The organism is Paenibacillus sp. N22P23 (genome assembly GCF_059383735.1).
Genome location: NZ_JBXENT010000007.1, coordinates 1 through 115,343 on the forward strand (window position 1 = coordinate 1; position 115,343 = coordinate 115,343).

Here is a 115,343-nt window from a genome sequence, read left to right on the forward strand (position 1 = left end):
AACTCGCACACCGCACAACTCGCACACCGCACAACTCGCACACCGCACAACTCGCACACCGCACAACTCGCACACCGCACAACTCGCACACCGCACAACTCGCACACCGCACAACTCGCACACCGCACAACTCGCACACCGCACAACTCGCACACCGCACAACTCGCACACCGCACAACTCGCACACCGCACAACTCGCACACCGCACAACTCGCACACCGCAACTCACACGCTTCGAAAATCTAACGAACCGTAGAGGCGTTATTTGGCCGAACTTAGGGGCTTCGAGAATCTAACGAACCGTAGAGGCGTTATTTCGGGATATTCGGCTCCAATCCACTCCAAAACCGTCAAATAGTGTCCCTACGGTTCGTTAGAATTTTTTCGATGCCAATAATGGGCAAATAAGCGCCGTACGGTTCGTTAGAGCATTCAGGCAAACCGCCTGAGCGAAGTTTAGCGGATGCCAAAGCGCTCCGCGGACTTCGCTATTGTCGTTTTCGCGGAAATATCTGCCAGAACATAAAAAAGATCGCCAATCACCTGTCCAAGCAGGCAGGTTAAGGCGATCTTGGTTGGTTTATATGGCCCGCCGACAGCGGGTCTTCGCTGATAGGAAAAGCGTGAAATTAAGCTTGTTTGGAAGCTTCGATTTCGATCGTGAATTTCACTTCGTCGCCGATTAGAACGCCGCCTGTTTCAAGCGCTGCGTTGTACGTGAGGCCGTACTCGCTGCGTTTGAGCGTGCCTTTACCGCTGAAGCCGACTTTCTCGTTGCCCCATGGATCTTTGCCGCTGCCTTCGTAAGCAACGATGAAAGATTCTGTGCGAGTCACGCCGTGCAAGCTGAGATCGCCAGTAACGTTATATTCGCCATCATCTGTTTTGCTGATCGATGTCGATTTGAAGGATAGTGCCGGGAATTGCTCGATATCGAAGAAATCGCCTGTGCGAAGGTGGTTATCACGATCGGCGTTGCGCGTGTCGATGCTGCTAAGCGCGACATTAAATTGGATGTTTGCAGTTGTAAGATCTGTTGGATCCGCTTCGATTACCGCATCGAATTCGTGAAAGGTACCTTTAACTTTAGCAATCATCATATGTCTGATTGTGAAATCAACACTGCTGTGGCTTGCATCAACGATCCATTTGGACAAAGACATGAATTAACCTCCTAAATTTACTTACAATTAATAATAAGCTAAATATTATATAGTAAGTTTAATCGGGAAAGAAGGTCTTTGTCAATACGGATGTCAGAAAAATCCTGCTGGATTAATGTGGCTCCGGATAAGGGAACAAATCGGCGATACGGGTCGTTTGTCCGTTTTCTGTCGCGAATACAACATGCTCCCGGCGCAGCCCGCGCGGACTATCCAGACCGCATGCTGCAGACAGCGAGTACAAGCCTTCCCGAAGCTGCAAAATATAATTCATGACCCGCCACTGCTTCTCCTCGGGCGCAAGTGCAGCTTGATACTTCGCATCGGTTGTCGTAATGCCGGTCGGGCATTTGCCGGTATGACATTGCATCGCCATGATGCAGCCGTTCGCCATCATGAAGCCGCGCGCCGAATTGACGCAGTCTGCTCCAAGCGCGAGGGCGATCGCTACTTTGTCCGGTGTGATCAGCTTGCCGGAGGCGAAGATGCGAATGCGTTCGCGAACGCCGAATTTGCGGGCCGTGTCGTCGAGTATGATGAGTGCCGCATAGAGCGGGAGCCCCATGCCGTCAGCCATCGCCTTAAATGTAGCGCCAGATCCGCCTTCGGAGCCGTCAACCGTAATGAAGTCGGGGTAGATGCCCAGCTCCAGCATCGCCGCGAATAAGGGCTCCAGCCGTTTCGGGTCGCCGACGACGATTTTGATGCCGACGGGTTTGCCGCCGGCTTCTTGCAAGGAACTGATGAAACGAAGCGCTTCTTCCGGGCTCGTCAGAAGCTCGAACCGATTGGGAGAATTGACGGTTTTGCCAACAGGAACATGCCTTGCTGCCGCTACAGCTTCGGTTACTTTGGAGCCCTCGAGGTGTCCGCCGCGGATCTTGGCTCCTTGATGAAACTTAAGCTCGAACGCTTTAATGTTCGGATTCTCCGCTTTGCGCTTGAATGCTTCGATCGAGAATTTGCCCTGCTCGTCACGGAAACCAAACATGCCTGGGCCAATTTGGGAGACGACGTCTGCGCCGGTTGCGAGATGAACATCTGCAACGCCGCCTTCGCCTGTATTGATCCACGAACCGCCGGCCATTGCTGCGCCGCTGCCGGTAGATTGGATATAGTTCTCGCCAACAGCGCCGAAGGAAGTGGCTGACGCGCCGAACATGCCTTTGAGCCGCCATGGCTGAGGGCGATCTTGCCCGACAATAATGACATCATCGTCAGCGAGGAGCCAGCGCTTCACGCTCTCGTCGACGGTTTTTTCTTTGCGCGTAAACAGGCCTTCATCGGTAATGACGTATTTTCTGCCGGGTACGAGCTCGAGATTGTCGACCTTAAGCTCGCTCGTCAGCTTCGGAAACATCGCATTGGACAAGTAGAAGCCCGGCTTCTCATAGTCGCGGCGGCCGCCGAAGGAGATGAGATCTGTGCGGTATTTGGCCGCATACACGATGCCGACGAAATCGGCCCGCGAGAACGGTCTTCCTTCCGTATCGTTGTCGAACCAATATTGCCGGAACTCCGGACCCAGCTTCTCCAGCAAATAGCGGACCCAGCCGAGAAACGGATGCGATCGAATAATGGAATGCTTGGGCCGCTTGGAGAGGATGTACATATAGCTGAAGAACGCGAGCAGCGGCAGTGCGACCAGCAAGAATACGGCGGTAATTAGAATCGTGGATATCATCTCGGACTCCCCCAGTTGTCAAATTAGCAGGCGATAATTCCCATTTCAGTATACCATGCGCTTCCATTTTTTAGTCGCGGATGTACGCTGCGAACCCGGTAGAATGACAAAACCTCCACTCCCACCTGGGTAGGTAGGAATGGAGGTTTGTATCAAGTGACAGTATTAGGCTAGCTTACATCTTGACGCTTGCGGCTGCTGAATTGACTTTCGTACAGATCGGCGTAGAAACCGCCTGCGGCGAGCAGGCCTTCGTGGGTGCCTTGCTCGATCACCGTGCCGTGGTTCATGACGAGAATGAGATCGGCATCACGAATCGTTGAGAGACGGTGAGCGATGACGAAGCTGGTCCGCCCTTGCATCAATTCATTCATCGCATGCTGAATATGAATCTCTGTCCGCGTATCGACGCTGCTTGTCGCCTCATCGAGAATGAGGATCGCAGGGTCGGCAAGAATGGCGCGGGCAATGGTGAGCAATTGCTTCTGACCTTGAGAAATATTCGAAGCTTCTTCATTCAGAATCGTATCGTAGCCGTCAGGCAGCGTACGAATGAAGTGATCGGCATAGGCGGCTCTAGCGGCTGCAACCACTTCGTCTTCCGAAGCGCCGATGCGTCCATAAGCGATATTGTCGCGAATCGTTCCGTTGAACAACCACGTATCCTGGAGCACCATACCGAACAAGCCTCGTAGATCGCCGCGGCGAAGCTGCGTTAGGTTTACACCGTCAATGGTAATGCTGCCGCTATTCAGTTCATAGAACCGCATCAGCAGGTTGATCAGCGTTGTTTTGCCGGCGCCGGTTGGGCCGACGATGGCAATCGTTTGACCTGCGCGGATATGGATATCCATGTCCTCGATGAGCGCCGTGTCATCCTTATAGCGGAACTGCACATGGTTGAAGCTCACGTCGCCCTTTGGCTTCATCGCTTTACCGACGACTGCAGCAGCTTGGCTGCTTACAATCGCAACCGGAGCTGCCGCTTCCAGTACTTCTTCTTCCTCATCCATCAACTCGAAAATCCGCTCTGCAGAGGCAATCGTGGACTGAATGATATTGGCGATTTGGGCGGTTTGCGTAATCGGCATCGCGAATTGGCGCGAGTAGGAGATGAATGCCTGCACGTCACCGATTGTAATCGACTTATGCAGAACCAGAATGCCGCCCGCAACGCTGACCAGCACGTATCCGATATTGCCGATGAAGCCCATAATAGGCATAATCATCCCGGAGACGAATTGCGCACGCCAGCCGGATTGATACAGTTCCTCATTGACCGCATTAAACTTGGCAACGGATTTGCGTTCATGACCGAACGCTTTCACGATATTGTGGCCCGTGTACATTTCCTCAACGTGGCCGTTCAGCTCGCCGAGCGCTTTCTGTTGTCCTTTAAAATAGAGCTGCGATCGCTTCGCAATCATCTTGATGGCGATGAAGCTAAGCGGTAGCGTCACAACCGTAATGAGCGTCATGAGCGGGCTGATCGTCAGCATCATGACGACAACGCCGATGAGCGTCACTAAGGCGGTAATGAACTGCGTCAAGCTTTGCTGCAGCGTTCCGCTGATATTGTCGACATCGTTGACAGCGCGGCTCAGGATCTCCCCGTGTGTACGGGAATCGAAGAACTTCAAGGGCAATCGTGCCAGCTTCTCGTTCACGTCCTTGCGAAGGTCGTATACAGTCTTCTGCGCAACGCTTGCCATGACATACTGTTGAATGAAGCCGAATAGAGCACTAATCACATATAAGACCGCAAGTACAACAAGGATTTGCCAAATATAATGAAAGTCAATTTCCGCTCCGGGTACTCCATTAATCTTGCCCATAAGTCCTTCGAACAGCTTGGTTGTTGCTTTACCCATGATCTTAGGTCCGAGAATCGAGAAGACTGTACTGAGCACCGCTGTCAGCAGCACGATAAGCAGTGCCGTCTTATGAGGCCTCAGATAACCGGTCAGTCTGCGTAAAGTGCCTTTAAAGTCCTTCGCCTTCTGAACCGGCATTCCCATCATGCCGCCAGGGCCGGCGCGTCCTGGGCCGAAACCGAAATTGCCTGGACCCGGTCCGCTTGGAGCGCCTGGCCGCTGACCGCCCGGGCCGCCAGGGCCGCCAGGACCGCCGCCTGCAGGACCTTTCTGTAGTTCACTCATGCGATTTCCTCCTCTGACAGCTGTGACGTGACGATTTCGCGATAGACGGTGGACGACTGCAGCAGCTCGCGATGTGTGCCGATCGCTGAAATTTGGCCGTCATCGAGCACGATTATGCGGTCGGCATCCATGACGGTGCTGACCCGCTGGGCGACGATCAAGACTGTCGCATCAGTCGTTTCGCTGCGCAGCGCCTCACGCAGCTTGGCATCGGTTTTGAAGTCGAGCGCGGAGAAGCTGTCGTCGAACAAATAGACCGAAGGCCTGCGTACTAGTGCGCGAGCAATGGATAACCGCTGCTTCTGGCCGCCGGATACGTTGGAACCGCCTTGCGCGATCGGGGAGCCAAAGCCTTCCTTCATCTCGGAGATGAAGTCGCTGGCTTGCGCTACGACGGCTGCATGACGAATATCCTCGTCGGTCGCATCTTCTTTGCCAAAGCGGATGTTCTCTGCAATGGAACCCGTGAAGAGCACCGCCTTTTGCGGTACCAGACCGATCATGGCGCGCAACGTCTCCTGGGACATGTTGCGAACATCGATGCCGCCGATCGTGATGCTGCCGCTGGTAGCATCATAGAAGCGCGGGATGAGATTGATGAGCGTAGACTTGCCGGAGCCAGTTCCGCCGATAATGGCGGTGACTTCACCGCGGCCTGCTCGGAATGAAATATTGGAGAGCGCCGGCATTTCGGCACCCGGATAGTGAAAGGATACATCGTTGAAAGCAAGCTCGCCGTTTGCTGCAACTGATCGAGCCGAAGAAGCTGCTTGTGGGTCTGTAATATCCGGAACCATGTTCAGTACCTCGTTGATCCGAGTCGCCGAAGCAGAGGCGCGCGGAATCATAACGAACATCATGGAGGCAAAGATCAGCGCGAACATAATTTGCCACGCGTATTGAATGAAGGCCATCAAGTCACCGACCTCCATGTGGCCGCTGTCGATGCGAAGTCCGCCATACCAGACGATAGCTAAGCTCGCAAAATTCAAAACCAGCATCATCGCAGGCATAAGCGAGGCCATGATCCGGTTTACTTTGATCGACGTATCGGTCAGATCGCCATTGGCATCATTGAAACGGCCTTGCTCGTGGTTGATGCGGTTAAACGAACGGATAACACGGATACCGGTTAGATTCTCACGTAGGACAAGGTTGAGCTTGTCGATCTTCTTCTGCATGGCCTTGAATAGCGGGACACCGCGGCTAACGATAAGTAAGATAATGAGTGCGAGAATCGGTACAATCGCAATAATAATGAGTGAGAGATTGACGTCCTTGTAAAGGGCCATGATGATCCCGCCGAAGCACATCATCGGGGCCATGACCATCACCCGCATCATCATCATCAGGACTTGCTGGACTTGGGTAATGTCGTTGGTCGTCCGTGTAATGAGAGAAGCGGTGCCGATTTGGTCAAATTCATGCAACGAATATTTCTCTACATGCCCGAAAACACGACTGCGCAGGTCACGGCCGAAGCCGCCTGCTGCTTTAGCGGACAAGTAGCTGGCACCGATCGAGCAGATACCGCCGCCTAGTGCGATGAGCAGCATGAGGCCGCCGATCCGCCAGATGTACGGGTTATCGCCTTGGACGACGCCTTTGTCGACGATGTCAGCGAGCAGCGTTGGGAGGTACAAATCCGATAACGATTGAAGGAATACGAACAATAGTACAAAAATAACAGGGATGCGGTAAGGCCGCAGCATACGAAGCAGTTTCATCATAAACGCTTATTCACCCTCTTTGGAATTGGTTGGTTTGCTTGGGTTGTCCTTGCACCATACGGAATATTCCTCCGGTCGCTCGCCATGATAGAAGGCGAAGACATCATCGAGCAATTCTACCAGCAGCGCTGCACGATCCTCGCCCAGATGTTCGATCAGTCCGTTCATCCGGGCATGCATGGCGGCTCGTGCAAGACCGGTCAGCCTGGCGCCTTCCTCCGTCAGCTTAATCCGTACCACTCTGCGGTCGCTCGGGTCCGTGTTACGTTCAAGCAGACCTCTTGCCGTGAGCACATTGACTGTCTGCGTGATCGTAGGCGAGGCGACGTTCATCAGACTGCTGAGTTCCGATGCCTTCAGTCCGGCGGGATTGGAGCGCATGGCTCCTCCGATGGTAAACAGCGTCATCGTCTCGCTGGGCGTGCAGTTCTCGATCGGATTTCGGTTCTTAAACGGAATATTCTTGAGCTGTCGGAATGCGCGGATAAGCTGGTGGACAGTGTTGCGGTCGTGCTCGTGATCACCTTGCATAGGAAGTGCTCCTTTTTTGCATCATGCATTTATTTTAGTTAGCTAACCTAAGTATATTTATTTCGCCAATGGAATGTCAAGATTGCTATTTATAAACACTCTGAAAATTGTGTATGATAGTAGGATAAGATTTTAGGTAGGAAAGGTTGGTCGCAATGGAGAACAAGACATCATCCTCTAACTTTATTAAAAATATCGTGGCAGAAGATTTGAAAGCCGGTAAAGTCAGCGAGGTTATCACCCGCTTTCCGCCGGAGCCGAACGGTTACCTGCATATTGGCCATGCCAAATCGATCTGTCTGAATTTTGAGCTTGCCGATGAATACGGCGGGAAAACGAATCTGCGTTTTGACGATACGAATCCGGTAAAAGAAGATACGGAATATGTAGAATCGATCCAAGAGGACGTGACTTGGCTCGGCTTTGAGTGGGACGACCTGCGTTTTGCTTCGGATTATTTTGAGGAGCTGTACCAACGTGCAGTGCTTCTAATCAAGAAAGGCAAAGCGTTCGTCTGCGACCTGACGGCCGAGCAAATGCGCGAAATGCGCGGATCGCTTACCGAGCCTGGTAAGAACAGCCCCTTCCGTGACCGCAGCGTGGAAGAAAACTTGGATCTGTTCGCTCGTATGCGTGCAGGTGAGTTCAAGGACGGCGAACGGATTTTGCGTGCCAAAATCGACATGAGCTCGCCGAACATCAACCTGCGCGACCCTGCGCTGTACCGCATTGCGCATGCTCACCACCACCGGACCGGCGATGCTTGGTGCATCTATCCGATGTATGACTACGCTCATCCAATCAGCGACGCGATTGAGGGTGTAACTCACTCGATCTGTACGCTGGAGTTCGAAGATCACCGCCCGTTGTACGATTGGACGATTATCGAATGCGAGATGGAATCGCAGCCGCGTCAATATGAGTTTGCCCGCTTGAACGTGACGAATACGATTATGAGCAAACGTTACCTCAAAATGCTCGTCGATCAGGGTGTCGTCGAAAGCTGGGACGATCCTCGCATGCCGACGATCAGCGGTCTGCGCCGCCGCGGCTTCACGGCTGAATCGCTGCGTGCGTTCTGCCGCGAAATCGGCGTAGCGCGTGCTTACAGCGTAGTAGACGAGCGGATGCTGGAGTTCTTCATCCGTGAGGATTTGAAGCTGAAGGCGCCGCGTACGATGGCCGTGCTTGCACCGCTGAAGGTGGTCATCACCAATTACCCGGAAGGGCAAGTGGAGATGCTTGACGCGGAAAATAATGCAGAGAACGAAGAGATGGGCAGCCGCCAAATCCCGTTCTCGCGTGAAATTTATATCGAGCAGGACGACTTCATGGAGAACCCGCCGAACAAATATTTCCGGTTGTTCCCCGGCAACGAAGTCCGCTTGAAGCATGCTTACTTCATCACATGCCAAGAAGTGGTGAAGGACGAAGCCGGCAACGTAGTGGAGCTTCGCTGCACGTATGATCCGGAAACGAAGAGCGGATCAGGCTTCACCGGCCGTAAAGTGAAAGGCACCATCCACTGGGTGGAAGCTTCCCAAGCGGTACCGGCGGAATTCCGCCTGTTCGAGCCGTTGCTCCTCGATAACCCGGAGGATGAAGGCAAAGACTTCCTAGAGCGCATCAACCCGAACTCCCTCGACGTGCTGCAAGGCTTCGTCGAGCCGAACATGAAGGAAGCGCGCGGACAAGACAAGTTCCAATTCTTCCGCCACGGCTACTTCAACGTAGATCCGAAGCATACCAGCGAATCGAAGGTTGTCTTCAACCGCATCGTGTCGCTGAAAAGCTCGTTTGATCCAAAGGCTTAAATTAAAAGGGGCTGGCTCGCAAGTCATGGTTCATGACTTGTGGAGCCAGCCCGTTTATTTTTTTTGGTTTTCGTAGTTGGCTGCTGTTAGCGGAATAGCCGCCCCACCAAAAAAAGCACCGCCAGCAGCGGTGCCCCAATCTTTAACCCTTCCGCGCCAGCTCATTCGCGCGGATTTCCTCCATAAACTGCGGCCACCACTCGGCCTGCTCAGACCAGTCGGCCGTTTTGACGTTCGCTTGACCCCATGCCTTCATCGCCTGGTCGCCGCTCTCTGTCATTGCCGCCAAGCTGCCGTAATCCGGAACGAGCCACTTGCGTCCGATTTGGGCATGAAGCACCTCGTCTGCCCAGTCGTAATCTTGGATCAGGAGCGAAATCGGGTTGTTGGTGTCCTTCGCAATTTCCCACTCTTTCTGTTTGCCCGTATGTTTGGGCATGAGGCTTTGTTCAATCCGCCACAATATGAGGTGGGCCTCCTGCGGACTAAATTCGGTATTAAGAATCACCGAGGATCCCATATGAATCGGGTACTTGTAGAACGGAACACCGCCGTAGTAAAGACCGATTTCCCCAAGCATCGCATGACGGGTTTCATCCCACAGCTGGCGGCTTAGATCCGTGTAGTATTCCCACGGCTTGCCTTCTGTTTTATACAGAATCGGGCCCATCCACTCTGGTACATCCATCTCGCGAAGCCGCTTGTAGATCAGTGAATACGCGCGTTCTTCCGGCGAGCAGTTCTCATCCCAGAAGTAAGAATCGATCTTGGCAGAGGTATTGTAAGGATCACTAAACCGCTCATCTCTTCGCGGCATCGGGTCCATCTCATAGCGTTGACCGTCCGAACGCGGTACTGCTTCACAAACCACAGTATCGACATTCCCCGACACGCCGCCTGCCGCAAGCAAGAACGCACGTAAATGGGCTTCCCACTGCTCGGCGATTCTCGCCTGTTCGGGAGTATCGATTAACGCCGTCAGGGCCGCTTCTCCCCAGGCGATCATCTCCTCTTCATCTTGCAGCATGCCTCGTAGCAGGCGATACGTCGGATGTTCCGTCATTTTATTCATATTCGCAATATAGTGGGACAGCGCTTTCACGATTTCCGGTCGAATGACCCGGTAGATCCCCGTGAGCAGCTCCACCGTATTCTCGGCACGGATTGCTTCGTCAAGCCAGATACGCAGATGTTCATCCGGATCGTGATCAAGATGCAGGGGAGGTTCGCGCATTTCAGAAACCCGTTTGCGAATAGCGGCACTGTGCTCGGCATCGAGCCACAGATGATAGCCAAACGCACATTTAACTTCCCATTCAGGAACAGCTGCCAGATGCGCGGACAAGATTTGATTGAGGTTCTTGGCAATAAAGTTGAAACGCTTCAGTAGATTTACGCTTTGGTCGACGGTAAATCCGGGCTTGCAGGCCTCTTCGTAGGAACATATTCCGGCAAGAGGAGGTATACCTTTATTGTCAATAACGACTCTGTTCAATGCGCGACACTCCCTTATGAAAGTTGTACTTACGTACGATTATATAAGTTCTAAGGGGGAAATTCTTGGTCTAAACAATCTCGTTTTTTTGTCAAAATCAACTGTTCAACTCTTCCGCACTCAGACCGCTCTTCGCTCTGAAAGCTATAGGAGGCACACCTTCCGCCACCTTGAAGGCACGGCTGAATGCATGGATGCTGCCGAATCCCAAGTGATCGGAAATATGCTGGATGGAGAGATTCGTATAACGCAGCAATTGTTTGGCTTGATCAATTCGGATTTGGCGATGGTATTGGATCGGCGTCGTCAAATAGTGCTTCTTGAAGGTGCGCAGCATATAGTACCTGCTGATTTTAAACCGTTCAGACAGCTCTTCCAGCGTAATCTCGCTGTCCCATTTGGAGTGAAGATGCCGGCGGATGGCTTGCATATCCGTACCGGGGCGTTTCATGCCGAGGTCATGCTGCCTGATCAAATAAGTGATCAGGGAGAGAAGCAATCCTTTACAAGAGGTTTCATAAAGCGGCAATCGCATTTGAAACTCCTCGATTAATTCCAGCAGCATCGATTCAAACCGCTTCGGTTGACGAAGCCGAATATGGTTCGGTAACGCGAGCGGTCCCTCAGACATCCAGTCCGGCCGAAACCATGCCAGCTGTTCCTTCGACATGTGGCTGGGCATCTGGAAGGACACCGACAGATCAGGGCTGTCCGGCATCTCGATCAGGTCGAAATGAACATGAGGCTGGCTTATGGCCGCATCGCCAAGCGCCTGGATGGAATGTCGCTGCCGCGGTTTGAACAGGAAGATATCGCCGGGAATTCCCTCGTACGCTACATCCTCCACCGTTACAAGCAAACGCCCCTCCTGCAAATAAAGAAGCTCGTAATCCCAAATTTGCCGAGAGGGAATGGACCAATGCGAGGGGACGGCGCTTGCCATAGCTATGCGAACATAAGGACTGAGCCTCGTGATGATATCATGTTCTTGCATCTGCGTGCCTCCCTGGCTGCGATCTGTCAGAAGAGCAATTGCTGTTAAAAAGTCACATGGTCCTGATAAATATTTCTCCGAAGCGGTTCGTTATAATCAAGCTATCATGAAGCTAGTGAGAGGAGACGAATATGTTAAACCATATCAGTAAGATTCAACCTGGCATTAAAACGAAACGGATTTCGAGTTACGACCGCAGTGGAGGGAATGCCGACTTTATTTCGATTCCCGCGGGAGAAACGGCGGATCTTGCTGTCATTGCCGGCGCTGGCATCGTAAAGCATATTTGGATCACGGTCAATGCACCGGACAAGTTCATCCGCCGCAATGCCGTCATTCGGATGTACTGGGATGGCGAAACCGAGCCGAGCGTAGAATCTCCGATGGGCGATTTCTTCGGACAAGGGTTTGGCGAAGAGTACAATTTTGCATCGCTTCCGCTTGCTGCGGCACCTGCGAATGGCAAAGCGTTTAACTGTTATTTCCCGATGCCTTTCGGCGACGGGGCAAGAATTACGATCGAGAACCAATCGACTGAGCCCATTACGAACTTCTATTATTATATTGATTTCGAGCTGCACCCAGAGATTCCTGCCTCGGAAGGGCGCTTCCACGCTTGGTGGAACCGCGAAATCACAGGCGTTCATCCGCAAGAAGGAGAGACGGAGTGGGGGGTTATCGGACCACAGGGGCTGAATACAACAACGGAGCATAATTATGTTTTCGCGGATATCGTCGGCAGCGGACAGTTTGTCGGCATCAATTACTACGTGGATAACCCAGGCCCAATGTGGTACGGCGAGGGTGATGACATGTGGCTGATCGACGGCGAGGATTGGCCGGGCTCCCTGCATGGAACGGGGACCGAGGACTTCTTCAACAGCTCCTGGTGCCCGAACGAAGTGTATGCGCATCCGTACTTCGGCTACGCTAAAGTGCCAAACAAACTGGGCTGGATGGGCCGCACACACTGCTACCGCTTCTTCCTGGAGGATCCGATAAGATTCGAGAAGTCGTTACAGGCGAGCATCGAGCACGGACACGACAACAGCTTGACGCTCGATCTATCGACAGTTGCATACTGGTATCAAAGCGAGCCGCATAACCCATTCCCGACGCTTCCAGCGAAGGAAGAGCGGGGCAATATGCCGGAAATCGGCGTCAGAGAAGTACACGAGTGGCGGCATGCATGGCGTAACGCGAATGGCAGCAAGCCTACTTTGTGGGGAAATGAAAAATAAACCATTTTAACAAACAGAAGAAGCCTGATTCGATAACCTCGAACTAGGCTTCTTTTTGCATATACAAATCGATGGGAAGAAACTTCCCATCAATTTGTACGAATTTCGCAAAATCCATTTTGCAGCAACTCTCCTTATAATGAGACCAACAAACAGCATTGACTGGAAGAAAGGGAGAGTATCATGAGAAGTAAATGGATGAAACGAACAGCTATCATGACAATTAGCACGACGGTTCTCCTTAGCGGAATGACGATCGGAAGCGGTCATTCAATGGCACAGACGAATACATCGCAATCGCTGGAAGAAGTGCTGGCAGGGATGACATCTTTGCAGCGCCAAGCCTTGCATCAGCTGGAGGCTACGGATGAGAGCGGTCTTCAGCTAGATCCTTCCGTCAACTTAAATAGCCCAGCGCCTGCTTCGGTTATCGTAGAGTTTAAGGCGGAGCCGGCACAAAGCGCAGTTCTAAAGCAGGCGCTTAACGGTAAAACGTTGTCCGTGAATGACGCGAATGAAAATGCAGCAGCAGCGCAAGCAACATTCCAGAAAGATTTGAAAACCATCTATAAAGAAGAGCTAAGCTCTGATGCTAGTTTTTATAAGATTACGAGAGTCTATAAGAACTCTATCAATGGCGTTGCGATGCAGCTTCCGGCGAATCAAGTCCAGCAATTGCTTCAATCGAGCGCGGTTAAAGCAGTGTGGAGCAATAACGAAGTCCATGTTGAACCGCCGGTGAAGCAAGAAGCAGTTGCAGGAGATCAAGCGGTCGCGACGCAATATACATTCCCAGGCATTGATAAATTGCATGCCGAAGGCTTTACGGGGAAGGGAATTAAGGTAGGGGTTATCGATACAGGGGTTGATTACAATCATCCTGATCTAACCGATGCTTACAAAGGTTATCGTGCGCAAGCGGGTGTAGATCCGAAGCGTGTCAATCCCAGCACAGTAAAAGGTTGGGACTTTGTAGACAATGATGCCGATCCGATGGAAACCACGTACGAGGATTGGCAGAAATCCGGTAGTGGCGAGTACAACGGCGGTTCTCCTTACTATACGGAGCATGGTACGCACGTATCCGGTATCATAGCAGGTCGAGGTAAGAATTCGGGAGAGCTCAAAGTGACCGGCGTAGCGCCTGACGCAGATCTTTATGTATACCGCGTATTAGGTCCATTTGGCTCGGGTTCGACAGATGCCATTCTGGGCGGTGTTGATAAGGCGATTTACGATGGAATGGATGTTATCAATCTATCACTTGGAGCAAACACGAACAATCCGCTCGAGCTTGAGAGTATTGCATTAAATAATGCCGTACTGGCAGGTGTAACTGTAGCGGTATCTGCGGGCAACTCCGGAAATGGCATGTATACACTAGGTTCACCTGGTGCATCTGCACTAGCCATTACAGTGGGTGCAAGCGATGTTTCGGAGAAGATTGCAACTGCTACAGGCACGCTGCATGTTAGTGCGGCTGATGCAACAGCAGCTGCAACAACGGATTTGCGACTGCTTGGCAAAGGCTACGGAGACAAGCTGGAAGAGCTGCGCGGCTTGAGTCTGCCTATCGTTGCGATTCCTAAATTAGGTGAAGCTGCTGACTACAAAGATTTAGATGTAGCTGGCAAAATTGCATATGTAAATAGAGGCGAGATCGCTCTCGATATCAAAATCAAAGAAGCGGCAAAGCACGGCGCGAAAGCGGTATTGCTTGCTAATAACACCAATGCAGGCGGAGAAACCTTTATTACGTCTTACTTAGGTGAGTCTTATGGTCTTATTCCGACCTTCTCATTACCGAAAGCTTCGGCAGATGTAATGTCGCCTAAGCTTGGATTGCTCTCCACGTTCTCCGTTGATACGTTGAGTGAAACGGTAACTCCGGGCAGCACACTGGCAGGCTTTAGCTCACGTGGTCCCGCACGGATTACCTACGATATTAAGCCGGAAGTAACGGCTCCAGGCGTATCAACGTTCTCCTCGGTGCCGCCTTATATGCACGGAGCAGATCAAATCGGCAATTATGCGTATGCCTATGAGCATTTATCAGGAACATCGATGGCTTCGCCAAACGTAGCAGGAGTAGCGGCATTGCTGCTGCAAGCAAACCCTGATCTTACGCCGGCGCAAGTGAAAGAGACTTTAATGAATACAGCGGATCCGCTCAATGACAACTACAGCGTCTTTGAAGTGGGTGCCGGAGTCGTCGATCCTTATGAGGCGGTTCATGCGCAGTCACGTGTCGAAGTGCTGGATCGCACAGATGCAACAGGCTCTAAACAATACGTAACGAATCAAACAGGCGCGATGGCTTTTGGTTCACATGTACCTGGCGGAGCGGCTGTATCGGATCAACGTACTCTCTATATCTATAACAATAGCAAAACAGCAAAAACCTTCAACGTAGCAGTTACATTCCAAAAGGACCGCCGAGGTTCACTTGATGCGGCTGCGAATAATGTGACCATTACGACGGATTCCGCCGTAACCGTAGGTGCGTCTTCCAAGAAACGCACAGACGTGTCCATTGCGATTCCGGCATCAGCGGCACTTGGTACTTATGAAGGTTATGTCACGTATACGAATGCAGAAGATGCGAATGAGATGTACCAAGTGCCATTTGCCATTCGTACCATCGTAGAGGGCATCGATTCCTTCTCGCTTAGCCCGAAAGCTTTTACAAGACCCTCTGATTCTGGTTACCAAAGTCAGGTGCTTTATACTAATGGCTATCTGAAATTAAAATCGCATATGCGCATGATCGACATCATTCTGACGGACAAGGATAACAAAGAGGTCGGTTATATCGGTACGTTCGATGGCTTGAAGATGAATGAGAATACGAACATGTCGATTACCTCCATTTTCTCGGGCTACTATTATCCATTTACAGGCCGACTCGATCATCCGATTGCGTATAATCCGGTACTTGCGAAGCCGGGCATGTATCGTCTGAAGCTCATCGCTACCAATGATGAGGGTCGAACGTTTACAACCAGCGCAGCTGTTTATTTCGAAAATGTAGCTCCTACATTTAATGTACAAGTGAACAATTTGACCAATGTGCCAAACGTACATGGCGCGGCTTCGGAGCAAGACGTGTATGAATATGATCCCGCTACGGACACGCAAATCAAGATTACCGGCTCTATCTCGGATAAAGGAACGGAAGAGATGATTGCAAATCCAGCAGATTTCCCTGGTGTGACCAAGAGAGAGAAATAACTTCGTCTATTACAGGGATCCATTATGCACGTCGACGCTTCTCGGTGCTTGTAAGGCAAAAGCAATCGTACCTGACGTCAACGGCAATTTCTCCGTAAATATCAATATCGATACAACTAAGCCGATGGCGCTTGAATTCTATGGATGGGATGCAGCGTCCAACAAAACATTCAATGTCGGAAGAAACTTGTACATTGTGAAGAAAGGCGAGACCTACGCGTATATGCAGCCTGAGCAGCGTGCCAAAAACATGGGCGAAGCCTTGCATAGTACGTTATCGTTGAACAATGCCAGCGATGTAAAAGGCGCAGAGTTTAAATTCTACTACAATTCTAAAATTAGCAATCTTCTGCAGTTAGAAGATATTGTCCTAAATCCCGCTTACAGTGATTATTTTGACGTGAAATTGGATCAGCATCCTAATATGGAAGGTTCATACAATTATGAAGCGACAATTACGTTAACGCGTAAAGAGGGCGTAGAAGGAACATTGTCCGGCAATCTTTCCTTGGCGGATGTTGCATTCAATCTGTCCTATGATACGGCTGTACAGCCTGTAATGGACCAAGGGTATTTGTACTCCGTTACTTATACAGATAGTACAGATATGATCAAGCCTGTATTATTCATGGGGAATTCGATTAGCTATAAGATTCGCACCTATTCTTTGTTGATCGGATCGATGGCTGCGGAGGCGCTGTTCAATGGTTACGGAACATTGGGCGCTTATCCGAAGGACTTGGATTACTCGCAAATCGGTGCTGGGGTAAAGGTTACAAGCTCGGATGGTACGGTGTATCCGGTTGGCAGCTATTTCAATTCAAGCTTTGAAGTTCCGAATCTGCCATTAACAGATGATACTTATGCGTATGAGTTGGATATTCCGGGCCACTTTACGATTCACAGTCAATTCTCAATTGGATTCCGTGACGATGCGGGAAATATCACGACCCAAAAGCTTGATCTTCCTTACAATCCTGCGATTGCCGGGGATGTGAACAAGGATGATGTCATTGATATTATGGACGCACTCTATATCGAACAAATGTGGGGCACGAACGACCGTGCAGCAGATATCAATTACGATGGTACGGTAGACGTATACGATCTGATTTATGTGCTTCGTAACTATTTAAGCCAGAATCCGACTGTAGACTTCACGCCGAATCCAAGGCAGAAGTACCAAGGCATTGAGATCGACAACATTATTGATAAAATCGATGCAAGACTGTCGGCTGAAGCGACATTTGCGGAGATTCCGGATGCCGATGCCATTACGAGCGCAACGAAAGCAGCAGTTAAAGCAGCTGTAGCTGAAGCTAAAACGGCAGTAACGGACGCAATTGATGCAGGTTGGACAGCGGAAGAGGTTGTAGGCTTTACAGGCTATAACAAGATTGCTGCTGCAGAAACGAAAATTGCTGCAATAGAAGGCGAAGAAGCAGCGGCGGCAGACGCAGCTGCAGCAGCAGCCGCAGTGAAGGAAAATGCGAAAGTTCTGGCAGAAGCGAAGCTAAGCAATATCCCGGCTGCCACTGCCATTACAAGTGCAACCAAAGTAGCTGCCAAAACAGCAGTGGCTGAAGCGAACGCAGCGATTACAGCTGCAGTGAATGCGGGTTGGACGGAAGAGGAAGTAACTGGCTTTAATGGCTACAACAAGATCAATGAAGCGGTGCTCAAGCTTACCGAAGTTGATGCAGCCGAAGCCGCATCGAAGGAAGACGCAAAAGCATTGGCAGAAGCGAAACTAGCGAATATTCCGGCTGCTACTGCCATTACCAGCGCGACCAAAGCAACTGCCAAAACAGCAGTAGATGCAGCAAGAGTGGCGATAGAGGCTGCTAAGAACATGGGTTGGACGCAAGAGGAAGTTGCCGGCTTTAACGGCTACAACAAAGTCAATGAAGCGGTGCTCAAGCTGGCTGAGGTAGACGCAGCCGACGCGGCAGCAGCTGCAGAAGCAGCGCGGGCAGCGGAAGCGGCAAGAGCGGCTGAAGCGCAAGCCAAGGAGGAAGCAGCAGCCAAAGCGAAGGCAGAAGCAGAGGCGAAAGCGAAAGCCGAAGCAGAGGCGAAAGCTAAGGCAGAGGCAGCAGCTAAAGCCAAAGCAGAAGCAGAAGCGAAAGCCAAGGCAGAAGCGGCAGCCAAAGCGAAAGCAGCGGCAGAGGCGAAAGCTAAAGCGAGAGACGCAGCGATCATTAAACAAGCGGAAGCTGCCCAAGCTAAAGTCGATAAGCAGCTGAAGAATGTGAAGGAAGCGCAGCAGTTGCTAGTGAAGGCTGGTAAAGCTGCAGCGGCGATTAAAGCGGATAAGAACGGTAACGTGGATGCGGCTAAGGTTGCTGCAGTAATGGGGCAATACGAAGCGATCATCACCGAGTTTAACCGTGCCGGCAAAGCGAACCTAGCTTCACCTGCGATTTTGGAATTTGTGAAAGTCATGAATAACAAGGTGAGCAAAGATGTTATTGCGAATTTCGTGAAGGAATCTGTTACTTCATCCAAGCAACTTGCGAACCTTATCAGTGCTCTGAAGAAAAGCAAAATTGACACAACCGAGATCGAAAAAATTTACAAAAACATGCTTAAGGTAGAAGCGAGTAAGAAAGCTTCTTCCAAGAAGTAAGTCGAGCAAGGGCCGAAGCGGAGTGAGAAACTCTGTCTTCGGTCCTTTTTTAATAAGAGCATGCTCGGGTATTCGCTGGTATACTAAGGGCAACTATTTCGTAATCGGAGGGGAACAGCATGTCGTTATCGCTATCGAAGGTGACGGGCATCATTCTGGCAGGCGGACGAAGCTCGCGGATGGGGTCCGATAAAGCGCTGCTGCCCGTTGGGATTAAGGGTGATGTGCTCCTGAGAGTGGTCGCCGAGCAAATGCTGGTTCTAGGTATGCCGCAAGTGATTGTTTCCGTTGGAGACAGTGAGCGGGAAGGTGTGTATAGATCGCAGCTGGAGGGTTTGCTGAGTCAAGTTGAATTCGTGCGCGACACTTACTCGAATTGTGGCCCGCTGGCTGGACTACACGCTGCGTTATCTGCTATTCAAGAGCCGGGCTATGGTTTCGTTATGGCATGTGATATGCCCGTATTGTCTGATTCGCTGCTGTTACGGATGCTGCAGGCAGCAAGCGAGGAGACTGTTTCGCTGTCGGAGGTGAACATGCAGCAAGTCGTTCGAACAACGAATCAGCCGTTCCATGCGCTCTATCATACGAACGTGGCGAAGGAATTGCAGCAGCGGCTGGAGCGGCGTGAGCTTCGCCTCATGTCGCTGCTTAATGCGCTGCATACAGTTGAGGTGCAGCCGCTCCCTAGTGAAGAGGAGGCTTTTGTGAATTTAAATACACCTGAGTTGTACGCCGACTATGTGCGCTCGAAAGGTAGTTTATAGCTGTAACTGTCACTTAAATCCCAACTGCTTTCAGTGTGTGTTGCCCTAAGGGCAACACACACTGAAAGCGCCATCGTGCTACGTCGAAAGGCAACATATTCACGTAAAAAAAGCACCCGCAGAGGTACTCTTTTTCACGACTATCCGTTGATATGCATTTCCATTTCCAAATATTCATTGGAGCTGTATGCTCCGACCACGGACTCGACCAATTGGCGCAAGGCTTCGACGGACGGTGCCTCCCAGAAGGTAATGCTTCTGGAATGGTCTGGGACTCGGGATTGAACGCGAAGCTTAAATCCTGCAGGCAATCCGGCCGTATCGGCTTTACCGGCGGCGGCGAAGAATTTCGCCGGATCGGAAATCGTATGTATGACGGCAATGATCAATGGACATTCCCCCTATTGGTTGGTTATCGAATCGATATATCATATTCGAGCCAATAGGGAATATTCGGAACCGGCAATCATGCGACAAACTAGCGCACAATTGCCGGCCGCTTACGGTGCTTCTCGCTCAAGCCGAACGGCGCACAGCTTGAATTCAGGCATGCGGCTGATGGGGTGCAGCGCATCATTGGTTAGCTTATTGATGGAATAGTCCCCGCCCCAGTGGAACGGAACGAACACCGTTGTAGGGTGGATATCCTGTATCACCTTTACATCAATGACCATCGTACCGCGCCGCGTAGTGAGGCGGAGGCGATCACCGGGACGCAGCAGCAGTTTCTCAGCTGCCGAAGGGTGGATTTCCGCGACGGGAACCGGTGCTTTCTTCATTAAGGCAGCAGTGCGCCGTGTTTGTGTGCCGCTTAGGTAATGGTTGGCGAGCCTGCCTGTCGTCAAAATATAGGGATACTCGGGGCTCGTCGTTTCGGCGGGCCTCTTCGGCGTAATCCCGTGCAGCTTGGCGCGTCCGTTCGGATGGTAGTAGACGCCGTTCTCGAACATGCGAGGCGTTCCGGGGTGCTCCGGAGAAGGGCAAGGCCAGAACAGGCCCTTCTTCTCCTTGATCCGCGCGTAGGACATGCCGCTGTAGTCTGCTTTCCCTCCCGCAGTGGCACGGCTCAGCTCGTCGAACACCGCTTCCGGCGATTCGTATTGAAAATAAGCGCCGCGTCCAAGGCGCTTGGCAAGCGCAGCAATCAGCTTGTAATCCTCCATTACTTCCCCCGGTGTCTTCAGCGCGCGAGGCCGATGAAACACGCGGCCTTCGAGATTCGTCATGGTGCCCTCGGCCTCCAGGAAGGTCGAACCTGGCAGCAGCCAGTGCGCGTAAGCGGCAGTCTCTGTCTCGAAGAGATCGATAACAACGAGCAGCTCCAGCTTCTTCAATGCTTCTTCTACTCGGGTGTTGTTCGGACTCGATACAAGCGGATTGGAACCAAGCACAATCATCGCCTTGATTTCACCCTCAAGAATGCGATCGAACAGTTCATAGGCCGACACGCCTTTGCCCGGCAGTTCCTCGGGTTCGATTCCCCAAACCGACGCCACATGCCGCCTTGCTTCGGGGTCGTCTATCATGCGGTAGCCCGGCAGTTGGTCGGCTTTCTGACCATGCTCGCGGCCGCCTTGGCCGTTGGCTTGACCGGTGACCGGTCCGAATCCGCAGCCGGGCCGCCCCATTTTGCCCGTTAACAGACAGAGATTGATATAGTTCAGCGTGTGCTCCACGCCGTTAATTTGCTGTTCCAATCCACGTGCAGTGAGGACGACGCCTGTCTCTGCACGGGCAAACCCGCGCGCGATGGTGCGGATAACTTCCTTAGGAATACCGGTGTACACCGATACGGTATCGGGCGAGAAATCCCGTACGGATTCCCGCACTTCTTCAATGCCGGTTGTATGAGCGTCCACGTAGGCTTGGTCATACAGATTCTCGCTGAGGATGACATGCAGAAGGCCGTTAACGAAGACGGAGTCGAACCCCGGCTGTAAGTTCACATGAATATCAGCTAATTTGGATGTCATCGTGGGGCGTGGATCAATCGTCACGATAATAGCCCCGCGTTTCTTCGCCGCCATTAAATACGGAACCATCGTCGGCTGACATTCCGCAATATTGGTTCCTGCCAAAATAATATAGTTCGCCATCGTGAGATCATCCAGTGGGACATTCATGCCTCTATCGATGCCGAAAGCGCGCATTTGCGCGGCCGCAGCTGAGGACATACAGTAGCGCCCGTTGTAATCCACATATTTGGACCGCAAGGCGACACGCGTGAACTTGCCGAGCAGATAACAGACTTCGTTGGTGAGCGAGCCGCCGCCGAATACGGATACGGCGTCATAGCCGTGCTCTTCTTGAATGGACAAGATGGAGGAGGCAATGCCATCAAGCGCATCATTCCAGCTGACTTGTTGCCAGGTCGAACCCGGCAGAGCGGAGTCGATTCGGCGCTGCGGCGTAAGGAGACGCTCATCGTGGACGGTATGGCCTAAGGCGTTCAGCCCTTTCTGGCATAAGCGCCCCGTTGCCACCGGGAAATCAGGACTGGGCTTAATTTCGAAGCCTGCCGCATCGTCCGGAAGCAGCTCCATTCCGCACTGCATGCTGCAGAAACAGCAGTGGGAGCTAATTCGAGTCGCATCTGGATCAGCTGCTACAGGTAGTGTGCGCATGAGGTTTCCTCCATTTCCGCTTGCGTATGAGTAAGGCGTGCAGACGGAACGACCTTGTTCCGTCTGCCCCGGATGATGCGCGCTGCCTTCTGCCCGTCATGGGATTCGGTCAACTGAAAGTGCGGGAATCACTCGGGCTGAGCAGTCCGCCTATCGAATGCATTTAAGAGGTGGCCGTGTTCTGGATGCCTGCCGAATCGAGTCGGGCTTTACCGCCGCTGCCGATCCAGGTTTTCTTCCATGCGCCTTGCACGAGGAAGATCAGGACGATACAGATCAGTGCCACGCCGCTAAGAATAAGGAAGCCCGGTGTATAGGAGCCGGAAGAGAGCTTCAGATTGCCGAGAATCTTCGGGAGAAAATAACCGCCAAGTCCCCCTGCGGCGCCGACAATGCCGGTGACGATCCCGATCTCGTTCTGGAAGCGCTGCGGCACAAGCTGAAACACGGAACCATTGCCCATACCGAGGGCCATCATCCCAATGAACAGCAGGACAATCATCGCCGGAAGCGGCGGCAGCGTGGAGATGCAGGCCATCATAATGGCAACGACTGCGTATAAGGCAATCAACATACGCAGGCCGCCGATTCGGTCAGCAAGCCAGCCGCCAACCGGACGGAAGAAGCTGCCTGCGATGACGCAGATTGTTGCGAAGTCAGCTGCTCGTACGGGGCTCAGTCCGTACTGAGTATTGAAGAAAATCGTCAAATAGTTGGACATCCCAACGAAGCCGCCGAATGTGACGGCATACAGCATACAGAACATCCATGTATCCCGCTGCTTCAGCACCGAGCCGTAATCGGATAGCTTGCGCGGCGAAGGCTGATTCGGGCTGTCCTTGGCGAGCAAGGTGAAAACAATGAATACAATCGCAATCGGAATGAGTGCCATGCCGAATACGACATGCCAGCTGCCATAATGCTGAGCGATCCGATTGGCGAACAACGTGGTGAATACCGTTCCGCTGTTGCCTGCACCGGCGATTCCCATCGCGAGGCCTTGATATTTCGGCGGATACCAGCGGCTTGCGAGCGGCAGTGCGGCAGCGAAGGAAGCGCCGGCAACGCCAAGCAGCAGCGCGACGATATACAGCTCACCCAGGGAGTCGACGAACTTCCAGCCCCAGACTAGTGGGATCATCGTAAGCGCAATGCCAATTTGCCCTGTGCGCTTCGGCCCGATGACGTCGGTGAAATAACCAAGCACAAGGCGAAGAATGGAACCGCCGAGTATTGGCAATGCGACCAGGTTCGCTTTCTGAGCGGCATCCATCTGATAGTCGCTCATAATAATGACAGCCAGCGGCCCTAGCAGAACCCACACCATGAAGCTCATGTCAAAATACAAAAATGCGCTCAACAAGGACGGGCTGTGTCCGCTTTTTAAGAATCCATCGCGATTCATCATTGTTCGTAGCTCCTCTCCATCGTTCATTCTGATCTCTTTTTGTGAACTTCTCCTGCTGCTTGTCAAACGAGAAATGAGGGTTGCCCGCTTGCAGACAGTCAGTTGTAAGCGTTTCAAACACAATAAAAGGCCGCATCGCAGTGAAATAACTGCAATACGGCCTCTTTGCCATCGGCTCCACGTCGGTGTGGCAGCCAAATTATCGTTCGATTCACGTCATTGTGATCTTAGTTGCAATTATAGGGGGCATGCGAGGGATGTGTCAATATAGCTAACATACAAAATTTTCGATGAACAGCGTGACGGAGGTGCGATATCGAGGGATGTTGCATTGATAGCGGAGAAGGTTGGCTTGGAGGAGGGAGGTTGTGAATGACCGGCAGTTGAAGCCCCTCCAAAGCGTTGCTGTACGATTGCATGGGGAGCGATGCTGGGGGTTAGCCGTGGATCAGTTGATATACTTTTACGATGGAAGATGCAATATCTCCGATCCGTTTGCGTTCATTCATGGCCTGTTTTCGCAGAAAATCATAGGCTTCTGCCTCAGAAATACCTTTGATTTCACAGAGTACAGCCTTCGCTTGATCGATCCACTTCCGCTCATCGATCCGCTGCAGCAGCTGCTCTCGTTCCTCGGCCCATCGTTTGCGCTGTTGGAATACGCGTTGTCCCCACTTTAATGCGACTCCCATTTCCAAAGTGTTCATGGAGCTGAAGAGGACGCCGTCAAGCGTAAAGCCAAACTCAAGCTCGCTGGGAACTGCGTTCTCGGAACAGAGCCAAAGCGTCGGGAGCCTTCTCATACCTGCTATCGTGGATTGCCAGTCCTGCATTCGTTCTAAGGGGACATGCATGACCACGGCATCCGCGACGCTAATGAGGCTCTTTACCTCATCTCTGCTGGCTGCACGGTGCAAGGTTCGGCAGTTTTGCTGCAAGCTATGCATCGAAACGGGAGGTCTTCCTTCCTCAAGATAAAGGATTGATCGCATCATCGGTCACCTCGGTTAGGCACAGCAAAAGTACAGCTTTGGAGCCCTGCCTGCAAATTTGTAATAAAATATAACATACCCTCCCTCAGAATGTCGACGTACAATTCGGATTTTTATCCTAAAATTTAGGCGAGTGACCAATTGCGGCACTTTACGTCCTATTTTATGTTAGATATATTGACATGTGTGATTTTGCGACCTATACTTAAGCCATGATCTTTACGACGGCACAATGGCGTGCCCTCTTAAATCCGGCAATGGAGCCTGTTCTTTCGTCAATTGCGACGAGGGGATGGGCTTTTTATGTTTTCGGAAGCGGCCGGGGCTGCAGCGCAATAAGGGTCGTACCTCGTGCGACGCACTAACTTTTAGGAGAGATAGCCATGAGAAAAAAACTAGTCATGATCGGAAACGGAATGGCCGGCGTGTCATTTGTCGAGCAGCTGTTGAAGCTGAATCCGCACCGTTATGAAATCTCGATTATTGGGGCGGAGCCGCACCCCAACTATAACCGCATTATGCTCTCTTCGGTGCTCGCAGGGGATGCCAGCATGAAGGATATTATTTTGAACGATTGGGATTGGTACCGTGATAACGGCATTGCGCTGCATACCGGCCAACAAGTCACTTCGGTGGATACTGAAGTACAGACGGTTACGACCGATCAAGGGCTGACAGTCGCGTACGATGAGCTGGTTTTTGCTACGGGATCATTGCCGTTCATGCTTCCAATACCGGGTGCGGATAAGGAAGGCGTCATCGCATTCCGCGATATTAAAGATTGTGAAACGATGATCGATACATCGAAAAAGTACCGGAAGGCGATTGTTATCGGCGGCGGCTTGCTCGGTATTGAGGCAGCTCGCGGATTGGTCAATCTCGGCATGCAGGTAAGCGTCGTTCATATATTCGGCTACCTCATGGAACGGCAGCTTGATGCAACGGCTTCGCGTCTCCTACAAGCGGAATTGGAACGGCAGGGGATGAAGTTTCTGCTGGAGAAGCAGTCCGATTTCATTACGGGCGAGGATCGGGTAACAGGTCTGACGTTCAAGGATGGAGCGCATGAGGAAGCGGATCTCATCGTCATGGCAGCCGGGATTAGGCCGAACGTGCAGCTGGCAAAGAGTGCCGGCGTAGAAGTGAATCGCGGTATTGTCGTCAACGATTATCTCCAAGGGAGTATAGCTAACATACACGCAGTAGGTGAGTGTGCCGAGCATCGCGGGACGGTCTACGGTCTAGTGGCGCCGCTCTACGAGCAAGGGGCGATTCTCGCCAAGAAATTGGCGGGGGTCGAAAGCGACGGCTATCAAGGATCGGTGCTGTCAACCAAGCTGAAGGTGTCGGGGGTGAACGTGTTCTCGGCCGGGCGATTTGCGGATGAACCGGGTACGAAGGCGCTTCGCGTACAGGATGATTTGGACGGTATTTATAAGAAGGTCGTGTTTGAGAATGGGAAGGTCGTCGGCGCTGTGTTGTTCGGCGATACGAGCGACAGTTCAAGGCTTTTCTCGGTTATTCGCAGTGGCAAAGACTTCACGGGAAGCGAGAAAGAGGTGCTGTTCGGGCCGTCCGGCGGTAGCGGAGGTGGTAAGTCGGTGAGCACGGCGGATCTCGTAACTGCGATGAGCGGGGACGAAATCGTTTGCGGCTGCAATGGCGTTACCAAGGATACGTTGGTGGAGGCGATCACGGAGAAGGGCTGTGTCAGCGTAGGCGAGCTAAAGGCGTGCACCAAAGCTTCCGGCGGCTGCGGCGGCTGCAAACCGCTCGTGGAAGCTATTCTGACAACCACACTCGGCGCAGATCAAGTTGCCGCAGTGAAAGAAGGCATTTGCGGATGTACGACGCTCTCGCGCGACGAAGTGGTCAATGCGATTCAGCAAATGCACCTGACGACTACGAAGGAAGTTATGCATGTATTGGAGTGGAATAATCCGGAGGGCTGCTCCAAATGCCGGCCGGCACTCAATTATTACCTCGGCATGGCATTCCCGGACGAACATGAGGATGAGCTGGAATCCCGTTTCGTGAATGAACGCAACCATGCGAATATTCAGAAGGATGGTACGTTCTCCGTTGTTCCCCGCATTTATGGAGGCGTGACGACGCCGGAGGATTTGAAGCGAATTGCGACGGTTGCCGAGAAATATCAAGTTCCGCTAGTGAAAATAACCGGGGGTCAGCGGATTGACCTGCTGGGCGTGAAGAAAGAAGACTTGCCGGGCATGTGGAAAGATCTCGATATGCCTTCCGGTTATGCGTACGGCAAGGCGCTGCGTACCGTGAAAACCTGTGTAGGCAATACGTTCTGTCGGTTCGGAACACAGGATGCCATCAAGATGGGCGTCGACCTGGAGAAGAAGTTCGAGCGGCTCAACACCCCGCATAAAGTGAAGCTCGCTGTCTCGGGCTGTCCGCGTAACTGCGCAGAGGCGACCATTAAGGATCTTGGCGTTGTCGCGATTGACGGCGGATGGGAGATATACGTGGCCGGCAATGGAGGTACTCGCGTTCGTGCGGCAGATTTGCTGACAAAGGTGAAGACGGAAGAAGAAGTGCTGGCATGGACGGGTGCTTACTTGCAGTATTACCGGGAAACCGCCAACTATATGGAGCGGACGAGTGAGTGGTCGATTCGCATCGGTCTGGATACCATAAAGACCGCTCTGGAGAAACCGGAGGATCGCGATGCCCTGAATGCGCGCATCGACAAAACGCTTGATCTCATGAAGGATCCTTGGCAGCAAATTATAGAAAGTGACGATCTGCGCAGCGCATTCGATGCGCTGACAGCCCCGATGAATCCGGAAGCTGCAGCGGCAGATGCAACGGTAAAGCCATAACTAGAGACAGCGCTGCGGCTTCATGCGGCATCAGCTGAGGGAGCGGATGAGAAGATGAACGAAATGATCATTGGACACATTTCAGAATTTCCTGAACGGACCGGACGCGTCGTTCGGCTGGGCGATATAGAATTGGCACTGTTTAAGCTGACAGATGGGACGGTCAAAGCCATTGAGAATTTATGCCCGCATAAGAACGGCAAGCTCTCCGAGGGGATTGTGTGCGACCACCATGTCTATTGTCCGCTGCATGATTGGAAGATTAATTTACATGATGGGTTAGTGCAAGCCCCGGATGAGGGTTGTGTGAATACGTACAGCACCTTGGTCGATGGATCGGGTAACGTGATTTTGCTCGTTCAGGATGGGGCTGGCGCAAGGAAAGTTTCGTAAAACTGCTGCCTTGATGCGGGTTGAAATCGATAGGACTGGGAGGCGGCGGCAATGGCACGATTAGAAGGTAAAAGGATCGCAGTGACGGGACCGCGCAAAGCGGATGAGCTCAGCAAAATGATTGCCAAATTCGGTGGAACCTCGGTGCTTCGTCCTGCGCAGGGAACGGTGTTTCTCGACGATTCCGGGATCGAGGAGCAGCTTAGTTCGCTCATCGCGCGGCCGGCCGATTGGCTTGTGCTGACGACTGGCGTTGGGACGGAGGCGCTCATGCAAATCGCGGAGCGGCTCGGTTTGGCGGAGCAGTTTGTTCACGTGCTGGGCGAAATGCGAGTTGCCGCCCGCGGCTATAAGACGGTGAATGCACTGCGTAAACTGGGCATCACGCCGGAGGTTCGCGATGATGATGGCACGACAGCGGGATTACTTCGCTTAATGGGTGCTCATGATCTATATGGTCGGACCGTCGCGCTGCAGCTTTATGGCGACCCCGCCCCGCGTCTGATTGGCGAGCTTGCCAGCCGCGGCGCGCTCTGCCAGGAGCTGCTTCCCTATCGGCATATTCCGCCGCAAGGTGATATCGTGGAGACGTTGATTGATGAAATCATCAGGGGCGACGTGGATGCCGTGACACTCACGAGCACCGTTCAGGTGCGTTATGTGATGGGCTGCGCGGCGAAGCTCGGCAAGCTGGAGGCGGTTCACGCTGCCTTCGCGGAGCGTGTGCTGGCCGTTGCCGTTGGTAAAGTGACGGCAGAAGCGCTGCAGGAGGAAGGCGTGGAGCGTGTGCTGTTCCCGGAAGAAGAGCGCATGGGCAGCATGGTTGTCGCGATGAGCAAATATTATGGCGGCGGGCAGCTGACGGAGAATGAGGCAGCGGTTGGCGAGGTGTCGGGAGACTGTGCGGGCGCAGCAACGGGATCGGGTGTGAGTGTAGATGAGCGTACGGGCCTGAGCTCGAACTCTGACCCAAGTGTTAGCACATGTAAAGCGAGTGCATGATGTCCAATCGGACTGCAACTGATTCGCCGGTGAGACAGCATAATGGCAGCAAGACATAGCTGGGATAGGGAGAGTGGGCGCATGGGCGGCGATTATGGGAAGGTGTACTTAACGGGAGCGGGTCCCGGCGACCCGAAACTGATTACGGTTCGTGGGCTGGAAAGCATTCGAGAAGCTGATGTCATTGTTTATGACAGACTCGTGTCAGATGAACTGGTTAGGGAGGCTAGGCCTGATGCGGAGCTGATCTATGTCGGCAAAGCTTCTGGCCGGCACACACTGAAGCAAGAGGAGATCAATGCGCTTCTTGCTGAGCATGCGATGCGGGGCTTGACCGTCACTCGGCTGAAAGGCGGCGATCCCTTCGTGTTCGGTCGCGGCGGTGAAGAGGCCGCCCACCTGGCTGAGCGCGGGATTGCCTTCGAAATCGTGCCCGGCATCTCCTCCTGCATCGCCGCGCCTGCTTACGCCGGCATTCCGGTTACACAACGGAAGCTCGCTGCTTCCTTTGCGGTCATTACCGGTCATGAATGTACCGACAAGGACAGCGCCTGTGTCGATTGGGCTTGGGCAGCCGGCGCGGAAACACTCGTCGTGCTGATGGGGCTGGCGCAGCTTCCATACATCGTGGAGCAGCTGCTCGGCAATCGTAAACTTCCGAGCACGCCGATTGCGCTCGTGCAAAGCGGGACCTGCACGGAGCAGCGGACCGTTGTAGGGACGCTTCGAACGATTGTCTCGCAGCCGGAAGTCGCGGAACTGGCCAGCCCGGTCGCCATCGTCATAGGCCCGGTCGTCACTATGAGGGACAAGCTGAAGTGGCAGGCGGTGGAGGCTGTTTTAAGTTGAGGTCACCTATATCCGGATCAACCCGATCCATGAGTCGTTATCTTCGCGCGAGCCAGCGCATAGATAACGACTTTTATTTTCATCCATACATCACCCATATCCTGTATGATTGACCATATGCTGCAACCAATCTCGATGCAGCCTCGTCTATAAGGGCAACAATGAGAGTCGGAGTGAGGATGAATGAAGCAGGGTTTTGGCAGGAGGATACATGCAAGGAGAGCGGTGCTTCTACTATTGAGTTCTCTAATGCTTCTGACAGGTTGTTCATTTCAATTGCCGGGCACCAAGATAGGCGGCACAGATGGAAGGGAATGCGGCAATAAGACGGGAGTCATCGACTATATCCCAGCGCTGCGATTGAATGGCATAACCTATATGTCGATGGGGAACCGTGATGAGGTGAACCTTGTGCAGCAAGGCAAGAAAGTCGGTCAAATCGGATATATGCTGTCGGATCATGCCTGCGTGGACTATGTGATGCAGGACGGGGACGCTACGCTGCTTGAGATCGGGACTGAGGTATTCGAAGTTAAAGGCTACAAGCAGAGCTACCGGCTCCTAGCGGATGGCCAGCTTTATCAAGTCTCGGAGAATAAAGCTGCGGTTACAATCGGAGAGCTGTATGATATTGCCGGCCGAATCAAGAACGTTCGATTCGTAAGCGGAAATGATGGTTCACCGCTTAAAGACTTCACGCCGGAAGCGGTCGCTGAGTTCGCGGAGGAGTATGTGAAGCTGAAGGTTATAGACCGCATGGCGCTTGCCAAACAGACGAAGAATTTAAGTGGCGGGAGCTACAGCTTGCGCGTTATTTTGGAAGACGGTTCGTCGTTTGGGATGAGTTATTGGATCAAGTTCGGCGTGCTGAGCCCTGGCGCATATGCGACAGAAAGGTTGAAGCAGTTGGTTGAAGAGCAGCGCGAGCTGATCTATAAGAGTTAATAGTCGGGCGGCGGATGGCTTGATCATCGGTCGTCTTTTTTGTTGCTTGCCTTGCTAAGGTAGCGAGGCGGATTTGGTATAATGGGAACATATAAAGGAGGCTGCTGCCAGTGAAAGGGAGTATGGTTTCGGCAACGTACTGCGAGGAGCTTGAGTCGTTGCTTCGCAGTCATGCAAGTGAGGAAGTCGCCGGTCCGATGACGGCATATATGCGTAATCTGTTTCCGTTTCTGGGCATACGAACACCGGAGCGGGCTGCGGTGACGAAGCAGTTTATGAAGGAGCACGGCGTACCATCGGGTGCGGAGCTGGAACAAATTGCCCGCAAGCTGTGGTCGCTGCCGGAGCGGGAATTTCATTATACGGCGATGATGCTGCTTGAGAAACGGAAGAAGGATCTGATGATTACCCAAGTAGAGTTCATGGAACACCTCATTACGACGCATTCGTGGTGGGATACGGTCGATTTGATCGCGGGTCATCTTGTTGGCACGATGTTCACGCGGTACCCGGAGCTGGTGCCCGTCTATACGGAGAAATGGATTGCATCGGACAACCTGTGGCTGCGCCGAACCGCGATTTTGTTCCAGCTTGGCTATAAAGGCCGAACCGACGCGGAGCTTCTCTTCTTACTCATACGTCGAACGGCCCATGAGGAGGAATTCTTCATCCGCAAAGCAATCGGCTGGGCGCTGCGCGAATTTGCGAAGACAGATGCGGCTGCGGTGCAGCAGTTCGTAGCGGACACGGCGTTATCGCCGCTAAGTGTACGTGAAGCGCTCAAACATGTCGGTGCAAAAGCATAGACGGAAGCCGGGCAAACTGACGATTGACGATGTCGCGCTTCCGTGATATTCTTAATTCCAACAAAGTAGGTAGGAATTATAGGAATAAGGTGGTGCCGACCATGAATCATCCGATATCAATCCGCAGCGGCGACATAGAATTGTCCGGCGTGCTGCAGTATCCCGTAGTAGATCGCGAAGAGAAGAGAGCTGCCAAATACCCGCTTATCATCATTTGCCACGGTTTTATCGGCAATCGTATGGGTACGGATCGTTTGTTCGTTGAGGCGGCGGAACGGCTGACTCGCAGCGGTTACCTTGTGCTGCGCTTCGATTACGGCGGCTGCGGCGAGAGCACCGGCGATTACGGCAGCGGTGGTTTGGATGAGCTGATCGGGCAGACCAGAACGGTCATCGATTACGCGCTCAGCCTTGATATGGTTGATGCGGAGCGGCTCATTCTTGTGGGCCACAGCCTGGGCGGTGCGGTAGCGGTGCTTACGGCGGCTCGCGATTCGCGCGTGAAGTCATTGGTCATGTGGGCGCCGGTCGCCCACCCGTTCATGGATATCCGCAACATTATCGGAACCAAAGCCATTCAAGAGATCGACACCGTTGGCACGACCGATTATATGCATTATCTGTTTACGAAGCGGTTCACCGATTCGCTTGCGCAATTTCAGCCGCTGACAGAGCTGCGCGGCTACAATGGAGATGTGCTGATCGTGCATGGCACGGCTGACACGGTAATCCCTGTTGACTACTGCTTCCTGTATCAGAAAATGTTCTGGCTGCGCAAAGAGGGCAATTGCGATAAAGAGGTTATTTTGCAGGGCGACCATACGTTCTCCTCGAAAGCTTCGCGCGATGAGCTGTTTGACGTATCGCTGCGCTGGATTGATGCCATTGGCAAGCGCCGCGGTGATTGGAGCTTGTGGACGATCTAATCGAAATCGTGTTGTTAGGCCGCTTTTCCTCTCTGTTTGAGGGAGGGCGGCTTTTTGGGTTGTTCGGCGTGGGTGGTGAGGACGTGAATTGTTGCGATTGATGCAACAATCCAAACCGAATACCGTGCACGCTGGAGGCTGAGAGCTCGGAAACCGAACTCTTAGCAGCAAAAACACTCGATACGGAAGCTGGGAGTTCCAGTATCGAACGCTCAGCAACCAAACTAACCCAATTCCGTGTACGCTGGAGGCCGAGAGTTCGGAAACCGAACTCTCAGCAGCAAAAACACTCCATATGGAAGCCGAGAGTTCCAGAATCGAACGCTCAGCTGCCAAACTAACCGAATACCGTGCACGCTGGCCTTGCGAGAATGAAAGAATCTTAATTCCAGCTCTGCAACATTTGGCGGTTCTTATTACGTTCTAATGGTTACAATTGCAATTAGAACGCTATGAGGAACGGGTGAACGGACAGATGAGAAAACTTGCTATAGGAGTAATCGCTTTATCGATCGGACTATTAGGTGGTTGTGCGCATCGAGGGGAGACAAGTGAGAAACCGCCTGTCGTCGTTTCTCCTCCTGCCTCGGAGCAGCCGGCCCCGGATGAACCGCCGACGCAGACACCGGAAACGCCCGAAACACCGGAAGTACCAGAAACACCAGCAGCACCGGAGACGCCAGAGCCGCCGCCAGTAGATGCCATTACGCAGCAGATCGAGAAGATGTCGCTTGATGAGAAGCTTGGGGCGATGATTATTGCCGGAGTGGACGGCACGACAGGCAGCCAAGCGGCGAAACGGATGATCGCGAATCAACACGTAGGCGGTGTTATTTTCTACGGAAATAATGTTTCGACGCCTAAAGGGGTTGTCGCCTATGTGAATCAGCTGAAGGCGTGGAACAAGGACAATGCTTCACCGCTCATGATCTCCGTCGATGAAGAAGGGGGTCGGGTGAGCCGGCTTCCCGGACTTGTAAAGCTGCCAACCGGCAAGGCGATCGGAGACACCGGTAACAGCGCGTACGCTGCTAAGATCGGAAGCATCCTTGGGGAAGCGAGCAAGACGATGGGCTTTAACGTGGATTTTGCTCCGGTACTGGACATTAACAGCAACCCGAAGAATCCGGTCATCGGCGACCGTTCCTATGGTTCGACGCCTAAGCTAGTGACGAAGATGGGCATCGCCGTTATGGAAGCCATCGAGGCAGAGGGTGTTATTCCGGTTGTGAAACATTTTCCGGGGCATGGCGATACGTCAGTGGACTCGCATCTGGAGCTGCCGGTTGTAAACAAAAGCGAAGCTGCACTCAAAGCCTTCGAGTGGGTACCTTTCCAAGAGGCCATCAATAAAGGGGTGGATGCGGTTATGATCGCACATATTCTCTACCCTAAAGTGGACGGCAAGGTGCCTGCCTCCTTATCCAAGCGGGTTATTACGGATGAGCTTCGCGGCGAACTCGGTTACGAAGGGGTCGTCATGACGGACGATCTGACGATGGGGGCAATCGCGAAGAATTATGGCATGGGTGAAGCGGCGGTCATGTCGGTCAAGGCGGGCAGTGATATTTTGTTGGTGGCCCATGAGTATAAGAACGTGGATGCGATACTTGCGGCGCTGAAAAAGAGCGTGAATCGCGGTGACATCACCATGGAGCGGTTGGATGAAAGTGTGAAACGGATTCTGCAGCTGAAACAGAAATATGAGCTGACAGACGCGAAGACGCCGCCCGCACCGAATCTGAATGCGCTTAATGCTGCCATTCAAAAAGCAGAGGCTGTTTATTCACGATAAGTTTGAAGCAGACATAATAAAAAGGCATCTTCCGGCTGGTCAGCGGAGGATGCCTTTTGTTATGTTTTCTTGCCGCTCGAATTAATCGATGATTCTCGCACGATCAGTCGATGCGGAATGATGATGTGATTCTGCAGCAGCGGCTCATCATGCACGATGCGCAGCAGGGACTGTGAAGCGGTGTAGCCGAGCTGATAAGTACCTATATCAATGGAGCTGATCGGTGTAGAAGCGAGCTCAGACAGCGGAATGTTGTTAAAGCTGACGATACAGATATCCTGCGGAACGCTGTAGCCAAGCTCTGTCAGTCCACGCAGCACGCCAAAGGCGAGCAAATCGTCGAAGATGACAAGCGCGGTTGGCCGATCCGGCAAGCTCATGAAGAAAGACATCGCCCGGTATCCGCTTTGCTGCAGCAGATCACCTTCCAACACCCATTCTTGCTGGAACGGCAGGTTTGCTTCCTTGAGCGCTTTCTTATAACCGAAGAGCCGATCCTGCGAAACGACGAGATTCGGCGGACCGCTGATGAAGCCGATTCGCTTATGGCCCTGTGCTATGAAGTGGCTGGCAGCATCATAGGCCGCTTGAATATTGTTGTTATCAATCGACAGCACATCCGGAAACTCGTCGCTTCGCCCGATAAGCACAAAGGGGAAGTTCTGCTGTTTCAGAAATCCGATGATCGGATCAGAGGTGCGGGAGGACAACAGCAAAATACCATCAACGCGGCGACCCATAACTAGGCGTGAGATGGCTTCAAGCTCATTAGAATCGGAGGTAACCGTCGTCATCAGCATGTCATAGCCGGCTCTTGTCGCCTGCGTAACGATGCCTCGAATCAACTCGCCGAAGAAGAAGTTCAGAAACAGCTCTTCTGCGGGGCGCGGCAAGACGATGCCAATCGTTTGGGTTGTTTTCGACACCAGACTCTTCGCCATCATGTTCGGGTGATAGCCGAGCTGATCCATAATCTCTTTGACTTTACGGGATGTTTCCCGGCTGATTCGCGGATGGTTCGAGACGACCCTCGACACCGTGGAAGGCGAGACGCCGGCGATTTTTGCAATATCTTTAATCGTGACTGACATAAAATCCCCCAATTGCGCAAACGTATGCACGTTTCATTGTTTATGTGAGCCGATGCTATATCTGTTCATTACCTAGAGTATATCATTGAAAAGTTTTTCATGCACAAATTTAATTTTCTGAGATAGGAGGAGAAAAACAGAGGAAATGGAAGAACGGTCCGTAATAATTTGTGCAAATGAACTGTGCAAACGTTTTCCCAACGCGTAGGCCGTAGTGTATAGTAAGGGCGTCGGTAAAACGCTTTCTTTCACAAAAAGAAGGTGGTTACAGCCTCGATTTTCCATTTTCATCGCCATCTGTACAAACGTTTGCACAAATGCAGGGGATCGTGTACAATGCAAGAGCCGCATTTTTAAGGACCACTTGCAAGCTCGGTTATTGCATCATCCCAAAGCAATCGCGCTATTCGTAATAGGATGTCGATAATTGGTTACGCTAGGTTTATGCTCCGGCGATTCCGCTTTAATAACGAGAGGGGTTAAATAGAATGAAAAAGACAGTATCCTTGCTTCTGGTTCTAACACTTGCTGCTACAATGACAGCTTGCGGCTCGAAGAACAACACAGAGAACAACACAGGTGAGACGAACACAGGCACAGTAAACAACGGCACTGGCAACAACACGGCTGAAGATGCAGAACTAGTACCGGAAGATGGCGCTACTTTGCTTGTATGGGAATCGAAAGAAGAACGTCCTTTCGTTGAGAAAATGATGAAAGAATTTAAAGAAAAATACGGCGTTGAAGTAAAAATGGAAGAGCTTGGCGCTGGCGACCAAGTAGCGAAGCTGACGACTGACGGTCCTGCCGGAATCGGTGCAGACGTTGTTTTGTTCCCGCACGATAACCTGGGTAAAGCAGTAGCTGCCGGTCTTGTTCTTCCGAATGATGTTTACGAAGAAGAAGCGAAATCGGAGAACAGCGATGTTGCGGTTCAAGCGGTTTCGTATGACGGCGTTCTATACGGCTTCCCGCGTGCAGTTGAAACGTATGCGATGTTCTATAACAAAGATCTGATCGCAACGCCTCCAACTACGTTCGATGAAGTGAAAGAATTCGCGAAAACGTTCAATGACGGCAAAAAGAATAAATATGCATTCATGTGGGATATCGGAAACTTCTACTTCAGCTATCCGTTCCTAGCTACAACAGGCGGCTTCGTATATGGCAACAACGGCCAAGACAAAGCTGAAATCGGCCTTAACAATGCTGGTGCAGTAGAAGGCGCAACTTACTTCGCATCGCTGAAGAAAGATGTATTGCCGCTAAAATCCGGTGATGTCACGTACGACATCAAAAAAGGTCTGTTCACAGGCGGTACGCTAGCGATGAACATCGACGGCCCATGGGCAATCGGCGATATCAAGAAATCCGGCATCAACTTCGGTGCAGCGCCAATCCCTAGCATCAACGGTAAACAATCCGTATCGTTCTCCGGCGTTAAAGCTTGGTACGTAAACTCGTATTCGAAATACCCGAACGCAGCGAAATTGTTCGCACGTTTTGCTTCCACGAAAGAAGCGCAACTGGATGACTTCACTTTGACTGGCGCGATTCCTGCAAACAAGGAAGCTACAGAAGATCCGAAGATCCAAGGCGATGAAATTGTAAAAGCATTCGTTGAGCAGTTCAAAAACTCGCAGCCAATGCCTTCGATCCCTGAAATGGGCAACGTGTGGACACCAATCGGCGCGGCGCTTTCCGACATCTGGAACGCTGGCAAGGATCCGAAAGCAACACTTGATAATGCTGTGAAGCAAATCGAAGATGCTAATGCAGCTGTAGCTAAGTAATAAGCCACAGTCGCAGACGCGGCAACAGCCAACTGGCTGCGAATAAACAACCATACAATGCCGTCACCCGCCCTTTCTTATAAGGGGCGGGTGACGTAACTTTATTTGGATAAGGGAAAGGAGCTGGAGGTGGATGCAGCGGCATCAAAAAACAGCAACTATTTTATCTGTTCTCGCAATGGGTCTTGGTCAACTGTACAATCGTCAGTTCGTGAAGGGCATTCTTCTGCTTTGTGTTGAAATTATGGGCGGTTACTATTTCATTCAGAGGCTTCCTCATGCAATCTGGGGTCTAGTTACACTTGGTGATACTCCGACAAAGCTTGTTAAAATCGGCAAACGCTATAAGAACGTGGTCGGTGACCACTCCGTCAACCTGCTAATCGGCGGGCTTGTTATTCTGATTTTATTCAGCTTATTTGTTGTCATCTATGTGATGAACGTCAGGGATGCGAACCGAACCGGCAAGCTGCGGGATGAAGGCGTAACACCGGCATCGTTCAAAGAATCAGTCAGCTATGTAACCGACAAACGGTTCCCACAGCTTCTGCTCACGCTGCCTGCTATCTCCGTGCTGTTCTTAACGATCATGCCGATTATTATGGCGATCCTGCTGGCATTCACCAACTACTCCGCACCGGAGCATATTCCGCCTGCGAAGCTTGTCGATTGGGTTGGGTTCCAGACGTTTATCGATTTGCTCCAATTAAAGACGTGGAGCCATACGTTCTATGGGGTCTTCGTGTGGACGGTCATTTGGGCGGTTATCGCAACCGTGACGACGTACTTCGGCGGTTTGTTCGTCGCGCTGATGATCAATCAGCAAGGTATTCGTTTTAAAGGCATGTGGCGTTCGATCTTCATTATTCCTTACGCAATTCCGCAGCTCATCTCGCTGCTAGTCATGCGAAACTTGTTTAATGGCCAATTCGGGCCGATCAATCAGTATCTCGGCTATTTCGGTATTGGCAAGCTTCCTTGGCTGACCGATCCGTTCTGGGCGAAGGTTACCGTCATTCTCGTCAACATGTGGGTCGGGATTCCGGTCTCCATGGTCCTTATTCTTGGCGTACTTACTGCAATTCCCAGAGATATGTACGAGGCTGCAGAGGTGGATGGTGCTACAGCATTCCAGAAGCTTCGCGTGATCACGTTGCCATTCGTGTTTTTCGCTACAACACCCATTCTCATTACGCAGTTTGCCGGTAATATCAACAACTTCAACGTCATCTTCCTGCTGACCAATGGCGATCCGGTTAAAGGTGACTACCAGTATGCAGGCAGCACCGACTTGCTCGTTACGTGGTTGTACAAGTTGACGCTTAATAACAACAAGTACAATTTTGCATCGGCGATCGGAATTATCATCTTCGTGATTGTCGCTTCGCTCTCGATTTGGAGCTACCGTCGTTCACGGTCGTTTAAAGAGGAGGATATGATCCAATGAGTATGAAATCGAGGAACGTCTTCCGTTTGTCTTTGACCTATATCATTCTGACGATAATTGCGATTTGTGCGATTTATCCGGCTGTATGGGTGCTGTTCTCGGCTCTGCGTCCAGGCAGCTCGCTGTTTAGCGAACAGTTCTTCCCGAGTCATCCGACGCTCATCCATTTCAAAGAGCTGTTCACTTCACCGAGCTTCAGCTTTGGCCGCTGGTATTGGAACACGCTGAAGATCGCAACACTATCGATGCTGCTTTCAACATTGCTGACTACGCTAAGCATGTATGCCTTGTCGCGTTTCCGCTTCAAGGGTCGTAAAACCTTGCTCACTACGATGCTCGTCCTTGGCATGTTCCCGGGTTTCATGAGCATGGTCGCGATCTATATCCTGCTGCTGCAGTTGGATTTGCTTGATACGCACGCGGCATTAATTCTCGTTTATTCCTCGGGCTCCGTGCTCGGCGGTTTCATTGTAAAGGGGTTCTACGACACCATTCCGCGGAGCTTGGATGAAGCGGCACGGATTGACGGCGCGAGCCATTTGACGATTTTCTGGCGCATTATGCTGCCGCTGTCTCGTCCAATGCTTACGTACATCGGACTAACGACGTTTACGGGAGCATGGGTAGACTTTATCTTCGCAAGACTTGTGCTGCGTTCCAAGGAAAATTGGACGCTTGCGGTTGGCATGTGGGACATGGTGGCTAACTTCCAGAACAGTAACTTCACGATGTTCGCGGCAGGCGCTGTCATGATTGCGATTCCGATTATGATTCTGTTCGCATTCTTGCAGAAGTTCCTTGTGGAAGGGCTCACTGCAGGAGCATCCAAGGGGTGATGATCATCCGTACTTTCATAAGAAACAAATCCGCGGCGGCCACATTGGCCGCCGCTCTGCTAATCAGCGTATTGGCAGGATGTTCCTCTGCGGATCAGCATGAGGAAGAGAAGAAGGCTGGGAAAGAAGCGGTTGCGGCACAGATCGATGAGCAGCCGGGAACGGTTTACTATGAAATCTTTGTTCGTTCTTATTCGGATTCCAATGGCGACGGTATTGGCGATCTGAACGGTGTGACGGAGAAGCTGAGTTACTTGAAGGAGCTGGGCATTGGCGGGATTTGGTTGATGCCGATCAATCCGTCACCTAGCTATCACGGCTACGATGTGACCGATTATTATGGGATCAACAAGGATTACGGCACGCTGGATGACCTGAAGAAGTTGACGGATGCCGCGCATAAGCTTGGGATCAAGGTCATTATGGATCTGGTGGTCAATCATACGAGCAATGAGCATCCTTGGTTCAAATCCGCAATGGCTGATCCGAAGAGCCCGTATCGGAATTGGTATCATATCGAAGAAGCGGATGCCCAGGTGCAGGCAGATGGCGCTGTCGGCGGTAATCCGTGGCATCCTTTCGGGAGTTTGAAGTACCTAGGCGACTTCTGGGAAGGGATGCCCGATCTGAACTTTGACGAACCTGCGGTACGCAGCGAGATGATCAAGGTCGGCAACTACTGGCTGAAGCAAGGCTTGGATGGGTTCCGGATGGATGCGGCGAAGCATATTTATGGCGACTTCGCATCCACGATCAACACCGATGCCGTTAAAGCGAGCAACCAGAAGTGGTGGCAAGAATTCCGTAAGGGTATCCTTGGTATGAAGAAGGATGCTTATATCATAGGCGAAGTCTGGGATTCCTCCGTTATTATCGCACCGTATCTGGATCAAGCGCTCGATTCGGCCTTTAACTTTGATTTGGCGAAGAAGCTGCTATCCGGCGCAGATCGGGAGCAGAATCCCGACATCGCGTTTAGTCTTGGCCGCATCTACGAGATGTACAACAAGTCATCGAATGGCGCGTTCGTGGATGCGCCGTTTCTGACCAATCACGACCAGAATCGGACGATGAGTGAGCTTGGCGGCAATGTGGATCATGCCAAGATGGCGGCGTCCCTTCTGCTCACGCTACCGGGCAATCCGTTCATTTACTACGGCGAGGAACTGGGCATGAAGGGGATGAAGCCCGACGAAGCGATTCGCGAGCCGATGCCCTGGTATGCATCAGGCGCAGCAGGCGGTAAAGGGCAGACGACCTGGGAGGCTTCTCGCTACAACACGACGCCGAATACGGTTTCGGTTGAAGCGCAGCAGGCGGATCCGGACTCCCTGCTCTCGCATTACAAGAAGCTGATTGCTTGGCGTAATGAACTGCCCGCGCTGCGGGACGGCACGATCGTAGAGAAGAATACGGACAGCCCGGCCGTTGCCGCGTATTACAGAGTAACGAACGATCAGAAGGTTCTCGTCGCGCACAATATGTCGGGGACGGAGCAGATCATTGATCTGACCGCAGGCGGAGCCGCAGCGAAGGATGAGTTTAAAGAAATCGCGCGCTCCAGCAAGGAAGGCGCCAAACTAGGCGAAGGCAAGCTGAAACTGCCGCCATACAGTACGGTGATTTTACAATAGATAAGGGCTGCCCATCAGGGTCATCGCAGGATGACGTTGGGCAGCTTTTTTGTTTTGTGCGGCATTGTGAGTAAGTTGTGGATTCTGTGGATAATATGTGCGTAAGCTTGGGGATAACCCGAAATGGTCGCATGACTGGCCTAGTTGAGCGAACGCGATTGTGTGAAGACGTTTGGCGAGTTGGGTTGTAATATGTGCGGGTCAGTACGGTGCGATAGCTTCAGCCTTCCCAAGGAGCCTTTCACGGTAACGCCCTAGGGCCCTTTTTCAGCCCATTGCTCGATTTGAAATCCTAATAAATCCCCGAGGAAAGCTCTAACGAATCGTACAGCGCTTATTTGCCTCAGAATTGGCCTCCATAAATTCTAACGAATCGTAGAGACGCTATTTATAGGTTTGTGGGCGGAATGGGAGCAATACTGCCACAATAAGACCTGTGCGATTCGTTAGATTCCTAGAGGCGGGAAATCCGACCGGATAAGACCTGTACGATTCGTTAGCTTTTCATCGACAGTCTCCCGCGGTTCGTTAGCTTAGAATTGCGGTTAGCTTCGCGAATATAAGGCCTTCAGGGTTCGTAAGTACATAGTACACCGCAGCGAAAGCTCCCTTGGTTGTCCCTGAAATAGTAATTTCATGCCCGGAGCCTCCCCTCCACCGCCCCACCGCAAGAACTGCTAGGACGTGAGAGGGGATGAAAAACAAATATTAAATTATTCAATTTAAACCTTGTAAAATTGAATATATTTATTTAATATAATTCAATATACGAGTTAAATGTTTAACAATACACTCAAGGAGGAATTGCTCTGAAATACCCACCGCCGCAGCAATGTCCCGTGTGCGAGAATAAGCTGACGATCCAAGAGCTTCATTGTGATCATTGCCACACCACGATTAAAGGCAGCTTCGAATCGACCAGATTGGCCTCCCTTAACGACGAACAGTTGAAATTCGTGGAGGTGTTCTTGAAGGTTCGGGGGAACATCCGGGAGATGGAGAAGGAGCTCAGCATTTCGTATCCAACTGTTCGGAACCGGCTTGATCACATCGTGGAAGCGCTTGGTTACCAGACCTCACCGGCGGCAGAGTCCCCTGTCGCCACGGAGGATTCACAGCGCAAGCAGGTTCTAACGAAGCTCGATGAAGGCACGATAACGGTTGAAGAAGCGTTGAAGCTTATCCAAGCCAGTAAAAAATAAAGGAGCGATTGCGACATGCGTGAAGAACGGACGATGATTACGAGAATGATCGAGGAACGGAAAATTACCGCTGAGGAAGGCTTGGCACTGCTTGAAGCGCTTGAACGAGGCGAGAGTAAGCCTGCCGTAGAGACCGTCGTAGAGACCGTCGCTCCTGCTTCGTATAAAGAAGATCTCGGACATGTAACTCATGGAGGACAAGGGGAGGCTTACTGGGAAAGCAAGCATCACTCGTTTCCAACGGAGTATGTGGAATTTGCGACAGATAACGCCTCCATTGAATACCGGACATGGGATCACAGTTTCACGCAGGTGAATGTGGCGGCGAAGATGGATAAACCCAAGAGCAGCTTCGATTTGCACAGTTGGCTGCAAGAGGCCGTTACGCAAAGCTCCGATGATGAACGCTATCGATTCAGTTTGAAGATGGATGATGTGAATGACCAGCAAATCGATGTCGCCGTAACCATTCGTGTTCCACAAGGACAAGCCTACGAGTTATTCCACATGTCTGCGACGAACGGACTCATTGATGTCCAGCAATTTGCCGCGGAGACGGCTGCATTCACATCGACGAACGGAAAAATCAAGATTGAAGGCATACAGGTTGAACAGGTGAATGTAACAACGGTTAACGGCTTCATTCGTGTAGGCGGATTATTGGCAGAATCGGCTAAGCTTACGACAACGAACGGTGATATTACGGCGACAGGCCAACTAGAGAAGCTGGAATGCCGCACGACGAACGGTTCCGTCCATACAGACGGCGTTATAGCCGAGACGATAGAGGTACACACGCAGAACGGCAACATCAAAGCGAACTGTCAGTTCGAGGAATTGGCATGCAAATCGCAAAATGGGAAGATTGAGATTCTGGTAGCGAATGCGACTTCAGAAAGCAGCATTGCCGCTAAAACACATAATGGCAACATTAGGATTCAGTTCCCGGCTCATTCGACCGGTGTTTACGGCGAATTAAACGTCAAGCATGGTCGCGCGGCCTGCCGCTTGAATGGCCAACAGCTGGTCGACAAGAAACAGGGCGATGATGCCGACTCCTGCCAAACATTCCGACAAGGGGAAGAGGAACTAACCTATGTGGAGGCTTCCTCCCATAACGGATCGATCCATGTGAGCGACGAATGATTGTGGAGACACAAGCACCTAATCGCAAGAAAACACTCATTCGCAACCTGAAGTGGACCTTGACCACGCTGTGGCAGCATGATAAAGCAGCGGTCCTCTTCATGGCGGTGGCCGCAATTGCTGAGGCGGTCGTACCGATGATTGTCGTCCTCATTCCTAAATTAGTGCTGGATGCGATCACGCAAAGCAGCGATTTGAAAGCACTTTATACCGTCATTATCGGTCTTGGGTTGCTGTTGTTTGCGGCCCAAGCAATCGCGACATGGTCCTCACACCAGGTATGGCCCCGCTTCTCCGTATTCCGCATGCAGCTGATTCGGTTATCGGGCAAGAAGTTCATGGAGATGAACCAAGAAGATATCGAGAATTCGAAGGTGCTGGATTTCAGCCAGAAAGCGGACAATGCGGTGCAAGGCGACGGGAACGGGATCGAGGGCTTGCTTCACAGCGTGACCGAGATCCTGAATCGAGCGCTTGTCGTCATCGGCTGTTCTGCCATCCTGCTCAACTTGAATGTCGTCGTGATCCTTGTGCTGGGCATCATTATTTCAATCAACTTCTACGTTAATTTACGCAACCGCTTTGTAGAGAAAAGCATCCTGGATTCGCTGTCTACGATATTCAGGCAGACTGATTACATCATGGCGGCGACGAAAAACTTCAAATTCGGCAAAGATATCCGTTTGTTCGGTTTGCGCAAATGGTTGTCGGATAAGTTTTGGAGTGTTGTAAGCGTTGACATCGCGAAGAGCTGGCTGCTTCGCAAACGTTATATCATCATCGATGCGGTGTACAACGTTGGAATCGTCGTGCAGGAGGCTGTACTTTACGCCTGGTTGATCTATAAAGTGCTGTATGCGGATTTGTCGATTGCCGACTTTACAATGTACGCGGCTGCCGTTCGGGCATTTTCTTCAAATTTCGGTCAGCTGCTGGAACGATTCGCTGAATATTTGCAGCAAAATATGCGTGTCGATGATTATTTGGCGTTTATCGAGCTGCCGATTCGGGACAACGGGTTGGAGAGGAAGGCACTCACACCTGACCGGGATGCCTCCTATACCATAGAATTTCAGAATGTGTCATTCAAGTATTCCGGGCGGGACGATTATGCGCTTCGAAACGTTTCAATCGTATTGAAGCCTAAAGAACGACTGGCGATTATCGGGCTGAACGGTGCCGGTAAAACCACCTTCATTAAACTGTTGACTCGGATCTATGAGCCGACGGAAGGGCGAATTTTGCTAAACGGTACCGACATTCGCCATTTTGATAAGAAAACGTACTACCAAATGTTTTCTGTCGTGTTTCAGGAGATTATGATGTTTGCTTTCTCCGTCAAAGAGAATGTCGCGGTGCAAGAGCTTGGTGTGCTGGACGCGGGCAAGGTCGAGCGGGCCGTTCAAGGCGCCGGGCTAGGCGATAAAATCGCAAATTTGCCGAAGGGCTACGATACCTATGTGCAGAAGGTGCTGGATGAAGCGGGAATTGAATTTTCCGGCGGCCAGAATCAGAAGATTGCTCTTGCAAGAGCGCTCTATAAAGATGCGCCGATTGTCGTGCTCGATGAACCAACCTCCGCGCTTGATGCTCTGGCGGAGTATGAGGTCTATCAGAGCTTCGATCAGATGATTGGCGATAAGACCGCGATTTATATTTCGCATCGACTCTCCAGTACGCGGTTTTGCACGAACATCGCGGTGTTCAATGATGGCCGAATTGAAGAATACGGCACGCATCAAGCGCTCATTTCGCAGGGCGGCATCTATAAGAAGATGTTCGATATGCAGGCCGTATACTACAGCAATGAGGTGAAGGTCGTTGGATAATCAGAGTCACGTGGGCATGGTACGAACGCTGAAATATTTCTATCTCTTCACATGGCGTCATAACAAACGTTATCCGCTATATCTGGTACTGAGTATTTTGCTCAAAGCGATTGTACCGTTCCCGAACATACTATTTCCCAAATACATCATCGATGAGCTCATCGGCGGCAAAAGCGTCGAGAAACTCATGCTCTATACGGCGCTGCTAATCGGAAGCAATCTTGTAATCTCCTCGCTGTTGTCGGTGTGCAATCATCTGCTGCAGTTCATTAATATGCGGACGAACAAACTGCTCGACTTTGTCATCATTAATAAAGCGATGGAGATGGACTACGAGCATGTTGAGAATGCAGCGATACTGAATATGTCGGAGAGGGCGACGTCTTCGATGAAGTGGGGCACGTGGGGCATGTACGGTGTCACCTCCAAGACGGTTGACATTATCGCAGGCATCATTACCCTTGTAGGCCTCGGCTATGTCTTCTCCTCTGTGGAGTGGTGGATTTCCGCGCTAATTCTCTTGTTTGTGGCAGCTAACTGGTACTTTGGCGCCAAATTGTCCAAGGCCAATCACAGCTTCTGGGGCAAAATGTCGGGCTATAACCGGATGTTTGATTACTTTCAGAGTCTTCTGAAGGATTTCAAATTCGGCAAAGATATCAGGCTGTACAATGCTTCCGGTTTAATCTTGAGCAGGCAGCAGGAAAGCATTCAGTTCAACCGCCGTTTATCCGGCGAGTGGACACAGTTGAATGTGAAATACAACATGCTGTTCAACTTGTTCAATGTGCTGCAGCAGATGGTGCTGTATGGGTATTTTGCGGTGAAAGTGTTTGCGGGTGCGATTACGGTCGGCAGCTTCACCATGTACATTGCGGCAGCCTCTGCGCTGAAGGACAGCATCGAGAATGTTTTTGGAGAGACGCTGCGGCTGCGGGAGCAGTCCAAGTATTTGGCCGAGTTCGTTCGGTTTGCGGAGCTTGAGGATGTGAAACCTCGGGGGCAGGGTGCGCTGCCGGCTGAGCGGGATTTTGTCATCGAGTTTCGGAACGTGTCGTTCAAGTATCCGGGGAGCCCGGAGATGATCTTGAAGGATTTCTCGATAACCATACCGTTTGGACAAAAGCTGTCTGTTGTCGGGATGAATGGCGCCGGTAAAACGACATTTATTAAGCTGCTGACGCGGCTGTATGATCCGACCGAAGGGCAGATTCTGCTTAACGGGGTGGATATTCGGACGATTGAGCTGGCTGAATACGAGAAGCTGTTTTCCGTGGTGTTCCAGGACTTTGCGATTTTCGCTTTCAGCATGAAGGAGAACATCCAGATGACGATGGGCGATCAAGCTGAGAAGCTGCATGAGGTCATCAATAAAGCCGGTTTATCTAGCGTTGTGGAGACACTGGAGAAGGGTGTCGATACGGCGGTTTATAAATATTTTGACGAGGATGGCGTGGAATTCTCCGGCGGGGAAACGCAGAAAATTGCGCTCGCACGCTCGCTGTATAAGGATGCCCCGGTCGTCGTGCTGGATGAGCCGACAGCGGCGCTAGATCCGATCGCCGAATATGAAATTTACAATCGCTTCAATGAGATTATATCAGGCAAAACGGCCGTGTACATTTCGCATCGACTGTCCAGCTGCAGGTTCTGTGATGTCATTGCCGTCTTCCATCAAGGGCGGCTCATCCAATATGGCAGTCATGACGAATTGATGCTGGAGCAGAGTGGCAAGTATGCGGAGATGTTCAATGCGCAGGCGCAGTATTATGTAGACGAAAGGACTTCGCAGGCGGGATAATCGGTCGACACTGCATATTTCCTATCCGTGCAATAAACACTAACCTGAGGTTTATTGTCAGAAGCGGGAAGGGCGGCATGGCATGATAGATGAGAAAATCGTTGGTATTCTGGATGATCGCATTGATACGATCAAAGGCAAGAACGGTACATTGATCTTAGTTGGGCCTATTCAGCTGCCGGTTAATTTGGAGGGGGAAACGTACACCTTCCAGTGGTATTGCTGGCTTCCGTGCAGGGATCTGGTCCATACAGAGGGCGGCTGCAAGGACAAGGAACGAACCGAGTTTCTGATCGAGCAGTTGTCCGCGTCCAATCTGGCGGAGAAGCAGCAATCGAGCGCGCTCGTGTACGGCGACTTTGCGGAAGGCCCGGATGCGCTCATCCGTATGCATAGCATCTGTCATACGGGGGATATATTTGGGAGCAAGCGCTGCGATTGCGGGTATCAGCTGCATCAGTCGATGAAGATGATCACCTCGCACGGTACCGGCGCTCTGTTCTATTTGGCCAATCATGAAGGCCGGGGAATCGGGCTGTTCAGTAAGGCGATGGCTTATCTTCTGCAGGAGAAAGGCTACGACACGGTCGAAGCGAACCTGGAGCTCGGGTTTATGGATGATACGCGCAGTTATGAGGAGACGCTGCTCGTTCTCGCCCATCTGCGCAGCAAGCCGGTGACGCTCATCACGAACAATCCGAAGAAGCTCGCAGCGCTTAAGGCATCCGGCATGAACGTGGAGGATCGGGTCCCGCTCTGGGGCGATATTTCGGAGTTCAACCGCAAGTATCTGGAGACCAAAGTGAACCGCTCCGGGCACTTTGCGGAGGAACTGCCCATCCCTTGACGGGGTAGGGGGAAGGCCGAAGGTCGACTTGCGGAGAAACTGAGGAACTGACGATCCCGTACCGGGGTAGGAAAGGCCGACTCTTCATCATGGATGATGAAGGGTTGGTCTTTTTTGCTTTCAGCCCTGGTTAGAAAGTGACGACTCGAGCACCAGAGTAGCACCCAGAGCAACGCATTGGTGGTAATAAGGTGGATTAGTAAGAAAAGTAGACTCTCCGCTCCAAAACCGCAAAAAAGAGCCGAGAGTTCAAAAAAGCAACTCTCAGCTCTAAACTCAGCCTCGCCTGCCGGATTCGGCCTGCAAAACAAACTAACCCATTAGCTTATACACAACAAACCCGAAGCTACCCAGCGCGATGGAGAGCTGCTTACCCGTCGACGACTCTACCGTCGAACCGCGGAACACATCCTGCCACTTCCCGCTTGCAGCCGGCACAGCGAGGCTGCAAGCCTTCGCTCCCGCGTTCATCCCAATGATGAATTGCTCGTCACCGCTGCGGCGAGCGTAGACAACCGCAGAATCATCCTCCTCAGCATGCAGGAAGGTAATATCCATGGAGCGCAGAGCGGCATGCTGCTTACGAAGCGCGATCAGCGTTTGATAGAACTTCAGCAGGTCACTATTCTGCTCCTCCTCTTCCCACACCATGCACTGACGGCAGTCGGGATCGCCTGCGCCTGACATGCCCACTTCATCACCGTAATAGATGCACGGCGTACCTGGGTAGGTCATTTGGAACAATGCAGCCAGCTTCATTCGGCTCTCATCGCCATCGCACAGCGTGAGCAGGCGCGGCGTGTCGTGGCTATCCAGCAGGTTGAACGCAACCTCGGTCGCTTGCTGCGGATAATTCGCCAACTGCGTGCCGATGGCGTTCGCGAAGCTGCGTCCGTCAAGTTTGCCATAAGCGGCATAATCGAGCACGGCGTTGGTGAACGGATAGTTCATGACCGCGTCGAATTGATCGCCTTCCAGCCACATCATCGAGTCATGCCAAATCTCGCCGAGAATGTAAGCATCCGGGTTAACGTCCTTGACCGTCTTGCGGAAGTCGCGCCAGAAATGATGATCGACCTCATTAGCGACATCAAGCCGCCAACCATCGATGCCGATTTCCTCCACCCAGTAGCGGGCTACGTCCAACAGGTACTTTTTGACGTCCGGATTCTCGGTATTCAGTTTCGGCATGATCGGTTCAAAAGCGAACGTGTCATAAGTAGGGATACCATCCTCGATGCGAAGCGGCCATTCACGCACATGGAACCAGCCTGCGTACTTCGACTCCGCACCTTTCTCCTGCACATCAAGGAATGGCGGGAAGGTAGCGCCGGCATGGTTGAATACCGCATCAAGCAGCACGCGCATGCCGCGTTTGTGGCAGATGTCCACGAGCTCTTTCATAAGCTCATTGGTGCCGAAATGCGGATCGACCTTCAAATAATCCTGTGTATCATATTTGTGATTCGTCGTCGCTTCGAATACAGGAGTGAAATAAATCGCATTTACGCCCAGGTTCTCTAAATAATCCAGGTGATCAATGACCCCCTGAATATCACCGCCGAAGAAGTTCTTCGGAGTCGGCTTTCCGCCCCATGGCTCTACATTGTCAGGATCGAGCGATGGGTCACCGTTTGCAAAACGTTCCGGGAAGATCTGATAGAAAACCGCTTCCTTCACCCAAGCCGGCGGCTGGAAAACGTCAATTGGATTGATGAACGGGTAGTCGTAGAATGTGAGGCAATCGGGCGGCAGCTCACTCACAAAACCACTTTCGGTCAGCCACAGCGTCTTCGGGCCTTTCTCCAATTGAAACGCATAGCGCAGCCGGCGAAACGGCGGTTCCACGGCAACCTCCCAGTAGTCGAACATGGCATCCGTAGCAAAAACGCGCATAGGCACGATTTGCATCGTTTTGTCCCATGCATATTTGTCGCCTACAACGGCTTGAACGGCATCCATGTCGCCTTTCTGCGTGCGGATACGCAGATGCAGCGTGGAACGGTCGTATGCGTAGGACCAGTTTTGCTTCGGACGATGATAAATGGCTTCGAGCATCATAATAAGGTTCACTCTCCTAAAATAGATCTAAGCCAATGCAAAAAAGGTACAACCTCGTCATTCATAACGAGGTTGTACCTTTGCGGTAGCATGGCCTTTTAATTACGTCTATTATACCACACCAGCGGTCCATTATTCACGCCAGAAATTCATCTGTGCAGAGGTGGTTCCTCATCAGGAGTGGATGCGGCACGAGGGAGATGGGAGAAAGATGCCAACGCCGCTCATTCGCTTTTCGCCCAAAGTTTGGATGGAACCTGTTCGACACTTGACACCTACGGCCAAAGGGGCTATTATCACTTGAGGCTAACTAACGTTCGTTAGGCAATAATGCGGACCATGCAAGGGGAGAACTAATGATGACGGCAAACCGATTGAAGCAAGCTGCATTGACGTTGTTTGCGGATTCTGGCTATGAGGGCGTGTCTTTATCCGAAATCGCCAAGTCAGTGGGGATTAAGACGCCGTCGATCTATGCTCATTTTGACTCCAAGGAGCAGTTGTTTATCGAGCTGCTGGAGGACGCGATTCGGGAGGAGCGGGAGAAACTTCTGCTGCTGCTTCAAGGGATGGAGGCTCATCCGCCAATAGAGCGGCTGTACGCCGTGTACTTGTTTTACACCGATCTGGATCAAATTACGAAGGGGCAATCCTTCCTGAAGCGAACGATGCTTGTTCCGCCACGACATTTGGAGTCGCGGCTTCGTCAATATTTTACGACGTACGAAGAGGAAGTAACGGTTCATGTACTGGCTCTGCTTCGGGGCAGTTCATATGAGGGAACTCTCGGCGAGGAAGAGGCTGAGCGGCTGCTTGCATTGTTTTATGCGCTAATTGACGGCTTGCTTGTGGAACATAAATTGTACGATTCGGCGCTGTATCGGAAGAGGCAGGAACGGCTTTGGAGCTGGCTGCAGGAGGCGTTGAAGCCGGAAACGGCAAAGTGAGGGGGATGAGTCGAGATGGCATGGCTGTATTTGCTGCTGGCCGGACTGCTTGAGGTGGGCTGGGCTTATGGCATGCAGGCTTCAGATGGGTTTACGGAATGGCTGCCTAGCTTGATAACCATTGTGCTGTTGATTATAAGCTTTATGTTGTTTGCACGGGCGATGCGGAGTATTGAAATCGGAACGGCTTACGCGATATTTACGGGTATTGGAACCGTGGGTACCGTTATCGTGGGCATTGTCCGAGGAGAACCGGCAGATCTGCTCAAATTACTGTTTATCGCAATGCTTATCGGAGGCATTGTAGGGCTCAAAGTCATCGCAAGTAAAGATGATAAGAAAGAACCTCAAGCGGATATTACCGCTTCAGAGGGAACGGAGTAAGGGAGGTGGCTGCAAGTGGCCTGGTTGTTCTTGCTCATATCTGGGCTGGGTGAAGTAGGCGGCGTGACGGGCATGAAGCTGTCGAATGGGTTTAAAAACTGGAAGGGAACGCTGCTCGCGTTAGCATCCGGGATGGTCAGTTTTTATTTCCTGTCGCGATCGCTGCAGGATGTCCCGATCAGTACCGCCTACGGCGTTTGGACGGGAATCGGCTCTGTCGGCAGTGTTGTACTTGGGATGCTGGTGTTCGGTGAATCAAAGGATAAACGGAAATTGCTCTTCATCGCTATGATCATAATTAGTGTTGCGGGATTACGAATTACAGGCGGCGGTCATTAATGGACGGCCGCTTTATTTTGATCAAATAACCGGATCACTTCTTCGCTTTCAACCCAATCTTCTGCGCTCCCAGCTTCACATGGGCGTTCTTCATATATTGCTCCCACACGAAACCGCTCCGGTAATTCTCCAGCATCAGCAGTGTGATGCCTTTGTCGATCCCGATAACGTCAGCGTCATACCAAGCCGGCGTATGCTCCAAATTAAACGCGTCCTTAAAGCCGTACGTTCCCCAAAGTTCAGGCAGCGTCTTATAGTAGCGAAGCGCTTCCAGCGACTGCTCCGGCGTAAACACAATCGAGCCGGCCGCCCCCGCAGGCGGTACCGTACCGTCTACGAGATGCTGGTCATTGCTGGTGCCGGAAGGCGCTGCGCCGAATCGACCCTCATAGCCGTTTGGACTATCGGAAGCGGTGAAGCCCCAAGCTTGACGACCTAGTGATGGATACAGGGAAGATTGATCAATGGCGTATTGCAGATTGGTTTGCGAAGCAACGACTGAATTAAGCCACCAATCAACGCCTTCATTGTCCGCTAAGCCCCGGAAATCAAACCAAGCGTGGCTGAATTGATGCGTAAACAGCGACCCAAACCAGGAATGGATGAAAGGCTGCTCATCTCCGTATGCTTTCACATCTCGCGTGAAGCTGTAAAACATGCCAGGGTCGGTTGGGTGCGTCGGTGAACCGGAGGCGAGCACATAGAGAGACAGCTGCTCCGCATAGAAATCCCAAGCGCCGGCAAATCCGCTCTCCGGCGAGTAGCCCATATAGAACTGGTTCGTATCCGGGTTGCGGTACCAGTCCCACTCGACTCGCTGATACAGCTCTTCTGCTTTCTTTGCAACCTCGCCTTGAAAATATTCCCCAGCCACGATCGCGCCGTTTAGTGCCAGCGCTGTATCAATAATGGACACCTCGCTCGTACCCGACCGCGAAGCATCGCTCATGTTCAGAAAATGATAGAAGAACCCATGCTCCTGCGCAGCATGCTTCAATAATGTATCCAGCGTTCCTTCTGCCCGCTCCGCTGCTTCATCCTTGGTAATCCAGCCGCGCTCGGCGCCAATTGCGATTGCCGTTAGGCCAAAACCTACGGATGCAACGCTGCTCATGTTCGGATTGCTAGGTGCCCGGTCCCGAATAAGGCCATAACCCGGGCTTTGCTTATCGGTATTGGCTTCCAGCCAGAAGAACTCGAAGCTTGAGCGGCTTTCCTGCTCCAGCAAAGGATCTTCTTGCTTGGCTGCCTTCTTCGGCTTCGGCGGTTCAGCGTTCGGGTTCCATGCGTACCAAATTCCGAGCGTGGCGCCAAGCAAAACGATCATTGAAACGACAATCATCCAGATCCGCACGGACGCTTGTTGGTGTTGGTTTTTCCCCACCTGCGTAAAACCCCTCAGTCAGCAATTTTCTTTCGATATTCCCCTATAACGCAGCAAGCCCCGCCGCTCACTGGAGGAGCCGCGGGGCAAGCCTATTATTATACGCCCGTGTTCACGCCACCCATTAGGCCAAGCAGCTCCTCAGCGGGATAAGCGCCGGATAGCGCATAGCGGTTATTAAAGACGAAGAAAGGAACACCGGTAACACCGATTTGCTGCGCGCGCTTCTGGTCAGCGTCTACCGACTCGCCGCCCTCGCCGCTCTCAAGCCTAGCCTGCAGATCCGGCGTGAAGACGCCAAGCCGTTCCGCAATCGCAAGAATGACACCCATCTGCGCCACGTCCAAGCCTTCTTCGAAATAGGAGCGGAACAGTTCTTCCACGGCCTCTGCCTTACGCTCCTCAGGCATGATAGCAACGAAACGATGCGCAAGACGCGTGTTCGGCATCCGGGTTACCCGGTCGAAGTTGAATGTGACGCCAACAGCCGCTCCTGCTTGTGTGACTTGTTGTGTGGCCCGTTTCATGGATTCGGGTCCGCCCATTTTCTTAGCCATTACATCATCGAACGGTTTACCCTCTTCGGGCAGCCCAGGATCAAGCTGATACGCGTGATAGGTGACAGTGACCGGTTCATCGTTCTTCTCCGACCAAAGCGCGAGCGCACGGTATAGATTTTGCTTGCCGATGCGGCACCAAGGGCAGACCACATCCGAGTACAGGTCAATATGCATATGGAAACGACAACCTTTCGAATAGTTTGTCAGGTCTTCTCTTCATTTATTGTTGTTACATCACCATGCTAATGTAGTTTTGCATATCAAGCAAGGGTAGATACGGCGCACGGTGCATTTTCGAATAGTTGCTTTGTTATTTATGAGGGCAGTAAACTGATTGGTATAGAGAACTTCGGGTAATAAGGAGGGACGGTATGATTGAAATCGGACTATGCGGGTGGGGCGATCATTCGGAGCTGTACCGGGAAGCGGGCAAGGAAAAGAATAAGCTGCCGGCCTATGCCCACTGGTTCCGGGTCGTCGAGGTGGACAGCACCTTCTATGCCATTCAGTCCCCGCAGGTGATGGAAAAATGGGCGGCTGAAACGCCGGATCACTTCCGCTTCGTGATTAAAGCGTATCAAGGGATGACAGGTCATGCGCGCGGAGGAAAAGGGCATCATCCCTACGAAAGCGAGGCGGCGATGTTTCAAGCGTTTCGGGAAGCAATCGAACCGATCCGCGCCGCTGGCAAGCTGCTTGCCGTGCTGTTTCAATACCCGCCGTGGTTTACCTGCAACCGGCCTAACGTCGATACGCTGCGGACGGCTAAGTCGAGGATGGGCGATATCCCTTGTGCGCTGGAATTTCGTAACCAGAGCTGGTTTACAAGCGAAATGAGCGAGAAAACCATTGCTTTTACGCGCCGAGAAGGCTGGATTCATACGGTATGCGATGAGCCGCAAGCCGGTGAAGGCTCCATTCCGATCGTAGAAGCGGCTACGGATGAACAATTCACCATCGTACGGCTTCATGGGCGCAACACGGATGGATGGGTGTCCGCTGGACAACCTAACTGGCGAGATGTTCGTTATTTGTATCGTTATAATGAAACGGAGCTGTCGGAGTGGGTAGAGCGATTGAGGCGTTTGGAGCAATTAACCGGCACGGTATGCGTGCTGTTCAATAACAACTCCGGCGGGGATGCGGCGGACAATGCTTTACAGCTCATGGCGATGCTGCATCAACTGCCGCCTCGCGGCTCGTTCAAGCTGGCGCCGCCGAAGGAAACCGCACAGCAGCTGGAGCTTTTTGAATAGACGCATGCTCATCATCGCAAAATAGGAGTACAACCGCCGTTGACACTTTCAACTGTAACTGATATGATTACAGTACAAAGCGGGGTGCCGTTAAGCATGAACAGCGAATTCACCATTGCCGTACACAGTTTGGTTTACCTGGCGTATTTGCCTGAACGCATGGCCCCAAGCGAAGCCATTGCCGATAATGTCTCGACCAATCCTGCTAGAATCCGCAAGGTGATGAGCTGTTTGAAGCGAGGCGGTTATGTCGATACAAGGGAAGGCGCAGGCGGCGGATACCGGCTTACACTGGATCCGGCCATCGTCAACCTAGCCGACATTTACCGGCTGATGGCGCAAGGCTCCGTTATTCCGAGCTGGTGCTCGGGCGATCCAGAGATGGATTGCGTAGTCGGCTCCAACATGCGTGAAGTCATGGATGGGATCTTTTGCAGAGCGGAGAAGCAGCTGGAGAGTTATTTTGGCGGCATTACGATCTCCGATGTGCTGGGTCAAATTAAGGAATGCGAGCAGTGTTGAACAAGGTGTGACGGGGTTTCCCTTCCCATAAGCTTGTGAACTTATTGTAGAGAGGATGATTGAATATGGCAGTAGCATTGACGAAAGACACATTCAACAAAAGCATCGAGAGCGGCGTAACGCTCGTTGATTTCTGGGCACCATGGTGCGGACCTTGCAAAATGCAGCTTCCAATCGTAGAAGAGCTTTCCGGCGAGCTTGCTGGTACAGCTACAATCGCTAAAATCAACGTGGACGAGGAGCCAGAATTGGCATCCCAATTCGGCGTGATGTCGATCCCAACCCTGATTCTGTTCAAAGACGGTCAACCGGTTGATAAAATGGTTGGTCTCCAATCCAAAGACGCCCTGAAAAACAAAATTCAAGGCCAAATCTAAGCATTGCTTTACGAGCCCTCGCGCCAATATGGTGTGGGGGCTTCGTTGTTTCGATATACGAAATCCGCAGCCTATGCAACAATAAGCATACATATATAATTACATATCTATTAACGAGATTTTTTAACGCTTAAATACGTCTCTATAAGTAATGAGTAAAACGTCAGGGGGCAGGGTCTATGCAGAAATGGCTCGCGCAGCTTCGTAAAGGCTACGGCAAGAAGTTGGCTAAGCTTCATTCCATAAACGGTTGGATTGTCGTGATTCTGACGCTAACAGGACTGGTGTTGTTCCAAGGACTTTGGCGCGGCATTCTGGGTGAAGGCCGAGTCATCATCCGATATGTGCATATCGTGGTCGGAATCGCGTCACTGCTGCCGGTCGTATTCTATTTGGCACTGGCTGCGAAGCATTGGAAACAGTTGAAGGGCAAGTCGTGGCAGAAGGCTAACGTCATTATTGTATTGGGGCTGTTGGTCGGCTGGCTGCTGTCCGGTGTGCTTTTGTGGCAATTCAAGGCGGTTGGTCCGGCATGGTCCAGTAGTGCTCTCACCATTCACGATCTGCTGACATGGGTTGGACTTCCCTATATCATCTACCACTCCATAACAAGGCTGAAATGGCTCAAGGAGCCGCATCGCCGTACGATCAAGACGGGACAGCAAGGAGAAGGCGTTCATCCGGCGGCTAGACCAGAGGCGGTCATGTCGAGGCGTTCGTTTATTCGGGTTACGGTAGGAGCGGGTATCGCCATTGCGATCGGACCTTCTTTTCTAAAATGGCTTGGCAACCAGGCGTCGCCCGGCGCTAATCTGGATGAGATCATAGAGGCTGATGCCAATTCGCTCATTCCTGCACCGAAACCGCTTCCCGCCTCTTCGCCGCCGATCGGCGGGGGTAGCCGCGGCTCGTTCCGCATTTATACGGTGACGCCGATCCCGGAGTTCGACAATAGCACCTTTACTTTCATTGTAGACGGTCTTGTGGAGAAGCGGCTGCAGTGGAACTGGGAGCAGTTTGTGGCGCTGAAGCGGGAAGTCCAAGTGAGTGATTTCCACTGCGTGACCGGCTGGTCGGTCCTCGGCAATACGTGGGAAGGCATTAAGTTGAAGGATTTCTTGAAGATGGCAGGCGTGAAGCCTGCGGCTAGGACGGTAAAACTGTACTCCGGAGACGGCGTGTATACGGATTCCCTTACTCTTGAGCAGGCTGATATGGATGATGTTCTGGTAGCGGTGCTGCACGATGGGAAGCCGATTCCAAGTGATCTCGGAGGCCCGGTCCGGTTGGTTGTTCCGAAGATGTATGCCTATAAGTCGGTCAAATGGCTGAATCGCATTGAGCTCATTGAAGGGGATCATACCGGATACTGGGAAGAACGCGGCTACGATACGGATGCGTGGGTATAGGGAATGGTGAGCGCGGCATTTTATTATAAAAATAGGTTTGACATTCACGTTACGTAAAGGTGTAAAGTGGGGTTGTCGGGAGGTGATGAAGGTGGAATATACCGTTCAGAAACTGGGCGGGCTCGCGGGAATCAGTACGAGGACCTTGCGGTTCTATGACGAAGTAGGCATTCTTAAGCCGGCAAGAATGAACTCTTCGGGCTACCGAATTTACGGTCAGGCGGAGGTCGACAGACTGCAGCAGATCTTATTTTATCGGGAGCTTGGCGTCAGCTTGGATCGCATTAAAGAGCTTCTGACTGATCCGTCCTTCGATGGCACCGCAGCCTTGGTCCAGCACCGGGAACAGCTTCTCGATAGAAGACGGCAGCTCGATGCGCTGATCGCAAACGTGGATCAAACCATCGCTGCGGCTGAAGGGAGAATCTCTATGAGCGATAAGCAGAAATTTGAAGGATTCAAGCAGCGTCTAATTGACGAGAATGAGCAGAAATACGGCAAGGAAGTGCGCGAGAAATACGGCGATGATGCCGTAAACCAGTCGAACGCGAAGGTTAAGGGCATGTCACAGGAAGACCATGAGCGGGTCACTCGTCTGGCGGAGGAAATCAAGGAAACGCTGGCCGAGGCTTTCAAGCAGGGGGATCCGGCAGGCGAGCTCGCACAGAAGGCGGCGGATTTGCACCGTCAATGGCTGAGCTTCTATTGGGCGCAGTATAGCAAGGAAGCCCACGCGAACCTGTCGCAAATGTACGTAGATGATGAGCGGTTCAAAGCGTATTACGACGTGAATCAACCGGGAACAGCCGAGTTTCTGCGCGATGCGATTCATATCTATACAGGTGCAGGCAATCCGTAAGGAAAAAGGTGTCCACTAGGTCCGTGTTGGCCTGGTGGACACCTTTTGCATGTGTGTAGGACGAGATGGGACGTATACGTGCGATGCTTAGCTACTTATCGGTTTTCTTCTTTACGCTGCTGTAGTTGGTGACGGACTTGGCATCTTCGAGCGTGTCGTTGACGAAGGCCATATCCTGATTCTTAGCATGCATCTTGGTCGTGCCTTTGTAATTGCCTTTATGGGTTTGATTTTCCATGCCGGTTCACCTCCGAAGGATGGTCGCACATAAAGTAGTATGTTCGGAAGTTGGGGGTGGCATGCGGAGTGGGGTGGTTGAAGGATTATAACTTTTTAGTTATAATATAACTAATCCGTTAAAACGGAATATGGAGGAAATTGAATATAGAGGTGTCCGATGTATCAGATCCGATTGTACACAGACATCCATGATCGTTCTCCTTTTCAAGATTCGCTCGCAGAACTCGACAAAGCAGCTGTATCGGACAAACATGCTAGAGGACTTCGTAAGAAAATCAATTATTGTATTGAAATTTTACGTATCGGTGGTACTAGAGCCGGAGAAAAGTTCACGAAGCAAATTGAAGAGAAGCTTTGGGAGTTGCGCATTGATGATCACAGAGCGTTTTTCTTTTTATGGAATGGCAATCATTTTGTTCTCTTACATATGTTTCGTAAAGAGACAAAGAAAACGCCGCCTGCCGAAATAGAAAAAGCGAAGCGAGCGATGAAGGACTGGATCAAGCGACATGGTAGCTGAGGGAGAATACCACTCCCTCCCCCAAGTGGGGTACTTGGATAAGTTGCGTTAAGGACACTATACAAAAATTGGAGGTATTAAGAATGACAAGTCAAAAGGATTATAGGTATAAGAACAGATTTAGATACAATAAAATTAGAAATAATATGTATTGAACCTTTAGTCAATAATTCAAATCTAACTTAAGAATTGAGGCACGAATTCATGATAAATTGGGACGATGTCAAACACAGTTCGTCGATCCCAGATGCTGAACTCGAAGCTGTAGCTTTTACAGCACAACTTGTAGCAAAAATAATACTCAGAAGAAAGCAACTGGGATGGACACAAGGACAGTTGGCTAAAGCAGCTGGCTTGAAGCAATCTTTTGTTTCAAGAGTAGAAAGTGCGAAGACGATTCCACGTATCGACACCATCCAGACTTTAGCCAAAGTTCTAGGAATGAAACTTGATCTTGTAATGGATGAGCAGGCAGCAACTATAGCGTAACACACCACGTGATACGGGGGCCGTTAAGGAATAACGGCCCTTGTATTATTAATATGATGATTTTGGATAAGGGAATAAGGGCGAATCTTGCTTTTTTATTTCCCCCCCTTCATGTATAATGTCATGAGATTGTTTAATACGGAACAGGGGTGTCTTCATAAATGGCTTTGAAAGCTGGAATCGTCGGTTTGCCAAACGTAGGTAAATCCACTTTATTTAATGCAATAACGCAAGCGGGCGCGGAATCCGCGAACTATCCGTTCTGTACGATCGACCCGAACGTGGGCGTCGTTGAAGTACCGGATGAGCGTCTTGATAAATTGACGGAGCTTGTTGTACCGAACAAAACCGTTCCGACTGCTTTTGAATTCATCGATATTGCAGGTATTGTAAAAGGCGCGAGCAAAGGCGAAGGCCTCGGCAACAAGTTTCTTGCGCACATCCGCGAAGTGGATGCGATCGTACACGTCGTTCGCTGCTTCCAAGATGACAACATCACGCATGTATCCGGCAAAGTAGATCCAATCGGAGATATCAACACCATCAATCTGGAGTTGATTTTGGCGGATATCGACTCCGTTGATCGCAAAATCGAACGTTCCCGCAAAAACCTCAAAGGCGGCGACAAGAAGGTCGTGCAAGAGGTTGAAACACTGGAGCGTATTAAAGAAGCGTTGTACAACGATCAACCAGCGCGCAGTCTTGACCTCTCTGAAGATGAGAAGGCGATTGTACGCGATCTTCACCTGCTCACGATGAAACCGATCTTATACGCAGCCAACGTTAGCGAAGGCGAAGCGGCAAACTCCGATGGCAACGAGTATGTGGAATTGGTACGTGAATTCGCGAAAGCAGAAGGCGCAGAAGTGGTGCCAATCAGCGCGAAGGTAGAATCCGAAATCGCTGAGCTTGAAGGCGAAGACAAAGAAATGTTCCTAGAGGAACTTGGTCTCACGGAATCCGGCCTTAACCGTTTGATTCGCGCAGCTTACAAGCTGCTTGGTCTGTACACGTACTTTACGGCAGGCGTGCAAGAAGTGCGTGCATGGACGATTCGTAAAGGCATGAAGGCGCCGCAAGCAGCCGGCGTTATTCATACGGATTTTGAACGCGGCTTTATCCGTGCGGAAGTGGTTTCTTATGACGACCTGATGGCGGCAGGCTCCATGAATGCTGCGAAGGAAAAAGGTCAGCTTCGCCTTGAAGGCAAAGAATACGTGGTGCAAGACGGCGACGTTATGCATTTCCGCTTCAACGTGTAGCGATTGAATGGTTGGTTTTAGGGCCCGAAATTCTCGGGTCCTTTTGCTATGTCTTGCGGCGCTTGTACTAAAGTCGGCAAATTCTCCAAAATTGTCACGTTTATGGTTTGTAGTGCGTTATGTTATACTAAAGGAACAATCAATTGGATTTATTCTAAAGTAGAGGTGAATGACAGTGTTGGACCGTTTACAGGCACTCGCTGACCGGTATGATAAATTGAGCGAGCTGTTGTGCGATCCGGATGTGGCTAGCGATCCGAAGAAGCTGCGCGACTACTCGAAGGAGCAGTCGGACTTGCAAGCTCCTTATGAGGCATATACGGAATACAAGCAAGTTTCCGAGCAGCTTAGTGAAGCAAAAGTAATGCAGAATGAGAAGCTTGATGATGAAATGCGTGAAATGGTGAAGATGGAAATCGATGAACTAAGCACGCGCCAGACTGAGCTTGAAGAACATATTCATGTTCTCCTGCTGCCTAAAGACCCGAATGACGACAAGAACGTTATCGTTGAGATCCGCGGCGCTGCCGGCGGCGACGAAGCGGCTTTGTTCGCATCGGATTTGTACCGGATGTACATGAAATTCGCGGATACTCAAGGCTGGCGCGTGGAGCTGCTGGAGTTCAGCGAGAGTGATCTTGGCGGCTTCAAAGAGGTTATCTTCATGGTAACTGGCAAAGGCGCCTACAGTAAGCTGAAATTCGAGAGCGGCGCGCACCGCGTTCAGCGGATTCCGGTAACGGAGTCCGGCGGCCGAATTCACACATCGACATCAACCGTGGCCGTTATGCCGGAGGTTGAAGAGGTCGAGATTGAAATTCTGGACAAAGATATTCGGGTTGATACGTTCTGCTCCAGCGGTGCAGGCGGTCAGTCCGTTAATACAACGAAATCAGCGGTTCGCGTGCTTCACGTTCCGACGGGCATTATGGCTCAGTGTCAGGATGGTAAGTCGCAGAACGAGAACAAAGCGAAGGCGCTTCAAGTTCTTCGTGCACGGATTTCGGATATCAAGCGCCAAGAAGAAGAAGCCAAGTATGCCGGCGAACGCAAAAGCAAAGTCGGTACAGGCGACCGCAGCGAGCGGATTCGGACATACAACTACCCGCAAAGCCGGGTTACGGATCACCGTATCGGCCTTACGCTGCACAAGCTTGATTCCGTATTGAACGGCGATATGGAAGAAATCATCAATGCGCTGACATTGACCGCTCAGACGGAACTGATGGAACGCGAGAATTTGGCGTAATAGCGTGATTTATAAAGCGTTATAAGAGCATAAGAGCGATATAAGAGCGATTAATAGCTGGAAATGACGGGAGCGGCCTAGGCTGCTCCCGTTTGTGTAGCGTGGGAGTAAAGTGAGATGTGAATGAGCAAGTGAAGTGCCTCAGTAACCGCAAGTCATAGTTCCAGTCAAAAGGAGGGCTTAATGTGGAAAGTGGTCTAACTGGAGGGGGTAGCGGAAGCGGGGTGCAGCCAACGATTGGAGAGGTTTGTGTCCGTGCGACGAGCATGTTGGAAGCGCGTGGCATCAGCGAGCCTCGCAACAATGCGGAGCTGTTGCTGCTGCATGTGCTCGGAATGGAGCGGGCCGCGCTGATCCGCGATTGGCGTGACCCTTTTCCGCAGCAGCATGCGGCTGAATGGGAAGCGCTGCTTGCCCGCAAAGCTGCTGGCGAGCCTGTGCAGTATTTGATCGGCGAGCAATGGTTCTACGGATTGCCTTATCAGGTCACGCCTGCGGTGCTCATCCCGCGACCGGAGACGGAGCTGTTAGTTGAGGCCGTGCTGGAAGCAGCGGATAAGTTGTGGCCGGAGGCTGCGGGTGCGTTAGTGGAGAGCCAGGGAGCGGCGAATGATGAAGGTGAGTCAAGCAGGGTGCCGACGATTGTAGATGTCGGCACAGGCAGTGGCGCCATTGGCGTGACGCTGGCAACGCTGCGTCCGCTGTGGCGCGTCTGCGCGTCCGATCTGTCGCCGGACGCGCTGGCGGTCGCCCGCACGAATGCGGCGCGCCAAGGTGCAGCGGCGCGCATGACGTTCGTGCAGGGCGACCTGCTCGGGCCGTTCGCGCAGCCGCGGCCCGAGGAGCACACCGATGCGCCCGGCAGCGTAGCCGGCCTGCGCATCGACGTGCTGGTCTCGAACCCGCCATATATTCCGGCGGGGGATATTGCCGGCTTGCAGCCGGAAGTGCGCGATCACGAGCCGCGCCTCGCACTTGATGGCGGCGATGACGGGCTGACGCCATATCGGCGCATGGCGGAGCAGCTCGCGCAGCTGTCTTCGCTGCCGCGCATCGTCGGCTTTGAGCTTGGCATGGGCCAAGCCGAAGCGGTTGCCGACCTTCTTCGCGGCATCGGCGCTTGGCGCGAAGTGCGCATCATCGACGACTATGCCGGCATTGGTCGCCATGTGCTAGCAGTGGAATAAAGAAGAAAAAGGGCACCGCCAGTCGGTGCCCTTTCACGTTATCGTTTCAAATTCCCCTCATGCTCCACATACACGCTGACGTCGATCCGGTTTAACGAACTCTCCTCCAACTTGACGTTGCGCCAGTTCGGATCTTTTTTCTGAAACAGCTTATTCTTGAAGTTATACAGATCAACCCCAAGCTTCAATCCCTCGTTGTAGCTCATCCGAATTTCTTGAGCGATTTGACGCTGCGCCTCTTGAGAAATCGTTTCTTCACTTGCTTGTTGATCTTTGAGCTCGATATTATTTCCCGTCGCCTTCACTTTGATATTAAATACAGGCTTTCCATTCCGGTACTCGACGGACAGCTTCTGACTGATCTGATCAATCGATAAGATGGCCGACTTCGTATCGGCAGGCGTGCGCTTCGTTTGATTGTCCATCCACCTCAATCCCATGGCCTGCTTCTTCGCCAGCTCTCCTTTGAAGGATTTATCGTAGATGGCAAACACGCCGTTCATTTTCAACTTGGGCTCGGGCTTCTCTTCGCTCTGCCAAGCGGTTTTGTCGAGGGCCAGAATTGGGATCAGCGTTGTCTTCCCCGGCTCATTGAGGTTGACCTGGTACTCTAGCGCAATTAATGGCCTAATGATAGACCGCTGGTCGAAGTTATCCTCCGGCTCAATCATGATGGTCATGAGCGGGGACTGATTAAAGAAGGATTGCGTCTTGAAGACCTCTTCAATCGGCTCCTTTGTTCCAAATACCCATGGCGTGTAACGAAGCTCCCGGTAACGTTTCAGCGTGTCAAAGTAATCGGTACCTCCGGCGCGAAGCGCGCTTGCCGTAAACAGGTAGCACCTCACGTTACTCCAATAAATTCTTCGCTGCGAAGTTTCAACCGTTGATGCAAGTGCGGCGGCCAAGGTTTTCCCGGTGGATCGGCCGACGTACATTTTAGGTCCGCTCCCCGTGCCGCTCTCCGTTTTGGCGACATAGCTAAAGCCTACGATTTGTACGTACGTCACGAACTGATTGTTCTTGTAGTCGACGCCGACCGCAATGGGATAGATCAGATTTTCCATCGTTTTAAAATCCCAGCATCCGCTTAGGAGCAGCAGGCATGAGAGCGTGCCGATTAGTTGAGCTGTTTTTGCGCGCATCCTCATTCTCCTTGCTTAGTCTCATCGGCTGGAAGCAGCGTAGTTGGCCGTTTTTTCTTTGATTTGAAGGGGCGATTGGCCAGTGCAACGAGCGCGGATTTGAAATTGAACTCATCGAGCGGCGCCCAATAGGATAGTCCGAATGAGGTGAGTGTGCACGTATAGGCGATGGTAGATAGGACGCCAATGAAGAATCCGTAGATGCCTAGACAAGAAGACAATAGCAGAATATAGATGCGTATTAGGGTGACAGTTCCGGTCAGCGACTGGTTCACCAGCGAGAAGGAAGCTACGGCCGTGACCGCGATGACCATGAGGAGCGCTGGCGAGGCCAAACCGGACCGAATGGCGGCATCACCGATGATGAGTCCGCCGACGACCGTTACCGTTTGTCCAACCGCTTTGGGCAGACGCACGCCGGCCTCGCGAAAAAGCTCAAATAACCCCATCATTAGCAGCGCTTCGAGTGGCGCAGAGAACGGAATGCCTGCGCGACCGACGGAGATCGTCGTCAGTAAAAAGAAGGGCACTTGATCGATGTTGAAGCAGGTAATGGCGATGTAGAAGCCGGGCAGCACCATGGCAATGAAGAGTCCGATGAGCCGGAGAATGCGCTGCATGAACGTGTAGGGGTACGGAAAATGAACGTCCTCGGGTGATTTTAACTGTTCGGTAAGGCTGGCCGGCCCGATGACAGCAATAGGGAACCCGTCGGCCAGAATGACGAATCGGCCGGTAAGCAGCGCCTCGACGGCAAAATCAGGTCTGCCGATATAATCGACCAGCGGAAAGATGGAATCGCTGGAGTCGCTCAGAAATTCCTCCAGCTGCGCGCTGCCCACGATGGAATCGACATCGATGCTGCGGATTCTCGTTCGCGCTTCCTCCACAAACGGTGGATGGATCACATCGTAGATATAGAGCAACCCAAGCCCCGTTCTGCCACGTTTGCCAATCGTAAAATGCTCGTAGCGGAGCGAGGTGGTTTTCAGCCGCTTCCGAATCAGCGCGACGTTCGTTGAAAGCTCTTCCGTAAATCCATCCCGCGGTCCGCGAATCGAGGCTTCGCTTGCGGATTCCTCCGGCGTTCGGCTGGGCGGGCTGGCAATGTTGGCTTCGTAGGCAGCTGTGCCGCTTTCCTGAAAGAACAAGATGACGACTGAGCCTGAGAATACCGAGCTCACCAGCTGCTCCAGTGCTTCCTCCTCGCCGAAACAATGCACCTCGTCGTTCTCGATCATATCCGCCAAGCGGGGGAGTACATATTGAACCAGCTGTTTATGATCCGCCATGCCTTCGCAGTACACCGTTGCCAAGCTGCCGTGCTTCTCGAATTTGACATCGTGGCAGTTGTTGAATAACGTGCGTACATCCGCTTCTTGCGCATGACTAATATTCATGAGATCACTCGTTTCTTTGTCAGGATATGGGCGATTGCGGTCCAGCAAAGAATGGAGACCACAGAGAAGGGGTAGAAATAACGGCGCATGAGATTAAATAGGCCTTCCTCGATATGCAGCTCCATGAAGATGAACAGAATCACGGCAAGCGTTAGGATTGCAATCTTCTTGTGCAGTTCCTTCGAAGCAAACAGGTATCCGACGAACCAGAACATCAAGGCAACATCAATCGCAGTCATGCTCGTCCATTGAAACAGCGCCAGAAAGTCGACATGTTCGATAAAATCACTAACCCGGACAAGCCGCCACTGCATATAGTTCGGATACCGCTGCTTTGCGGCCTCTTCTGCGCCGAATGTCGTCAATATCGAAACAATGGCGTTCAAGAGGAGGACGGAAATGTATGCGACCGAGATCACGACGTGCTTCCGCTTCAAACGCCCCTCCATTTGAGGGATGATCAACAGCAAGAGAAAGGCTTCCATGCCGCACCGGAAAGGGTATAGCGCGCCGTGCAGCAACGGTTTCCAGCCGATCGTAAAGAAGGGGAGCAACAAGTCAAAGTGTCTGAATCTGATGGTGAATATCGCTTGCATGACATACAGCATTACAATCATTGGCGTCAGAATGGCCATCATGATGGCAATCGGCTTCAGACCTTTTATGCCCAAATAGACGCAAACCAGAAGGAGAGGCAGCGTAATCGCCCAGACCGGCGTTGCGGGGAGGATCATCGTGTCGATCCAGATAAAGTAATTGCGAAGGATAATGAACATTTCATAGACTAAGTAGAGGATCATCCATCCCTTCACGGCGCTGGATGCCCATGGACCGTATTTCCGTTTCAGTGTTTCAAGGAACGATTGTCCCTGCTGCTGCTTGCGCATAATTCGGTAAAGCCATAGGTAATAACACCAATAAGCGACGATTCCGATGATGCAGCTGATGGCGGCGTCGCGCTGGCCGACTTGGACCAAATAAGAGTAAGCGGTTATTTGCGCAAGGATGACGATGGAATTAATGGCTAACAGACAAGCCTGAGCGCTGCTGATTTTGGGATTGGAAAATTGCGACATAGGATTCACCTCATGTGCTATATTTTCCAGTAAATACATAAATATGCGTGGGAGCCGACTTGAACCTGTGCTGGTTATCTACGAAACTTTTAAAGTGGACTGATAGGTTTAGAGAATCGCCGCTACGGACATACTGGGGATATATCGTTCCGGAACGCAAGCCGATGCACCGACGGGTGCCACAAAGGAGCTTGTCGTTATGATTCGCACTTATTCCCGTTTTCCTTATCGTCCGATTTATGGGTATGTCCTTCTTATTGCAGCAATATTGCTTATGAGCTGGGAAAGTCAACGTGCCGATGCGGCTATTGCCGGCGGCAGCATTCCATCCGAATCTATTCGTCTTCGCATTCTAGCAAACTCCGATAATGCTTCCGATCAAGCGGTAAAACGCGAGATTCGTGATGCCATCGTGGCAGAAATGAACAACTGGGTGGCTGGACCGCAATCGATTGAAGAAGCACGCAGCACCATCCGCAATCATATGGGCGACATCGAAGGCATTATTGCTGCCAAACTCAGTTCGCGTGGTTTTTACTATGGATTCAAAGCGGAACTCGGCATCGTGCCGTTTCCAACTAAAATATATGGCACACAAGTGTATCCTGCCGGTAATTACGAAGCGCTTCGCATCACCCTCGGCGCAGGTGCCGGACAAAACTGGTGGTGCGTGCTGTTTCCGCCGCTCTGCTTCGTGGATGCGGTAAGCGGGGAAGCGTCAACTCCGGCGGTGGCAGCAACGGCGACTGTGAGTGCAAAAGCAGACAACGATGCCCAAGTAACTTCAGCTGCGGCAGATGCTCCTGCAACAGATAAGGCAACGGATGGGAACGTTCAAGCAGGTGAAGCCAAGCAGCCGGAAGTGAAGTTTTTTCTGTGGGAAATCATCAAGTCGATCATGAGCTTTTTCCGCAGCCTTTTCAGCTAATCACGCAATAAGCTCAGTCGCTCACTTCGCGATTGGGCTTTTCTTGTATAGGAATGGCTGTTTGGATAGCGCTAGGCGGCGTATGGTATAATGGGGCAAAACAAAGCAGAAGCTGGGGATACGACATTGACCATCCATCTACGAACAACATTATTGTGGGAAGTGGACAGCCACCACCCGCGTGAAGGTGAACTTGACGAGGCAGCGGCTTTGCTGCGAAAAGGCGGTACCGTTGCTTTTCCAACAGAAACGGTCTATGGACTAGGTGCGGATGCGAGGAGCACGGCGGCGGTTGAACGGATTTTTGAGGCAAAAGGGCGTCCGTCCGATAATCCGTTAATCGTTCATATCGCGGATCGCAAGCAGCTGGAAGAACTGACGATTCCGCTGGAAGGGGAGTCATTCATGCTCGCCGAGAGGCTTATGGATCGTTTCTGGCCGGGTCCGCTGACGATCGTACTGCCGGTGAAGCTGGGTGCTGTTTCGCCGCGGGTCACAGCGGGACTTGCTACAGTTGCGGTGCGGATGCCTGCTCACCCTGTGGCTCTGCAGCTTATTGCTGCTTCAGGCTGTCCACTGGCGGCACCTAGTGCGAATCGCTCCGGCCGTCCCAGTCCGACACTGGCCTCTCATGTGCGAGATGACCTTAACGGCCTGATCGACGGCATTGTCGATGGCGGCGCTGCTGGAGTAGGCCTTGAATCGACTGTCGTGGAGATTGACGGCGATCTGGTGCGCATTTTGCGTCCCGGCGGCGTAACGGCCGAAGCACTGCGCGAGGTTGCGTCGCGGGTCGATTACGATGCCGTGGCTGCGCCCGGCGCCGGCATAGACGCCGCCGCTGCGCTATCGGCGGCGGTGGAGGCTCCCGCAGCGGAAACGCAGGGGCCGCGCTCGCCCGGCATGAAATATGCGCATTACGCCCCACAGGGGCTGATGCACTTGGTCAAGGGCGACGCTGACGCCGTTTCCGCTTATATTGCGGCGGAAGTCGGCGCAGCGAAGGCTCGCGGCGAGCGCACAGGCGTGCTCGCCTTTGCCGAGCATGCTGCTCGGTACGACGCCGACTGCGTGCTCGTCGTCGGCAGCCTGGCGCAGCTGGAAACGGCTGCGCACGGCCTCTACAATGCGCTGCGCGAATTTGACAACCGCGGCGTAGAGCGCATTTGGGCCGAAACCTGCTCGGAGCAGGGGATCGGCCACGCGCTCATGAATCGCTTATCCAAAGCGGCCGGCCACGCGGTGGTCCACGTCTAGCGACCGCGATTGCTGCGCGCCAAGCGCCGCCATGGCTCTAGCTCACGGCGCCGTCGTGCGCCAAGTGGTATGGCCCTAGCTCGCGGCACCACCGTGCGCCAAGCGCCGCCATGGCCTAGCTCACATCATGCTCCGCGCGCCAAGCGCCGCCATGGCTCTAGCTCGCGGCAAGCCCCGAGCACCAAGCGCCGCCATGGCCTAGCTCGCATCATGCCCCGCGCACCAGCGCCGCCAAGGCTATAGCCCACGGCATGCCTCATGTTCGCGCCAGCTCTTAACCCGCGAACCTCGCCACTTCCCAGGTCATCTTTCCAATCTTGTCCGCATACACTTTGGAGAGGTTGTGGACAAGGAGAGGATGAAATGGTTGAGGCGGGCATGCATGCCGGACAATTGCTGACGCTGATGATTATTGCTATGGCACTGGGGATGGATGCTTTTTCGCTGGGTGTCGGTATCGGGCTCAAAGGCATTCGGATGATGGATATATTAAAGCTAAGCGCGATCATTGCGCTTTTTCACACGATTATGCCCCTCATGGGCATTTTCACGGGCAAATATGTCAGTACGCTGCTTGGCGGCGTTGCGACGACAGCCGCCGGTGCGCTATTGCTGCTGCTAGGCGGGCATATGATCTATAGCTCGCTGCGCGGCGATGCAGTGGAGTCAATCGATTACCGCAGCTCATGGGGGATGCTGCTGTTCGCGCTTGGCGTGAGTATCGATTCCTTTTCCGTCGGGATCTCGCTTGGCATGTTCGAGACGGACATGCTGCTGACGGTGCTGCTCTTCGGCGTTGCCGGCGGCGTGATGTCCGTATTTGGGCTGCTGCTCGGTCGTAAAGTAGGCACTAGTCTCGGCGGATACGGGGAAGCGTGCGGCGGAGTGATTTTATTTACATTCGGTTTGTTGTTCCTGTTCTGATAGAACGGCATCTCATTGCTGAACTCATTCAGGTCTGTCGATTTCACGCACGCACGCTAACGAACCCTAGGGGCCTTATTTCAACAAAATGAAGGGGTTTGAAATTCTAACGAACCTTACAGGCCTTATTCGTTGTCAAAAGGCCATATTTCGTTCCATTTCTCTATAATAGCGTCCCTACGGTTCGTTAGATTTTATAAATGGCTTTCTTCACGCCAATAAGGCCCTCAGGGTTCGTTAGCGCGAAACCACGGAAATATAATGCCTCAGACATAGCAATTTTTGGTATTTCCCAAACCCACACCAACAAAGAGGAGTGTAATCAATCGTGAAACGGATTCTATTCGTGTGCACCGGCAATACTTGCCGTTCACCAATGGCTGAAGCGCTGCTTCGAGCGATGTCCCAGCAAAGGGGCATGCAGCTCGATATTCGATCCGCAGGCGTGTCCACGATCGATGGACTGCCTGTTTCGAATCATGCCCGAACGGCGCTGTCCAAACGCGATATCGCGCATGATGGTACCTCGAAGGCGCTGGAAGGCGGCTCGATTGCGTGGGCTGATCTTATTTTGACCATGACCGCAAGCCATAAGAAGCAGCTGCTGCAGCATTTTCCGGCCGCTGTGGACAAGACGCATACGCTGCTCGAGTTTGCGAACACGGACCCCGGAGTGCTGGCGGACATCGCCGAGCTGGAAGGGCTGTATTCGAGCTGGCAGATCAAGCAGGCGCTGGGTCAGCCGCTGACAGCACAGGAGCGGTCCAGGCTGCTTCAATTGGAGCAGCAGATACCGAGTTTCGATGTGGATGATCCATTCGGCGGCTCGCTGGCGGTTTATGAACAGAGTGCGTCCCAGATCGAAGCTGCGCTTAACCGACTCCTTGATCGGCTGAAAGGATGAATACGGCCCTTGGCCAAGCGAGAATCTAAGAAAGCCTTTTCTTTGCTTTCCTTCGATTTTCGGGGGAAGAAACTATCTGCGCTGCCATAGGATGGCAGGCGCCGTTTCTTCCGAGACCGATTGATTTTGAGGCCATAATCCGTTATGATAAAAGCAACTAAAGACGGTTTCCGATGTAACTGGCGACGAAAGTGGGTTAAACCACGGTGGAGCATCGGATCATACGGCCGGTCGCCTGGGCAAAGAGCAGCGTGCGTAAGCATGCTTGCTCTTTTTTCGTCTTTTTCGGCGAAATCAGGTATACTAATGCCATTGTGAATCGACAAGATCCGCCACGAGCGGACACACTTGGGAGGAAAATGGATATGAAAATCGCCATCGGCGCAGACCACGCGGGCTACCGCTTGAAAGATGAGCTAGTGCCGTTTATCAAATCGCTTGGTCACGACATTGAGGATGTAGGCTGCGATTGCGACCAATCCGTGGACTACCCGGATTATGCGCTTCCTGTCGCTGAGCTTGTTGCACAAGGCAAGGCAGAACGCGGCATTCTCATTTGCGGTACGGGAATCGGCATGTCCATCGCGGCTAATAAAGTCAAAGGCATTCGCTGCGCGCTTGTGCACGATATGTTCTCGGCCAAAGCAACCCGTGAGCACAACGACACCAACGTACTGGCAATGGGCGAACGCGTCATCGGTCCGGGTGTAGCCCAAGAGATTATCCGTATTTGGCTCGAGACACCGTTCTCCAATGGCGAGCGTCATATCGGCCGCGTGAGCAAAGTGATGAAGCTTGAAGCGCAATACGCCGATGCGGCGAAATCCGAGTAAGGGGCGTATCCAGCGATGAGCGACAACGACCACGGAATAAGCAACATGGATTCGGCACAGCTGACCAAGGATGTAGAAACCGTAGTCCGCGAGCTTGCAGCTGCGTCCGGCATTCGCCAAGGACAGCTGCTTGTGATCGGCGTGTCGACCAGCGAGGTGCTCGGCCAGCGGATTGGTACATCAGGCACATTAGAGACGGCAGCCGCGATCTATGCGGGGGTCGAGAAAGTGCGTCAGGAATTGCAGTTTTATCCGGTTTATCAGTGCTGTGAGCATTTAAATCGGGCACTTGTCATGGAACGGGAAGCCGTGGAGCGATATGGCTTGGACCTCGTTTCGGCGATCCCCGTGCGCAAAGCCGGCGGTTCGATGGCAGCCTACGCGTTTCAAACGCTGCAGGATGCTGTACTGACCGAAACGGTTCAGGCACATGCGGGCATCGATATCGGTGACACCTTCATCGGCATGCATTTGAAACGTGTTGCGGTACCGGTGCGACCAACGATTCGAGCAATCGGATCTGCGCATTTAACGATGGCTTATACTCGTCCAAAGCTTATTGGCGGGGAACGAGCGGTTTACACGCGGGAAGCGGCAGGCCCGGCATCAACTGCCGGCACATGCGACTAATATACTTAATTTTTTGAGGAGGACTCATCAACATGGAAAACCTACGTAAACAAGATCCCGAAATTTTGAAAGCCCTTGGTCTGGAGCTTCAACGTCAACGCGACAACATCGAGCTAATCGCATCCGAGAATATCGTTTCTGAAGCGGTATTGGAAGCAATGGGCACTGTGCTGACGAACAAATACGCAGAAGGCTACCCGGGCAAACGTTACTACGGCGGCTGTGAGCATGTGGATATCGCGGAAGATATCGCACGCAACCGTGCCAAAGAATTGTTCGGTGCTGAGCACGCGAACGTGCAGCCGCACTCCGGCGCACAAGCAAACATGGCTGTTTACCTGGCAGCGCTAAACCCTGGCGACACGGTTCTTGGTATGAACCTGGCGCATGGCGGTCACTTGACGCACGGCAGCCCGGTTAACGCATCCGGTCTTCTGTACAACTTCGTGGCATACGGCGTTAACGAGAACACCTTTACAATCGACTATGCAGAAGTGCGCAAACTGGCGTTCAAACACCGTCCGCGCATGATCGTTGCAGGCGCATCGGCTTACCCGCGCATCATCGATTTTGAAGAGCTTGGCCGTATCGCTAATGACGTAGGCGCATTGCTCTTCGTTGACATGGCACACATCGCAGGTCTTGTAGCTGCCGGCTTGCACCCAAGCCCGGTTCCGCATGCTCACTTTGTAACTACAACTACGCACAAAACGCTTCGCGGACCTCGCGGCGGTATGATCCTTTGCCGCAAAGCATGGGCGCAAGCGATTGATAAAGCGGTATTCCCAGGTTCCCAAGGCGGACCTCTGATGCACATTATCGCTGCTAAAGCCGTTGCTTTCGGCGAAGCGCTTCAGCCTTCGTTCAAAGAATACGGCAAGAACGTGATCGACAACGCTAAGGCGCTTGCTGAGGGTCTTATTGAGAAAGGCATCAACATCGTATCCGGCGGTACGGACAACCACTTGATGCTGATCGACCTTCGCAACCTGAACATCACAGGTAAAGATGCGGAGCACGTACTGGATTCCGTTCAAATCACAGTAAACAAAAACGCGATTCCGTTCGATCCAACGAGTCCGTTCATCACAAGCGGTATCCGTATCGGTACGCCTGCAGCAACTTCGCGCGGCATGGGAGTAGACGCAATGGCTACAATCGCAGAAGTGATCGCAATGACGCTCAAGAATCCGAAGGATGAGTCCGTTCTTGAAAAAGCACGCGGTATGGTGAGCGACCTGATGTCGCAATACCCGCTTTACCCGGGCATGACTTACTAATATCGGCTTGGCAAATCACAAAAGGTGGCAAAGGGTTCATCCCTATGCCGCCTTTTTTTCGTTCCGCAGCATGCTGCGGAACCGGAATCTATAGTCAGGCACACGGACTCTCAACTCTAACGAACCGTAGAGGTCTTATTTCACCCAAATCACGCCATTTAAAATTCTAACGAACCCTACAGGCGCTATTTCGCCCAAATCACGCTCCGAGCCCCCAATTTCGGCAAAATAAGCTCCCTGTGGTTCGTTAGAATTTTTGAGGAGCCCATTTCCACAAAATAAGACCAGTACGGTTCGTTAGCGAGTAATTATAGCAACAAGCCGACCCGCTGCCGACAGAACCATCCACCGAAGTCCCATTTCTGCTACCTTACCGCTTTACCCACCTCTCTACTCTGCGCTGCCCGCAGTCCCACGGCGTACACTCCCGCCTGTCACAGCCCGCTTTCCCGCGGCTCTCCGTCTCAACTGTCGCAGCCTGCAGTCCCACGGCTCACCGTCCCATCTACCTTTGCCTGATCTCCCGGAATTGCACCTTCACCCAAGCGAATCACTCATCCAGTCACGTAACACTTGTCGATAAATTTATGTTGCAATCGCTTTCTTTCAAGATATATAGTGGTGGTACGAGTCAATCCGAAACGTTTCGGAGGGGCGATAAATTGGATGAAAACGAAGGAGTCGAACGGAACATGAAACTTGGAATCATTGCAGATTATCGTGCTGAAAGCTTCGATTACGCGGCCAATCTCGGCTTGGCCTTTTTAGAATTTTGCGTCAATGTGGACATTCCGGCTTCCACCTTCACGACCCTCGTGCCAGAGCTGAAAGCGGCAAGTGAGCGGACAGGCGTTGCAGTCGCTTCCATCGGACGTTGGGGTCCTGATCGCATCAATAAGGATGGCAGCATCAACGAAGAGGAATTGCAGGCAGCGCAGGCGCTTATCGATGCGTGCCAAGAACTTGGTTGTCCGGTATTTGTGGGCGGCTGCAACTACATCGAAGAGCTCTCCTATTACGATAACATCACGGCGGCGATTAACTATTTCTCCGTACTGATTGAATATGGCAAAGCGCGCGGCATCACCATTGCGACGTACAACTGCCACTGGAACAATTACATCGTGGACGAAGCAGCTTGGAAGCTCATTCACGGCCATTTGCCAGAGCTTGGCATCAAGTATGACCCTTCGCATGCCCGTTACGCAGGACAAGATTACTTGAAAGAAATCGTGGACTGGGGCTCGCGTATCAAGCACATCCACATCAAGGGTTCGGTCATCATTGACGGCAAACGTTTCGACGATCCTCCGGCTGGCATGGATCAAACGGATTGGGGGACGTTCATGGCCATTCTTTATGGCGTTGGCTACCAAGGCGGACTGAGCATCGAGCCGCATTCCCACACGTGGTCAGGTGAGCTTGGAGACAAAGGCGTTCAGTACACAATCGACTATTTTAACCGCCTGCTGCTTCGCGGTTAATCCATATTAGTAGCTGTACCGCAGTAAGCGGTGCAGCTTTTTTAATGCCTTATTATCCGCATTATTTTCCTTGATTTAGCGAAAAGGCATCAGCACAGCAGCTTCGGCATGATATGATGACCATATATCCCTAACAAAGGCGGTGTGCCTCAGCATATGAGTATATTCGGGTTTGTTTTCATAATTTTTATCGTGTTTATTGTGATCAAGCTCTTCCAATCCAGAGGGACGCAGTCACGATCGAGCGGCTCCAATACGGCCCGCAACCGCCGGGCAGCCGTACCAATGCGCAAACCTCCGGAATATCTCGGCGTACCCGAGCAGCATCCTGCACGTTCCGCTGCCGAACGGCTCGAAGCCGCACTTTCGCCGGACTTCGAGGCACGCATTAAGGACCGCGTGCTGAAGCGTACCCCGAGCATGCGCGAGGGCGAGTGGCAGTGGCAGTGGTTTGAGCTGAAGCGTTATTTTCTCATGTGCGGCGTGCTTCGGAACGTTCCGATGTACAGTGTGCGCGTAGATGAGGTGTGGCATGAGATGTTGATGTTCACCCGGGAGTATGAGCAGTTCTGTAAGCAGTTTTGCGGAGGGACGATCCATCATGCTCCTCATGGTTCTGATGCGAAGCCTGCATCCGGAGAACGTGCCTGGTTCGATTGGATCTACGGAGAGCTGTTTCTGCCTGTGCCGGTAAGCGGTCAGCTGTGGGGCGCCTTTTATCGGACTCCGCTGCCGCAGGAGCTGATGTACGAGCTGGAAACGAACAATCCTTCAGTGCTTCGCAGCAAACGTTTCAATGAGAAGGCAGCAGCCCAGTTTGAAGATTTGAATGCAACCATCGATTACTTAATCGAGCGGGGGAATAAGCTCGCTTCGGCTAAAGAGCAGCCGGTTCATAACCGTGTCGCAGACTCTTCCGACATGATGGCGACAGGAGTGCTCTCGGGGATGTTTTTCTACTCTTCATTTGGGCCGCTCGACAACTTTCATAATCAGATGGATGAGGATCAAACCGAAGAACAGCGTAATGCAAATAGCGACAGTAGTAGTGGGATTACTCCGATTTGCAGCGGCGATGATGGGGGCTCCTCTGACTTTAATGACGGTGGCAATGGTGATTCCGGTAACGGAGGATCCGATGGCGGCGGCAGCTCTTGCTCCGGCGGCGGCGATTCGGGAGGCGGTTCATCCTGTGGAAGCAGCTGTGGCGGCAGCAGCTGAGACTGAGATCATGTTCACGTAATTAATGCTTCTTTCGGGTATACTTTGCATGTGTTTCTTGCGTTGCGTGACCCACATAGCACATTGATGCGTCGAATGTTATAATAGTCAGTTGAAGAAGCATTTCAGGAGGATGAATAGAACTATGGGCAATCTCATAATATGCGACCATCCGCTTATCCAGCATAAGCTGACCTTTATTCGCGACAAGGATACGAAGACTAAGGACTTCCGCGAGCTGGTTGATGAAGTCGCTACGATGATGGCGTATGAAATTACGAGAGATCTACCGCTTGAGACGACTACAGTCACGACGCCTGTCATTGAAGCGACGAGCAAAATCGTTTCCGGGCGCATGGTTGGCCTTATTCCAATCTTACGCGCAGGGCTCGGTATGGTGGAAGGGATGCTCAAGCTGATTCCTTCGGCTAAAGTCGGTCACATTGGACTGTTTCGCAATCCGGAAACGCTCGAGCCGGTTGAGTATTACGTCAATCTGCCGTCTGATGCTGCAGAGCGTCAATTAATTGTCATTGATCCCATGCTCGCTACAGGCGGATCGGCAAACGCGGCTATTCAAGCGCTGAAAACCCGCGGCTGTACGCAAATTAAGTTAATGTGCCTCATCGCAGCACCTGAGGGTGTAGATGCTGTGCGCAAGGCCCATCCGGAAGTCGATATTTTCTTAGCTTCGCTCGACAGCCATCTTAACGATCACGGCTATATCGTACCAGGTCTGGGCGACGCCGGTGACCGCATGTTTGGCACCAAATAAATCTTATCGGAGCAATATTTGCTACGCACTAAATTTAGGAGTGACATACGTTGGCTAAAATAAAGGTTATGACGATTTTCGGCACAAGGCCGGAAGCGGTTAAGATGGCGCCATTGGTACTGGAGCTGCAGAAGCATCCAGAGGAAATTGAATCCGTTGTCTGCGTGACAGCGCAGCATCGCCAAATGCTCGATCAAGTGCTCGATTTCTTCAAAATCAAGCCAGAGTACGATCTCAACGTGATGAAGGATCGGCAGACGTTGACGGAAACGACCGTCAAAGTACTTGAAGGTCTTGAACCCATTCTTCGCGAGTCTAAGCCGGATATTGTACTCGTGCATGGCGATACACAGACTTGTTTCTTGGCCAGCTATGCATCCTTTGTACAGCAAATTCAGGTTGGGCATGTGGAAGCAGGTCTGCGTACGTGGAATAAGATGTCTCCTTATCCGGAAGAGATGAACCGTCAACTGGCTGGTGTACTCTCGGATGTGCATTTCGCGCCGACGGACAGAGCGGCAGACAATCTACGTAAAGAGAACAAATCGGAGTCTACGATCTACATAACCGGCAACACGGCTACAGACGTATTCCAATACACCGTAGATAAATCCTTCACGCATCCCGTTATCGAATGGGCAGCGGGTAAGCGCATGATTCTGATGACTGCTCATCGCCGTGAAGCGCTGGGCGAGCCTCATCGTAATATTTTCCGTGCGGTAAAAAGGATTGCAGATGAATTCGAAGATGTTGTCGTTGTTTATGCGGTGCATCTAAATCCTGCTGTCCGAGAGCCGGCTAATGAGATTCTTGGCAATCATCCGCGTATTAAGCTGATTGAGCCGCTCGATGTGTTCGAATTCCATAATTTCTATCCGCATACGTACATGATCATGACCGATTCCGGCGGCCTGCAGGAAGAAGCGCCGTCCTTCGGCGTCCCAACCTTGGTACTTCGTGATACGACAGAGCGTCCTGAAGGTATTGATGCAGGCACGCTGGAGCTGGTAGGCACTGACGAAGAGGTTGTTTACGAGCGTGCTCATGCGCTGCTTTCCGACGCGAAGCTGTATGAGAAAATGAGTCAAGCAGCCAATCCTTATGGTGATGGGCAAGCGTCTGTACGTATTGTTCAGGCGATCCTGCATCATTTTGGAAAAACGGACAATCGTCCGGCGCCGTTCACACAACGTTCATAGGTTACATCGATAGGATAGCATTCCGAGCAACGCAACAGCATACAGTGCTACTGTACGGTTTGAATACCCGAAAACCCCAGGTAAATCAAGGGTTTTCGGGTACCCGTTCACTAAATGTTTGAATTTATATCAATTGACAAAAGGGAACCAGCTTGGCTAAAATAAATAAGAGTTTTGGAGTGATTCTAGATGACGAATCCGTCCCATAACGACAACAAACGTAACACGGATAACAGCAGCTTAGGAGATAATCCTTGGCGCGCCATGGGTCTGATCGGATCCGTTGGCGGTACAATCGGTGCCTGTCTTGGACTGGGCTACTGGATTGGACTCAAGGTTGATCAAGCGCAAGACACCGGGTATAGCTCCATTGTTGGCATGGCTGTTGGTTTTGTCATCGCGGTCTTCATCACCATCATTCTGATCAAGGCGTTTACAGGGGGCAAAGCGAAATAATGGATGATTTGTCCGGCCACCTTCGAACGGTTAAGCGTATTACGTTCTTTTTTTTGTCTCTATGTTTTATTGGATGGGCCCTTCTTCCGGAATATAAACCGTTCTTCGGCGGCATTGTTCTCGGAACTGCGGCAAGTCTTGCAAACGCCTTCCATCTTTCTTGGAAAGTACAGCGAGTCGGCGCTCTATCGGTTGCGGGGATCCAGAAACGCCATAATCTTGGTTTTCTGACTCGCGCATGTATTGCCCTGTTAGCGGTTGTAATTGCAACCAAGTACTTTTCGTTTAGCCTCTATGGAACAGTAGCTGGATTATTTGTTGCTCAATTGGTAACACTCATATTGGGATTTAAAGCCAAGAGAGATCCAGCCGTACGGCAATCCACCGATGAAAGGGGTGAAAACAACTAATGGATCATATTTTTCCTGAAGTAAATCTGGGTGGCATTCGATTTGATTTGGCTGCCATTATCATGATAGTTATCACCAGCATTATCGTATTTATTATTGCTAAGCTGGCGGTTCGTAACGCTTCGGTGACCAACCCGACTAAGATGCAAAACTTCTTGGAGTGGGTTATCGAATTCGTACAGAACATTATCGGTACTACGATGGACCTGAAGAAAGGCCGTCCGTACTTGACGCTGGGTATTGCTATGATCATGTACCTGTTTGTTGCCAACTTGCTGGGTCTTCCGTTCGGTATCATTACCGAGGCACATCACGGAGCAACATTCTTCGGCATGGACCTTAACTTGCATGGTGAAGAGGAAGCACATCTCGCATGGTGGAAATCACCAACTGCTGATGTCGCGGTTTCAGGCGCACTAATGGCTATCGTAATCGTGCTCACGCACATCGAGGGTCTGCGTCGCAACCGTAAGCATTACCTCAAGCATTACTTCGAGCCTTACGCAGCATTCTTCCCGCTTAACGTAATCAAAGAGGTCGCTAAGCCGCTATCGCTTTCGCTTCGTCTTTACGGTAACATTTTCGCGGGTGAGGTTATGATTGGTGTCATCATGGGCATGGGATGGTTTGGTATCCCGGCACTGATTGTATGGCAAGGATTCAGTGTTTTCGTAGGCGCAATTCAGTCGTTCGTATTCGTTATGCTAACGATGGTTTACATGTCGCAAGCGATCGTTCACGAAGAGCATCATTAAGACAGTAACAAACCTGCTACTGGCAGGAAACAATAAAACTATATGTAAACATTTTAAGGAGGATTTCTCTAATGGGAGCTTTGGCATTAGTTGCAGCAGCAATTGTATTCGGTCTTGGAGCACTGGGTGCAGGTATTGGTAACGGTTTGATCGTAGGTCGTACAGTTGAGGGTATTTCCCGTCAACCAGAACTTCGTGGTACTCTTCAAACTACAATGTTCATCGGGGTAGCGCTTGTAGAGGCACTTCCAGTTATTTCCCTAGTACTAGCTTTCATCTTCTTGGGCAAAGCGTAAGATTACTAATGCATTATGGCGGGGAGTGCAATCAGCCTCCGCGCCTTCCTTTTGCCTGCTTCAATTAGAGCCGGCTAATCTACGGAAAGGAGTGACGTACGTTGGATATCGTATGGTCCAATTTTTTCATCCAACTGGTTGCTTTCGGAATTCTTTACTGGCTGCTTAGCCGTTACGCTTTCGGTCCGCTATTCTCCATCATGGAACAGCGCAAGCAGTTCGTGAAAGAACAGCTTGAGAGCGCGGAGAACAGCCGCAAACAAGCCGAAGCACAGTATGAAGAGCAGAAGCAATCGCTTCAACAAGCACGTAAAGATGCATATGAAATTATCGAGCAAGCGAAACAAACGAGCTCGAAGCAAGCAGATGAAATCGTACAAACTGCTAAATCCGAGGCTACTCGCCTGAAGGACGACGCTGTCAAAGATATCGAAAGCGAGAAAAACAAAGCGATTTCTGCACTCCGCAGTCAAGTTAGCGGCATGTCCGTCATGATCGCTTCCAAAATCATCGAGAAACAAATCGATGATAAATCGCAAGAGCAGCTTGTTGACCAATACTTGAATGAGGTTGGAAGCAAATGAGCCGCGAGAGCGTCGTAGCTAAACGCTACGCTAAAGCGCTGTTTGAACTTGCACAAAGCAATAATGCGATTGCAGATGTTGAGAAACAGCTGAAAATCGTCGTCGACGCCCTGACCGGAGATGTGCAAATCCGCAAGTTTCTTGGTCTGCCAAACGTTGAAGTGACGAAGAAGATCGACATTATTAAAGGTGCGCTATCTGACAAAGTGTCGGTAATGGTACTGAATACGGTAGAGCTGCTCATTATCCGCGGCCGTCATGACGCGATCGCAGAAGTGTATGAAGCTTATACGAAAGTAGCGGGCGATGCGCTCGGTCAGGCACACGCTACTATATATACGGCTAAGACATTGTCCGCAGAAGAGCTGTCCAAAGTGGCTGCGCAATTCGGTACAATGGTTGGCAAACGCATTATCGCAAAACAAATCGTTGAACCTGCTCTGCTCGGCGGCGTACAAGTACGCATCGGTGACCGTTTGTATGACGGCAGCCTATCCGGCAAGCTGGCTCGACTTGAACAAGCTTTGAAAACTCAAGCATTGTAGATAGGGGTGAACGGAATTGAGTATCAGACCTGATGAAATCAGCACGCTGATTAAACAACAGATCGAACAATTTAAATCCGAAATTCAAGTCGTTGATGTCGGGACGGTCATCCAAGTCGGTGACGGTATCGCACGTGTGCACGGCCTTGAGAACGCTATGGCCGGCGAACTGCTCGAATTCTCGAACGGCGTTATGGGTATGGCCCTTAACCTTGAAGAGAGCAACGTCGGTGTAGTTATCATGGGACCTTACACAGGCATCCGCGAAGGCGACCAAGTTAAGAGAACAGGTCGTATCATGGAAGTTCCAGTTGGCGAAGCTTTGCTTGGCCGCGTAGTAAACGCACTGGGACAACCGGTTGACGGCAACGGACCAATCAACACAACTGCAGCACGTCCAATCGAATCTCCGGCTCCGGGCGTAATGGCCCGTAAATCGGTATTCGAGCCGATGCAAACTGGTATCAAAGCAATCGATGCGATGATTCCAATCGGCCGCGGTCAACGTGAGCTTATCATCGGCGACCGTCAAACAGGTAAAACTCAAATCGCGATCGACACGATCGTTAACCAAAAAGGCAACGGCGTTATCTGTATCTACGTTGCAATCGGTCAAAAGCAATCCACTGTACGTACGGTTGTTGAATCCCTTCGCCAACAAGGCGCTTTGGAATACACAATTGTCGTAACAGCGAGCGCTTCCGAGCCGTCCCCGCTCCTTTACATTGCACCTTACACAGGCTGCTCGATGGGCGAGTACTTCATGTACAACGGCAAACACGTACTTGTTATCTATGATGACCTTTCCAAACAAGCGGCAGCATACCGTGAGCTTTCCTTGCTGCTTCGCCGTCCGCCGGGCCGTGAGGCTTATCCAGGGGACGTATTCTATCTTCACTCCCGTTTGCTTGAGCGCGCAGCTAAGCTGAACGATGAGCTTGGCGGCGGTTCCTTGACTGCATTGCCATTCATCGAGACGCAAGCCGGCGATATCTCGGCTTACATCCCGACAAACGTAATTTCGATTACGGACGGTCAAATCTTCCTAGAGTCCGACTTATTCTACTCCGGTCAGCGTCCAGCGGTTAACGTTGGTAACTCTGTATCCCGTGTAGGTAGCTCCGCTCAAATCAAAGCCATGAAGAAAGTTGCGGGCACGCTCAAAACTGACCTTGCTCAATACCGCGAATTGGCAGCATTTGCAGCATTCGGATCTGATCTTGATAAAGTAACGCAATCCCGTCTAAACCGCGGTGAGCGCACACTGGAAATCTTGAAGCAAGGCGTTAATGCGCCATTGCCGGTAGAGCGCCAGGTCGTTTCCCTTTACACGGTTACACGTGGACACGTTGATGATATTCCGGTTCAAGATGTACGCCGCTTCGAAGCTGGCCTTCTGGCTTACGTGGATGCTAACAAACCAGAAATTTTCGCTTCCATCCGCGATACGAAAGATTTGACTTCCGACAATGAGAAAGTGCTTGTTGAAGCGATCAAATCGTTCAAGAACAGCTTTGCAGTGTCGGTTTAAAACCTTTCTTTAATCATTCAAACGGTATGCTGCTTATCGTATACCGTTTGAATACTGTGCGGAATAGAACTGGTTAGGGTGAAACTTGCTTCACCCATACGGCCGGTAATAAGGTGGTGACAACGAATGGCTAAAGGTATGCGCGAAATTAAGCGCTCGATCAAGAGTAAGCAGAATACGAAACAGATCACGAAGGCAATGGAGATGGTTGCATCCGCTAAGCTCAAGAGAGCTCAAGATGCTGCTGTAGCATCACGTCCATATACCGACAAGATCAAGGAAGTCGTAGCGAGCATTGCATCGAGCGGGGGCGCGATTAAGCATCCTATGCTGCAAAGCCGCGAAGTCAAACGTACGGCCTACCTGGTCGTCACGTCGGACCGCGGTTTGGCGGGCGGATACAATGCGAACGTGCTTCGTAAAGTATGGACGGAGATTCAGGAGAAGCATAAGTCTGCTGCTGAATACGACGTTTTCGTCATCGGACGTAAAGGCCGGGATTACTTCAAACGCCGGAACATCAACCTTGCTGATGAAGTAACAGGACTTTCCGATTCACCGAAATTTGCCGATATCAAGTCGTTGGCAGCAGCTGCTGTTAAAGGCTTCGAATCCGGTAAATATGACGAGCTAAACCTGGTGTATAACCAATTCTATAATGCAATTACCCAAGTTCCTGTCATTAAGCAGCTGCTTCCACTGGATCAGTCTGAATTTACAGGCGCGAAGGCAAGTTACGAATATGAGCCGTCACCTGAGAAGGTACTCGACGTTCTATTGCCGAAATACGCGGAAACGGTTGTTTACAGCGCGGTATTGGAAGGTAAAGCGAGCGAGTTCGGCGCACGTATGACAGCGATGGGCAATGCAACGAAGAACGCGACGAAGATGATCGCAGGCTTGACGTTGACTTACAACCGTGCACGTCAGGCAGCAATCACACAAGAAATCGCAGAGATCGTCGGCGGAGCTAACGCACAGGCATAAGCTTCACCATTAATGCATCCGAAGTAAGCACCAGCTGGTTGTGATCGGTCTAACGGCCGTTTCACTTCCGGCGGTGCAGCTCCGGAAAACATGAAGGAGGTACAAGAATGAGCAAGGGGCGTGTAGTCCAGGTAACAGGACCGGTAGTCGACATTGCGTTCGACAACGGACAATTGCCTGAGATTCTTAATGCGATAAAAATCGAAAGAGCGGCTCAAGGCGCAGGCGAGCGCGATATCAACCTTACGGTTGAAGTAGCAACTCACCTCGGCGATAATCTGGTTCGCTGCGTTGCGATGTCTTCCACTGACGGTCTTGTCAGAGGAACAGAAGCTGTGGATTTGGGTAAACCGATCACAGTACCTGTAGGACCAGCAACACTTGGCCGTGTATTTAACGTACTTGGTGATCCAATCGATAACAATGGTGATGTTGACCGTACGATCTCTAACCCGATCCACCGTCAAGCACCTCCGTTTGAAGAATTGTCGACATCCCAAGAGATCCTGGAAACAGGTATCAAAGTTATCGACCTTATGGCTCCATATTCCAAAGGCGGTAAAATCGGTCTCTTCGGCGGTGCGGGTGTAGGTAAAACCGTAACGATGCAAGAGCTTATCCACAACATCGCACAAGAGCACGGCGGTATCTCCGTATTCGCCGGCGTTGGTGAGCGTACTCGTGAAGGTAATGACCTTTACCACGAGATGAGCGACTCCGGCGTTATCGCTAAGACAGCGATGGTATTTGGTCAAATGAATGAGCCTCCGGGTGCGCGTCTTCGCGTAGCTTTGACAGGTCTTACAATGGCTGAGTATTTCCGTGACGAAGAAGGAAGAGACGTTCTACTGTTCGTCGATAATATCTTCCGCTTCACGCAAGCTGGTTCTGAAGTATCCGCTTTGCTTGGCCGTATGCCATCCGCGGTAGGTTACCAACCAACATTGGCAACTGAAATGGGTCAACTGCAAGAGCGTATCACTTCCACGAAGAAGGGTTCCGTTACTTCCATTCAAGCGATCTACGTTCCTGCCGATGACTATACGGATCCGGCTCCTGCAACGGCGTTTGCCCACTTGGATGCAACGACTAACCTTGAGCGTAACATCGCTGCAATGGGTATCTTCCCTGCCGTAGATCCGCTCGCTTCGTCTTCCCGTATCTTGACTCCGGAAATTCTTGGCGAAGAGCACTACCAAGTAGCGCAAACCGTTAAGAAAGTTCTGCAACGTTATAAAGAGCTTCTGGATATCATCGCGATCCTCGGTATGGACGAATTGTCTGAAGAAGACAAGCTGATCGTTCACCGTGCGCGTCGTATTCAAGTGTTCTTCGCGCAACCGCTACACGTTGCGGAAGCGTTCAATGGTATCCCGGGCTTGTACGTTCCTGTTAAAGAAACGGTACGCAGCTTCAAAGAAATTCTTGAAGGTAAGTACGACCACCTTCCAGAATCGGCATTCCATAACGTCGGAACGATCGAAGACGCAGTTGCTAAAGCGGAAAAACTTGCTCAAGAGGTTTAATCGCTCATAGCTAGGGAGGTAATATCATGAGCTCCTTTTTATTGGAAATTGTAACACCTGAGCGTAAAGCTTACGCTCAGGATGTAAATATGATTATCGTTAAGGCTTCCGAAGGTGAGATGGGGATTTTGCCTAATCACATTCCGATGGTAACGCCTTTGCGAATTGCACCTGTTATCATCAAGAAGGACCGCTCCGAAGAATCCATTGCCGTTAACGGCGGGTTCCTTGAGATCCGTAAGGATAAAGTGGTTATCTTGGCTGAGAGCGCTGAACTGCCGGGCGATATCGACTTGTCCCGTGCAGAAGCAGCGAAGCAGCGTGCGGAGCAACGCCTTAACGGCAAGCGTGATGAGTACGATCAACTTCGCGCTGAGCTCGCATTGCAGCGTGCGCTTAACCGTATCGCGGTAAAGTCGCGCTAAGATAGCAAGCGAAGAAGACTGACTCTTTCGTAGAAGCGTTCTGCGGAAGGGTCAGTTTTTTTGTTTGTTTTAATATTCTAAAGATGTTGTCGAAAACAGGCCTATTTTGTTCTGAATATAGTATAATGGCAAAAGGGAATCATAAGGAGATTTGGGTATGTTTGATATACACACACATATATTACCAGGCATCGATGATGGCGCTGCAGATATAGAAGAATCACTAGACTTGGCTCGGGCGGCAGTAGCTGATGGTATAACCGTTATGATAGCAACTCCTCATCACGCCAATGGGAAGTATATGAACGAGGCTGTATCTATTCGTGAGCGGGTAGCTCTGTTAAGAGAATCTTTATCCAATGCTGGTATACCCCTTCAACTATATACAGGGCAGGAAGTTCGCATACATAGTGATATGTTTGATGCCTGGAGTGCAGGAGAGCTGTGCACGTTGGCCGATTCTAAATACATTTTATTAGAAATGCCTTCTTCATCGGTACCGAAACGGATGCTAGAGTATATTCATGAATTTACGATCATGGGAATCCGTCCGATCATTGCACATCCTGAGCGCAATGCTGAAGTCGTTCAAAACCCGGATAAGCTAAGAGAGATGGTAGACGCTGGTGCCTATGGGCAAGTGACAACGCATTCCTTATTAGGCGGATTTGGGAAGCAGATCGAGCGAGCAGCTTGGCAGCTCTGCAAGGAAGGATTAATCCATACCGTGTCTTCTGACGCACATCATGTAACGCGCCGTGGATTCCGTCTTCAAGAGGCATATAAGAGAGTGAGAGATGAATTGGGAGAGGATTTTGAAACGTGTTATAGGAAAAATGCTGAGGCTGTACTTACGAATAGAGAGTTAGTAGAGTCTCCATTTACAAAAGTAAGAACAAAAGGTAAAGGTTGGATTAATATCCTGAATTTCTTTAGGAACTAATTGACCATAGGCGGTGTACGATGGTACTATTGGTAGTGATTGTTACATATAGCGGCAAATTAAGACAAAATTTTAAGGTAGAGGTGACTTGAAAGTGACGTTCAAAAGAAAATTAGCAGTAACGACTATCGCGGCCAGCCTAGTAACTGGATCGCTTGCAGGATTGCCACTTAGCAATAAAGGCCTAGCACAACAATTAGGATTTTCGAATGTTGCTTCTGCAGCAACTCCAACTTATGCCGATTTCACAGCTAGAATTAGCCGCATTCACGCAGCATTGCTTGCTGGCGATGCTAATGACGCACAAAGCGTTCGCGATCTGCGCGATATCATTGCTTCGTTGAACTATGACGACAATAAGGATCTAGTAAATCCAGTGTGGGACTTGCTTCCTACGGATATTACAGAGAGCGAAGTGGATTTTAAAGAGGCACTATTTAATCTATTCCAAGGCCTTGGTTCTATTATGTACAGCACACGTACAGAAGAAATCGCTGATATTCGTGAGAACTTGAAACCAGCATTAGAAGAATTGGCTGTAATCTCCAACACTCCTAAGCTGACTGTAAACGACTTACTAGCTTTCGGCGATGCGGTTGAACGTGCGACTGTTAACCAACTCAATACGAACAAAGCAGCCATTGCACAAGCATTACTAGCAGGTGAGGATCCATCCTCGATCGCTTTTACAATGATTGAGAATGCTACAAACGAGGTGTTGGGCAACAACACTTTGAATGTAAACAAGTTGATTAACTGGTTCGCAATCGAGAATGAAGTTCCTGCAGAAGATTTTGCAGCAGCTGCAGCCGAAGTTCTTCAGAATATTACAGTTGATCAAGCTACTGCTGATACAGTAGAAGCAGCTACAAAAGCACTAGCGGTTGCATTCGTACGTGCAGAAGCAACTAGCCAATTTGTAGTTTCAAATAGCGGCCGTACCCAAGCATACAGCCTTTCACTGGAAGGAATTAAAATCCCATCCATGTTCCTAAATTGGAGTGTAACAGGCGACGCAACAGTTTCAGTTGACGAAACGACTGGCGTTGTAACTCTTGCAAATTCCGCAAGCACAGGATCAGCAACGCTTCAAGCAACTCTCCTAGGTAAAGTAGTACTTGTGAAACCAGTTATTCTAACGTTCACCACTGCACCAATCGTGATCATTCCTTCTAACCCTACCGTTATCGAAGAATTGGGTAACTTGAAAGGTCAAATCGAGAAAGCAACTGGTGAGGAGAAAGCAAAACTCATCCAAGAAGCTGTTGATAAAGCACTAGCAGCTGCTCAAGAACTTGCTAAGATTGATGCTTCAGATGATGTGAAAGTTGTAGATGGTAAAGCAACTGCAACAATAAGCTCGTCTGATATTGATAAAGCAATTGATGAAATTGCTAAAATTATCGCAGCGTTGAAAGATGCTGCACCTGGATCGGAATCGGCGCTTAACAACTTGGTACTGAATATCGATCTCGGAAAAGTTGATTCTAAGGATGTTACAGTAACAGTAGAGAACGTTAGTGTAGATAAAGCTTCCACTGCTGGAATCTTCGGCATTAAAGTTAACTTCAATGGCTTTAGCGCTACTTTGCCGGTTGGCAATGAAATCAATGACACGCTGATCTTCAATGTGAAGAACAATGCAGCAGAAGGTCCAGCGAGTTCCTTGAAAGCTGTTTCCGATGCATATGACTTCGGCCTAACTGTAGGTGGTAAAGAAGTTCATGAGTTCAGCAACCCAATTGAAATTAATATACCTGTAAACACAACAGGTGTCGACAAAGATCTTCTTACAGTATTCGATGGTACAACTTATTATGGGGGCGTATATCACGACGGTGTCATCACCGAGAAACGCGACCATTTCTCCACTTATGTAGTCGTTGAGAACAAAGTTGCATTCAAAGATATTAACAAAGTAAAAGCATGGGCTGGTCGTCAAATCGAAGTTATGGCTGCTAAAGGCGCTATCCAAGGCCGCGCTAACGGTGCTTTCGTACCGAGTGGCGAAGTAACTCGCGCTGAGTTCGCTAAAATGCTTGTTCGCGCACTTGATCTTGACAACGTATTGGCTAAAGAAGGCTTTAGCGATGTAAACGCAACTGACTGGTTCGCCCCATTCGTAGCGGCTGCATCTGAAGCAGGCATCATCAAAGGCCGCACAGAAACTTCCTTCGCACCTAATGCAACAATCACTCGTGCAGAAATGGCAGTAATGGTTGCTCGTGGTTTGGAAGCTGCTAAAGGGGTAAAAGCTACTGCAGAAGATCTGAAAGCTCTAGATGCATTCAAAGATGCTAGTTCGATCCATGCAACGTTGAAAGACGGCGTAGCATTCGCAGCAAGCAACGGCCTAGTAGTTGGCGACAAAGGTAAATTCAACCCTAACGCAACAGCTACTCGTGCTCAAGCAGCAGTTATCATCTACCGCGCATTTAACTTCTCTAACTAATCATGTAGTTATGCCTTAATGTAGTTATGCCTTGAATATATACATCCCCCTTTAGCGGGGGATGTATATTACTTTATAAGCAAAATTAAGCCAAATTAATCCATTCTAACTTGAAGAAAATGTGAGGGATATGACGTGCAGATGGAATTAGATCTCCGAGACTACGTCCAGATTATTCTTAAACGAAAGTGGATGATCGTAGTCACTGTCGTATTATGTTCATTGGCAGCGGGGTTGTTCAGTAACTACATGATCAAGCCGACCTATGAGGCAACGACTAAGATAGTTGTAAATCGCACTTCGACAAGTGCCGCAACAAATGAGTTGGATTTAAATGAGTTAACTGCCAATCTTCGATTAATTGATACATATAAAGAAATAATTAAAACACCTGCGATTATGGATGTGGTTGCAAAACAACATCCTGAGTTCAGTCTGACTGCTGAAGAGTTAGTTAAGAAAGTGAAAGTGAATTCAGTTAATAATACACAAGTGATGACTTTAGTTGTTAATGATTTTTCCTATCGAAAAGCTGCTGAAATCGTCAATGCAATCTCACTTGTATTTAAAGAACAAATGCCGTCTATTTTTAATGTGCAAAATGTGACTATCTTAAATCTGGCTGATCTAGATACGTTGAAAGTACCCGTGCCGATTAGTCCCAATGTTAAACTTAATATTGCAGTGGCGTTTGTTCTAGCGCTTTTAGCGGCTGCAGGAGTGGCTTTCTTAGTAGAATACTTGGATGACACAATAAAGACTGAAGCGGATGTAAGGCGCTATTTAGATTTGCCGACAATAGGGCAAATTTCGAGGATGGATGAAGAGTCTATAGTTCGCAATGAAACAGTAAATTCTCAAAAAGTAAAGGCAGGTGAAGTTAAACATGTCTAAGACAGCAAATAAGAGACAGCTTGTCTCTTTTACTGAACCGAAGTCTCCTATTTCTGAAGCTTACCGTTCGCTCCGGACTAATATTGATTTTTCTTCTATTGATGACAAGATACAAGTAATTATGACAACATCGGCTTCGCCTGGTGAAGGTAAGTCAACTACGATCAGTAATTTGGCGGTAGTATATGCACAAGCAGATAAGAAGGTTGTACTAATTGATTCTGATATGAGAAAGCCAACGATGCATCATACATTTGGTGTGAGTAATCGTAAGGGCTTATCCACCATATTATCCCGACAGTGTGAGTTGGAGGATGCTGTACAGACTACAGATATTCCTAACCTAACCATTATTACTTCGGGGCCAATTCCGCCTAACCCAGCAGAGATGGTAGCTTCACAGCGTATGAGTTTACTAATTGATGAACTGCGAAGCAAGTACGATATTATTTTAATCGATACTCCTCCAACGCTAGCGGTAACAGATGCACAAGTTGTTTCGACAAAATGTGACGGGACACTACTTGTTTTAGATTCAGGCAGAGTGAAACGTGATATGGTTATTAAAGCAAAACAACAGCTTACGCAGGTGAACGCTAGGATACTCGGTGTCGTTTTAAATAATATTAAAAAGAAAAACAGTGATGGTTACTACTATTATTATTATAGCAATGAAGAAAAGTAGTTCTGAAGTATTGTTAGTATAGTAAAAAAGTTCTATTATTATATTTGGGGATATTGTCGAATGTTACCAATTGAGGGTATAAACCCTGAATAATAGTATGAACATGGAGGAAGTCCAATGCTGTACAAGAAACGTTCATTAATTTTATTCCTAATCGATTTATTAATTGTTTGTTTTAGTGTCGGGGCTGCATACTTCTTGAGATATGGTTCGAGTATTCATTTGTATACGTCTCAAATGATAGCTTATACCTTGTTTACAGCAGTATCATGCGGCGTGATGATGATCTATTTGAAGATGTATCAAAGACTTTGGAAGTATGCAAGTATAGGTGAGATTGTCTCTTTGCTGAAAGCTGTACTACTTGGATGGATGATCTCGTACGGCGTTGCTAACTTCTTCCTTCATGAGCGCATTGCTGTTTCGGTATCAATTCGCACTGTTGAAACAATGGTACTTTGTATGGGTGGTATTCGTTTTGTTTGGCGAATGGTGAAGAACAGTATTAATGAAAGTCAAGATAAAACAAAAGTATTGATTATTGGTGCTGGCGATTGCGGAGCTATTATAGCTCGAGAAATCATGAGTAATGTAAACTCAGAGTTTTCCATTGTAGGCTTCATTGACGATGACAATAGAAAGCTTCGTCAACATATACTTGGTAAGCCGGTCCTTGGAAATCGCAATGCAATTGAGGAAGTAGTAAACAGTAATGCTGTACAGGAGATTATTATTGCTATTCCTTCAGTAAATAAATCTGAGCTTGTGGATGTAATATCAATCTGTAAGTCCACAGGAGCAAAGGTCAAGATTATCCCTGCACTTAATGATCTTATTGAGGGCAAGGTTTCTATAAATGCAATGAGAGATCTGGATTTGGAAGATCTGCTTGGAAGGGATCCAATTCTACCTGATTTAAAGGGAATAGCAGATTATGTGGAAAACAAAGTTGTACTTGTAACAGGTGCGGGTGGTTCTATCGGATCGGAACTTTGCCGGCAGATCTTAATATTTAGACCACAAGTAGTAATCCTACTTGGACATGGTGAGAACAGTATTTATACGATTGAAATGGAACTGCGAACGAAGTTTTCGGATATTAGGATTGAGACAGTTATCGCGGATATTCAGGATCGTTCTCGTATAAATGAGGTCTTCCGAATTTATAGGCCAAATGTTGTGTTTCATGCAGCTGCTCACAAGCATGTTCCACTGATGGAGAGAAATCCGGCGGAAGCCGTTAAAAATAATGTATTTGGATCAAAGAATGTAGCAGATGCAGCTGATCGCTACGGTGTCGACCGATTCGTACTCATTTCCTCAGATAAAGCTGTAAATCCTTCTAGTATCATGGGGGCTACTAAGCGCATTGCCGAAATGTACATACAGTGCTTGGATCAGCAAAGTGAAACGAAATATGTTGCTGTAAGGTTCGGGAATGTTCTTGGAAGCAGAGGTAGTGTCATTCCTAGATTTAAGGAGCAAATTGAAGCCGGTGGCCCTGTGACCGTTACGCATCCTGAGATGGTTCGTTTCTTCATGACTATACCGGAGGCAGTTCAACTTGTTATTCAAGCAGGTGCTTTTGCAGCTGGCGGTGAGATATTTATACTCGATATGGGTAAACCAGTTAAAATAGTGGAGCTTGCTGAAGATGTAATTCGATTATCAGGGTTTGAGCCATACACGGAAATACCGATTGAATTTTCTGGAATTCGTGAGGGAGAGAAGCTTTATGAAGAGCTTCTTCTTAACGAGGAAGAAGTGACTAATACAAAACACAATCGTATTTTTATTGGTAAACCACTTGGTATCAATCGCGGGGAACTGGAGTTGCAGTTTAAGCGGCTTGAGAAGGCAATTGGCGAAGATAAGGACTTTATTAGAAGTGTAATTGAATATATTGTTCCCTTGTATAAGGATGTCTCGTAACATCATGAAATGAACTATACGTGAAAGGAAGGATCCTGTTGCGTAAAATGAAAAGATGGAAAAAAGCACTACTTATAACTGTATCTACGGTGGTGGTACTTGGAGTATCAGGATTATTTGCAGCGAATTATGTTGTTAACAAAGTAATTGGATCGCTAGCAAACGAAATAGTGTCTGAAGAAATTGAGGATACATCTAATGAAGCAGTAGTGCAGGATAAGAATAATAGTGGAATAAATCAGAATTCGCTTAATAATAATTCTACGATAACTAAGCCAACTAATGAGTTATCGTCGCCGTCAATTAATGATAATACTGATGCTGAAGTAGAGGCGCCTGCAGTGGGAGATGAAAAACCTGTAAGTGAAGAAGATACAGTTTCAGGGATTGGAAATGAGACAACTGCAATGCCAAAGGAAACAAAGAAGGAAGATCTAAACGAGTATTCTGCCGAAGTAACAGCGGAGAAAACCAAAAAAATTCAAGGAAATGTTACTATGAAAGAAAAAGCAACTGTAACCTCAATTCTTGTAGGAAAGTTAAATTTGAGTGATATTAAAAAACTTCAAAAACTAGCAATTGGTGGGTTAACAATTGAAGAAAAGAGAGAAGCACGTAAAATTATATTAGATGAAGTTAGTCCTGAACAATATAATCAACTCTCGAAAATTGCAAAAAATTATGGTGTAAGTCAAGGGAAATCTTACGATGAAGTGTTACAGGAAGAAGAATCAGTCAAGTAGGTAACATAAACAATGAATAGTGACTATAACCTGTCGCTTCCCTAGAACTGCTATCAGGTGTTAGCAGAGTAGGGGAAGCGATCTTCTATTAATGGGGTAAGACTAAGGTAATTACGTAGGAAAGGAAGTATTGGATAATGGCAGATAGAATACTTCTCTCTTCACCACATATGAGTGATGAAGGTTATGAGATGGAATATATTAAGGAAGCTTTTGAAACAAACTGGATTGCGCCTCTCGGAGAAAACGTCAATGGATTTGAAAATGAGTTAGCTAAGAGAGTTGGCTCAAAATCTGCTGCAGCGCTATCATCTGGCACTAGTGCAATTCATTTAGCGCTACGAGCCGCTGGGGTAGAAGCAGGTGATATTGTTTTTTGCTCTACTCTCACATTCTCAGCAACAGCTAATCCAATTATTTATCAAAATGCTATTCCAGTATTTATTGATAGTGATTACGAAACTTGGAATATGTGTCCAAAAGCACTGGAAGAAGCTTTCGAAAAGTATCCCAGTGTTAAAGCAGTTATTGTAGTACATTTATACGGATTATCCGCAGATATGGATAGAATAGTTGCGCTTTGTAAGAAACATGATGTTATCTTAATTGAAGATGCGGCAGAGTCACTGGGGAGTTACTATAAAGGTGTTCCAACAGGGAGTATTGGTGATTATGGTATTTACTCTTTTAATGGTAACAAAATCATTACTACTTCCGGTGGTGGAATGTTAGTTTCTAATAATGAAGAGAAAATAGTAAAAGCTAGATTTTGGGCAACTCAATCGCGAGATCAAGCTAGGCATTATCAACATAGTGAACTTGGATTTAATTATAGAATGAGTAACGTTGTAGCGGGTATTGGTAGAGGGCAACTGAAGATCTTAGATCAAAGGGTTGAGAAAAAGAAACATATTTTTGAATTTTATAAGAGAGAATTAGGAACACTTGAGGGTATCCAATTTATGCCTGTGAATGAATGGGACAAGCCAAACTACTGGTTAAGCTCAGCTACACTATCTGGAAATATTAGACCGATAGATATCATGCTCGCTCTTGATAAAGAGAATATTGAATCAAGGCCAGTTTGGAAGCCCATGCATAGGCAACCTTTTTTTGAAAAATATGATTTTATTGGCACAGGCATTTCAGAAGCTTTATTTGAAAATGGAATTTGCTTACCTTCTGATACCAAGTTAACGGAAAATCAATTAGAAAGAGTTGTGAAGATAATTAAAAGGCTGTGGAGTGAATAATGAAACCTCCAAAACGCAACATTTATAGTGAAATTTTTAAAGCACCATTGGATGAAATGTTTGCCTGGCTTGCAGTTATACTACTAAGTCCAATTATTTTGCTAGTTGCACTTCTTGTAAGAGTTTTGATAGGAGCCCCTGTATTATTCACACAAAATAGGCCAGGGTTAAATGAAGTAGTTTTTAGAATGTATAAGTTTAGAACGATGACAGATGAAAAGGATGAAAATGGGAACCTATTAATGGACAGTGTTAGACTTACTAAATTCGGTAAATTTCTAAGGTCAACTTCTCTTGATGAGTTGCCAGGACTATTTAATGTTATTAAAGGTGAAATGTCGATCGTAGGTCCCAGACCACTATTGGTAAAGTACCTGCCTCTTTACAATGAGCACCAAAAACGTCGCCATGAAGTAAAGCCGGGTTTGACTGGATTGGCTCAAGTTAGTGGTAGGAATGCAATAAGTTGGGAAAAAAAATTTGATTACGATGTAAACTATGTCAATACAATTAGTTTTTTCGGTGACTGCAGAATTATCTTACTTACAATAAAAAAAGTGTTTGTTAGAGAAGGGATTACATCTGCTACTGCAGCAACAATGGAGGCATTTAGAGGCACGGACAAGAGTTGAAAGTGTGTAGCATGGAAAAAATATATAAGGGTTGTGGTCTGATAGTGCGGGGCTTTAATGGTGGAATTTATAGAATGTTTATAAAAAGGCAACTTGATTTCTTGCTTGCACTATTCGCTATTATTGTTTTATGTCCGGTAATAGTAATTGTCTCTGTGATGGTGAGGGTTAAGTTGGGGAGTCCAATTTTGTTTAAGCAAAATAGACCTGGACTTAATGAAAAGATATTTGTTGTCTATAAATTCAGGACAATGACTGATGAAAAAGATAGTGATGGAAATCTTTTACCTGATAGCGTAAGACTTACTAAGTTCGGTAGGCTTTTAAGATCCACCTCACTTGATGAATTACCAGAACTTTTCAACATTCTAAAAGGGGACATGTCGTTTGTAGGTCCCAGACCATTATTAATAAGGTATCTTGATTATTACACATTACAAGAAAAAAATAGACATAGTGTCAGACCGGGACTTTCAGGACTTGCACAAATTAATGGGCGAAATAATCTGAATTGGGATAGCAGGTTGGTAATGGATCTAGAATACATAGATAAAATTGGCTTTTTATTAGATCTAAAGATAATTACTAAAACTATTATAAAAGCCTTAAATAGAGAAGATATAGCTGTAGTGGATGAGTCTTTATTAAAAGATCTCGATGTGGAACGGAGTGACAGGTTTGATAATAAAAGAATTGTCAATTGAAGAACTAGAGATTTACAATTTGTTAATTCTAAAATTATTAATAGAAACCTATCAAGCCAATTTCGATATTTCTGCTAAACAAGTTGAGGTTCTGGCTACAGAAAAAATCGGCCAACTAAAATGTTATGTTAACCAAGGCAATGCAACGATTATTGCTGCAATCGAGGATGATAAACTAATCGGTTTTGTATGGTTATTTGTGCATGAATATTTTAATGAAAAGAGAATGCATATTAACCAGATAGCAGTATGTGCAGATAATAGGGGAAAAGGTATAGGTAAGAAACTTATAAATGCATCAGAGAATAAAGCAAAGAGTCAAGATGTAATGATTTTAGATTTAAATGTTTCTGAAACTAATGTGATTGCTACAAATCTATATAACTGTTTAGGGTTTGAGACGGAGAGAAGATACTTAATAAAGAAATTGTAGGTGCAAAATGTTATCAGTCATTAAACTAGACGAAGATGTTAAATGGGACGCTATTGTAGATAGTTTTGAGAACAAGGATGTAAACTATTTGAGTGGCTATGCAAGGGCTTTTCAGAGTCATGGTGAAGGCGATCCCTTACTTTTTTATTATAATGATGGTAGTACAAAAGCGATAAATATAGTTATGAGAAGGGATATTGCTACAACGGAACACTTTAGAAATAAAATCCCCCCGAATACTTATTTTGATATTTCTACCCCTTATGGTTATGGAGGGTTCTTAATCGAAGGTAAGAACTTTAATGAAGTTAATGAAGCATTTGATAGATACTGTAAGGATCACGGATATATTTCTGAATTTGTCAGGTTTCATTTAATAAATGGTTATCAACATCATTACGATGGAACAAGTGAAACGTTTTCTCGAAATGTAGTTCGTGATTTACAGATTCCGATTGAAAATATGTTAATGGAGTTTGAACATAAAGTTCGTAAAAGCTTGAAAAAAGCTATAAAATATAATTTGCAGGTTGAAGTTGACACCACTGGGGCAAGGCTGGATGACTTTCTTAACGTATATTATGAGACTATGGATCGTACCAATGCTAAAGAAGACTATTATTATACGAGTGATTTTTTTAAAACTGTTAATGAAATGAATGGTAATTTCGTGTATTTTTATGTTTTATTTGAGGATAAAGTAATTTCTACAGAACTTGTATTATATGGTGTTGAAAATTGCTATTCTTTTTTAGGTGGAACTAAGCAGGACTACTTACATATGAGCGCAAATAATTTTTTGAAATATGAAATTATTAAATGGGCTAAAGATAAAGGTTTAAAGAGATTTATTCTTGGCGGAGGTTATGGTAACGATGACGGTATCTTTAAATATAAAAAAAGTTATGCACCGAATGGTATTCAAAACTTTTATATAGGGAAAAAGATATTTAATGAAGATAAATATAATGAACTCGTAAAAATACGTAATGAAAATCCTGATTATAATACTAATACTATATTTTTCCCAGCATACAGAGGATAGAAAAAATATTGTTTTTTGATGTTAATAAGTATTCAAGGTGGTTAACGGATGAATGTAATATTTATTACAATTGGTGGGCTGTCTGATATCAATGAGAGTGCAGTATATACAGACTTGCTAAGATATTTTCGGGATAGTGGTCACTCGGTACATGTGGTTTGTCAACGTGAAAGACGTTCCGGACTACCCACTGAACTAAAGAATGAACATGGGATAAAAGTGCTTCGTGTTAAGACTGGGAATATTACAAAAACAAATATAGTAGAAAAAGGTATTTCAACATTATTAATTGGACACCAGTTTAGAAAAGCAATTCAGAACAACTTTAAAAATATTAAATTTGATTTAGTATTGTACTCGACCCCTCCAATAACGATAGCAAACACATTAGCGTATTTGAAGAAACGTGATAATTGTTTCTCATATCTAATGTTAAAAGATATTTTTCCACAAAATGCTCTAGATATTGGGATGCTTAAGAGGTCTGGTTGGAAAGGAGTTTTAGTAAAATATTTTCTCAGACAAGAAAAAAGGTTGTATTTACTATCTGATTATATTGGTTGTATGTCAGAAGCAAATGTTAGTTTCTTATATGAAAACAACCGATATCTTAATAGAGATAAAATTGAGATTTGTCCAAATACGATTAACCCATTGAATCTTTTCAAAAAAGACAAAAGAGAACTTCGAAATAAATTCAATTTACCGCAGGATAAGATAATATTTATTTACGGTGGTAACTTTGGAAAACCACAAGATGTTAATTTTATAATAGAAGTAATGAAAAGTACTCTTGCAGTGAAATGTCATTTTGTAATGTGCGGTTCTGGTACGGAATTTAATAAAATTAAGGAGTATTCGATAGATTTCTCTCCAGAGCATATTACTGTTATTAACAGTGTATCTAAACAAGAGTATGGTGAGATGCTCGATGCTTGTGACGTAGGCTTGATTTTTTTAGACCACCGATTTACAATACCAAATTTCCCTTCTCGATTACTTGACTATTTAAATCACAGCATGCCTGTGTTAGCTGCAACAGATAGAAATACAGATGTCGGAAAAATTATTGTTGAAGGTAATTTTGGGTGGTGGTGTGAAAGTCGAGATACTACTAATTATCAACTATTACTGGATGAGATAATTTCAGATATGAATTTAATTCAAGAAAAAGGGGAGTCTGGAAGGAAATATTTAGAAGAACACTTTGACACCCAAATTGCATATACGCGAATTGTAAATGCCTACAATAATAGACTATAAGTTATGGAGGAAAAAAAATGTTTGAAGGTAAAAAAATATTAATTACTGGTGGTACTGGTTCTTTTGGAAATGCAGTAATGAAAAGATTTCTTAATACTGATATTAAAGAGGTTCGTATTTTTTCGAGAGATGAAAAAAAACAAGATGATATGAGAAAACTTTACAACAACGATAAGCTTAAGTTTTATCTCGGAGATGTACGAGATTTAAGTAGCGTGAAAAATGCAATGTACGGTATTGATTATATATTCCACGCAGCTGCATTAAAGCAAGTACCGTCATGCGAGTTTTTTCCTTTAGAAGCAGTAAAAACAAACGTAATTGGTACAGAGAATGTTCTTATTGCTGCTATTGAGAGTGGAGTGAAAAAGGTAATTTGTCTATCTACAGATAAAGCTGCGTATCCAATTAATGCAATGGGGATTTCTAAAGCAATGATGGAGAAGGTGTTTGTTGCAAAGGCAAAGACTGTAGATTCTGACAAGACTCTAATATGTGGTACACGGTACGGAAACGTAATGGCCTCGAGAGGCTCCGTAATACCGTTGTTTATTGATCAAATAAAAAAAGGTCAGCCACTCACGGTCACTGATCCTAACATGACTAGGTTCCTAATGAGCCTTGATGAAGCAGTTGAACTTGTTGTTTTCGCATTTGAGAATGCTAAAGCCGGTGACATTATGGTTCAAAAAGCTCCTGCGTCTACAATTGGGGAGCTAGCCCAAGCACTTATAGAACTTTTTGATGCTAAGAACCCAATCAAAGTTATTGGTACTCGACATGGGGAAAAGGTGTATGAGACGTTACTTACCAAAGAAGAGCATGTGGTTGCACATGATCTGGGTGGTTTTTATCGAGTTCCTGCGGATCAAAGAGATCTTAACTACGACAAATATTTCGTTGACGGTTATCAGCAACTGTCATCTGAAGAAGAGTACAATTCGCATAATACGCAGCGATTAAGTATCGAAGAAATAAAAGATAAATTATTAATGCTCGATTACGTTCAACAAGAATTGAAAGGTTGGAATCAATGAAAATTCTAGTAACTGGTGCCAAGGGCTTCGTTGGTAAAAACCTTGTAGCGCAATTAAGAAATCTTAGATATGCAGATATCTTAGAGTATAGTAAGGAAACAGAATTCTCAGTACTAGAACAATACTGTAAAGAAGCTGACTTTGTATTTCATCTAGCTGGAATTAATCGCCCAAAAGATCCATCTGAATTCATGGATGGCAACTATGGTTTTACATCGATATTACTTGAAACATTAAAAAAGTTCCAAAACCGTTGTCCGGTTTTGATTTCATCGTCTATTCAAGCTGAACTCGATAATCCTTATGGTGTAAGTAAGCGGGCAAGCGAAGATCTACTTGTCCAGTATGGAAAAGAAACTGGTGCAAAGATTTTGGTTTACCGTCTTCCCAATGTATTCGGAAAGTGGTGCAGACCCAATTACAATAGTGTTGTTGCAACATTTTGTAATAATATTGCTCATGGATTACCTATCCAAGTCAATGATCCTACAGTAATTATGAACTTAGTTTATATTGATGATGTCGTAGATGAACTAATTAATGCTTTAAATAACGAGAATACATCAACAGATGCTTTTTATAAAGTTCCAATAGAGTATTATATTGCGCTTGGTGAAGTAGTTGAACAGATTTACTCATTCAAAAATAGTCGTGAGGAACGGCTTGTTCCAAATATGTCTAATTCATTTACGAAGAAGCTTTATAGTACATATTTGAGCTACTTACCTATAGATAATTTTAGTTATGAACTTAAAATGAACGTAGACCAAAGAGGTTCTTTCACTGAATTTATTAAGACACCAGAGCGAGGGCAAGTGTCTGTAAATATTTCTAAACCTGGTATCACGAAAGGAAACCACTGGCATCATACTAAGAATGAAAAGTTTCTTGTCGTAGGTGGAGCAGGAGTTATCCGATTCAGAAAAATAGATTCAAATGAGGTAATTGAATATCACGTCAGCGGAGAGAAACTTGAAGTAGTGGATATTCCTACTGGTTATACGCACAATATAGAAAATCTCGGGGATACAGATATGATCACAATTATGTGGGCTAATGAGTTCTTTGATCCTGAGAAACCGGATACTTACTTCTTGGAGGTATGACAAAGTGAAAAAATTAAAAGTCATGACAGTCGTTGGAACTAGACCGGAAATAATAAGACTGTCAGCTGTTATAAATAAACTAGAACAATCACCTGTAATTGATCACATTCTTGTGCATACAGGGCAAAATTACGATTACGAGTTAAATGAAGTATTCTTCAATGATTTTAACCTAAGAAAACCAGACTTTTTTCTTAATGCAGCTACAGGAACAGCAGTTGAAACTATTGGAAATATATTAATTAAAATTGATCCAGTAATGGAGAAAGTTAATCCCGATGCTTTCTTAGTACTTGGAGATACGAATAGCTGTCTTTGCGCAATTGCAGCCAAAAGAAGACAAATCCCAATTTTTCATATGGAAGCCGGGAATAGATGCTTTGATCAGAGAGTTCCTGAGGAAACTAATAGGAAAATTGTGGATCATACAGCTGATGTTAATTTAACGTATAGTGATATTGCAAGAGAATATCTTCTTAGAGAGGGATTCCCTTCTGATCGTATTATTAAAACTGGATCTCCAATGTTTGAAGTGCTGAATTCACGAAAAACTAACATTGAGGAATCCAATGTTGTAGAGAGATTAGAACTTGAAGAAGGAAAGTATTTTGTAGTCTCAGCTCACAGAGATGAAAATATTAATTCAGAAACAAATTTCATGGACTTGGTAGATAGTTTGAATGCTATCGCTGAGAAATATGACATGCCAATCATTGTGAGTACGCATCCAAGAACACAAAAAATGATAAATACCAAATCAATTCAATTTAATCCACTAGTAAAAACATTAAAACCATTGGGGTTTAATGACTATGTCAAACTTCAAAAAAACGCAAAAGCGGTGCTTAGTGATAGTGGAACAATAAGTGAGGAGTCTTCAATTCTGGGCTTTAAAGCACTTAATATCAGACAAGCCCATGAGAGACCAGAAGCAATGGAAGAAGCAGCTGTTATGATGGTGGGGTTAAAGAAGGATCGGATATTGCAAGGGCTAGAGGTGCTGGAACTGCAAGAAAGAAACACCTTAAGGGTTGTATCAGATTATAGTATGCCTAATGTTTCTGATAAGGTGTTAAGAATCATATTATCTTACACTGATTATATTAATCGAGTAGTTTGGGATAAGGGATAACACTTATTATGAGCATAAATAATAGAATAGAAATTGATAAGAACACTAATAGCAAGGCCGATCCTAGTAAAGCATTATGGTCTCCAATGATAATTGTACAATCTTATTTAAGTATAATTTTTATATTGTTTGTGTTTGGACCATGGCCATGGCCAGTTCATAACAAGTTAATGGTCAACTGTTATTTAATTGCAGCTCAAATATTTCTTTTTTTGGGGTACTTTATTTCTCTGAAAAAAAAGAAACAATTTCTAGTGGGAAATGACTCCAGATATAAAAGTATCAGATTAATTAAGTACTTATTAATTCTTTCGTTTATTGTGTTCGTTCCCAATTACATGGAAAGAGCGGGGTTCACTTCATTTAGTATTTCCGGTTTTTATCATGCATTTATTAATGGCTTATCAAATCCTGGGGAACAGTATGGTCAGAAGTTTCAAAGTGAAGTGTCATCAGGTACTACGATTTTAGTTCTTACTGTATTTACTTCACCACTCAGATGGTTGTTTATCCCACTTTGCATTGTTAATTGGAATAATTTACCTAGATTGTATAAATTAAGCGCTGTAATATATATCGCTTTAGATACAATTAGTTGGATATCAATCGGAACAAATAAAGGGATATTTGATAATGTATTTATCATCGGATTCTCTCTCTTTATTAAGAACTATTTAGATGCAATAGTGGTGAAAAAGAGAGCGGCAAGTAAAAAAACAAAAATAGCAGTAATATTGTTTACTTTATTGATTCTTTCACTTGGAATTGCTTATATGACTAATGCAATTACATCTAGAATGGGTGCGGTTGAATATTATAGTAGATCCGCAGATATTTATGTCGACTTTCAAAGCCCGATAATGAGGATTACTCCTTCATTTATCAAAGACACACTAGTTATAATGACAGGTTATACAACACAAGGTTATTATGGTATGTCATTAGCTATGCAAGAGCCCTTTACATCAACTTATGGGATAGGTAACTCTTGGTTCCTTCATAATCTTCTTGGGGGAGGGATCGGTAACGAACTTAGTATGAGAACATATCCATATAAAATTATTGAATATGGCTGGGATCCGCTTATCAACTGGCATTCCATATATACCTGGCTCGCATCAGATTTCTCTTTTATTGGAACTTTATTAGTAATGATAGTTATTGGCTACTGGTTTGGAGAGATTTGGAAAAGTGTTCTATTTAAAAAGAATATGTATGCTATGGGGTTATTTATCTTATTTATGATTATGTTTATGTATTTTCCAGCTAATAACCAGGTATTTGCTTTTGTGCAGACTTTTTCAGCGTTCTGGGGTCTTTTCGTGCTTTGGGTGTTTTCCGAAAGAGTGATAATCAGGCTTAGGAGAGATAGATAAATGGATTTAGAGTATATTTACCCAAAGGTTCTTTTTATAAGTCAAAACACATTTAGTTTAACTTCAAATAATGGTAAAACATTTACAGCAATTTTTAGTGGATGGCCACAAGAAAATCTTGCGCAATTATTCTTTCAAAATGAAATACCTGACTTTTCAGTATGTAATAACTTCTTTAATATAAGCGATGAAGATGTTCTATTAAAAAGAAAAATAAACATCGGTAAAAGAGTAACTTCTGATTTTGTAGAGCAGTTTGAAAAAGCAAACACAGTGATACATAAGTATGCTAGAAAAAAATATTTGCCGGTTTTCCCTTTCATAAGAAATATAGTTTGGAGTTCAAAAAAGTGGGATAATAGAAAACTGCATGAATGGATTGGGGAGTTTAACCCTGATGTAATCTTCTTTGTTGGTGGAGGGGCAGCGTTCACTTATAACATCACGAATAAAATAGCTCGTAAATATAATATCCCGATTTATTTATACTATACGGATGATTATATTACCCCAATCCCTACTATAGATGTATTTTGGTGGTTCAATTATCTCTGGTTGAGAAAATCATTGAAACAAACAATGAAATCCCTTAATAAAATTTTTGTCATAGGGGAAGACATGGCCAATGAGTATAGTAGTAGATTTAATAAGCCATGTATACCGTTAATGAATGCAGTAGATATTGAAAACTACTCCGGAAAACAAAATAAGTTAAACATTAACAAGAGGAATAAATTGAACTTAGCTTATTTTGGTGGCTTACATCTGAACAGATGGAAATCACTCGCTGAAATAGGGGCGTCTATTAAAGAGGTTTGTAAGGAGCAAGATATAGATATAAGCCTACATATTTATTCAAGCAATGTTCCTGATGAATCAGTAATGAAAGTGATTAGTGACGCACCATACATACAATACAGTGGAAGTGTTAATGAGAAAGAGATAATAGACGAAATGCAAAAGTATGATATTTTAGTTCACGTGGAAAGTTTTGAGAAAAAGATGATTCAACAAACAAGGCTATCAATAAGTACAAAGATTCCAGAATATCTGGCGAGTGGTAAACCTATTCTAGCGGTAGGTCCTAAAGAAGTATCCTCTATAAGATATTTAAGGAAACTGGATATTAGTTACATCTGTGATTCTTTAGAAAAAAGTAAAATGAAAAATACTATTATTCAAATTTTGCAAAGCCAGGACCACCATGAACTTATGGGTCAAAAAGGAATTGAGATAGCCAAATTAAACCACTCATTAAGTAATAACCAAAGTGCTATTAGGATTAATTTAGCAGATGCGTTATAATTACCGGAAGAGGTAACAAATGAAAAAGACTATTATAGTCGTAATGCTAGTCACGGTTCTATCTAAAGTATTGGGTTTTGTGCGAGATATTATTTTGTCTTACTACTATGGGGCTTCTACAATTAGTGATGCATATATTATTGCTCTCACCATACCAATGGTGCTTTTTGCCCTGGTAGGTACGAGTATTAATACAGGTTATATTCCCATGTTTAGTAAGATAAGAAGTAACTATGGTGACAAGGAAGGAACTGCATATACGAATAATCTGATAAATCTACTGATTATAGTTTGTACTGTAATTGTGAGCATTGGCTTAAAGTTCACACCAGAAATTGTAAAAGTATTTGCATCAGGTTTTCAAGGAGAAACTTTAGCCGTAGCAATTAAGTTCACTAGAATAAGTCTCGTGGGAGTGTACTTCACCGGACTGGTGTATATATTTAATGGGTTTCTTCAAATTAAAGGGAGTAATATCATACCAAATTCTATTGGTATTCCTATGAATTTATTGATGATTGCTTCGTACATAGTTAGTTATCATACTAGTAATATATGGCTTGCAGTAGGTATTGTTGCGGCATCGGCATCTCAACTATTACTTGTACTTCCATATGCGTTTAAGTATGGTTATAGGTATAAATTTACAATGAATATCAGGAACCAGCATATCAAAGCAACGTTATATCTTATACTTCCGATAATAATTGGAGTTTCAGTGAATCAGATTAATACATTAATAGATAGGACAATTGCTTCAAACATAGTGGAAGGCGGGATTTCGGCCCTTACATATGCTGATCGCGTTAATATACTTGTACAAGGAATTTTTGTAATGTCGATAGCTTCTGTGTTGTTTCCTGTAATATCGAAAATGGCTGTCGAGAACAATAAGAAAGGATTCAATCAGGCTTTAGGAAAAGCTATAAGTGCTATAAACTTTCTTGTTGTACCTGCTACCGTAGGAGCTATGGTCTTTGCAAAACCGCTAGTAATTATGCTTTTTGGCCGTGGGGCTTTTGATGAGCAATCGATAGCACTAACATCGTCTGCATTGTTTTATTATTCACTAGGAATGATAGGATATGGGCTTAGGGAGGTATTATCTAGAGCGCTCTACTCTTTACAGGATACGAAGACCCCAATGATTAATGCTGCACTGGGAGTACTTTTAAATATAGCTTTGATATTTATTTTATCACCTTTTCTTGGAATTGGTGGTCTCGCCTTATCCACAAGTATTGCTGCCCTGTTCACGACAATGTTGTTGTTTGTGAGTTTAAGAAAAAAAATTGGTCCGTTTGGTCTCAAGAGTATCATTACTTCATTTTTTAAAATATTATTATCATCTTTATTTATGGGTTGCATATCCAGGGTAACTTATTATTTTCTAACCTCCGTATTAAGCATGAACGTATCCTTACTATTTGCAATTTTTATTGGTGTTATCTCTTATTTGGTGATAATTTACTTTGTAAAAATAGACGATGTTGATGACTTTATTAATGATATAAAAAAGAGATTAATGAAAACAAAAGTATCCTAACTATGGAGTTCCATTCATAAACTACCTAAGAGGTGTATTCAATTGTTAAATCGAAAGTCTAGCAAACTATCCCTATCCCTTATCCTATCGCTCGCATTTATTCTCATGATTCATTCCGTCGTAGCAGCTGCTCCATCAAATCCGATCAAAGTAAAGACAAGCTCCTTCAACATGGTGTTCGATGGCAAGACGCTTGTACTGCCTGATGGGCAATATGTGTTCGCTGTAGATGGGACATCGTATGTGCCGCTGCGTTTTGTATCGTATGCGCTGCAGAAGACGGTTCAATGGGATGCAGCGGCTTCGAAAGTAACGGTATCTAATCCGAGTAAACAAGAAGCTGTTGTTTTGAAGGATTATCTAACTAACGTGATTGCTCATGGCAGTGAGGTATCTGCTAAGGGTGGAGTGACGGTGCAGCTTGCACCGAAGTCTGTGAAGGTTGTTGTGGATGGTAAAGCGAAAGTGCTGCCTAACGGACAATCGGGCTACATCGTTAATGGAGCGCTTTATGTACCGGTACGCTTCATGTCGGAAGCGGTTGGTACGGCGATTCAGTGGGATGCGCTGAAGAAGCAGATTTCCGCTGAGTCGGCCGCTTATCGGGCTGAACATGGTGGATCGAATAACGGCAGTGGAACAGGCGGTTCTAATGGTGGTAACACGGGTGGATCCAACGGAGGCACTAATGGGGGATCAACAGGTGGCGGTACTGGCGGTGGAGTAACGAAGCCTTCTTACGAGTCCATCACAGCAAATGCAGAGGCGCGTCTGACTTCCTTGCAAAACAGCTGCCAAGCTGATCTGATGGATATTGGTATTCAATACATCAGTACTGATGATGCAAAGGTAAAAGAAAGCCTGAAAAACAAAGGCTATGCTAAGCTTGATGCATGCACAGCTTCGTTCAATACCATTGTTAATGAGGTTTCTTCGCAGCTCAAGGCTAATGGTTATAGCACGGATATTATTCAATCGTACCGCGATGAATTCAACAGCCAAGTTGAAGCCGGACGAGAAATCATGAAAGGCATGGCCTAATCGGTCAGCCGTAGCAGTTACAATAAAGGCTCCCTTTTGTCATTCATGACAATGGGGAGCCTTTTTGCTGCTTTAGTTAATGCTGTCTACATAAATACTTCCGCTCCAAGCACCGGTCGTGACGAGCTCAACGCCGATGTTCTTCATCGGAGTGGCAGCGCCGGAAGGGATCGTTAAGGTGATGGTGTTCCAGGCATTCTTGGTCAGGCTTGCGTACGTTTGATAATTGCCGTACCAGGTCCAGTTATTGCTTTGGACGTAAGGCTGGATAGATGCGATTGCTGCGCCGCTTGGTACCCAGACTCGGAAGGAGAGCGTTGTGTTAGTGCTCAGGCCGCTTGGGTTATCAAGCTGTGCATAGTAAGTAGCGACGCCTGTTGCGCTAGAGGTCATTTTCAGGGAATAGCTGCCCGCGTAGGCACGGTCTGTGCTTGCGGAGACGGCTAGTCCGTTTCGGCCGAAGAAGCTTTGAAGGGAATTATTTTCAAAATTGAACTTTGCCGTATCCGCAGATGCCGGCGGGAATACCAGGGAGGTATGAGCATTTCGGAACGCTAGCGTTGCGGGTCCCAGATTCGTGATGCTGCCATTGGCATCGACGCCGTTAGAGGTCCAAGGCATGACGCCTGCATACCCGTTGGTATACGCATTTTCGATATCGCTGGTCATGGTATGATTGGTCGATCCGAGTGCTGGCGACTCGCCGATTACAACAGGGCGATCATGGACGATGCCGAATTGGGTTGGCGTCATATAGAATGGGATACCGAAATAAGGATCTTGCCAGCCATAGTAGTGAGGGGAGTAGAAGTCAACTTTCGCGAGAGAATTGTTAACTTGCGCTTGGAGGGCAGCATCGCTGATTTTATTATCTGTCGAACCGGATTGCGTGGCACTGTTATACTTAACCATGCCTAATCCAACCGTAGTTAGAATATTACTGTTCTGATGGATCGCCACGGTTGCTTTGGCAAAATACGTTTGCAGACGGGCCCAAGCGATTTGGCCGGCAGCGGCATCTTCGTAAACCCAATCCGGCTCGTTCATAAGATCGATAGACCACAGCCATGGATTCGTTTTGTAGCGGTTAACGAATGGAATGACATAGTTGTTGACGTAGGAATCGATATTCGAATTGCTTAGAAGCATGTTGCGCCAGCTGTTATAGCTAGTGTGTGTGTTCTTAAAATGGTCGAAGGACATCAGTGTTGCCATGATGTAGACGCCGCGATTTTGGGCAATTTGGAATAGGCTGTCAAGGTTGTTCCAGTGAGCAGTGGTAGCGCCGGAAACGACCCCGCTGCTATTGATGTTGATGCCCACTTCTCCATCGCACGTAATCCAGATCCGCGTGGAATTGATGCCGTTATTGCGAAGGGTTTGGAAATGGTTGTCCCACCATGTGTAGTCGAACGAGCCGCCAAAATCATTCCAGCTGTTCCAAGGCGTGTTTGCCCCGTTCATAAAAATCTGCTGACCGCCTGCATAGAACTTCGTTCCGGTGATCGTGATCCGATCGCCATACGCTGCACCTGCTGGGGATGGTAAGCTTAGTACGCCAAACAGCATTGCAAGAGACAAACATAGAGACATAAGACGTGAATACTTTTTCATGATTTCACTCCTCTCGTATGTAAAGCGCTTACATTAACTATTTTTTACTATTACTCCCTACTTGTGAACAGAAGTTTGTTATGAGATAGGGGGAATTTAGTCATACATAGGTAGGGTTTTTGCATGCTATATTCGCTATAGGCGTGTTTTATTTTAAAATCAAGCCTTACAAGTTTGTTATAATGATGAGGATTAATGCTTCTGTCATTGCATTGTGAGGGGATGTAAAACAATGTTTAAGTTAGTTGTAGCGGGGACAGGATATGTTGGGTTGGTTGCCGGCGTGTGCCTCGCTGAAGTTGGCCATCAAGTGATTTGCGTCGATGTGGATGAGGACAAAGTGAATGCAATGAAGTCAGGTGTATCACCCATATATGAGGTCAACTTAGAAGCATTAATGCAGAAAAACATGGCTGCGGGAAGAATTGATTTTACGACGGACTATCAATCTGCCTATCGGGATGCAGACGCCATCTTTATTGGAGTCGGTACCCCAGAGCAGCCGGATGGATCAGCGAATCTCGCGAATATAGCAACCGTTGCAAGGCAAATCGCAGAATCGATCTGCAAGGATTGCCTCGTCATTGTGAAGTCGACGGTACCGGTTGGGACAAACGATAAGGTGGAGCAGTTTATTCATGATTTTCTCGTGCATGATGTGAAAGTGGAAGTTGCATCAAACCCCGAGTTTCTGGCGCAAGGCTCCGCCGTACACGACACGCTGCATGCGGAACGAATTATTATTGGGACCGAAAGCAAGTGGGCTGAGGAACTTTTGATGAGGATATACGAGCCTTTCCGACTGCCGATCGTATCCGTCACGCGCAGATCAGCGGAAATGATCAAATATGCTTCCAATGATTTTCTCGCGCTAAAAATATCGTATATGAACGATATCGCAAATCTGTGTGAGCGGGTTGGGGCCGATATTCAGGATGTAATCGAGGGGATGAGCTTCGACAGCCGGATCGGAAGCAGGTTCCTTAGAGCAGGCATAGGTTATGGCGGATCTTGTTTTCCGAAGGATACAAAAGCACTGCAGTACATGGCAAGGCAGCATGGCTATGAATTGCGGACGGTGTCTGCGGCGATTGATGTTAACCACGATCAGAAAACAGCACTCTATCATAAAGCCAGTGCAAGGCTGATTACGTTTAACGGACTGAAGGTAGCGGTACTGGGGCTTACGTTTAAGCCTGGAACGGATGATGTGCGAGAGGCCGCATCACTTGCGAATATCCCATTACTGTTAGATCAAGGCGCAGATGTCTATGCTTTCGATCCCGCAGGAACGCTAAATTTCTCCAAACTATTTCCAGCAGGCGAGCAAAGAAAAGGAAGGTTGACGTTTGTCTCGAATGCGATGGAGGCGCTCGAGGATGCGAATGTCTGCTTTGTTTTTACGGAGTGGGAAGAAATAAAAGCTGTTTCACCAGAAGACTATAACCAACGAATGAGAACGCCTCTGGTGTTCGATGGAAGAAACCTGCATGAGGTTGAGGCAATGGAGCAATCCGGTGTGGAATATTACTCAATCGGAAGGAAGTCATCCAAGCGAAATGGGGTAAAGGAGAACAAGGAAAGTGACTATCAAACCGCTTGACACGGGTAAAATCTATTTGATTACGGGTGCAGCCGGCTTCATTGGATATTTCTTAGCGAAGAAGCTGCTGGCACAAGGGTGTAGAGTAATTGGTGTTGATAATATCAATGACTATTACGATATCAGCTTAAAACATACTCGTTTAGAACAGCTGCAGGGGTATGAGAAGTTTACTTTTGTTAAAGCTGATATTTCGGATAAGGCGATCCATGCTGTCTTCGAAATGTACAAGCCGCAAATCGTAATCAACTTAGCAGCCCAAGCAGGTGTGCGATATTCGATTGAGAATCCCGACGTTTATATCCAGAGTAATATTGTTGGTTTCTTCCATATTCTTGAAGCGTGTAGAATTTACCCTGTGGAGCATTTGGTTTATGCTTCATCGAGTTCGGTATACGGGACAAATGAGAAAGTGCCGTTTGAAGAAACAGATGCAGTGGATCATCAGGTCTCCCTCTATGCGACAACTAAAAAAACAAATGAACTCATGGCATACTCCTACAGCCACCTCTATCAAATACCTTCAACCGGGCTGCGTTTCTTTACGGTATATGGCCCGATGGGACGACCGGACATGGCCTACCATTCCTTTGCGGATAAGTATTTTGCAGGTGAGCCCATCCATATCTACAACAACGGCGACACTGAAAAAGATCTCTATCGAGATTTCACTTATATAGACGATATTATCGTTGGGATAGAGCGACTGCTGCCAAACCCGCCTATTGAATCGGTCCCGCATACGATCTATAACATTGGAAATAACAAACCCGTGAAGCTGATGGTGTTTATCGAGACGCTTGAGAAAGCGTTTAGTAAAACATTGTGCAGAAGGGTCGACTTTCATAAAGTGTTTAAGTCTCGGCAGCCAGGCGATGTACCTGCCACCTATGCATCTACGGCGCTTCTGGAGAAGGCAGTCGGATTCAAGCCGGAGACCTCCATTGAAGAGGGGTTAGAGAGATTTGCAGAATGGTATGTCGACTACTATGGAGTTCAGAAGCCAGAAAACAATCGTTTATCCGTGCAACCTAGAAGCAGCTCCTTGCCCCCAATATAGGGCGAAGGGGCTGTTTTTCTATTGCCGAACGGAATAAAAATTGACGGGTATCGACAGGCCCTTTATACTAAATGATAACGGTTCTCAACAAATGGCAGAGTTTGTTAATAGAACGAAGTGACCAATTGAGTATGGGAGACAAAATGAAAAGAGCGGTAATAGTTGGCGGCGGTCTGGTAATGACTGCCGTATTTGTTTGGTTATCGATGCAATGGTTTCATGGCCGTCAAATCGACGCAGCTTTCAAGAGACTGCTCGACTCACCGTGGTGGATCTTAGCGATGACGGTTGGTTATGGATGTTCATTTTGGCTCAAAGCGATTGCTTGGCGATTGTATGTGGCTCGTGAAAATGAAGATCGCCTTCGTACATACATCTATCCCTTACTCGTTAGTCTATTAATCAATCATATACTGCCCGTTAAGTTGGGAGATTTGGCACGAACGGGGATGCTCATCAGACAATCGAAGATGCGCTTTGATGATGCGCTCCATTCCGTGGCTATGATGCGACTGCTGGATATGGTTTCGCTGCTGCTAATCGGTTCAATCGGGGCTATTACGCTGGGCTTGGTCGTTTCTCCACGCTTCCTTCTCTTAGTCATCGTTCTAGGAATCGTAGTATTGCTTCTGGCCGTTCTGCTTAGCAGCAAGTGGAAATGGTTTCATCGCCATTTCGAACGGTTGTGGACGACGATTCGCTCTCGAAGAGGCGCAGCAGTTGCTTTGCTTACGCTTGCCAGCTGGGTGCTTGAAGGTGCCGTTGTATACGGTGTGGTTCATGTGCTGGATTTACGTGTTGGTTTGTTGCAGGCCATATGGGCCAACAGTATGACGATCGCAGGGCAGCTGTTCCATGTGACGCCAGGTGGGCTCGGAACGTATGAGACGACTTTGACTGCATCTCTTGGAATGTTAGGTGTCTCTGGCAATGAGGGGTATACGGCTGCGCTGTTGTCTCATGGATATAAATTTGGGTTTGCCTACACCGCAGGAGCGGCTTCGTTAGTGCTCGGGGCTGTGACATGGGTGGAATTGAAGGAATGGTTCGGCTTAAAGGATCGAGGGAGGAAGAAGAAATCGTGAAGAAAGCGTCAGGATTTGAAATTGTTGCGGCCAGGTGCTGGAACTTATTAAACGAGGGAAAGCCGTTTACGCCGATTTTTACGATTGGTGTGTATGCACTCTACCATATGAATGCTTGGGGAGACGCAAGTTTCTGGGAGCATTTTGGGTTGGGGCTATTGGCAGCGCTTCCGCTGTTTGCACTATATTTTCATTTTGATTTTCCGCTGTTTCTGCGCAATTATCTATGGTTCCCGGTTGTCGGTGCACTCGTGCTGTGGCGGGATGCGCATCTGGAGCTGGGACTTTATGCTGCGGCGATTGGGCTGTTCTTGTTCTTCACGATCTATTTCTGGGGGACCTTCTATTATCATCTGCGGATAGGCACCTCGTGGTGGAACTTTAAAAGGTTCTGGAAACTTGTACTGAAAAATAGTGACTCCACAAGCGGCAATGCGCAGGAACAGCTGCCGAAGTTTCTGCTGCTGTTGTTTATCATGGATATGGCAGGTTCTTATCTGGCAGATGGAGCGGGATCGGAGGGCGATTTTACATGGGGCAGCTATGTATTCTTCCTTCTCGGTGTAGCGCTGTATGCGTGGATTCTGCATCGGAATTTGTTTGATTGGAAGCCGAAAGAGGTCGAGGGCTACACCGTTCCGGTACCGGCTCAGCCAAAGGAAGCAAGCAGCGGAAAGGTGTTTGTGCTTGTGATCGATGGTATGCGTAAGGATCGGTTTGAGGAAGCAAATGCGCCTTTCCTAAAGCAGTGGCGGGCAGAAGGTACGGAATATACACAAATGGAGACACTCTACCCTGCTCGAACGGTGGTTTGTTTCTCATCGATGTTCACGGGGACTTATCCGCGTGAGCACGGGATTACTTCGAATATGGTGTGGAAGCTCGGCATTAAGGTGGAGTCGATCTTCGACAGCTTGCGTAAAGTGGGGAAAAAGGGCCGCCTGCTCGGTATCGCCCACCTAATTGATTCTATGGGCGACGACGTGGAGAGCGTAACCGCTGTGATGCATAACGACAAAGCAGACCGCAACATTATGGAGCGTGCGAAGCTTATTATGGCGGAACAGAACCCGGATTTGCTCGTCGTGCAATTTATTGCAACAGACCAAACCGGTCATAGTATGGGAGCGTTGTACGACGAATATCGGCAAAAGATTGAGGAAGCCGATGCGCTCATCGCTGAGTTTGTAGAGTGGCTTACCGTTCAAGGACACGCGAAGGATGCAACTTTTATCATTTGCGCGGATCATGGACAGGCCGATGGTATTGGCGGACATGGCCATCTGGATGAAGGGGAACGTTTCGTCCCGTTCTTTATGTATGGGCCGAACGTGCGGGCAGGTGTGAAAGTGGAGGCGAAGCACTCACTGGTGTCGGTTGCGCCGACGCTTAGTCATTTGCTTGGTGCTCCGCTGCCGAGTCATAGCCGTGGACCGGTGCTTACGGATGCTTTTGAACAGAATTAGGTAAATATAGGATAGAAAGAAGCTGGGCTGAGTGAAGAAGAAGTTGATCGTGTTCCTTCCGGCACATAATGAAGAACAGAATATTGGCAAGGTGATTGGCAAAATTCCGCGCGACTTCCATCCGGACTGGCAGGTTGAAGTGCTTGTGATCGACGATGGTTCCAAGGACGGGACAGTACAGGAGGCTAAGGAAGCGGGGGCAGACCACGTTGTTTCTTTTGCCCGTAATCGAGGGCTTGGTGCTGCGGTGCGTGAAGGGCTGGCCTCCTGTGTGCGGCTTGGTGCGGACATTGGACTGATGATCGATGCAGATAACGAGTATCCGGCGGAGGAAATACCGGATGTGATTGCGCCTATTCGTGAGGGCCGCGTAGATTACACGATGGGTTCACGATTTAAAGGCGTCATCCGCGGCATGAGGCTTCATCGCCGCTTGGGCAACATTTGTTTTACATTGCTGCAGGTAGTGCTGCTGCGCCGAATGATCTGGGATGGACAATCGGGAATGCGAGGCTTCTCACGAGAAGCGATGGAGCATGCTGAAATCATTCATGATTATAACTATGCTCAGGTGCTTACTTTGAATTTGGTGCGGCAGGGGTTCGTTATGGAAGAGGTGCCGATCACCTATCAAGTTCGCGTTCATGGGGAGTCATTTATTAAGTTTCGTAAGTATATGGGAAATGTGCTTCCGGCGGTTTGGAGAGAGATGCGTCGCCCGGTGGAGAGGCGCGGTGTACGGCAGGGGCAGGCTGGTAAGGTTGTGCTGGGGCCAGGTGCGACGAAGTAAAAGTAGCAAAACCAAGTCTCATCAGCAAAGGGGAGAGAAAGGTGCGGCAGCGGAATGACCGTGGTGTGGAAAAGATAAATAAAAGCAGGGCGTTGAAGTCGGTGGCTGCACCGGCTTCTCTTCTTGTTGGGGTCATAGTGTGGGTGATTTACAGCTTCGTGCATAGAAGTCCATATGCGGCGAGTTGGGATGAGGTTGATTTTGTGCTGGCGCTGGAGCGGTATGATTTGCTCGCGATGCAGCCGCATTTTCCGGGCTATCCTTATTTCGTCATGGGGGCATTAGCTGTGCGTAAATTTATACCGAATGCCGTATATGCGTATGAGACCTTTAACATCGGGTTGGCCGCGCTATCGACCATACCGATTTGGCTATTGGCGAGGAGGAGGCTTTCAGCGCTTTGGGCGGTTCTGACCGTGCTGCTGGTGCTCACGGCGCCTTATCTGTGGCTGCAATCGGTAAGGCCTATGTCGGAGGCAGCTGGCGTTGCGCTGCTTTGGTGGTTTCTATGGAGCTGGTGGCGGACGATGGAGCAGCGCTCATGGGGGAGGACTGTGGCAACGCTGTTTGCTTTCGGACTGCTTATGGGGGTTCGATTGTCGTTCGCGCCTTTTGGCTTAGCGTTGGTGTGGCTGCTGGCCATGTGCTGCGTAGATTGGCGGCGACTGGAGAAGAGGCTGTGGCCTCGCATTCTGCTCTTTGGCGCGATAGCTGCCGTGTTTCAGCTGTTGTGGGTGGCCGGGCTGGCGCTTAGCGAGGGCGGCTTGCGAGGGTTTATGAAGCTCGCCGCCGCATTTACGGCGGGGCATTTCAGCGAGTGGGGCGGCGGGGTTGCGTCCGCCGGCAGCGAGCTCAGCCTTGCGGAGCGCGTACTGCGCTTCGCGGGCGATAACGTGCTGTGGACCGGGATGTTCGCCCGGTCCACAGCACTGCTCTA

The 115,343-nt window shown here is 48.8% G+C and carries 102 protein-coding genes and 1 riboswitch (1 of these 103 running past the window's edge); of the genes, 81 read left to right on the forward strand and 21 right to left on the reverse strand.

The window, feature by feature from the left end:
• Positions 1-629: 629 nt before the first annotated feature.
• From AC506A_RS23165 to AC506A_RS23185, 5 genes are all read right to left on the reverse strand, one after another.
• Entirely contained in the window at positions 630-1,163 is a 534-nt protein-coding gene (locus tag AC506A_RS23165; RefSeq protein ID WP_495463373.1) for a YceI family protein, read from the reverse strand.
• 112 nt (positions 1,164-1,275) lie between these two features.
• Positions 1,276-2,847 carry a glutamate synthase-related protein gene (locus tag AC506A_RS23170; RefSeq protein WP_495463374.1) on the reverse strand — a complete coding sequence of 524 codons (1,572 nt, stop codon included), beginning with the start codon at positions 2,845-2,847 and terminating at the stop codon, positions 1,276-1,278.
• 170 nt (positions 2,848-3,017) lie between these two features.
• Complete coding sequence (locus AC506A_RS23175) at positions 3,018-5,006, reverse strand: ABC transporter ATP-binding protein (RefSeq protein ID WP_495463375.1); 1,989 nt, start codon at positions 5,004-5,006, stop codon at positions 3,018-3,020.
• On the reverse strand, positions 5,003-6,736 hold the full coding sequence (locus AC506A_RS23180) for an ABC transporter ATP-binding protein (protein WP_495463376.1): 1,734 nt from the start codon (positions 6,734-6,736) through the stop codon (positions 5,003-5,005). Before AC506A_RS23180 ends, AC506A_RS23175 begins: the two co-directional genes overlap by 4 nt.
• Positions 6,737-6,742: 6 nt before the next feature.
• Positions 6,743-7,267, reverse strand: coding sequence for a MarR family winged helix-turn-helix transcriptional regulator (locus AC506A_RS23185; RefSeq protein WP_495463377.1), 525 nt, complete (start codon positions 7,265-7,267; stop codon positions 6,743-6,745).
• Positions 7,268-7,422: 155 nt separating this feature from the next.
• On the opposite strand from AC506A_RS23185, the gene AC506A_RS23190 reads away from it, so the two are divergent.
• The gene (locus AC506A_RS23190; protein ID WP_495463378.1) at positions 7,423-9,081 is read left to right on the forward strand and encodes a glutamine--tRNA ligase/YqeY domain fusion protein; all 1,659 of its coding nucleotides are present in this window, start codon (positions 7,423-7,425) and stop codon (positions 9,079-9,081) included.
• A 142-nt stretch (positions 9,082-9,223) separates the two neighbouring features.
• Here the strand turns inward: AC506A_RS23190 and AC506A_RS23195 are convergent, their stop codons facing one another.
• Both AC506A_RS23195 and AC506A_RS23200 read right to left on the reverse strand, forming a co-directional pair.
• The gene (locus AC506A_RS23195) at positions 9,224-10,576 is read right to left on the reverse strand and encodes a hypothetical protein (protein WP_495463379.1); all 1,353 of its coding nucleotides are present in this window, start codon (positions 10,574-10,576) and stop codon (positions 9,224-9,226) included.
• Positions 10,577-10,673: 97 nt separating this feature from the next.
• On the reverse strand, positions 10,674-11,570 hold the full coding sequence (locus tag AC506A_RS23200) for a helix-turn-helix transcriptional regulator (protein ID WP_495463380.1): 897 nt from the start codon (positions 11,568-11,570) through the stop codon (positions 10,674-10,676).
• 131 nt (positions 11,571-11,701) lie between these two features.
• Between AC506A_RS23200 and AC506A_RS23205 the strand changes: the two genes are divergently transcribed.
• The 4 genes from AC506A_RS23205 (at position 11,702) to mobA (ending at position 19,435) form a co-directional block, all read left to right on the forward strand.
• Complete coding sequence (locus tag AC506A_RS23205; RefSeq protein ID WP_495463381.1) at positions 11,702-12,811, forward strand: glycoside hydrolase family 172 protein; 1,110 nt, start codon at positions 11,702-11,704, stop codon at positions 12,809-12,811.
• A 183-nt stretch (positions 12,812-12,994) separates the two neighbouring features.
• The gene (locus tag AC506A_RS23210) at positions 12,995-16,042 is read left to right on the forward strand and encodes a S8 family serine peptidase (RefSeq protein ID WP_495463382.1); all 3,048 of its coding nucleotides are present in this window, start codon (positions 12,995-12,997) and stop codon (positions 16,040-16,042) included.
• Positions 16,043-16,166: 124 nt separating this feature from the next.
• Positions 16,167-18,668 carry a dockerin type I domain-containing protein gene (locus tag AC506A_RS23215; protein WP_495463383.1) on the forward strand — a complete coding sequence of 834 codons (2,502 nt, stop codon included), beginning with the start codon at positions 16,167-16,169 and terminating at the stop codon, positions 18,666-18,668.
• A 119-nt stretch (positions 18,669-18,787) separates the two neighbouring features.
• Positions 18,788-19,435 (forward strand): molybdenum cofactor guanylyltransferase, encoded by a 648-nt coding sequence (gene mobA, locus AC506A_RS23220; protein WP_495463384.1) that lies wholly within the window; start codon positions 18,788-18,790, stop codon positions 19,433-19,435.
• 140 nt (positions 19,436-19,575) lie between these two features.
• Here mobA and AC506A_RS23225 read toward each other — a convergent pair whose 3' ends face one another.
• The 4 genes from AC506A_RS23225 to AC506A_RS23240 form a co-directional block, all read right to left on the reverse strand.
• Positions 19,576-19,824 (reverse strand): hypothetical protein, encoded by a 249-nt coding sequence (locus AC506A_RS23225; RefSeq protein ID WP_495463385.1) that lies wholly within the window; start codon positions 19,822-19,824, stop codon positions 19,576-19,578.
• Positions 19,825-19,935: 111 nt separating this feature from the next.
• Complete coding sequence (locus AC506A_RS23230; RefSeq protein ID WP_495463386.1) at positions 19,936-22,059, reverse strand: molybdopterin oxidoreductase family protein; 2,124 nt, start codon at positions 22,057-22,059, stop codon at positions 19,936-19,938.
• A 163-nt stretch (positions 22,060-22,222) separates the two neighbouring features.
• Positions 22,223-23,464 carry a nitrate/nitrite transporter gene (locus AC506A_RS23235; RefSeq protein WP_495463544.1) on the reverse strand — a complete coding sequence of 414 codons (1,242 nt, stop codon included), beginning with the start codon at positions 23,462-23,464 and terminating at the stop codon, positions 22,223-22,225.
• 440 nt (positions 23,465-23,904) lie between these two features.
• Positions 23,905-24,462 carry an ANTAR domain-containing response regulator gene (locus AC506A_RS23240; protein WP_495463387.1) on the reverse strand — a complete coding sequence of 186 codons (558 nt, stop codon included), beginning with the start codon at positions 24,460-24,462 and terminating at the stop codon, positions 23,905-23,907.
• A 380-nt stretch (positions 24,463-24,842) separates the two neighbouring features.
• Between AC506A_RS23240 and nirB the strand changes: the two genes are divergently transcribed.
• The 8 genes from nirB (at position 24,843) to nagZ (ending at position 34,024) form a co-directional block, all read left to right on the forward strand.
• Positions 24,843-27,308, forward strand: a complete 2,466-nt coding sequence (gene nirB / locus AC506A_RS23245; protein ID WP_495463388.1) for a nitrite reductase large subunit NirB — start codon at positions 24,843-24,845, stop codon at positions 27,306-27,308.
• 54 nt (positions 27,309-27,362) lie between these two features.
• A complete protein-coding gene (gene nirD, locus AC506A_RS23250) occupies positions 27,363-27,701 on the forward strand; it encodes a nitrite reductase small subunit NirD (protein ID WP_495463389.1) in 339 nt (112 codons plus the stop codon).
• A gap of 51 nt (positions 27,702-27,752) precedes the next feature.
• Entirely contained in the window at positions 27,753-28,703 is a 951-nt protein-coding gene (locus AC506A_RS23255; RefSeq protein ID WP_495463390.1) for a uroporphyrinogen-III synthase, read from the forward strand.
• Positions 28,704-28,784: 81 nt separating this feature from the next.
• Entirely contained in the window at positions 28,785-29,552 is a 768-nt protein-coding gene (gene cobA / locus AC506A_RS23260) for a uroporphyrinogen-III C-methyltransferase (RefSeq protein ID WP_495463545.1), read from the forward strand.
• 183 nt (positions 29,553-29,735) lie between these two features.
• Positions 29,736-30,497, forward strand: coding sequence for a hypothetical protein (locus tag AC506A_RS23265; protein ID WP_495463391.1), 762 nt, complete (start codon positions 29,736-29,738; stop codon positions 30,495-30,497).
• Positions 30,498-30,619: 122 nt separating this feature from the next.
• Positions 30,620-31,303 (forward strand): DNA alkylation repair protein, encoded by a 684-nt coding sequence (locus AC506A_RS23270; protein ID WP_495463546.1) that lies wholly within the window; start codon positions 30,620-30,622, stop codon positions 31,301-31,303.
• Between the two features lie 101 nt (positions 31,304-31,404).
• Positions 31,405-32,229, forward strand: coding sequence for an alpha/beta hydrolase family protein (locus AC506A_RS23275; protein WP_495463392.1), 825 nt, complete (start codon positions 31,405-31,407; stop codon positions 32,227-32,229).
• Between the two features lie 475 nt (positions 32,230-32,704).
• Positions 32,705-34,024, forward strand: a complete 1,320-nt coding sequence (nagZ, locus tag AC506A_RS23280) for a beta-N-acetylhexosaminidase (protein ID WP_495463393.1) — start codon at positions 32,705-32,707, stop codon at positions 34,022-34,024.
• Positions 34,025-34,083: 59 nt separating this feature from the next.
• Here nagZ and AC506A_RS23285 read toward each other — a convergent pair whose 3' ends face one another.
• Positions 34,084-35,115 (reverse strand): LacI family DNA-binding transcriptional regulator, encoded by a 1,032-nt coding sequence (locus AC506A_RS23285; protein WP_495463394.1) that lies wholly within the window; start codon positions 35,113-35,115, stop codon positions 34,084-34,086.
• Between the two features lie 488 nt (positions 35,116-35,603).
• On the opposite strand from AC506A_RS23285, the gene AC506A_RS23290 reads away from it, so the two are divergent.
• The 9 genes from AC506A_RS23290 to AC506A_RS23330 all read left to right on the forward strand — a co-directional run bounded on the left by AC506A_RS23290 (position 35,604) and on the right by AC506A_RS23330 (position 47,650).
• A complete protein-coding gene (locus AC506A_RS23290; RefSeq protein ID WP_495463395.1) occupies positions 35,604-36,908 on the forward strand; it encodes a sugar ABC transporter substrate-binding protein in 1,305 nt (434 codons plus the stop codon).
• Positions 36,909-37,041: 133 nt separating this feature from the next.
• Positions 37,042-38,355, forward strand: a complete 1,314-nt coding sequence (locus AC506A_RS23295) for a carbohydrate ABC transporter permease (protein WP_495463396.1) — start codon at positions 37,042-37,044, stop codon at positions 38,353-38,355.
• A complete protein-coding gene (locus AC506A_RS23300; protein ID WP_495463397.1) occupies positions 38,352-39,191 on the forward strand; it encodes a sugar ABC transporter permease in 840 nt (279 codons plus the stop codon). Before AC506A_RS23295 ends, AC506A_RS23300 begins: the two co-directional genes overlap by 4 nt.
• Positions 39,191-40,825 (forward strand): alpha-amylase family glycosyl hydrolase, encoded by a 1,635-nt coding sequence (locus AC506A_RS23305; RefSeq protein WP_495463547.1) that lies wholly within the window; start codon positions 39,191-39,193, stop codon positions 40,823-40,825. Before AC506A_RS23300 ends, AC506A_RS23305 begins: the two co-directional genes overlap by 1 nt.
• A gap of 839 nt (positions 40,826-41,664) precedes the next feature.
• On the forward strand, positions 41,665-42,027 hold the full coding sequence (locus tag AC506A_RS23310; protein ID WP_495463398.1) for a DUF2089 domain-containing protein: 363 nt from the start codon (positions 41,665-41,667) through the stop codon (positions 42,025-42,027).
• A gap of 15 nt (positions 42,028-42,042) precedes the next feature.
• The gene (locus AC506A_RS23315) at positions 42,043-43,173 is read left to right on the forward strand and encodes a DUF4097 family beta strand repeat-containing protein (RefSeq protein ID WP_495463399.1); all 1,131 of its coding nucleotides are present in this window, start codon (positions 42,043-42,045) and stop codon (positions 43,171-43,173) included.
• Entirely contained in the window at positions 43,170-45,002 is a 1,833-nt protein-coding gene (locus tag AC506A_RS23320; protein ID WP_495463400.1) for an ABC transporter ATP-binding protein, read from the forward strand. Before AC506A_RS23315 ends, AC506A_RS23320 begins: the two co-directional genes overlap by 4 nt.
• On the forward strand, positions 44,995-46,803 hold the full coding sequence (locus AC506A_RS23325; RefSeq protein ID WP_495463401.1) for an ABC transporter ATP-binding protein: 1,809 nt from the start codon (positions 44,995-44,997) through the stop codon (positions 46,801-46,803). The genes AC506A_RS23320 and AC506A_RS23325 overlap by 8 nt, the downstream gene beginning before the upstream one ends.
• An 82-nt stretch (positions 46,804-46,885) precedes the next feature.
• Complete coding sequence (locus AC506A_RS23330) at positions 46,886-47,650, forward strand: GTP cyclohydrolase II (protein ID WP_495463402.1); 765 nt, start codon at positions 46,886-46,888, stop codon at positions 47,648-47,650.
• Between the two features lie 312 nt (positions 47,651-47,962).
• Here AC506A_RS23330 and AC506A_RS23335 read toward each other — a convergent pair whose 3' ends face one another.
• Positions 47,963-49,711, reverse strand: a complete 1,749-nt coding sequence (locus AC506A_RS23335) for an alpha-glycosidase (RefSeq protein WP_495463403.1) — start codon at positions 49,709-49,711, stop codon at positions 47,963-47,965.
• A gap of 356 nt (positions 49,712-50,067) precedes the next feature.
• Here AC506A_RS23335 and AC506A_RS23340 point away from each other — a divergent pair, with 356 nt between their 5' ends.
• The 3 genes from AC506A_RS23340 to AC506A_RS23350 are packed head-to-tail and all read left to right on the forward strand — an operon-like array spanning position 50,068 to position 51,381.
• Positions 50,068-50,658 carry a TetR/AcrR family transcriptional regulator gene (locus AC506A_RS23340; protein ID WP_495463404.1) on the forward strand — a complete coding sequence of 197 codons (591 nt, stop codon included), beginning with the start codon at positions 50,068-50,070 and terminating at the stop codon, positions 50,656-50,658.
• A 15-nt stretch (positions 50,659-50,673) separates the two neighbouring features.
• The gene (locus tag AC506A_RS23345; RefSeq protein ID WP_495463405.1) at positions 50,674-51,042 is read left to right on the forward strand and encodes a DMT family transporter; all 369 of its coding nucleotides are present in this window, start codon (positions 50,674-50,676) and stop codon (positions 51,040-51,042) included.
• A gap of 15 nt (positions 51,043-51,057) precedes the next feature.
• Positions 51,058-51,381, forward strand: coding sequence for a DMT family transporter (locus AC506A_RS23350; RefSeq protein WP_495463406.1), 324 nt, complete (start codon positions 51,058-51,060; stop codon positions 51,379-51,381).
• A 34-nt stretch (positions 51,382-51,415) separates the two neighbouring features.
• On the opposite strand, the gene AC506A_RS23355 is transcribed toward AC506A_RS23350, so the two are convergent.
• On the reverse strand, positions 51,416-52,765 hold the full coding sequence (locus tag AC506A_RS23355; RefSeq protein ID WP_495463407.1) for a glucoamylase family protein: 1,350 nt from the start codon (positions 52,763-52,765) through the stop codon (positions 51,416-51,418).
• Between the two features lie 98 nt (positions 52,766-52,863).
• Positions 52,864-53,499: a DsbA family oxidoreductase gene (locus AC506A_RS23360; RefSeq protein ID WP_495463408.1), complete on the reverse strand. Its 636-nt coding sequence runs from the start codon at positions 53,497-53,499 to the stop codon at positions 52,864-52,866.
• A 197-nt stretch (positions 53,500-53,696) separates the two neighbouring features.
• On the opposite strand from AC506A_RS23360, the gene AC506A_RS23365 reads away from it, so the two are divergent.
• The 5 genes from AC506A_RS23365 (at position 53,697) to AC506A_RS23385 (ending at position 57,748) form a co-directional block, all read left to right on the forward strand.
• Complete coding sequence (locus tag AC506A_RS23365) at positions 53,697-54,581, forward strand: DUF72 domain-containing protein (RefSeq protein WP_495463409.1); 885 nt, start codon at positions 53,697-53,699, stop codon at positions 54,579-54,581.
• A 96-nt stretch (positions 54,582-54,677) separates the two neighbouring features.
• Positions 54,678-55,103, forward strand: a complete 426-nt coding sequence (locus AC506A_RS23370) for an RrF2 family transcriptional regulator (RefSeq protein WP_495463548.1) — start codon at positions 54,678-54,680, stop codon at positions 55,101-55,103.
• Positions 55,104-55,168: 65 nt separating this feature from the next.
• Positions 55,169-55,480: a thioredoxin gene (gene trxA, locus AC506A_RS23375; RefSeq protein WP_090982163.1), complete on the forward strand. Its 312-nt coding sequence runs from the start codon at positions 55,169-55,171 to the stop codon at positions 55,478-55,480.
• Positions 55,481-55,659: 179 nt separating this feature from the next.
• Positions 55,660-56,889, forward strand: a complete 1,230-nt coding sequence (locus AC506A_RS23380; protein ID WP_495463410.1) for a molybdopterin-dependent oxidoreductase — start codon at positions 55,660-55,662, stop codon at positions 56,887-56,889.
• A 91-nt stretch (positions 56,890-56,980) separates the two neighbouring features.
• Positions 56,981-57,748 carry a MerR family transcriptional regulator gene (locus AC506A_RS23385; RefSeq protein WP_495463411.1) on the forward strand — a complete coding sequence of 256 codons (768 nt, stop codon included), beginning with the start codon at positions 56,981-56,983 and terminating at the stop codon, positions 57,746-57,748.
• Between the two features lie 91 nt (positions 57,749-57,839).
• Here the strand turns inward: AC506A_RS23385 and AC506A_RS23390 are convergent, their stop codons facing one another.
• On the reverse strand, positions 57,840-57,986 hold the full coding sequence (locus tag AC506A_RS23390; RefSeq protein ID WP_495463412.1) for a hypothetical protein: 147 nt from the start codon (positions 57,984-57,986) through the stop codon (positions 57,840-57,842).
• Between the two features lie 159 nt (positions 57,987-58,145).
• On the opposite strand from AC506A_RS23390, the gene AC506A_RS23395 reads away from it, so the two are divergent.
• The 5 genes from AC506A_RS23395 (at position 58,146) to prmC (ending at position 62,695) form a co-directional block, all read left to right on the forward strand.
• Positions 58,146-58,508: a type II toxin-antitoxin system RelE/ParE family toxin gene (locus tag AC506A_RS23395; protein WP_495463413.1), complete on the forward strand. Its 363-nt coding sequence runs from the start codon at positions 58,146-58,148 to the stop codon at positions 58,506-58,508.
• Between the two features lie 204 nt (positions 58,509-58,712).
• A complete protein-coding gene (locus AC506A_RS23400) occupies positions 58,713-58,997 on the forward strand; it encodes a helix-turn-helix domain-containing protein (protein WP_495463414.1) in 285 nt (94 codons plus the stop codon).
• Between the two features lie 161 nt (positions 58,998-59,158).
• Entirely contained in the window at positions 59,159-60,259 is a 1,101-nt protein-coding gene (gene ychF, locus AC506A_RS23405) for a redox-regulated ATPase YchF (protein WP_495463415.1), read from the forward strand.
• A gap of 175 nt (positions 60,260-60,434) precedes the next feature.
• On the forward strand, positions 60,435-61,508 hold the full coding sequence (prfA, locus tag AC506A_RS23410) for a peptide chain release factor 1 (RefSeq protein ID WP_495463416.1): 1,074 nt from the start codon (positions 60,435-60,437) through the stop codon (positions 61,506-61,508).
• A 224-nt stretch (positions 61,509-61,732) separates the two neighbouring features.
• Entirely contained in the window at positions 61,733-62,695 is a 963-nt protein-coding gene (gene prmC, locus AC506A_RS23415; protein ID WP_495463417.1) for a peptide chain release factor N(5)-glutamine methyltransferase, read from the forward strand.
• A 38-nt stretch (positions 62,696-62,733) separates the two neighbouring features.
• On the opposite strand, the gene AC506A_RS23420 is transcribed toward prmC, so the two are convergent.
• From AC506A_RS23420 to AC506A_RS23430, 3 genes are read right to left on the reverse strand one after another with little or no spacing between them, the layout of a single operon-like run.
• The gene (locus tag AC506A_RS23420) at positions 62,734-63,840 is read right to left on the reverse strand and encodes a Ger(x)C family spore germination protein (protein ID WP_495463418.1); all 1,107 of its coding nucleotides are present in this window, start codon (positions 63,838-63,840) and stop codon (positions 62,734-62,736) included.
• A 2-nt stretch (positions 63,841-63,842) separates the two neighbouring features.
• Positions 63,843-65,240, reverse strand: coding sequence for a spore germination protein (locus AC506A_RS23425; RefSeq protein ID WP_495463419.1), 1,398 nt, complete (start codon positions 65,238-65,240; stop codon positions 63,843-63,845).
• Positions 65,237-66,316, reverse strand: coding sequence for a GerAB/ArcD/ProY family transporter (locus tag AC506A_RS23430; RefSeq protein ID WP_495463420.1), 1,080 nt, complete (start codon positions 66,314-66,316; stop codon positions 65,237-65,239). Before AC506A_RS23430 ends, AC506A_RS23425 begins: the two co-directional genes overlap by 4 nt.
• Positions 66,317-66,515: 199 nt before the next feature.
• Between AC506A_RS23430 and spoIIR the strand changes: the two genes are divergently transcribed.
• Positions 66,516-67,244: a stage II sporulation protein R gene (spoIIR, locus tag AC506A_RS23435; RefSeq protein WP_495463421.1), complete on the forward strand. Its 729-nt coding sequence runs from the start codon at positions 66,516-66,518 to the stop codon at positions 67,242-67,244.
• 90 nt (positions 67,245-67,334) lie between these two features.
• Positions 67,335-68,501, forward strand: a complete 1,167-nt coding sequence (locus AC506A_RS23440; RefSeq protein WP_495463422.1) for an L-threonylcarbamoyladenylate synthase — start codon at positions 67,335-67,337, stop codon at positions 68,499-68,501.
• A 125-nt stretch (positions 68,502-68,626) separates the two neighbouring features.
• On the opposite strand, the gene AC506A_RS23445 is transcribed toward AC506A_RS23440, so the two are convergent.
• Positions 68,627-68,761, reverse strand: a complete 135-nt coding sequence (locus tag AC506A_RS23445; RefSeq protein WP_495463423.1) for a hypothetical protein — start codon at positions 68,759-68,761, stop codon at positions 68,627-68,629.
• Between the two features lie 103 nt (positions 68,762-68,864).
• Here AC506A_RS23445 and AC506A_RS23450 point away from each other — a divergent pair, with 103 nt between their 5' ends.
• From AC506A_RS23450 to AC506A_RS23635, 38 genes are all read left to right on the forward strand, one after another.
• A complete protein-coding gene (locus AC506A_RS23450) occupies positions 68,865-69,425 on the forward strand; it encodes a manganese efflux pump MntP (RefSeq protein WP_495463424.1) in 561 nt (186 codons plus the stop codon).
• A 328-nt stretch (positions 69,426-69,753) separates the two neighbouring features.
• Positions 69,754-70,329: a low molecular weight protein arginine phosphatase gene (locus AC506A_RS23455; RefSeq protein ID WP_495463425.1), complete on the forward strand. Its 576-nt coding sequence runs from the start codon at positions 69,754-69,756 to the stop codon at positions 70,327-70,329.
• A gap of 165 nt (positions 70,330-70,494) precedes the next feature.
• A riboswitch (ZMP/ZTP riboswitch) is annotated at positions 70,495-70,577 on the forward strand.
• Positions 70,578-70,694: 117 nt separating this feature from the next.
• Positions 70,695-71,162, forward strand: a complete 468-nt coding sequence (gene rpiB / locus AC506A_RS23460; protein WP_494819379.1) for a ribose 5-phosphate isomerase B — start codon at positions 70,695-70,697, stop codon at positions 71,160-71,162.
• A gap of 15 nt (positions 71,163-71,177) precedes the next feature.
• Complete coding sequence (locus AC506A_RS23465; RefSeq protein WP_495463426.1) at positions 71,178-71,792, forward strand: TIGR01440 family protein; 615 nt, start codon at positions 71,178-71,180, stop codon at positions 71,790-71,792.
• 32 nt (positions 71,793-71,824) lie between these two features.
• Positions 71,825-73,072: a serine hydroxymethyltransferase gene (gene glyA / locus AC506A_RS23470; RefSeq protein ID WP_495463427.1), complete on the forward strand. Its 1,248-nt coding sequence runs from the start codon at positions 71,825-71,827 to the stop codon at positions 73,070-73,072.
• A 692-nt stretch (positions 73,073-73,764) separates the two neighbouring features.
• On the forward strand, positions 73,765-74,556 hold the full coding sequence (locus tag AC506A_RS23475; RefSeq protein WP_495463428.1) for a sugar phosphate isomerase/epimerase family protein: 792 nt from the start codon (positions 73,765-73,767) through the stop codon (positions 74,554-74,556).
• A gap of 156 nt (positions 74,557-74,712) precedes the next feature.
• On the forward strand, positions 74,713-75,777 hold the full coding sequence (locus AC506A_RS23480; RefSeq protein ID WP_495463429.1) for a UCP032817 domain-containing protein: 1,065 nt from the start codon (positions 74,713-74,715) through the stop codon (positions 75,775-75,777).
• Positions 75,778-75,922: 145 nt separating this feature from the next.
• Complete coding sequence (upp, locus tag AC506A_RS23485; protein ID WP_495463549.1) at positions 75,923-76,552, forward strand: uracil phosphoribosyltransferase; 630 nt, start codon at positions 75,923-75,925, stop codon at positions 76,550-76,552.
• Between the two features lie 50 nt (positions 76,553-76,602).
• A complete protein-coding gene (gene wecB, locus AC506A_RS23490; protein ID WP_495463430.1) occupies positions 76,603-77,751 on the forward strand; it encodes a non-hydrolyzing UDP-N-acetylglucosamine 2-epimerase in 1,149 nt (382 codons plus the stop codon).
• 189 nt (positions 77,752-77,940) lie between these two features.
• Positions 77,941-78,207: an AtpZ/AtpI family protein gene (locus AC506A_RS23495; protein ID WP_495463431.1), complete on the forward strand. Its 267-nt coding sequence runs from the start codon at positions 77,941-77,943 to the stop codon at positions 78,205-78,207.
• Positions 78,207-78,617, forward strand: coding sequence for an ATP synthase subunit I (locus AC506A_RS23500; protein ID WP_495463432.1), 411 nt, complete (start codon positions 78,207-78,209; stop codon positions 78,615-78,617). The genes AC506A_RS23495 and AC506A_RS23500 overlap by 1 nt, the downstream gene beginning before the upstream one ends.
• Positions 78,617-79,372 (forward strand): F0F1 ATP synthase subunit A, encoded by a 756-nt coding sequence (atpB, locus tag AC506A_RS23505; RefSeq protein ID WP_495463433.1) that lies wholly within the window; start codon positions 78,617-78,619, stop codon positions 79,370-79,372. Before AC506A_RS23500 ends, atpB begins: the two co-directional genes overlap by 1 nt.
• 71 nt (positions 79,373-79,443) lie before the next feature.
• Positions 79,444-79,668, forward strand: a complete 225-nt coding sequence (gene atpE / locus AC506A_RS23510; RefSeq protein ID WP_090982204.1) for a F0F1 ATP synthase subunit C — start codon at positions 79,444-79,446, stop codon at positions 79,666-79,668.
• Positions 79,669-79,769: 101 nt separating this feature from the next.
• On the forward strand, positions 79,770-80,252 hold the full coding sequence (gene atpF, locus AC506A_RS23515; RefSeq protein WP_495463434.1) for a F0F1 ATP synthase subunit B: 483 nt from the start codon (positions 79,770-79,772) through the stop codon (positions 80,250-80,252).
• Positions 80,249-80,797 (forward strand): F0F1 ATP synthase subunit delta, encoded by a 549-nt coding sequence (locus AC506A_RS23520; RefSeq protein WP_495463435.1) that lies wholly within the window; start codon positions 80,249-80,251, stop codon positions 80,795-80,797. The genes atpF and AC506A_RS23520 overlap by 4 nt, the downstream gene beginning before the upstream one ends.
• Before the next feature lie 16 nt (positions 80,798-80,813).
• A complete protein-coding gene (gene atpA, locus AC506A_RS23525) occupies positions 80,814-82,328 on the forward strand; it encodes a F0F1 ATP synthase subunit alpha (RefSeq protein WP_495463436.1) in 1,515 nt (504 codons plus the stop codon).
• 126 nt (positions 82,329-82,454) lie between these two features.
• On the forward strand, positions 82,455-83,315 hold the full coding sequence (gene atpG, locus AC506A_RS23530) for an ATP synthase F1 subunit gamma (protein ID WP_495463437.1): 861 nt from the start codon (positions 82,455-82,457) through the stop codon (positions 83,313-83,315).
• A 107-nt stretch (positions 83,316-83,422) separates the two neighbouring features.
• Positions 83,423-84,841, forward strand: a complete 1,419-nt coding sequence (gene atpD / locus AC506A_RS23535) for a F0F1 ATP synthase subunit beta (RefSeq protein ID WP_475783041.1) — start codon at positions 83,423-83,425, stop codon at positions 84,839-84,841.
• A 26-nt stretch (positions 84,842-84,867) separates the two neighbouring features.
• Positions 84,868-85,266 (forward strand): F0F1 ATP synthase subunit epsilon, encoded by a 399-nt coding sequence (locus tag AC506A_RS23540; RefSeq protein WP_495463438.1) that lies wholly within the window; start codon positions 84,868-84,870, stop codon positions 85,264-85,266.
• A 157-nt stretch (positions 85,267-85,423) separates the two neighbouring features.
• Positions 85,424-86,209, forward strand: coding sequence for a tyrosine-protein phosphatase (locus tag AC506A_RS23545; protein ID WP_495463439.1), 786 nt, complete (start codon positions 85,424-85,426; stop codon positions 86,207-86,209).
• A gap of 94 nt (positions 86,210-86,303) precedes the next feature.
• A complete protein-coding gene (locus AC506A_RS23550; protein ID WP_495463550.1) occupies positions 86,304-88,661 on the forward strand; it encodes an S-layer homology domain-containing protein in 2,358 nt (785 codons plus the stop codon).
• Between the two features lie 141 nt (positions 88,662-88,802).
• A complete protein-coding gene (locus tag AC506A_RS23555; RefSeq protein ID WP_495463551.1) occupies positions 88,803-89,555 on the forward strand; it encodes a YveK family protein in 753 nt (250 codons plus the stop codon).
• Positions 89,548-90,240 carry a CpsD/CapB family tyrosine-protein kinase gene (locus AC506A_RS23560; RefSeq protein WP_495463440.1) on the forward strand — a complete coding sequence of 231 codons (693 nt, stop codon included), beginning with the start codon at positions 89,548-89,550 and terminating at the stop codon, positions 90,238-90,240. The genes AC506A_RS23555 and AC506A_RS23560 overlap by 8 nt, the downstream gene beginning before the upstream one ends.
• A 117-nt stretch (positions 90,241-90,357) precedes the next feature.
• Entirely contained in the window at positions 90,358-92,172 is a 1,815-nt protein-coding gene (locus AC506A_RS23565; protein ID WP_495463441.1) for a polysaccharide biosynthesis protein, read from the forward strand.
• A 47-nt stretch (positions 92,173-92,219) separates the two neighbouring features.
• Positions 92,220-92,915 (forward strand): hypothetical protein, encoded by a 696-nt coding sequence (locus tag AC506A_RS23570; RefSeq protein WP_495463442.1) that lies wholly within the window; start codon positions 92,220-92,222, stop codon positions 92,913-92,915.
• A 137-nt stretch (positions 92,916-93,052) separates the two neighbouring features.
• The gene (locus tag AC506A_RS23575; RefSeq protein WP_495463443.1) at positions 93,053-94,168 is read left to right on the forward strand and encodes a DegT/DnrJ/EryC1/StrS family aminotransferase; all 1,116 of its coding nucleotides are present in this window, start codon (positions 93,053-93,055) and stop codon (positions 94,166-94,168) included.
• Complete coding sequence (locus tag AC506A_RS23580) at positions 94,168-94,800, forward strand: sugar transferase (protein WP_495463444.1); 633 nt, start codon at positions 94,168-94,170, stop codon at positions 94,798-94,800. The genes AC506A_RS23575 and AC506A_RS23580 overlap by 1 nt, the downstream gene beginning before the upstream one ends.
• An 11-nt stretch (positions 94,801-94,811) precedes the next feature.
• Positions 94,812-95,504: a sugar transferase gene (locus AC506A_RS23585; RefSeq protein WP_495463445.1), complete on the forward strand. Its 693-nt coding sequence runs from the start codon at positions 94,812-94,814 to the stop codon at positions 95,502-95,504.
• Positions 95,479-95,937, forward strand: coding sequence for a GNAT family N-acetyltransferase (locus tag AC506A_RS23590; protein ID WP_495463446.1), 459 nt, complete (start codon positions 95,479-95,481; stop codon positions 95,935-95,937). The genes AC506A_RS23585 and AC506A_RS23590 overlap by 26 nt, the downstream gene beginning before the upstream one ends.
• A 7-nt stretch (positions 95,938-95,944) precedes the next feature.
• Positions 95,945-96,982, forward strand: a complete 1,038-nt coding sequence (locus AC506A_RS23595; RefSeq protein WP_495463447.1) for a GNAT family N-acetyltransferase — start codon at positions 95,945-95,947, stop codon at positions 96,980-96,982.
• A 48-nt stretch (positions 96,983-97,030) separates the two neighbouring features.
• A complete protein-coding gene (locus AC506A_RS23600; protein WP_495463448.1) occupies positions 97,031-98,245 on the forward strand; it encodes a glycosyltransferase family 4 protein in 1,215 nt (404 codons plus the stop codon).
• 17 nt (positions 98,246-98,262) lie between these two features.
• Positions 98,263-99,282, forward strand: coding sequence for a polysaccharide biosynthesis protein (locus AC506A_RS23605; RefSeq protein ID WP_495463449.1), 1,020 nt, complete (start codon positions 98,263-98,265; stop codon positions 99,280-99,282).
• On the forward strand, positions 99,279-100,388 hold the full coding sequence (locus AC506A_RS23610; protein WP_495463450.1) for a capsular polysaccharide biosynthesis protein CapF: 1,110 nt from the start codon (positions 99,279-99,281) through the stop codon (positions 100,386-100,388). Before AC506A_RS23605 ends, AC506A_RS23610 begins: the two co-directional genes overlap by 4 nt.
• A 4-nt stretch (positions 100,389-100,392) precedes the next feature.
• Positions 100,393-101,520 (forward strand): non-hydrolyzing UDP-N-acetylglucosamine 2-epimerase, encoded by a 1,128-nt coding sequence (wecB, locus tag AC506A_RS23615; protein ID WP_495463451.1) that lies wholly within the window; start codon positions 100,393-100,395, stop codon positions 101,518-101,520.
• 8 nt (positions 101,521-101,528) lie between these two features.
• Positions 101,529-102,896 carry a hypothetical protein gene (locus tag AC506A_RS23620; RefSeq protein ID WP_495463452.1) on the forward strand — a complete coding sequence of 456 codons (1,368 nt, stop codon included), beginning with the start codon at positions 101,529-101,531 and terminating at the stop codon, positions 102,894-102,896.
• The gene (locus AC506A_RS23625; protein ID WP_495463453.1) at positions 102,897-104,201 is read left to right on the forward strand and encodes a glycosyltransferase family protein; all 1,305 of its coding nucleotides are present in this window, start codon (positions 102,897-102,899) and stop codon (positions 104,199-104,201) included. It begins immediately after the preceding gene.
• Positions 104,202-104,220: 19 nt separating this feature from the next.
• The gene (gene murJ / locus AC506A_RS23630; RefSeq protein ID WP_495463454.1) at positions 104,221-105,747 is read left to right on the forward strand and encodes a murein biosynthesis integral membrane protein MurJ; all 1,527 of its coding nucleotides are present in this window, start codon (positions 104,221-104,223) and stop codon (positions 105,745-105,747) included.
• Between the two features lie 42 nt (positions 105,748-105,789).
• On the forward strand, positions 105,790-106,788 hold the full coding sequence (locus tag AC506A_RS23635) for a stalk domain-containing protein (protein ID WP_495463455.1): 999 nt from the start codon (positions 105,790-105,792) through the stop codon (positions 106,786-106,788).
• Positions 106,789-106,860: 72 nt separating this feature from the next.
• Here the strand turns inward: AC506A_RS23635 and AC506A_RS23640 are convergent, their stop codons facing one another.
• A complete protein-coding gene (locus tag AC506A_RS23640; protein ID WP_495463456.1) occupies positions 106,861-108,402 on the reverse strand; it encodes a hypothetical protein in 1,542 nt (513 codons plus the stop codon).
• Between the two features lie 232 nt (positions 108,403-108,634).
• On the opposite strand from AC506A_RS23640, the gene AC506A_RS23645 reads away from it, so the two are divergent.
• The 6 genes from AC506A_RS23645 to AC506A_RS23670 form a co-directional block, all read left to right on the forward strand.
• Entirely contained in the window at positions 108,635-110,005 is a 1,371-nt protein-coding gene (locus AC506A_RS23645; protein ID WP_495463457.1) for a UDP-glucose dehydrogenase family protein, read from the forward strand.
• On the forward strand, positions 109,986-111,065 hold the full coding sequence (locus AC506A_RS23650) for a GDP-mannose 4,6-dehydratase (protein WP_495463458.1): 1,080 nt from the start codon (positions 109,986-109,988) through the stop codon (positions 111,063-111,065). The genes AC506A_RS23645 and AC506A_RS23650 overlap by 20 nt, the downstream gene beginning before the upstream one ends.
• Positions 111,066-111,208: 143 nt before the next feature.
• On the forward strand, positions 111,209-112,150 hold the full coding sequence (locus AC506A_RS23655; RefSeq protein WP_495463459.1) for a lysylphosphatidylglycerol synthase transmembrane domain-containing protein: 942 nt from the start codon (positions 111,209-111,211) through the stop codon (positions 112,148-112,150).
• Positions 112,147-113,616 carry an alkaline phosphatase family protein gene (locus AC506A_RS23660; RefSeq protein WP_495463552.1) on the forward strand — a complete coding sequence of 490 codons (1,470 nt, stop codon included), beginning with the start codon at positions 112,147-112,149 and terminating at the stop codon, positions 113,614-113,616. The genes AC506A_RS23655 and AC506A_RS23660 overlap by 4 nt, the downstream gene beginning before the upstream one ends.
• A 31-nt stretch (positions 113,617-113,647) precedes the next feature.
• Positions 113,648-114,406, forward strand: coding sequence for a glycosyltransferase family 2 protein (locus AC506A_RS23665; protein WP_495463460.1), 759 nt, complete (start codon positions 113,648-113,650; stop codon positions 114,404-114,406).
• Between the two features lie 41 nt (positions 114,407-114,447).
• A protein-coding gene (locus tag AC506A_RS23670) for an ArnT family glycosyltransferase (RefSeq protein ID WP_495463461.1) crosses the window boundary here: on the forward strand, positions 114,448-115,343 show its 5' portion. Its footprint extends 808 nt past the window's final position; the window shows 896 of its 1,704 coding nt (coding positions 1-896); the start codon lies at positions 114,448-114,450; its stop codon lies beyond the right edge, outside the window.

Excerpts from the sequence above, each read along its gene's own strand:
- AC506A_RS23335 (WP_495463403.1), bottom strand. The coding sequence starts at position 49,711 with ATGATGCTCGAAGCCATTTATCATCGTCCGAAGCAAAACTGGTCCTAC.
- AC506A_RS23555 (WP_495463551.1), top strand. The coding sequence starts at position 88,803 with ATGGAATTAGATCTCCGAGACTACGTCCAGATTATTCTTAAACGAAAG.
- AC506A_RS23640 (WP_495463456.1), bottom strand. The coding sequence starts at position 108,402 with ATGAAAAAGTATTCACGTCTTATGTCTCTATGTTTGTCTCTTGCAATG.
- AC506A_RS23655 (WP_495463459.1), top strand. The coding sequence starts at position 111,209 with ATGAAAAGAGCGGTAATAGTTGGCGGCGGTCTGGTAATGACTGCCGTA.
- trxA (WP_090982163.1), top strand. The coding sequence starts at position 55,169 with ATGGCAGTAGCATTGACGAAAGACACATTCAACAAAAGCATCGAGAGC.
- upp (WP_495463549.1), top strand. The coding sequence starts at position 75,923 with ATGGGCAATCTCATAATATGCGACCATCCGCTTATCCAGCATAAGCTG.
- AC506A_RS23520 (WP_495463435.1), top strand. The coding sequence starts at position 80,249 with ATGAGCCGCGAGAGCGTCGTAGCTAAACGCTACGCTAAAGCGCTGTTT.
- AC506A_RS23295 (WP_495463396.1), top strand. The coding sequence starts at position 37,042 with ATGCAGCGGCATCAAAAAACAGCAACTATTTTATCTGTTCTCGCAATG.
- glyA (WP_495463427.1), top strand. The coding sequence starts at position 71,825 with ATGGAAAACCTACGTAAACAAGATCCCGAAATTTTGAAAGCCCTTGGT.
- AC506A_RS23620 (WP_495463452.1), top strand. The coding sequence starts at position 101,529 with ATGAGCATAAATAATAGAATAGAAATTGATAAGAACACTAATAGCAAG.
- AC506A_RS23300 (WP_495463397.1), top strand. The coding sequence starts at position 38,352 with ATGAGTATGAAATCGAGGAACGTCTTCCGTTTGTCTTTGACCTATATC.
- AC506A_RS23285 (WP_495463394.1), bottom strand. The coding sequence starts at position 35,115 with ATGTCAGTCACGATTAAAGATATTGCAAAAATCGCCGGCGTCTCGCCT.
- AC506A_RS23585 (WP_495463445.1), top strand. The coding sequence starts at position 94,812 with ATGGAAAAAATATATAAGGGTTGTGGTCTGATAGTGCGGGGCTTTAAT.
- atpG (WP_495463437.1), top strand. The coding sequence starts at position 82,455 with ATGGCTAAAGGTATGCGCGAAATTAAGCGCTCGATCAAGAGTAAGCAG.
- AC506A_RS23540 (WP_495463438.1), top strand. The coding sequence starts at position 84,868 with ATGAGCTCCTTTTTATTGGAAATTGTAACACCTGAGCGTAAAGCTTAC.
- AC506A_RS23330 (WP_495463402.1), top strand. The coding sequence starts at position 46,886 with ATGATAGATGAGAAAATCGTTGGTATTCTGGATGATCGCATTGATACG.
- AC506A_RS23465 (WP_495463426.1), top strand. The coding sequence starts at position 71,178 with ATGAGCGACAACGACCACGGAATAAGCAACATGGATTCGGCACAGCTG.
- AC506A_RS23380 (WP_495463410.1), top strand. The coding sequence starts at position 55,660 with ATGCAGAAATGGCTCGCGCAGCTTCGTAAAGGCTACGGCAAGAAGTTG.
- AC506A_RS23560 (WP_495463440.1), top strand. The coding sequence starts at position 89,548 with ATGTCTAAGACAGCAAATAAGAGACAGCTTGTCTCTTTTACTGAACCG.
- ychF (WP_495463415.1), top strand. The coding sequence starts at position 59,159 with ATGGCTTTGAAAGCTGGAATCGTCGGTTTGCCAAACGTAGGTAAATCC.
- AC506A_RS23605 (WP_495463449.1), top strand. The coding sequence starts at position 98,263 with ATGTTTGAAGGTAAAAAAATATTAATTACTGGTGGTACTGGTTCTTTT.
- AC506A_RS23270 (WP_495463546.1), top strand. The coding sequence starts at position 30,620 with ATGGTTTCGGCAACGTACTGCGAGGAGCTTGAGTCGTTGCTTCGCAGT.
- mobA (WP_495463384.1), top strand. The coding sequence starts at position 18,788 with ATGTCGTTATCGCTATCGAAGGTGACGGGCATCATTCTGGCAGGCGGA.
- cobA (WP_495463545.1), top strand. The coding sequence starts at position 28,785 with ATGGGCGGCGATTATGGGAAGGTGTACTTAACGGGAGCGGGTCCCGGC.
- AC506A_RS23580 (WP_495463444.1), top strand. The coding sequence starts at position 94,168 with ATGAAACCTCCAAAACGCAACATTTATAGTGAAATTTTTAAAGCACCA.
- nirD (WP_495463389.1), top strand. The coding sequence starts at position 27,363 with ATGAACGAAATGATCATTGGACACATTTCAGAATTTCCTGAACGGACC.
- AC506A_RS23595 (WP_495463447.1), top strand. The coding sequence starts at position 95,945 with ATGTTATCAGTCATTAAACTAGACGAAGATGTTAAATGGGACGCTATT.
- nirB (WP_495463388.1), top strand. The coding sequence starts at position 24,843 with ATGAGAAAAAAACTAGTCATGATCGGAAACGGAATGGCCGGCGTGTCA.
- AC506A_RS23425 (WP_495463419.1), bottom strand. The coding sequence starts at position 65,240 with ATGAATATTAGTCATGCGCAAGAAGCGGATGTACGCACGTTATTCAAC.
- AC506A_RS23345 (WP_495463405.1), top strand. The coding sequence starts at position 50,674 with ATGGCATGGCTGTATTTGCTGCTGGCCGGACTGCTTGAGGTGGGCTGG.
- AC506A_RS23480 (WP_495463429.1), top strand. The coding sequence starts at position 74,713 with ATGAGTATATTCGGGTTTGTTTTCATAATTTTTATCGTGTTTATTGTG.
- atpB (WP_495463433.1), top strand. The coding sequence starts at position 78,617 with ATGGATCATATTTTTCCTGAAGTAAATCTGGGTGGCATTCGATTTGAT.
- AC506A_RS23475 (WP_495463428.1), top strand. The coding sequence starts at position 73,765 with ATGAAACTTGGAATCATTGCAGATTATCGTGCTGAAAGCTTCGATTAC.
- AC506A_RS23400 (WP_495463414.1), top strand. The coding sequence starts at position 58,713 with ATGATAAATTGGGACGATGTCAAACACAGTTCGTCGATCCCAGATGCT.
- AC506A_RS23390 (WP_495463412.1), bottom strand. The coding sequence starts at position 57,986 with ATGGAAAATCAAACCCATAAAGGCAATTACAAAGGCACGACCAAGATG.
- AC506A_RS23200 (WP_495463380.1), bottom strand. The coding sequence starts at position 11,570 with ATGCAAGAACATGATATCATCACGAGGCTCAGTCCTTATGTTCGCATA.
- AC506A_RS23315 (WP_495463399.1), top strand. The coding sequence starts at position 42,043 with ATGCGTGAAGAACGGACGATGATTACGAGAATGATCGAGGAACGGAAA.
- AC506A_RS23265 (WP_495463391.1), top strand. The coding sequence starts at position 29,736 with ATGAAGCAGGGTTTTGGCAGGAGGATACATGCAAGGAGAGCGGTGCTT.
- AC506A_RS23320 (WP_495463400.1), top strand. The coding sequence starts at position 43,170 with ATGATTGTGGAGACACAAGCACCTAATCGCAAGAAAACACTCATTCGC.
- AC506A_RS23165 (WP_495463373.1), bottom strand. The coding sequence starts at position 1,163 with ATGTCTTTGTCCAAATGGATCGTTGATGCAAGCCACAGCAGTGTTGAT.
- AC506A_RS23170 (WP_495463374.1), bottom strand. The coding sequence starts at position 2,847 with ATGATATCCACGATTCTAATTACCGCCGTATTCTTGCTGGTCGCACTG.
- AC506A_RS23575 (WP_495463443.1), top strand. The coding sequence starts at position 93,053 with ATGGCAGATAGAATACTTCTCTCTTCACCACATATGAGTGATGAAGGT.
- AC506A_RS23365 (WP_495463409.1), top strand. The coding sequence starts at position 53,697 with ATGATTGAAATCGGACTATGCGGGTGGGGCGATCATTCGGAGCTGTAC.
- AC506A_RS23205 (WP_495463381.1), top strand. The coding sequence starts at position 11,702 with ATGTTAAACCATATCAGTAAGATTCAACCTGGCATTAAAACGAAACGG.
- AC506A_RS23495 (WP_495463431.1), top strand. The coding sequence starts at position 77,941 with ATGACGAATCCGTCCCATAACGACAACAAACGTAACACGGATAACAGC.
- AC506A_RS23625 (WP_495463453.1), top strand. The coding sequence starts at position 102,897 with ATGGATTTAGAGTATATTTACCCAAAGGTTCTTTTTATAAGTCAAAAC.
- AC506A_RS23210 (WP_495463382.1), top strand. The coding sequence starts at position 12,995 with ATGAGAAGTAAATGGATGAAACGAACAGCTATCATGACAATTAGCACG.
- AC506A_RS23230 (WP_495463386.1), bottom strand. The coding sequence starts at position 22,059 with ATGCGCACACTACCTGTAGCAGCTGATCCAGATGCGACTCGAATTAGC.
- nagZ (WP_495463393.1), top strand. The coding sequence starts at position 32,705 with ATGAGAAAACTTGCTATAGGAGTAATCGCTTTATCGATCGGACTATTA.
- atpE (WP_090982204.1), top strand. The coding sequence starts at position 79,444 with ATGGGAGCTTTGGCATTAGTTGCAGCAGCAATTGTATTCGGTCTTGGA.
- AC506A_RS23190 (WP_495463378.1), top strand. The coding sequence starts at position 7,423 with ATGGAGAACAAGACATCATCCTCTAACTTTATTAAAAATATCGTGGCA.
- AC506A_RS23235 (WP_495463544.1), bottom strand. The coding sequence starts at position 23,464 with ATGAATCGCGATGGATTCTTAAAAAGCGGACACAGCCCGTCCTTGTTG.
- AC506A_RS23185 (WP_495463377.1), bottom strand. The coding sequence starts at position 7,267 with ATGCAAGGTGATCACGAGCACGACCGCAACACTGTCCACCAGCTTATC.
- AC506A_RS23610 (WP_495463450.1), top strand. The coding sequence starts at position 99,279 with ATGAAAATTCTAGTAACTGGTGCCAAGGGCTTCGTTGGTAAAAACCTT.
- AC506A_RS23360 (WP_495463408.1), bottom strand. The coding sequence starts at position 53,499 with ATGCATATTGACCTGTACTCGGATGTGGTCTGCCCTTGGTGCCGCATC.
- AC506A_RS23645 (WP_495463457.1), top strand. The coding sequence starts at position 108,635 with ATGTTTAAGTTAGTTGTAGCGGGGACAGGATATGTTGGGTTGGTTGCC.
- AC506A_RS23305 (WP_495463547.1), top strand. The coding sequence starts at position 39,191 with ATGATCATCCGTACTTTCATAAGAAACAAATCCGCGGCGGCCACATTG.
- AC506A_RS23175 (WP_495463375.1), bottom strand. The coding sequence starts at position 5,006 with ATGAGTGAACTACAGAAAGGTCCTGCAGGCGGCGGTCCTGGCGGCCCT.
- murJ (WP_495463454.1), top strand. The coding sequence starts at position 104,221 with ATGAAAAAGACTATTATAGTCGTAATGCTAGTCACGGTTCTATCTAAA.
- AC506A_RS23420 (WP_495463418.1), bottom strand. The coding sequence starts at position 63,840 with ATGCGCGCAAAAACAGCTCAACTAATCGGCACGCTCTCATGCCTGCTG.
- AC506A_RS23180 (WP_495463376.1), bottom strand. The coding sequence starts at position 6,736 with ATGATGAAACTGCTTCGTATGCTGCGGCCTTACCGCATCCCTGTTATT.
- rpiB (WP_494819379.1), top strand. The coding sequence starts at position 70,695 with ATGAAAATCGCCATCGGCGCAGACCACGCGGGCTACCGCTTGAAAGAT.
- AC506A_RS23500 (WP_495463432.1), top strand. The coding sequence starts at position 78,207 with ATGGATGATTTGTCCGGCCACCTTCGAACGGTTAAGCGTATTACGTTC.
- AC506A_RS23450 (WP_495463424.1), top strand. The coding sequence starts at position 68,865 with ATGGTTGAGGCGGGCATGCATGCCGGACAATTGCTGACGCTGATGATT.
- AC506A_RS23600 (WP_495463448.1), top strand. The coding sequence starts at position 97,031 with ATGAATGTAATATTTATTACAATTGGTGGGCTGTCTGATATCAATGAG.
- AC506A_RS23290 (WP_495463395.1), top strand. The coding sequence starts at position 35,604 with ATGAAAAAGACAGTATCCTTGCTTCTGGTTCTAACACTTGCTGCTACA.
- AC506A_RS23275 (WP_495463392.1), top strand. The coding sequence starts at position 31,405 with ATGAATCATCCGATATCAATCCGCAGCGGCGACATAGAATTGTCCGGC.
- spoIIR (WP_495463421.1), top strand. The coding sequence starts at position 66,516 with ATGATTCGCACTTATTCCCGTTTTCCTTATCGTCCGATTTATGGGTAT.
- AC506A_RS23370 (WP_495463548.1), top strand. The coding sequence starts at position 54,678 with ATGAACAGCGAATTCACCATTGCCGTACACAGTTTGGTTTACCTGGCG.
- AC506A_RS23395 (WP_495463413.1), top strand. The coding sequence starts at position 58,146 with ATGTATCAGATCCGATTGTACACAGACATCCATGATCGTTCTCCTTTT.
- AC506A_RS23340 (WP_495463404.1), top strand. The coding sequence starts at position 50,068 with ATGATGACGGCAAACCGATTGAAGCAAGCTGCATTGACGTTGTTTGCG.
- AC506A_RS23570 (WP_495463442.1), top strand. The coding sequence starts at position 92,220 with ATGAAAAGATGGAAAAAAGCACTACTTATAACTGTATCTACGGTGGTG.
- AC506A_RS23545 (WP_495463439.1), top strand. The coding sequence starts at position 85,424 with ATGTTTGATATACACACACATATATTACCAGGCATCGATGATGGCGCT.
- AC506A_RS23440 (WP_495463422.1), top strand. The coding sequence starts at position 67,335 with ATGGGGCAAAACAAAGCAGAAGCTGGGGATACGACATTGACCATCCAT.
- AC506A_RS23565 (WP_495463441.1), top strand. The coding sequence starts at position 90,358 with ATGCTGTACAAGAAACGTTCATTAATTTTATTCCTAATCGATTTATTA.
- AC506A_RS23445 (WP_495463423.1), bottom strand. The coding sequence starts at position 68,761 with ATGAGGCATGCCGTGGGCTATAGCCTTGGCGGCGCTGGTGCGCGGGGC.
- AC506A_RS23240 (WP_495463387.1), bottom strand. The coding sequence starts at position 24,462 with ATGATGCGATCAATCCTTTATCTTGAGGAAGGAAGACCTCCCGTTTCG.
- AC506A_RS23215 (WP_495463383.1), top strand. The coding sequence starts at position 16,167 with ATGGCGCTTGAATTCTATGGATGGGATGCAGCGTCCAACAAAACATTC.
- atpD (WP_475783041.1), top strand. The coding sequence starts at position 83,423 with ATGAGCAAGGGGCGTGTAGTCCAGGTAACAGGACCGGTAGTCGACATT.
- AC506A_RS23255 (WP_495463390.1), top strand. The coding sequence starts at position 27,753 with ATGGCACGATTAGAAGGTAAAAGGATCGCAGTGACGGGACCGCGCAAA.
- AC506A_RS23430 (WP_495463420.1), bottom strand. The coding sequence starts at position 66,316 with ATGTCGCAATTTTCCAATCCCAAAATCAGCAGCGCTCAGGCTTGTCTG.